The 115343-nt window shown below is 41.8% G+C and carries 92 protein-coding genes and 5 pseudogenes (2 of these 97 cut by a window edge); 64 read left to right on the forward strand and 33 right to left on the reverse strand.

Annotation, left to right across the window (positions count from 1 at the left end):
- The 4 genes from MY9_RS09420 to MY9_RS09435 all read left to right on the forward strand — a co-directional run.
- Window positions 1-1974, forward strand: the 3' end of a protein-coding gene (locus MY9_RS09420; RefSeq protein WP_014664046.1) for a type I polyketide synthase. 11649 nt of this gene lie to the left of the window's left edge; the window shows 1974 of its 13623 coding nt (coding positions 11650-13623); the start codon falls outside the window, past its left edge; it ends in the stop codon at window positions 1972-1974.
- Window positions 1975-1989: 15 nt separating this feature from the next.
- Window positions 1990-14751 carry a type I polyketide synthase gene (locus MY9_RS09425; RefSeq protein ID WP_014664047.1) on the forward strand — a complete coding sequence of 4254 codons (12762 nt, stop codon included), beginning with the start codon at window positions 1990-1992 and terminating at the stop codon, window positions 14749-14751.
- Between the two features lie 67 nt (window positions 14752-14818).
- Window positions 14819-31285: a non-ribosomal peptide synthetase gene (locus MY9_RS09430; RefSeq protein ID WP_081483674.1), complete on the forward strand. Its 16467-nt coding sequence runs from the start codon at window positions 14819-14821 to the stop codon at window positions 31283-31285.
- A gap of 14 nt (window positions 31286-31299) precedes the next feature.
- Window positions 31300-38904: a beta-ketoacyl synthase N-terminal-like domain-containing protein gene (locus tag MY9_RS09435; RefSeq protein ID WP_014664049.1), complete on the forward strand. Its 7605-nt coding sequence runs from the start codon at window positions 31300-31302 to the stop codon at window positions 38902-38904.
- A gap of 42 nt (window positions 38905-38946) precedes the next feature.
- On the opposite strand, the gene MY9_RS09440 is transcribed toward MY9_RS09435, so the two are convergent.
- The 4 genes from MY9_RS09440 to aprX all read right to left on the reverse strand — a co-directional run bounded on the left by MY9_RS09440 (window position 38947) and on the right by aprX (window position 43089).
- On the reverse strand, window positions 38947-40161 hold the full coding sequence (locus MY9_RS09440) for a cytochrome P450 family protein (RefSeq protein ID WP_014664050.1): 1215 nt from the start codon (window positions 40159-40161) through the stop codon (window positions 38947-38949).
- 229 nt (window positions 40162-40390) lie between these two features.
- Window positions 40391-40747, reverse strand: coding sequence for a hypothetical protein (locus MY9_RS09445; RefSeq protein ID WP_014664051.1), 357 nt, complete (start codon window positions 40745-40747; stop codon window positions 40391-40393).
- Window positions 40748-40825: 78 nt separating this feature from the next.
- Window positions 40826-41650, reverse strand: a complete 825-nt coding sequence (locus MY9_RS09450; RefSeq protein WP_081483675.1) for an MBL fold metallo-hydrolase — start codon at window positions 41648-41650, stop codon at window positions 40826-40828.
- A 110-nt stretch (window positions 41651-41760) separates the two neighbouring features.
- A complete protein-coding gene (gene aprX / locus MY9_RS09455) occupies window positions 41761-43089 on the reverse strand; it encodes a serine protease AprX (RefSeq protein WP_041521342.1) in 1329 nt (442 codons plus the stop codon).
- Window positions 43090-43312: 223 nt separating this feature from the next.
- Here aprX and MY9_RS09460 point away from each other — a divergent pair, with 223 nt between their 5' ends.
- From MY9_RS09460 to MY9_RS09470, 3 genes are all read left to right on the forward strand, one after another.
- Window positions 43313-43546, forward strand: a complete 234-nt coding sequence (locus MY9_RS09460; RefSeq protein ID WP_014664054.1) for a hypothetical protein — start codon at window positions 43313-43315, stop codon at window positions 43544-43546.
- A 279-nt stretch (window positions 43547-43825) separates the two neighbouring features.
- On the forward strand, window positions 43826-44533 hold the full coding sequence (locus MY9_RS09465; protein WP_014664055.1) for a poly-gamma-glutamate hydrolase family protein: 708 nt from the start codon (window positions 43826-43828) through the stop codon (window positions 44531-44533).
- Window positions 44534-44602: 69 nt separating this feature from the next.
- Complete coding sequence (locus MY9_RS09470) at window positions 44603-45055, forward strand: OsmC family protein (protein WP_014664056.1); 453 nt, start codon at window positions 44603-44605, stop codon at window positions 45053-45055.
- 13 nt (window positions 45056-45068) lie between these two features.
- On the opposite strand, the gene ebrB is transcribed toward MY9_RS09470, so the two are convergent.
- The 3 genes from ebrB to MY9_RS09485 all read right to left on the reverse strand — a co-directional run bounded on the left by ebrB (window position 45069) and on the right by MY9_RS09485 (window position 46170).
- Complete coding sequence (gene ebrB, locus MY9_RS09475; protein WP_041521343.1) at window positions 45069-45422, reverse strand: multidrug efflux SMR transporter subunit EbrB; 354 nt, start codon at window positions 45420-45422, stop codon at window positions 45069-45071.
- 13 nt (window positions 45423-45435) lie between these two features.
- On the reverse strand, window positions 45436-45753 hold the full coding sequence (gene ebrA, locus MY9_RS09480; protein WP_014664058.1) for a multidrug efflux SMR transporter subunit EbrA: 318 nt from the start codon (window positions 45751-45753) through the stop codon (window positions 45436-45438).
- A gap of 135 nt (window positions 45754-45888) precedes the next feature.
- Complete coding sequence (locus MY9_RS09485) at window positions 45889-46170, reverse strand: hypothetical protein (RefSeq protein WP_014664059.1); 282 nt, start codon at window positions 46168-46170, stop codon at window positions 45889-45891.
- Window positions 46171-46259: 89 nt separating this feature from the next.
- Here MY9_RS09485 and MY9_RS09490 point away from each other — a divergent pair, with 89 nt between their 5' ends.
- The 9 genes from MY9_RS09490 to MY9_RS09530 all read left to right on the forward strand — a co-directional run bounded on the left by MY9_RS09490 (window position 46260) and on the right by MY9_RS09530 (window position 53137).
- Window positions 46260-46673: a YmaF family protein gene (locus MY9_RS09490; RefSeq protein WP_080478223.1), complete on the forward strand. Its 414-nt coding sequence runs from the start codon at window positions 46260-46262 to the stop codon at window positions 46671-46673.
- 99 nt (window positions 46674-46772) lie between these two features.
- A complete protein-coding gene (gene miaA, locus MY9_RS09495; protein ID WP_014664061.1) occupies window positions 46773-47717 on the forward strand; it encodes a tRNA (adenosine(37)-N6)-dimethylallyltransferase MiaA in 945 nt (314 codons plus the stop codon).
- Window positions 47718-47756: 39 nt separating this feature from the next.
- Window positions 47757-47978, forward strand: coding sequence for an RNA chaperone Hfq (gene hfq / locus MY9_RS09500; RefSeq protein ID WP_003221097.1), 222 nt, complete (start codon window positions 47757-47759; stop codon window positions 47976-47978).
- Window positions 47979-48178: 200 nt separating this feature from the next.
- Window positions 48179-48451 carry a YmzC family protein gene (locus MY9_RS09505; RefSeq protein WP_014664062.1) on the forward strand — a complete coding sequence of 91 codons (273 nt, stop codon included), beginning with the start codon at window positions 48179-48181 and terminating at the stop codon, window positions 48449-48451.
- Between the two features lie 81 nt (window positions 48452-48532).
- The gene (locus MY9_RS09510; RefSeq protein ID WP_003245262.1) at window positions 48533-48763 is read left to right on the forward strand and encodes a hypothetical protein; all 231 of its coding nucleotides are present in this window, start codon (window positions 48533-48535) and stop codon (window positions 48761-48763) included.
- Between the two features lie 243 nt (window positions 48764-49006).
- A complete protein-coding gene (gene nrdI / locus MY9_RS09515) occupies window positions 49007-49399 on the forward strand; it encodes a class Ib ribonucleoside-diphosphate reductase assembly flavoprotein NrdI (RefSeq protein WP_014664064.1) in 393 nt (130 codons plus the stop codon).
- On the forward strand, window positions 49359-51461 hold the full coding sequence (gene nrdE, locus MY9_RS09520; protein ID WP_014664065.1) for a class 1b ribonucleoside-diphosphate reductase subunit alpha: 2103 nt from the start codon (window positions 49359-49361) through the stop codon (window positions 51459-51461). The genes nrdI and nrdE overlap by 41 nt, the downstream gene beginning before the upstream one ends.
- Before the next feature lie 17 nt (window positions 51462-51478).
- Window positions 51479-52468 carry a class 1b ribonucleoside-diphosphate reductase subunit beta gene (nrdF, locus tag MY9_RS09525; RefSeq protein WP_014664066.1) on the forward strand — a complete coding sequence of 330 codons (990 nt, stop codon included), beginning with the start codon at window positions 51479-51481 and terminating at the stop codon, window positions 52466-52468.
- A gap of 48 nt (window positions 52469-52516) precedes the next feature.
- The gene (locus tag MY9_RS09530) at window positions 52517-53137 is read left to right on the forward strand and encodes a hypothetical protein (RefSeq protein ID WP_014664067.1); all 621 of its coding nucleotides are present in this window, start codon (window positions 52517-52519) and stop codon (window positions 53135-53137) included.
- Between the two features lie 63 nt (window positions 53138-53200).
- Here MY9_RS09530 and cwlC read toward each other — a convergent pair whose 3' ends face one another.
- Window positions 53201-53968: a sporulation-specific N-acetylmuramoyl-L-alanine amidase gene (gene cwlC, locus MY9_RS09535; RefSeq protein ID WP_014664068.1), complete on the reverse strand. Its 768-nt coding sequence runs from the start codon at window positions 53966-53968 to the stop codon at window positions 53201-53203.
- A gap of 628 nt (window positions 53969-54596) precedes the next feature.
- On the opposite strand from cwlC, the gene spoVK reads away from it, so the two are divergent.
- The 6 genes and pseudogenes from spoVK to MY9_RS21555 all read left to right on the forward strand — a co-directional run.
- The gene (spoVK, locus tag MY9_RS09540) at window positions 54597-55565 is read left to right on the forward strand and encodes a stage V sporulation protein K (protein WP_041521344.1); all 969 of its coding nucleotides are present in this window, start codon (window positions 54597-54599) and stop codon (window positions 55563-55565) included.
- A 132-nt stretch (window positions 55566-55697) separates the two neighbouring features.
- The gene (hflX, locus tag MY9_RS09550; protein WP_040083090.1) at window positions 55698-56960 is read left to right on the forward strand and encodes a GTPase HflX; all 1263 of its coding nucleotides are present in this window, start codon (window positions 55698-55700) and stop codon (window positions 56958-56960) included.
- Between the two features lie 17 nt (window positions 56961-56977).
- Window positions 56978-58243: a methionine gamma-lyase family protein gene (locus MY9_RS09555; RefSeq protein WP_014664074.1), complete on the forward strand. Its 1266-nt coding sequence runs from the start codon at window positions 56978-56980 to the stop codon at window positions 58241-58243.
- A 109-nt stretch (window positions 58244-58352) separates the two neighbouring features.
- Window positions 58353-58760, forward strand: coding sequence for a transcriptional repressor GlnR (gene glnR / locus MY9_RS09560; RefSeq protein WP_014664075.1), 408 nt, complete (start codon window positions 58353-58355; stop codon window positions 58758-58760).
- A 58-nt stretch (window positions 58761-58818) separates the two neighbouring features.
- Window positions 58819-60153, forward strand: coding sequence for a type I glutamate--ammonia ligase (gene glnA, locus MY9_RS09565; protein WP_014664076.1), 1335 nt, complete (start codon window positions 58819-58821; stop codon window positions 60151-60153).
- A gap of 84 nt (window positions 60154-60237) precedes the next feature.
- A pseudogene (locus MY9_RS21555) lies at window positions 60238-60383 on the forward strand (peptidoglycan-binding domain-containing protein); the annotation flags it as partial.
- 38 nt (window positions 60384-60421) lie between these two features.
- Here MY9_RS21555 and MY9_RS09570 read toward each other — a convergent pair.
- From MY9_RS09570 to MY9_RS22010, 3 genes are read right to left on the reverse strand one after another with little or no spacing between them, the layout of a single operon-like run.
- Window positions 60422-60721, reverse strand: coding sequence for a contact-dependent growth inhibition system immunity protein (locus MY9_RS09570; protein WP_014664077.1), 300 nt, complete (start codon window positions 60719-60721; stop codon window positions 60422-60424).
- 53 nt (window positions 60722-60774) lie between these two features.
- Window positions 60775-61083, reverse strand: a complete 309-nt coding sequence (locus MY9_RS09575) for a hypothetical protein (protein WP_014664078.1) — start codon at window positions 61081-61083, stop codon at window positions 60775-60777.
- 20 nt (window positions 61084-61103) lie between these two features.
- Entirely contained in the window at window positions 61104-62969 is a 1866-nt protein-coding gene (locus MY9_RS22010) for a T7SS effector LXG polymorphic toxin (RefSeq protein WP_014664079.1), read from the reverse strand.
- Between the two features lie 899 nt (window positions 62970-63868).
- On the opposite strand from MY9_RS22010, the pseudogene MY9_RS21125 reads away from it, so the two are divergent.
- Window positions 63869-64071: pseudogene (locus MY9_RS21125) on the forward strand (phage holin family protein); the annotation flags it as partial.
- Window positions 64072-64113: 42 nt separating this feature from the next.
- Window positions 64114-64630: pseudogene (locus MY9_RS09595) on the forward strand (peptidoglycan recognition protein family protein); the annotation flags it as partial.
- A 712-nt stretch (window positions 64631-65342) separates the two neighbouring features.
- On the opposite strand, the gene MY9_RS09600 reads toward MY9_RS09595, so the two are convergent.
- Entirely contained in the window at window positions 65343-65801 is a 459-nt protein-coding gene (locus MY9_RS09600; protein WP_014664081.1) for an SMI1/KNR4 family protein, read from the reverse strand.
- Window positions 65802-65813: 12 nt separating this feature from the next.
- A pseudogene (locus MY9_RS09605) lies at window positions 65814-66038 on the reverse strand (HNH/ENDO VII family nuclease); the annotation flags it as partial.
- 43 nt (window positions 66039-66081) lie between these two features.
- On the opposite strand from MY9_RS09605, the pseudogene MY9_RS20940 reads away from it, so the two are divergent.
- Window positions 66082-66665: pseudogene (locus tag MY9_RS20940) on the forward strand (DinB/UmuC family translesion DNA polymerase); the annotation flags it as partial.
- 28 nt (window positions 66666-66693) lie between these two features.
- On the opposite strand, the gene MY9_RS21735 reads toward MY9_RS20940, so the two are convergent.
- Entirely contained in the window at window positions 66694-66837 is a 144-nt protein-coding gene (locus MY9_RS21735; RefSeq protein ID WP_153801665.1) for a hypothetical protein, read from the reverse strand.
- Entirely contained in the window at window positions 66827-67957 is a 1131-nt protein-coding gene (locus MY9_RS09620; RefSeq protein ID WP_014664083.1) for a response regulator aspartate phosphatase, read from the reverse strand. Before MY9_RS09620 ends, MY9_RS21735 begins: the two co-directional genes overlap by 11 nt.
- 287 nt (window positions 67958-68244) lie before the next feature.
- Between MY9_RS09620 and MY9_RS09630 the strand changes: the two genes are divergently transcribed.
- The 5 genes from MY9_RS09630 to xynB all read left to right on the forward strand — a co-directional run bounded on the left by MY9_RS09630 (window position 68245) and on the right by xynB (window position 73986).
- Entirely contained in the window at window positions 68245-68757 is a 513-nt protein-coding gene (locus MY9_RS09630; RefSeq protein WP_014664084.1) for a GNAT family N-acetyltransferase, read from the forward strand.
- A gap of 277 nt (window positions 68758-69034) precedes the next feature.
- A complete protein-coding gene (locus MY9_RS09635) occupies window positions 69035-69676 on the forward strand; it encodes a DUF3885 domain-containing protein (protein WP_014664085.1) in 642 nt (213 codons plus the stop codon).
- Between the two features lie 261 nt (window positions 69677-69937).
- On the forward strand, window positions 69938-70102 hold the full coding sequence (locus tag MY9_RS09640) for a hypothetical protein (protein WP_003231681.1): 165 nt from the start codon (window positions 69938-69940) through the stop codon (window positions 70100-70102).
- A gap of 868 nt (window positions 70103-70970) precedes the next feature.
- A complete protein-coding gene (locus tag MY9_RS09645) occupies window positions 70971-72362 on the forward strand; it encodes an MFS transporter (protein ID WP_014664087.1) in 1392 nt (463 codons plus the stop codon).
- 22 nt (window positions 72363-72384) lie between these two features.
- Window positions 72385-73986, forward strand: coding sequence for a xylan 1,4-beta-xylosidase (gene xynB, locus MY9_RS09650; protein ID WP_014664088.1), 1602 nt, complete (start codon window positions 72385-72387; stop codon window positions 73984-73986).
- A 108-nt stretch (window positions 73987-74094) separates the two neighbouring features.
- Here xynB and xylR read toward each other — a convergent pair whose 3' ends face one another.
- Window positions 74095-75249 (reverse strand): transcriptional repressor XylR, encoded by a 1155-nt coding sequence (xylR, locus tag MY9_RS09655; protein WP_040083073.1) that lies wholly within the window; start codon window positions 75247-75249, stop codon window positions 74095-74097.
- A gap of 250 nt (window positions 75250-75499) precedes the next feature.
- On the opposite strand from xylR, the gene xylA reads away from it, so the two are divergent.
- From xylA to MY9_RS09670, 3 genes are all read left to right on the forward strand, one after another.
- Entirely contained in the window at window positions 75500-76837 is a 1338-nt protein-coding gene (xylA, locus tag MY9_RS09660) for a xylose isomerase (protein ID WP_014664090.1), read from the forward strand.
- 146 nt (window positions 76838-76983) lie between these two features.
- Window positions 76984-78486, forward strand: coding sequence for a xylulokinase (xylB, locus tag MY9_RS09665; protein WP_014664091.1), 1503 nt, complete (start codon window positions 76984-76986; stop codon window positions 78484-78486).
- A gap of 243 nt (window positions 78487-78729) precedes the next feature.
- Window positions 78730-79428 carry a glycoside hydrolase family 11 protein gene (locus MY9_RS09670; RefSeq protein ID WP_014664092.1) on the forward strand — a complete coding sequence of 233 codons (699 nt, stop codon included), beginning with the start codon at window positions 78730-78732 and terminating at the stop codon, window positions 79426-79428.
- A gap of 213 nt (window positions 79429-79641) precedes the next feature.
- On the opposite strand, the gene MY9_RS09675 is transcribed toward MY9_RS09670, so the two are convergent.
- A complete protein-coding gene (locus MY9_RS09675) occupies window positions 79642-80253 on the reverse strand; it encodes a thermonuclease family protein (protein WP_014664093.1) in 612 nt (203 codons plus the stop codon).
- A gap of 409 nt (window positions 80254-80662) precedes the next feature.
- Here MY9_RS09675 and MY9_RS09680 point away from each other — a divergent pair, with 409 nt between their 5' ends.
- Window positions 80663-82078 carry a sugar porter family MFS transporter gene (locus tag MY9_RS09680; RefSeq protein ID WP_014664094.1) on the forward strand — a complete coding sequence of 472 codons (1416 nt, stop codon included), beginning with the start codon at window positions 80663-80665 and terminating at the stop codon, window positions 82076-82078.
- Between the two features lie 78 nt (window positions 82079-82156).
- On the opposite strand, the gene alr is transcribed toward MY9_RS09680, so the two are convergent.
- Window positions 82157-83341 carry an alanine racemase gene (gene alr, locus MY9_RS09685; protein ID WP_014664095.1) on the reverse strand — a complete coding sequence of 395 codons (1185 nt, stop codon included), beginning with the start codon at window positions 83339-83341 and terminating at the stop codon, window positions 82157-82159.
- 646 nt (window positions 83342-83987) lie between these two features.
- Between alr and MY9_RS09690 the strand changes: the two genes are divergently transcribed.
- Entirely contained in the window at window positions 83988-84449 is a 462-nt protein-coding gene (locus MY9_RS09690) for a DUF2691 family protein (RefSeq protein WP_014664097.1), read from the forward strand.
- Between the two features lie 34 nt (window positions 84450-84483).
- Entirely contained in the window at window positions 84484-84912 is a 429-nt protein-coding gene (dutA, locus tag MY9_RS09695) for a dUTP diphosphatase DutA (RefSeq protein ID WP_014664098.1), read from the forward strand.
- A 92-nt stretch (window positions 84913-85004) separates the two neighbouring features.
- Here the strand turns inward: dutA and MY9_RS09700 are convergent, their stop codons facing one another.
- On the reverse strand, window positions 85005-85652 hold the full coding sequence (locus MY9_RS09700) for a VanZ family protein (RefSeq protein WP_308469268.1): 648 nt from the start codon (window positions 85650-85652) through the stop codon (window positions 85005-85007).
- Between the two features lie 316 nt (window positions 85653-85968).
- On the opposite strand from MY9_RS09700, the gene MY9_RS09705 reads away from it, so the two are divergent.
- Window positions 85969-86808 (forward strand): thymidylate synthase, encoded by an 840-nt coding sequence (locus tag MY9_RS09705; protein ID WP_014664101.1) that lies wholly within the window; start codon window positions 85969-85971, stop codon window positions 86806-86808.
- A gap of 87 nt (window positions 86809-86895) precedes the next feature.
- Here MY9_RS09705 and MY9_RS09710 read toward each other — a convergent pair whose 3' ends face one another.
- The 5 genes from MY9_RS09710 to MY9_RS09730 form a co-directional block, all read right to left on the reverse strand.
- Entirely contained in the window at window positions 86896-87183 is a 288-nt protein-coding gene (locus MY9_RS09710) for a hypothetical protein (protein WP_014664102.1), read from the reverse strand.
- A 42-nt stretch (window positions 87184-87225) separates the two neighbouring features.
- On the reverse strand, window positions 87226-87942 hold the full coding sequence (locus tag MY9_RS09715; protein ID WP_014664103.1) for a YrpD family protein: 717 nt from the start codon (window positions 87940-87942) through the stop codon (window positions 87226-87228).
- A 163-nt stretch (window positions 87943-88105) separates the two neighbouring features.
- Window positions 88106-88462: a YoqO family protein gene (locus MY9_RS09720; protein WP_041521351.1), complete on the reverse strand. Its 357-nt coding sequence runs from the start codon at window positions 88460-88462 to the stop codon at window positions 88106-88108.
- A gap of 250 nt (window positions 88463-88712) precedes the next feature.
- The gene (locus tag MY9_RS09725; protein ID WP_014664107.1) at window positions 88713-88958 is read right to left on the reverse strand and encodes a hypothetical protein; all 246 of its coding nucleotides are present in this window, start codon (window positions 88956-88958) and stop codon (window positions 88713-88715) included.
- Window positions 88959-89133: 175 nt separating this feature from the next.
- Window positions 89134-89322 carry a twin-arginine translocase TatA/TatE family subunit gene (locus MY9_RS09730; RefSeq protein WP_014664108.1) on the reverse strand — a complete coding sequence of 63 codons (189 nt, stop codon included), beginning with the start codon at window positions 89320-89322 and terminating at the stop codon, window positions 89134-89136.
- A 185-nt stretch (window positions 89323-89507) separates the two neighbouring features.
- Here MY9_RS09730 and MY9_RS09735 point away from each other — a divergent pair, with 185 nt between their 5' ends.
- Window positions 89508-89906: a hypothetical protein gene (locus tag MY9_RS09735; protein ID WP_014664109.1), complete on the forward strand. Its 399-nt coding sequence runs from the start codon at window positions 89508-89510 to the stop codon at window positions 89904-89906.
- Between the two features lie 67 nt (window positions 89907-89973).
- Here MY9_RS09735 and MY9_RS09740 read toward each other — a convergent pair whose 3' ends face one another.
- Window positions 89974-90408, reverse strand: coding sequence for an SRPBCC family protein (locus tag MY9_RS09740; RefSeq protein WP_014664110.1), 435 nt, complete (start codon window positions 90406-90408; stop codon window positions 89974-89976).
- A 258-nt stretch (window positions 90409-90666) separates the two neighbouring features.
- Between MY9_RS09740 and MY9_RS09745 the strand changes: the two genes are divergently transcribed.
- The 9 genes from MY9_RS09745 (at window position 90667) to pghL (ending at window position 99595) form a co-directional block, all read left to right on the forward strand.
- On the forward strand, window positions 90667-90855 hold the full coding sequence (locus tag MY9_RS09745; protein ID WP_014664111.1) for a hypothetical protein: 189 nt from the start codon (window positions 90667-90669) through the stop codon (window positions 90853-90855).
- A gap of 266 nt (window positions 90856-91121) precedes the next feature.
- Complete coding sequence (locus MY9_RS09750) at window positions 91122-92681, forward strand: spore germination protein (protein ID WP_014664112.1); 1560 nt, start codon at window positions 91122-91124, stop codon at window positions 92679-92681.
- A 28-nt stretch (window positions 92682-92709) separates the two neighbouring features.
- Complete coding sequence (locus MY9_RS09755) at window positions 92710-93801, forward strand: spore germination protein (RefSeq protein WP_014664113.1); 1092 nt, start codon at window positions 92710-92712, stop codon at window positions 93799-93801.
- Window positions 93791-95008, forward strand: coding sequence for a Ger(x)C family spore germination protein (locus tag MY9_RS09760; protein ID WP_014664114.1), 1218 nt, complete (start codon window positions 93791-93793; stop codon window positions 95006-95008). Before MY9_RS09755 ends, MY9_RS09760 begins: the two co-directional genes overlap by 11 nt.
- A 145-nt stretch (window positions 95009-95153) precedes the next feature.
- The gene (locus MY9_RS09765) at window positions 95154-95960 is read left to right on the forward strand and encodes a hypothetical protein (RefSeq protein WP_014664115.1); all 807 of its coding nucleotides are present in this window, start codon (window positions 95154-95156) and stop codon (window positions 95958-95960) included.
- A gap of 4 nt (window positions 95961-95964) precedes the next feature.
- Window positions 95965-96582 carry a DUF4166 domain-containing protein gene (locus tag MY9_RS09770; RefSeq protein WP_041521353.1) on the forward strand — a complete coding sequence of 206 codons (618 nt, stop codon included), beginning with the start codon at window positions 95965-95967 and terminating at the stop codon, window positions 96580-96582.
- Window positions 96579-98219 (forward strand): YndJ family protein, encoded by a 1641-nt coding sequence (locus tag MY9_RS09775; RefSeq protein WP_014664117.1) that lies wholly within the window; start codon window positions 96579-96581, stop codon window positions 98217-98219. The genes MY9_RS09770 and MY9_RS09775 overlap by 4 nt, the downstream gene beginning before the upstream one ends.
- Window positions 98220-98296: 77 nt before the next feature.
- Window positions 98297-98611: a hypothetical protein gene (locus tag MY9_RS09780; RefSeq protein ID WP_014664118.1), complete on the forward strand. Its 315-nt coding sequence runs from the start codon at window positions 98297-98299 to the stop codon at window positions 98609-98611.
- A gap of 225 nt (window positions 98612-98836) precedes the next feature.
- Window positions 98837-99595, forward strand: coding sequence for a gamma-polyglutamate hydrolase PghL (pghL, locus tag MY9_RS09785; RefSeq protein ID WP_014664119.1), 759 nt, complete (start codon window positions 98837-98839; stop codon window positions 99593-99595).
- Window positions 99596-99621: 26 nt separating this feature from the next.
- Here the strand turns inward: pghL and MY9_RS09790 are convergent, their stop codons facing one another.
- Window positions 99622-100071 carry a YndM family protein gene (locus tag MY9_RS09790; protein WP_014664120.1) on the reverse strand — a complete coding sequence of 150 codons (450 nt, stop codon included), beginning with the start codon at window positions 100069-100071 and terminating at the stop codon, window positions 99622-99624.
- 215 nt (window positions 100072-100286) lie between these two features.
- Between MY9_RS09790 and fosM the strand changes: the two genes are divergently transcribed.
- Window positions 100287-100721, forward strand: coding sequence for a FosM family fosfomycin resistance protein (fosM, locus tag MY9_RS09795; RefSeq protein ID WP_014664121.1), 435 nt, complete (start codon window positions 100287-100289; stop codon window positions 100719-100721).
- Window positions 100722-101154: 433 nt separating this feature from the next.
- Here fosM and lexA read toward each other — a convergent pair whose 3' ends face one another.
- Complete coding sequence (gene lexA, locus MY9_RS09805; protein ID WP_003238209.1) at window positions 101155-101772, reverse strand: transcriptional repressor LexA; 618 nt, start codon at window positions 101770-101772, stop codon at window positions 101155-101157.
- A gap of 149 nt (window positions 101773-101921) precedes the next feature.
- On the opposite strand from lexA, the gene yneA reads away from it, so the two are divergent.
- From yneA to MY9_RS09835, 6 genes are all read left to right on the forward strand, one after another.
- On the forward strand, window positions 101922-102239 hold the full coding sequence (gene yneA / locus MY9_RS09810; protein ID WP_080478226.1) for a cell division suppressor protein YneA: 318 nt from the start codon (window positions 101922-101924) through the stop codon (window positions 102237-102239).
- Window positions 102240-102257: 18 nt separating this feature from the next.
- Window positions 102258-102911 carry a YneB family resolvase-like protein gene (locus MY9_RS09815; RefSeq protein ID WP_014664124.1) on the forward strand — a complete coding sequence of 218 codons (654 nt, stop codon included), beginning with the start codon at window positions 102258-102260 and terminating at the stop codon, window positions 102909-102911.
- Window positions 102912-102978: 67 nt separating this feature from the next.
- A complete protein-coding gene (locus MY9_RS09820; RefSeq protein ID WP_014664125.1) occupies window positions 102979-103212 on the forward strand; it encodes a DUF896 domain-containing protein in 234 nt (77 codons plus the stop codon).
- 168 nt (window positions 103213-103380) lie between these two features.
- Window positions 103381-105384, forward strand: a complete 2004-nt coding sequence (gene tkt, locus MY9_RS09825) for a transketolase (protein WP_014664126.1) — start codon at window positions 103381-103383, stop codon at window positions 105382-105384.
- A 152-nt stretch (window positions 105385-105536) separates the two neighbouring features.
- Window positions 105537-105983 (forward strand): sporulation inhibitor of replication protein SirA, encoded by a 447-nt coding sequence (gene sirA / locus MY9_RS09830; protein WP_003231591.1) that lies wholly within the window; start codon window positions 105537-105539, stop codon window positions 105981-105983.
- An 85-nt stretch (window positions 105984-106068) separates the two neighbouring features.
- Window positions 106069-106287: a YneF family protein gene (locus MY9_RS09835; RefSeq protein ID WP_003221221.1), complete on the forward strand. Its 219-nt coding sequence runs from the start codon at window positions 106069-106071 to the stop codon at window positions 106285-106287.
- Window positions 106288-106360: 73 nt separating this feature from the next.
- On the opposite strand, the gene ynzD is transcribed toward MY9_RS09835, so the two are convergent.
- A complete protein-coding gene (gene ynzD, locus MY9_RS09840; protein ID WP_024121579.1) occupies window positions 106361-106534 on the reverse strand; it encodes an aspartyl-phosphate phosphatase YnzD in 174 nt (57 codons plus the stop codon).
- A 219-nt stretch (window positions 106535-106753) separates the two neighbouring features.
- Here ynzD and ccdA point away from each other — a divergent pair, with 219 nt between their 5' ends.
- The 3 genes from ccdA to MY9_RS09855 all read left to right on the forward strand — a co-directional run bounded on the left by ccdA (window position 106754) and on the right by MY9_RS09855 (window position 108482).
- A complete protein-coding gene (gene ccdA / locus MY9_RS09845; RefSeq protein ID WP_014664127.1) occupies window positions 106754-107461 on the forward strand; it encodes a cytochrome c-type biogenesis protein CcdA in 708 nt (235 codons plus the stop codon).
- Window positions 107462-107549: 88 nt separating this feature from the next.
- The gene (locus tag MY9_RS09850; protein WP_014113939.1) at window positions 107550-107912 is read left to right on the forward strand and encodes a response regulator; all 363 of its coding nucleotides are present in this window, start codon (window positions 107550-107552) and stop codon (window positions 107910-107912) included.
- 78 nt (window positions 107913-107990) lie between these two features.
- The gene (locus tag MY9_RS09855) at window positions 107991-108482 is read left to right on the forward strand and encodes a CcdC family protein (RefSeq protein ID WP_080478227.1); all 492 of its coding nucleotides are present in this window, start codon (window positions 107991-107993) and stop codon (window positions 108480-108482) included.
- 30 nt (window positions 108483-108512) lie between these two features.
- Here MY9_RS09855 and yneK read toward each other — a convergent pair whose 3' ends face one another.
- From yneK to sspO, 4 genes are all read right to left on the reverse strand, one after another.
- Entirely contained in the window at window positions 108513-108941 is a 429-nt protein-coding gene (gene yneK / locus MY9_RS09860) for a DynA interaction protein YneK (RefSeq protein WP_014664129.1), read from the reverse strand.
- A 233-nt stretch (window positions 108942-109174) separates the two neighbouring features.
- Window positions 109175-109567, reverse strand: coding sequence for an outer spore coat protein CotM (cotM, locus tag MY9_RS09865; RefSeq protein WP_014664130.1), 393 nt, complete (start codon window positions 109565-109567; stop codon window positions 109175-109177).
- 80 nt (window positions 109568-109647) lie between these two features.
- Window positions 109648-109794, reverse strand: coding sequence for a small acid-soluble spore protein P (locus MY9_RS09870; RefSeq protein ID WP_003221237.1), 147 nt, complete (start codon window positions 109792-109794; stop codon window positions 109648-109650).
- Between the two features lie 31 nt (window positions 109795-109825).
- Window positions 109826-109972, reverse strand: coding sequence for an acid-soluble spore protein SspO (sspO, locus tag MY9_RS09875; protein ID WP_003244839.1), 147 nt, complete (start codon window positions 109970-109972; stop codon window positions 109826-109828).
- Between the two features lie 226 nt (window positions 109973-110198).
- Here sspO and acnA point away from each other — a divergent pair, with 226 nt between their 5' ends.
- The 7 genes from acnA (at window position 110199) to MY9_RS09910 (ending at window position 115031) form a co-directional block, all read left to right on the forward strand.
- Window positions 110199-112928, forward strand: a complete 2730-nt coding sequence (gene acnA / locus MY9_RS09880; protein ID WP_014664132.1) for an aconitate hydratase AcnA — start codon at window positions 110199-110201, stop codon at window positions 112926-112928.
- A 71-nt stretch (window positions 112929-112999) separates the two neighbouring features.
- Entirely contained in the window at window positions 113000-113512 is a 513-nt protein-coding gene (locus MY9_RS09885; protein WP_014664133.1) for a redoxin domain-containing protein, read from the forward strand.
- 79 nt (window positions 113513-113591) lie between these two features.
- Complete coding sequence (locus tag MY9_RS09890; RefSeq protein ID WP_003244964.1) at window positions 113592-113717, forward strand: FbpB family small basic protein; 126 nt, start codon at window positions 113592-113594, stop codon at window positions 113715-113717.
- Window positions 113718-113781: 64 nt separating this feature from the next.
- Entirely contained in the window at window positions 113782-113928 is a 147-nt protein-coding gene (gene sspN, locus MY9_RS09895; RefSeq protein WP_003221249.1) for an acid-soluble spore protein SspN, read from the forward strand.
- A 35-nt stretch (window positions 113929-113963) separates the two neighbouring features.
- Window positions 113964-114215 (forward strand): small acid-soluble spore protein Tlp, encoded by a 252-nt coding sequence (gene tlp, locus MY9_RS09900; RefSeq protein ID WP_014664135.1) that lies wholly within the window; start codon window positions 113964-113966, stop codon window positions 114213-114215.
- A gap of 84 nt (window positions 114216-114299) precedes the next feature.
- Complete coding sequence (locus MY9_RS09905) at window positions 114300-114716, forward strand: YbgC/FadM family acyl-CoA thioesterase (protein WP_014664136.1); 417 nt, start codon at window positions 114300-114302, stop codon at window positions 114714-114716.
- A gap of 15 nt (window positions 114717-114731) precedes the next feature.
- Window positions 114732-115031 (forward strand): hypothetical protein, encoded by a 300-nt coding sequence (locus MY9_RS09910; protein WP_014664137.1) that lies wholly within the window; start codon window positions 114732-114734, stop codon window positions 115029-115031.
- A gap of 31 nt (window positions 115032-115062) precedes the next feature.
- Here MY9_RS09910 and MY9_RS09915 read toward each other — a convergent pair whose 3' ends face one another.
- Window positions 115063-115343 carry the 3' portion of a HesB/YadR/YfhF family protein gene (locus MY9_RS09915; RefSeq protein ID WP_014664138.1) on the reverse strand. 7 nt of this gene lie beyond the right edge of the window, so 281 of the gene's 288 nt are visible here — the last part of the coding sequence; its start codon lies off the right edge, out of view — the gene reads right to left on this strand; its stop codon occupies window positions 115063-115065.

The raw sequence follows: 115343 nt of genomic DNA on the forward strand, positions 1-115343 counted from the left end.
GAGACCGGTTTAGGTGAGGTCCGAAGCAAAGCTTTAGAACAAACTGGATTGATCAGTTTAACAAACGATGAGGGATTACAGCTGCTTGACCAAATTCTATCTGACAGACAGTATGCTGTCGTGCTGCCGGCGGTTCCAGATAAAAATGTTTGGAAGCCGGACAAGCTGATGCAGCCGTCACTGCCTGCCGAAGCTCTTTCGCATCCTGAGATGAAAGAGCAGGCCGGCACTCGAACCGTGTTTCTTGAAACAGTTGACTGGCTCGTAACGCTTTTTTCAGAAGAACTGAAGATAGCTGCAGAAGACTTTGAAACGGATGAGCCTTTCCAAGAATACGGAATTGATTCAATTATATTGGCCCAGCTGGTACAGCAGATGAACGAACAATTAAATGGAGATATTGATCCGTCAATTTTGTTTGAATATCCGACAATAGAATCCTTTGCACACTGGCTCATTTCGAAATATGACATAGCAGCTGTTTTACAACCATCTGTTCCTGAGAAACAGACACCTGTCAAGCCGCAATCAGCAATGAAGCAAAAGCCGGTGCCAGAACAGCGGGCGCAGCAGATAGGCCATGAGAAAACGGCACTTCTTGCTGAGGACATCGCCATCATCGGTCTTAGTTGCAGGTTCCCAGGAGCGGAAACTCTTGAAGAATACTGGGATTTAATACGTGAAGGACGGTCCGCGATTACACCTGTTCCGCCTGACCGATTCGGGAACTCCAGCTCCAATTACGCGGGCCTCATTGAGGAAATGAACCGATTTGATCATGATTTCTTCATGATGTCCGAAAACGATGTCAGAGCGATGGATCCCCAAGCTTTGGCTGTATTGGAGGAAAGCTTGAAACTGTGGTATCACGCCGGTTATACAGAGAAAGAAGTGAAGGGCATGAGGGCTGGTGTTTATATAGGAGGCCGCAGCCAGCACAAACCTGATCCGGCCAGTCTTTCAAAAGCAAGAAACCCGATAGTCGCTGGCGGACAAAACTATTTAGCGGCTAACATCTCACAATTTTTTGACTTGAAGGGACCGAGTATTGTCATGGATACTGCTTGTTCCTCTGCGCTTGTGGGGCTGAATATGGCCATTCAGGCTCTGCGAAGCGGAGATATTGAGGCAGCGGTTGTAGGCGGCGTCAGTTTGCTTGATGCTGATGCGCATCGAATGTTTCATGAACGCGGACTTTTATGTGACAAACCGTCATTCCATATTTTTGATAAGCGGGCAGACGGTGTCATTTTAGGAGAAGGCGTTGGCATGGTTCTCGTCAAAACCGTCAGCCAAGCGCTTGAAGACGGAGATTCCATATATGCAGTCATTAAAGCCGCTGCGATTAATAATGACGGAAGAACGGCAGGCCCATCATCTCCGAATCTAGAGGCGCAAAAGGATGTCATGCTGACAGCGCTTGAAAAAAGCGGCAAAAGGACAGAAGAGATCAGCTATCTTGAAGCGAACGGATCGGGGTCGGCAGTAACAGATTTACTTGAATTAAAGGCGATTCAATCCATTTACCGTTCTGAATCAAAGGCTCCGTTAGGGCTGGGATCGGTGAAACCTAACATCGGGCATCCATTGTGTGCAGAGGGAATCGCGAGCCTGATTAAAGTAGCTTTAATGCTGAAACATAGACAATTGGTTCCATTCCTGTCAGGTAACGAACATATGCCGTACTTTGATATAGAAAAGACAGATTTGTATTTCTGCAGATCACAGGCCGAATGGAAGGAGACAACGCCTGCTGCGGCAATTAATTGTTTTGCCGATGGCGGAACGAATGCACATCTCATTGTAGAAGGTTGGAATGACTCGGCTGAGCGTCCAATTAGAAGAAAACCTCTGGCTTTGCCGGAATTAAATCGACAGCCGATTTTAACAGAATCAATGGCTCAAAACGTGCAGAAAAAAGTGCATTCAGACACGAAGGCTTCTAACGAAATGTTTTGGAAAACTTTCAAATAAGAGAGGAGTGGGAAAATGATAACTGAACAACTGCACATTTCATTAAAAAATCCAATCGTGTCCAACCACAAGGTATATGGACAAGCGTTATTACCCGGCCTTGCTTATATAGATTTGATCTATCAAGTATTCCAAGAACATGGTTATGCATACCAAGAGCTTGAATTAAAAAACCTGACCATTTTTAACCCTTTGATCGCAGATGAGTCATATGACATTGCCCTGACCATTCACGTGTCTGAAATAAAGGAAGGGTCATGGTCCATTATCATCGACGGACAAAAACAGCATGGAGAGTCGCTATCTGACAAGAGACAATATGTGACTGCTGACATGCAGCGTAAAGAGCAAACCGCTTTTGCAGAATCAATAGACCTTAATCAGTGGAAACGTACAGCTGACAGGATTCTGAATTTAGATGAAATATATGAACAATGCCGATCTCAAGAATTAGTGCATACCGGCATGATGAAGGCGGAAGGGCAGATTTATGAGACCAAAGAGGGTGCTGTAATTGATTTAGCAGTCGGACAGGAGGCGCTGCGCCATTCTGATGCTTTTCTGTTTCATCCCACGCTCATTGACGGGAGCGGTATAGGGTCAAGCTGCCTGCTCTCAGATCAAACGATGTATCTGCCATTGTGTTATGAATCGTTTTCAGCTTCAGAACGATTGCAAAAAGGATGTACAGCACGGATCCTCTCCTCATCTGTGCGCCAGAAGAAAGAGCTCACTTATATGACGATTGAATATTTTAATTCATCAGGACAAAAAGTGGCCGAGCTGAGACAGTTTGCAGGCAAGTCTGTTCGGAATGGGTCAGCCTTTCACTCTGCAAAAGAAATTCAAGAAGAAAGAGCCGCTGTCTCTCAGCACACCAGTCGAGACTATCACGCATTTGAAACGTATTTGCGTCAATTGCTTGCTGGGCAGCTTGAAAGGCCGGCAGAACAAATGGATATCCACGCTGGGTACTATGAGCTTGGTCTGGATTCACCGTCGTTGCTTACAGTGGTTCAGGAAATTGGAGATAAGGTTGGAGCGGATCTTGCTCCAACACTGCTGTTTGAATTCACAACAATTGCAGAACTGGCTGCACATCTTGCTGATCACTATTCAATTAGAGAGGCGGACGATGCTGTCCGCCAATCTCCTTCACAAAAGAAGGATTATTCAGAAGGTGCTGCCTCTTCAATGGAGCTCGGGGAGGACATTGCCATTATCGGGATGGCAGGCCGCTATCCTAAGGCAAAAAACATTCAGGAATTTTGGGAACATCTTAAAGCTGGTACCGACTGCATCACAGAGATCCCGAACTCACGCTGGGAATGGAAAGAAAACGATGGTCTGGATTCCCCTGCAGGCAAGCCGCTCTCGAAATGGGGCGGGTTTATCGAGGAAGCTGATTGCTTTGATCCTCAATTTTTCAGAATCTCTCCTCGTGAAGCGGAAATGATGGACCCTCAGGAGCGGTTATTTTTAGAGACGTGCTGGGCAGCTATTGAAGATGCGGGTTATACACCTGAGACAATTGCTTCGCCAAAGGGAGAAAATAAAAGGCAGCATGTCGGAGTGTTTGCCGGTGTTATGCATAAGGACTATTCGCTTATAGGGGCGGAAGCTCTATCAGAAAACAATCCATTTCCTTTATCGCTGAATTACGCGCAAATAGCCAACAGGGTTTCTTACTATTGTAATTTCCACGGCCCAAGCATGGCGGTGGATACGGTCTGCTCTTCCTCATTAACTGCGGTTCATTTGGCAATAGAGAGCATCCGGAATGGAGAATGCGAGGCCGCGCTTGCCGGAGGCGTCAATTTGTCACTGCATCCGGCTAAATATATCAGCTATGGCAGTGTAGGGATGCACTCAAGTGACGGTTATTGCCATACTTTTGGCAAAGGCGGGGATGGCTACGTATCTGGAGAAGGTGTCGGCACAGTATTGCTAAAGCCGCTGCGAAAAGCTGAACAAGACGGTGACCGAATCTATGCTGTCATCAAAGGCAGTGCGATAAATCATGTAGGAAAAGTAAGCGGAATTACAGTACCGAGCCCGGTAGCCCAAGCTGATGTGATTGAAGCATGTCTAGAAAAAACAGGAATTGATCCGCGCACCATCAGCTATGTTGAAGCCCATGGCACGGGCACCTCATTGGGAGATCCGATTGAAATACAAGGATTAGTAAAAGCTTTCAGCCGCAATACGCAGGACAAGCAATTCTGTTCAATCGGTTCTGTGAAATCAAATATTGGCCATGCTGAAGCGGCAGCCGGCATTAGCGGTTTAACGAAGACAGTCCTGCAGCTGCATCATAAAACATTGGTGCCGTCATTACACTCAGAAGAGCTGAATCCTTATTTGCAGCTCGATCAAACCCCATTTTTTGTTCAGCATGAAACAAAGGAATGGGAGCAGCCATCTTTTGAAGAAAACGGGATGGACGTCACATTTCCCCGCCGCGCAGGTTTAAGTTCGTTTGGTGCTTCAGGATCAAATGCGCATCTTATTTTGGAAGAATATATTCCGGCAGAGAGCCATTCAGAGACGATTTTAACGAAAAATGAAGGAATAGTGATACCTTTGTCCGCGAGAAACAAAGATCGTCTGCAGGCTTACGCACTTAAACTTCTGGATTTTCTTAGCGAGGACGTCAATCTTATAGCGTTAGCTTATACCATGCAGACAGGACGGGTTGAAATGGAGGAGCGCGCAGCTTTCTTCGCAAAAGACAAAAAAGATTTAGCTGCTAAACTTCAGGCGTTTGCCAATGGCGAAGAAAAGATCGAGGGCTGCTGGACCGGACAAGCCAAAGAAGATCAAATGGCGGCTGGATCAACGTCGGTGAATGCACTGAATAACAATTTGATCACAGACAGTGAAATGAAGGAAATGGCGACATCATGGGTTCAAGGAAAGCGGGTCACCTGGGACGATCTATACGGCGATCGCAAGCCGTTTAAAATCAGTGCTCCGACCTATCCGTTTGCAAGGGAACGCTACTGGATCCCAGCTCCTGAAACGAAAACCAGCTCTGTGAATCACATCTTACATCCGCTGGTGCACCGCAATACATCAGACTTTACTGAGCAGCGCTTTAGCTCTGTATTTACAGGCAAGGAATTTTTCCTGTCTGATCATGTTGTACAGGGACAGAAGATTTTGCCTGGCGTTGCCTATTTAGAAATGGCAAGGGAAGCAGCGGAAAAAGCTGCAGGCGACCTGGACGGCGAACAAAGAATTGTGTCGCTTAAAGACATTGTGTGGATACGCCCTATCACGATAGAAAATGACCCAAAAGAAATACATATTGGCCTTTATCCTGAGGATAACGGAGACATTTCCTTTGACATTTACAGCAGCTCTGAGCAAGAGGAAACCATGACGATATACTGCCAAGGCCGCGCAGTCATTTCAGATGAAGCGGATACTTCCATTTTAAACCTATCATCAATACAGACAGAATGCAGTCTGGACACAGTGACGTCAGAACAATGCTATGCAGCGTTTCGAAAGATTGGGCTTGACTATGGAAAGGGCTATCAAGGGATTGAAAAAATCTATGTCGGCAAAGATCAATTGCTTGCAAAAATCTCGCTACCCGCTTTTCTAAAAAACGATAAGCAGCATTTTGCGCTCCACCCGAGTTTAATGGATTCCGCGTTCCATGCCACAGTCGGTTTTATCGTTAGCTCAGTCAATGCCGCTGGACAAGCGCAGACGCTGTCTCTTCCATTTGCGTTGCAAGAGGTTGATATTTTCAGCCCGTGTCCAGAGGAGATATGGTCTTATATTCGATACAGTTCAGACAGTAAAGCGGAGGACAACGTCAGAAAGTATGATATTGATTTATGCGATGAGAACGGAAATGTTTGTGTGCGAATGAAAGGTGCCTCAATGCGGGCGCTTGATGGAGAGCGGCATTTAAGGCCTCAACTAGTAACTGCTTCTCAGCTGACCGGGCATACGATGATGATCCCCGTCTGGGAACCAGTCTCTCCAGAAGCGGAGGATAATGCTTCGTTTGCTGGTGCAAGAGCTGTTTTATGCGGAGCTGCTGAAGCTGATCGGACTTTCATAAAGCAGCATTATCCGCAAATTTCCTTTGTCGATATCCGCCCTGCAGATGACATTGAGGCAATAGCGGACAAACTGCAAACGTACGGAAGCATTGAACATGTCTTGTGGATTGCTCCGTCAGACCTGGAGAATAGTGATAGACAAGGAGAAGCTGTTCTTCACTTATTTAAGCTTGTGAAAGCTTGCCTGCAATTAGGCTATGGCGAGAAACAACTTGAATGGTCTCTTGTGACAATCCAAGCGCAGCCGGTTACGCAACATGAGACAGTACAACCAGCTCATGCAAGCATTCATGGACTTGCCGGCACAATGGCAAAGGAATATCCTCATTGGAAAATCCGCCTTCTTGATCTGGAAAAAGACTGCACATGGCCTGTATATCAAATGTTTACGCTCCCTGCTGACCGTCTTGGACACGCTTGGGCCTATCGGAATCAGCAATGGCATCAGCAGCAATTGATCCCGTATCGGCACTCACTGGCAAATGACACGCTTTATCGAAAAGGCGGGGTGTATGTGGTCATTGGAGGCGCCGGGTACATTGGAGAGGCATGGAGTGAGTACATGATCCGCCGCTACCAGGCGCAGATCGTTTGGATTGGACGCAGTCAAATCAATGCTGCCATCCAGTCGAAAATAGACCGTCTTTCGGCGCTTGGCCCTGAGCCTTTCTATATTGCAGCCGATGCTGCCGATAAGCATTCATTGCAGCAGGCATATGATCAAGTGAAAAAACGCCATCCTCATATTCACGGGATTGTTCACTCTGCGATGGTTTTATTTGAACAAAGCCTGGAAAATATGACGTTTGAAGAATTCACCGCCGGACTTGCGGCGAAGATCGATGTCAGTATTCGGATGGCCCAAGTGTTCCGCCGGGAGAATGTAGATTTTGTTTTATTCTTCTCTTCGCTTGTGGCACATATCAAAAATGTGAAGCAAAGCCATTATGCCTCTGGCTGTACATTTGCAGATGCTTTTGCTCACCAGCTTTCCCAGAGCTGGGCATGCCCTGTAAAAGTCATGAACTGGGGATATTGGGGGAATAGTGAAGCGGCTGAGGATGAACATTATGTACAGCTTATGAATCAAATCGGCTTAGGTTTAATTGAGCCTGCGGAAGCAATGAAGGCGCTGGACGTACTGCTTTCTGGGCCAGTCGGCCAAACGGCTTTCATTCATACGACAAAGCCTGTAGCAGTCGAAGGCGTGAATCAGAATGAATGCATCACTCTATATCCCGAGCAACCTTCAGCAGATGCAGAGAGCCTGATGGAGCGTCTGCCGAAAACGGGACGAATACAAAGAGCAACACATGAAGAACTAGACGATCTTCTTTACAGGCTGTTGTTAGGACAGCTGCAAACGGCTGAACTGTTTGATGGTCATACATTATCGGTTGAACGTCTTCGACAATACAAAACTCGTGAATTTTATGAAAAATGGCTTCGGCAAAGCAGCGAATTTCTTTTGCAGCATGGCTATCTTAAGAAAGATGGAGATTCATTGGTGGGGAAGGTTCAAGCAGAGGATATCGAGCTGCTTTGGCAAGAATGGAACGCCAAAAAAGAAAAGTGGCTCAAAGACAGCGAGACAAAGGCGATGGTTGTCTTAGCAGAGGCCATGCTAAAAGCACTGCCGGATATTTTGACAGGGAAAGTCCCGGCAACAGATGTCATGTTCCCGCAATCCTCGATGGAATTGGTGGAAGGCATTTATAAGCATAACCAAGTGGCAGACTATTTTAATAAAGTGCTTGCCGATACATTATTAGCTTATCTGGATGAACGTCTGAAGCAAGATCCTGAGGCATCAATTCGCATTATGGAAATAGGTGCAGGCACAGGCGGCACGAGTGCCGGAATCTTTGAAAAACTGAAACCATATCAAAAGCATATCAACGAATACTGCTATACAGATCTGTCGAAAGCATTTTTGCTGCATGCAGAAAAGGAATATGGGGCGGAAAATCCGTATCTGACGTATCAGCTATTTGACGTGGAAAAACCGGTTGACCAGCAGGAAATCGAGGCTGGCGGCTATGATGTCGTCATTGCGGCTAATGTCCTTCACGCGACAAAAAATATCCGTCAAACCCTGCGGCATACAAAAGCAGTGATGAAAAACAACGGAATGCTGCTGCTGAATGAAATGGCGGGAAACAGCCTGTTTCCTCACATCACCTTTGGTCTATTGGAAGGCTGGTGGCTGTATGAAGATCCTGCAGTGCGGATTCCCGGCTGTCCAGGCTTACATCCTGACAGCTGGAAAGCGGCACTCGAAAGCGAAGGCTTTGAATCTGTCTTTTTCCCAGCCGAGAAAGCCCATGATCTGAGTCACCAAATCGTCGCAGCCTCAAGCAACGGGCTGGTTCGCCGTATAATAAAAAATGAGCTTTTGCCGGAGAAGGATGTTTCACAAGCGCCTAATCAGGAGCCAGCCTGCATTCAATCCATAGATTCAGAGAGAGCAGGACAATCTAAACATGCTCTTCTAAGAGAAAAAAGCACAGATTATATGAAAAAACTAATCGGAGAAACGTTGAAAATTCCTGCAGGTAAGATTGAGTCATCTGAACCGCTTGAAAAGTATGGCATTGATTCTATCGTTGTTGTCCAGCTGACGAATACATTGCGTAAAGAATTTGACCATGTAAGCAGCACTCTATTTTTCGAGTACCAGACCATTGACGCATTAGTGGAGCATTTCATCAAAACAAAAACAGAAGCGCTGATGAAATTAACAGGTCTTGACCGTCAAGTTCAACAACAGACACCGGCCGAAAGCAGAACCCAATCTTCACAGAAACCTGATGGGGCCGCTAAAAGAACACGGCGCTATCGCAAGCTTGGCTTCACCAGGGAAAAAGAAACACCGACAAACACTCTTGCAAGCCGTGACGTTGCCATTATCGGCATTTCCGGACGCTATCCTCAGGCGGAAACAGCAGAAGACTTTTGGAACAACCTAAAAGAAGGAAGAAATTGTATTGAGGAAATTCCGAAAGAACGCTGGGATTGGAAAGCTTATTACGATAAAGAAAAAGGAAAAGAAGGATCGATTTATACGAAATGGGGCGGATTTATCAAGGATATGGACAAGTTTGACCCATTATTCTTTCAGATTTCGCCGCTTGAAGCAGAACGAATGGACCCTCAGGAGAGATTATTTCTGCAAACCGCTTATGCAAGTATTGAAGACGCGGGATACACGCCTGACTCGCTCAGTTCAAGCAGAAAAATCGGCGTCTTTGCCGGAGTTATGAACAAAAATTATCCGACAGGCTACGGCTATTGGTCTATCGCCAACAGAATATCCTATTTGCTGAATTTCCAAGGCCCGAGCCTTGCCGTCGATACAGCCTGCTCATCCTCTCTGACAGCGATTCATTTAGCGCTGGAAAGCATTTATAGCGGATCGAGTGATTGCGCCATTGCCGGCGGTGTCAATTTAGTCGTCGACCCGGTTCACTATCAGAACTTATCTGTCATGAATATGCTCTCTACTAGTGATACATGTAAATCATTCGGAGTTGATGCAGATGGATTTGTCGACGGTGAAGGCGTAGGCGCGATTGTGTTAAAGCCGCTGCAGCAAGCAATAGCGGACGGCGACCATATTTACGGTGTGATAAAGGCAAGTGCCGTTAACAGCGGAGGAAAAACAAATGGATACACGGTTCCAAATCCTCATGCACAGGCACAGGTGATTAAAGATGCAATGGAGCGCGCCAACATTCCTGCCCGAACCATCAGTTATGTGGAGGCGCATGGAACAGGCACCACATTAGGAGATCCGATTGAGATAGCGGGTTTAACAAAAGCATTTGAGGAAGATACGCAGGAGAAACAGTTTTGCGCGATCGGCTCCAGCAAATCAAACATCGGTCATTGTGAAAGTGCAGCCGGAATTGCAGGGCTGACAAAAATACTTTTTCAGTTTAAATATGGACAAATTGCGCCATCATTGCATGCTCAGCGGTTGAATCCGAACATTGAGTTCAGCCATACTCCATTTGTCGTTCAGCAGCAGCTTGGTGAATGGAAACGCCCGGTGATTGGCGGACAAGAGGTGCCTAGGCGCGCCGGATTGAGCAGTTTTGGCGCCGGAGGGTCCAATGCCCATATCATTCTGGAAGAATATATTCCGAGAATGGGAGTGCAAACGCCGGAAGACCATCCCCCAGCGCTGATTGTGCTGTCGGCCAAAAACATGGAACGTTTGCAAGAAAGAGCGGAACAGCTGTTCACAGCCGTCAAACAAAAAAGGTACCACGAATCAGATCTGATTAGAATCGCCTATACCTTGCAAACGGGACGTGAAGCAATGGAGGAACGGCTGGCCTTTATAGCGGAATCACTAGAGGATCTTGAGAGAAAGCTGAACGATTTTATCGAAAACAAAGCAGATAGCCTGTATCTGGATCGCATTGATGATAACAAAAAAGCATTAGCAGTCTTATCAGCGGATGAGGATACGGAAAAAATCATAGAAGCATGGATGAGCAAAGGGAAATTCACAAAACTGCTGGATCTTTGGGTGAAAGGCTTGTCTTTCGACTGGGATATGCTGTACGGCACCCAAACGCCTGTCCGGATCAGTCTCCCGGCATATCCATTTGCAAAAGAACGATATTGGGCACCAGGCTCGGCAAAGGCCCCGGCGCCTATAGAAAAAAATCTTGATCAGCAAAGAGAAGAACCTTTCGAGGTTATGACGTTTCAAGAAGTGTGGAAAGAAGAGCCGGCGACTCTCACATCGAAACGTATCAAAACGCTCATCTGTTTTCTGACTGAAAGAGAAAAGCAAAACGCATTTGCTTCAGCCCTGAAAAACGTTGATCAAGACACCAAGCTCATTTTTATTTCGCAGGGTGAGGTGTACAGCAAACAGTCTGAATATAGCTACCAGATTGTGCGGCAAGAACCCGTTACTTTTGAAAAGGCCTTCCAGAGCATTAAAGAAGAACATGGAGAGCCAGATGCAATTCTCTATATGTGGCCTGCGGAAGACAAGAGCTGTATAAAGGACCATTCCTGTCTTGTCTATTTATTACAAGGTATGTCCGCAGCAAAGCTGCATCCTTTACGGCTGATGCTGGCAGGCTGTTTTGAAAATGGCCTTGACCGAAGCTATCTGGAATCATGGATTGGTTTCGAACGATCGCTCGGGCTTGTCCTTCCGCACACAAAAGTGACTGGAATCTTTCAGCCGGCAGATCAAGGATCGATGGATGATTGGGCACGTAATATGTGGACAGAATTACAGGCTTCAATAGAACAAACCGTTTTGTATCAAAGTGGGAAACGGTATGTAAGTCACATAGAACGGACAACGTTACAACCGAACAAGAGCAAATTAAAATCTAGCGGGACTTATCTGATTACAGGCGGGTTAGGAGGGCTCGGCTATTTATTCGCCAAGCATTTGGCTAAAAACTATGCCGCAAACCTGATTTTGACAGGGCGGTCGCCTTTCAATGAAGAAAAACAAAAGAAAATAAAAGAATTAAAGAATCTAGGCGGCGAAGCGATGTATGCAGAAGCAGATGTATCTGACCCTATCGCGATGGGAGACTGCGTAAAAAGAGGGAAAGACCGATTCGGTGAAATCAACGGTGTTATTCATGCAGCCGGAATTGAGAGCGACTCTGCTATTTTTGACAAAAAGATCGAAAGCTTTCAGCACGTCATTGAACCGAAAATCAACGGAACGATAGCGCTTGATGAATGGCTTAAAAATGAAGCCCTTGATTTTATGTGTTATTTTTCTTCTTCTTCGGCGGTTTTGGGGGATTTTGGATGTTGTGATTATGCGATTGGCAACCGATTTCAGATGGCTTACGCACAATACAGAAACCAGCTGCATAGCGGCAATACGTTTGTCATCAACTGGCCTGTATGGAAAGATGGCGGAATGAAAATCGGTGATGAAGAAACAACTGATATGTACCTGAAATCAAGCGGCCAACGCTTCCTAGAAGCCGAGGAAGGCATCCGTATGTTTGAGCAAATTCTAGCTCAGCAGGATGCTCAGCACCTCGTGATAGCCGGTCAACCAAGCCGTGTCAGCCGATTTTTAGGAATGACTGAACCAGTAATTCCAGAACCGGCCACTCAAGTCCCTGTCGTACAAGAAAAAAACAATGAGGTAAAAACACTAAGCGTTGAAAAGCGGTTAGAACACGATTTGAAAGAGCATATCCACACATTGCTTAAGATTTCAAAGGACAAGCTGAATGTGAACAAAAATTGGGCTGACTTCGGATTTGATTCAATCTATTTGGCTAAATTTTCGAATGTGTTATCAAAGCATTTCAACATCGAAGTAACACCGGCTTTATTTTTCGGCTATTCGACTTTACAGGAATTGATCGGCTTTTTCTTAACGGATCATAAAGAGCTGATTGAAGCATTTTACCGGGATGATGCATCTGAGTCGCAAAAGTCCATAGAAGCTCCTGCTGCAAATCCTGTAGTTCCCGAAGCAGAAACCAGTAAAAAAAGCAACGGACAGGGTCACAATGAGCCGATCGCCATTATCGGCATGAGCGGCAGGTTCCCTCAAGCTGATTCGGTCTATGAGCTGTGGGATAATCTGCAAAACGGAAAAACGTGTATCTCTGACATCCCGGACGAACGCATGGACTGTGGGGGATCGAACGGAGATCCAGAAAAAGCAGTGCCAAGGTGGGGCGCATTTTTGAAGGACATAGACCGGTTTGATCCGCTGTTTTTTCAAATATCGCCTAAAGAAGCCAAAAGCATGGATCCGCGCCAGCGCATTTTTCTAGAGGAAGCATGGCGCACGTTTGAAGACGCCGGCTATATGGGAGACCGGATAAAAGGAAAATCCTGCGGTGTCTATGTAGGTGTGGAAGAAGGAGAATATGCGCATTTAACAGGAGATACGGATTACATTAATGGAACACAAAACGCCACATTATCTGCGAGAATTGCGTACGCATTGGATTTAAAAGGGCCTAATATGGCGTTGACAGCAGCATGTTCATCTGGACTTGTGGCGATTCACCAGGCATGTTCAGCTCTGCGTCAGGGGGATTGTGAAATGGCTTTAGCCGGCGGCGTCAGCTTGAATATTTCTCACATGTCTTTTGAGGCGCTGACAAGAGCCGAAATGCTGTCTCCGAATGGACAATGCAAAGTATTTGACGAGAATGCCAATGGTCTTGTGCCAGGTGAAGCGGTGGCTGCTGTTCTCTTGAAACCATTATCAAAGGCAATTGAAGATAAAGACCATATTTATGGCTGCATCAAGGCCAGCGGCGTGAATTACGATGGTAAAACCAACGGCATTACTGCGCCAAATCCTTTTAGCCAGGCAGAATTGATCGAAAACATTTATGAAAAAAATGAAATCAATCCGCTCGATATTCAATATGTGATGGCGCACAGTACCGGCTCGAATATTGGTGATCCGCTTGAGGTCCAAGCCTTAACGAACGTGTTCAGCAAATATACGAAGCAGAAGCAATTCTGTATGATCAGCTCAATTAAACCTTTAATCGGACACACATTTGCAGCGTCAGGAACGGTAGCTTTAATCAGTATGCTGATGGCTATGAAAAACCAGATCATCCCGGCTACTCATCACTGTGAATCGGAAAACCCGTATATTCCGTTTAAAGAAAGCCCGTTTGTGCTTTGCAAAGAAAACCGTCCATGGATCAGGAATAATCAGAAGCCGAGGATGGGAACGATCAGCACGACGGGAATCAGCGGCACCAATGCGCATGCAGTCATTGAAGAATACATCCAAGATGATCAGCCTTTCACGCAGCGGCGTAATGAGTCATCGCAGGTCATCGTGCTTTCAGCCCAAAACGACGATCGGCTTCAGGATGCTGCCTGCCGCATGATTGCGTATCTGGAGCAGAATCACAACCTTTCTTTACCTGATGTGGCATATACGCTTCAGGTTGGGAGGAAAGCCATGGAAGCAAGGCTCGCGATCGTTGTAAACAATCAGGAGCAATTGGTGCGAAAATTGAAGGAATATGCAGAAGCAATGAAGAATGGTGGGGTATCGGGCCAACAGAGATCCCTTTATACAGGATATACAGAAGGGATATTAGAAGAACAGGAAGCTCTGCAAGCTTTCGCAAAAGAAAGAAATTTGGAAAACATTGCGGAACGCTGGGTGAAAGGATATCAGATTCCTTGGGAACTCCTTCATGATGGCGATGACGTACGGATGGTTTCTTTACCTGGTTATCCATTTGCAAGGGAGCGGTATTGGGTTTCGTCAGGCACTCAGCAATCTGAGGCCGTTAAACAGCATTCACAATATATGAGTGGGGAAACCCATATTCAAAAGATCATTGTTCAATTTTTAGCACGAGAGTTGGACATATCTGAGGATCGAATCAATTTTAATAGAAATTTTCTGGATTATGGGATGGATTCAATTCTTGGCCGAAAATTGATGCGGCATATCGAAAAAACCACACAGCTGAAGATGACCGGCCGAGAAATCCTTGAATGTCAGACAGTGCAAGCTCTATCTAACCATTTGGCCTCAAAGGCTGAAAAACAAAATCATAGCGCAGCACATCAAACAACGGGCACGTATACAGACGAGCAAATCATCGGATTGATGCAAGAGGTGGCGCAAGGGAAATTGGATTTTAAGAGTGTGCAAAACATCATAGAAGGGAGTAAATCGTATGAATCATAAAGAAATTCTTGATGCCTTCAGATCAGGAGAATTAACCATTTCTGAGGTGGAAGAACGTCTTAAAGGCATGAAGCGGCAGTTGAAAAGTCCGCTTTCAGAAGGGCAAAAAGGGCTGTGGATGCTTCAAAAAATGTCTCCTGGGATGAGTGCATATAATATTCCTTTATGCTTTCGTTTCAGCAAGCCAATACATGCACAAACGTTTAAGAAGGCCCTTCTGTTTGTACAGAGACAATATCCTGTCTTAGCCAGTGTGATTCAAGAAGAGGATGGCATTCCATTTCAAACGGTTCAGTTATCAGAGAATCTTTATTTTGTGGAAGAGGATATATCAGCAATGAAATCAGCAGATATCTTGCCTTTTCTAAAAGAAAAATCAAAAGAACCTTTCCATTTGGAAGCTGATCCGTTAATGCGCACACATCTTTTTCATCGATCGAAAGAAGAATGCATTGTTCTTATAACGATTCACCATATCATATTCGATGGTGTGTCGATGCTGACATTGATGGCGGCGCTATTTGAAACGTATCAACAATTGCTGAATGGGATTGAGCCCGTGCAGCAGCCAATAACAGCTGATTATTACGATTTTGTCGCTTGGGAAAACCGGATGCTGACTGGCAGAGAAGGGGAAGAGCATCTCGCTTACTGGAAAGAACAGTTGTCTGGGAGTCTGCCAGTTCTTGATCTGCCAGCTGACCGTCCGCGGTCTTCAGCACGAAAATTCAAGGGGCAAGCTTATAAAAGCTTGCTCCCTCATCACCTGAGAAATCAAATTAAATCGTTTGCCCGCACTTATCATGTGAATGAATCTGTTGTGTTTCTCTCCATTTACAAAGTACTGCTGCATCATTATACAAAACAAAAGGATCTCATTGTCGGCGTTCCGACAATGGGTCGGCATGAAGATAGCTTTGAAACCCTAATCGGTTATTTTATCAATATGATGGCTGTTCGGAGCAAGAATATCGGAACTCAGCCATTAACAGCATTTATTCGGGAACTGCAGCTGACAATGGCTGACGGTCTGGATCATGCGGCGTATCCGTTCCCTGCATTGGTAAGAGAGCTGAATGTAGACCGATCGGCCGCGGATTCTCCGGTTTTTCAAACTGCCTTTCTGTACCAAAACTTTTTTCAGGCAACAGGCTTGCAAAAAGTGCTCGAACCGTATCAAACGCTTGGCATCGAATATATTGAAGACATTCGGCAAGAGGGTGAATTTGAGCTGGCACTCGAGATATATGAGCAAGAAAATGAAACAGTGCTTCATCTTTTGTTTAACCCTGATTTGTATGATGTGTCCTCCATTGAAAGCATGATGGAGAACTATATGAAGCTTGCGCAGCACATGATGGAGGACCCGTCTTTGCCGCTTGAGGCCTACTCTTTGCAATTAAATCAAGAACAAACTAGTTTGCTGGAACAATGGAATTCGACAGGGACAAACATCGCAAATGACAAGTGTATACATGAAGTGTTTGAGGAAAAAGCGAAACAAAACCCAGACGCGGTTGCTGTGATGTTTGAAGACAGATCACTTACATACAAAGAGGTAGATGAAAAAAGCACATCTGTGGCAGTCTACCTTCAACATCAGGGGGTTGGACCAGAACAGCCAGTTGGCATTTGTGCAGAGCGTTCATTTGATATGATCATCGGAATTTTAGGAATACTGAAAGCCGGCGGAGCATATGTGCCGTTAGATCCAAGCTTTCCGCAAGAGCGATTAGAGTACATGCTCAAAGACAGTCAGGCATCCGTTGTCCTCACCCAATCTAACGTTCATGATAGAATCAGCGGATTAACTGGCAGCCATGTAAAATCGATCAATATCGAGTTGGCTTGCCGAAACGGTTATCCTGATCAGCAAAGCAACGGCTTAAAACGGCAAGTAAAGCCAGAGCACCTCGCTTATATCATTTATACATCAGGAAGCACCGGACAGCCTAAAGGGGTTATGGTAGAGCATCGGGGCATTATGAATACCCTGAATTTTCTTGAATCTCATTATCCTGTTACGGCTGAGGATGCCTATTTACTGAAGACGAACTATGTGTTTGATGTATCGATCTCAGAATTATTCGGATGGTTTATTGGAGACGGCCGTCTTGTGATTCTTCCGCCTAATGGGGAGAAATCACCGCAGCTTTGTATGGATTACATTGAAACTTATAAAGTGACTCACGTTAATTTTGTGCCGGCCATGCTGCATGTTTTTTTAGAAATGGCGAAAGACAACAAGCGATTTACAAAGGATGGACCACTGAAGTATATGATGGTTGCAGGTGAAGCCTTCCCTAAAGAATTAGTGAAAAAGGCGGTATCGCTCTTTACAAACTGCCGTGTTGAAAATATATACGGACCGACGGAAGCCTCCATTTACGCTGCCTATTTCGGGTGCGGAAAAGGAGATATTGCAAGTCACCATACACCGATTGGAAAGCCTGTCTCCAACACGAAAATTTATATTGTGGATGAGCATTTGAAGCCTGTGCCAATCGGAAAGCCTGGAGAGCTTTGCATCGCTGGAGCCGGCTTGGCAAGAGGCTACTATAATAAGCAGGGGCTTACGGCTGAAAAATTTATTGACAATCCCTTTGAACCAGGGATGAAGCTATATAAATCGGGTGATTTAGCCAGATGGCTTCCTGATGGCAACATAGAATACTTGGGACGGATGGACAGCCAAGTGAAAATACGCGGTTTTCGCGTCGAGCTGGGCGCAATAGAAACAAAGCTGAGTGAATACCCGGGCATTTTAGATCAGGCTGTAGTGGTAAAGCAGCTGGAGGGCCATCAACAGCTCGCTGCTTATTATACAGAGGAAAGCGGACATTCTCCTGCCGATCCGAAAGATTTGCGCTGCCATTTAAAGTCCAGTCTGCCGGAATATATGATACCTTCACACTTTATCCGCTTGGATGAGCTTCCATTATCGCCCAGCGGAAAAGTGAACCGTAAAGAACTGGAAAAACGTGAGATTGTTTTCAATAGAAGGGAACCAAATCACTTGCAGGTAACGGAAATAGAGGATCAGGTGCTACACATTTGGGAGGAAACTCTCCAGGTCAGCGGATTTGGGCCGGAAGACGGATTTTTCGATGCGGGCGGCGATTCGCTTCTGGCTGTAGCTGTGGCTGAACGAATCAAAAAAGAATTCGATTGTGAGTTTAGTGTTACTGAGCTGTTTGAGTATTCCACGATCCGTGCAATCAGTGAATACATTTTGGAGATGAAAAACTCAGATCCAGCCGTGACGAAAAATGAAGATGATCATGATGACAAAAAAGATGGAAAATACCCGCAACAGACGATTCCCCCTTATTTTGACGACAGTGTTGCGATTGTGGGGATATCGTGCCAGTTCCCAGGCGCGAAAAATCATCATGACTTCTGGAACCACATCAAAGAAGGCAAAGAAAGCATACGATTCTTTTCTGAAGAAGAACTACGCGCAAATGGAGTTCCCGAAGAATTGATACAGCACCCTGACTATGTGCCAGTGCAATCTGTGATCGAAGGGAAAGACTTATTCGATCCCGGTTTCTTTCAAATCTCGCCAAAAGATGCTGAGTATATGGATCCTCAGCTCCGCCTCTTATTGCTGCACTCCTGGAAAGCGATTGAAGATGCAGGATATGTGGCTAAGGAGATTCCGGCAACAAGTGTATATATGTCTGCAAGCAGCAATTCATATAGAACGTTATTGCCGAAGGAAACAACAGATGGACATGAATCACCTGATGGCTATGTTTCATGGGTGTTAGCCCAAAGCGGAACCATTCCGACAATGATTTCGCATAAGCTCGGATTAAAAGGGCCAAGCTACTTTGTTCATTCTAACTGCTCCTCATCACTAGTTGGTTTATATCAAGCATACAAAAGCCTGACATCAGGCGAATCAGAATATGCGCTTGTCGGAGGCGCAACATTGCACGCACAATCAGCGATCGGCTATGTGCACCAAAACGGGTTGAATTTTTCAAGCGACGGGCATGTAAAGGCGTTCGATGCTTCGGCGGATGGAATGGCTGGGGGCGAAGGTGTAGCGGTCATCCTGCTGAAAAAAGCTGTGGATGCCGTAAAAGACGGAGACCATATTTATGCCATTATGCGCGGAATAGGCATCAATAATGATGGGGCAGAAAAAGCCGGCTTCTATGCGCCAAGTGTAAAAGGCCAAACAGAGGTGATACAGCATGTATTGGATACAACCAAGGTTCATCCTGAAACGGTCAGTTATATTGAAGCGCACGGGACGGGAACGAAATTAGGCGATCCTATTGAAATGTCTGCGCTAAATAAAGTGTACAAGCAATACACCGACAAAACACAATTTTGCGGAATTGGTTCAGTGAAAACGAATATCGGCCATTTGGATACAGCTGCGGGGTTAGCTGGATGCATTAAAGTTGCGATGAGCTTATACCATAATGAACTTGCACCGACCATCAACTGCACGGAGCCAAATCCGAATATAAAGTTTGAAAGCTCTCCTTTTTATGTGGTCCGTGAACGAAAATCGTTAGAGAAACACGCAGGTGTTCATCGGGCGGCTTTGAGCTCATTCGGGCTAGGCGGAACTAACGCTCATGCTATATTTGAGCAATATGAAAACAATACTGATGCAGGTACCGAAAACGAAGGCAATCAGCCTTACATCATTCCGATATCAGCAAAAAATAGAGAACGGCTCCATGCATACGCGAAGGAAATGCTGTCTTATATCAGTCAAGACGAGAAAAAGAATTTCTCTTTAAAAGATATTGCCTATACCTTTCAGGTCGGCCGTGAAGCAATGGATAACAGGATCGTTTTTATGGCGAGTGATCCGGAACAATGGAAACAGCAGCTGGAAGCTTTTGTGAATGGGGAGACGCTTCCAGAGGGTTGTATCCAAGGAGAAAGAACGAAAATGACATCCGCTGAACAGCTGCTTGGAAATGCTGAGGCAGAAAATATGGCTTCATCACGGATATCAAAAGAAGAAGTGAGAAAGCTTGCCGAGATGTGGGCAAAAGGCTTTCACGTTGAATGGCGCAGGCTCTATCCTGATGCAAAGCCGCGCCGCATCAGCTTGCCGACATACCCTTTTGCCGAAGAACGATACTGGCCTGAAAGCAATACCATCACAGCAATTGAACCGGCGCGTTTGCATCCTTTAGTGCACCATAATACATCGGTTCTGTCAGAGCAACGTTTCAGCTCCATTTTCACAGGACAAGAGTATTTTATTGCCGAACATATCATTAAAGGCATGGCCATTTTGCCGGCGGCAGTCACGCTTGAAATGGCAAGAGCCGCTATAGAACAAGGAATTGGCGGATTGGAGGATCATAATACTGGAATCAGGCTGAAAAATGTCGTATGGATTCGTCCGGTTGTAGCAGGAAGTGAGCCGGTTCAGGTAAATATCGGACTTTACGATGAAGATGGCGGACAAATCGCTTATCGGATGTATGGTGAGCCGGAATCCGCTGATGCAGAACCAGTTGTATATAACCAAGGTACAGCGGAATTGATTCAGTTAAAGCAAGAAAAAGCACTGGATCTTTCTGAGATCAAGAAACAATGTGATCTAAGCAGAATGGATGCTGTCTCGTTTTATGAAAGCATGATCGGCGCCGATTACGGTCCGGGTTACAAGAGTGTAGAGGCCGTATATAAAGGCGACGGACAGCTGCTTGCCAAATTATCACTGCCGGAATCTGTCACACATACGTTGGACGATTATGTTCTTCATCCGAGTGTATTGGATGGAGCGTTACAGGCAGCTGAATATTTGCAAAATGTCGTCAGAGCGGAACTTTCAGACACGGAAGACTTTAAGGCAGCACTGCCATTTGCCTTAGAGGAACTTGAGGTCTTTCGTCAGTGCGTTTCTGACATGTGGGTTTATGTTCAATTCAACTCGAAAAACAAACCAGGAGATGCGATACAGAAAGTCGATATTCATCTATGCGATGAGCATGGCATGATTTGCGTGCGGCTGAAAGGATTTTCGGCGAGAGTGATGGAAGCAGATGTACAAACCGAACCATCAAACACCAACAGCGAAACTTTATTGCTTGAGCCCGTTTGGCAGGAACAAAAGGCAGCCGACGGCTTAGCTGCAAAAAAATATGCAGAGCATCTCGTATTTCTATGTGAATATGATCATGAGACGAGAAAACAAATTGAAGCAGCCATCGGGGATGTCCGTGTATACAGCCTGGAAGCAAGGCCTTCTTCAGTGGAGGGGCGTTTCCATTCTTATACAGAACAAGTGTTTAAAAAGGTACAAGAGATCATTCGTACGAAACCGAAAGACGGCATTCTCATTCAGATCGTAACCTCTGCAGAGGGAGAACAGCAATTGTTTTCAGGATTGACAGGACTGCTGAAAACAGCTTGTCAGGAAAATGCCAAACTAACCGGCCAAATGATTGAAGTCAGCAGTGAAGAAAGCGGAGAAAGCATTGCCAGCAAACTATTAGAAAATCAATTGAGCAAAGATTCATATGTCAAATATCAAAACGGGACACGGTATATTGCTGACTGGCGCGAAGTCAAACAGGCAAAAGGAGACGTCAGCAAACCGTGGAAAGACAATGGCGTTTATCTCGTTACAGGAGGCGCCGGCGGACTAGGACATATTTTTGCAAAGGAAATCGCGGAACAAACGAAGAATGCGACAATCATTCTGACGGGCCGTTCCTCTCTTAGCGAAAGCAAAAGCAAAAAGCTGAAAGAGCTTCATAGCAAGGGGGCTGAGGTTACCTATCGGCAAACGGATGTTACCGATAAGATTGAAGTCTATCAGCTCATTGACGACATTCAAAAAAAATATGGCCGTCTGAACGGTGTTCTCCACAGCGCGGGAATCATCAAGGACAGCTACATGGTCAATAAACAGGCAGAAGATCTGCACGATGTACTGGCGCCTAAAGTAAAAGGGCTTGTTTATCTAGACGAGGCAAGCAAGGATTTGCCTTTGGATTTCTTTATTCTCTTTTCATCTCTTTCAGGAAGTTTAGGAAGCATCGGTCAGTCTGACTATGCGGCAGCCAATGTATTTATGGATATGTATGCGGGCCATCGAAATAGGCTTGCCGACCTCAGCCAGCGGCATGGGAAGACGCTTTCTATAAACTGGCCTTTATGGAGAGATGGGGGCATGCAGGTCGAACAAGAAACTGAGAAAAGGCTTGTACAAGTAGCCGGTATTGTTCCTATGAGGGCAGAAAAGGGAATTCAGGCATTATATCAAGCGCTTCATTCAGAGGCAAACCAAGTAATGGTGATCGAGAGCGCTGGGCAGAAAATAAAACAAAACATGCTGGCAAAAACCGCCTCAGCACCTATGGAAAAGAAGGAAGCAAAAGACATGACTGAACAAGTAAATAGCATTGATACAGACAGTTTGCTGGATAAAGTAAAGGCGATGTTAAAGCGAGAGGTTGCCAAGCTGTTAAAGGTTAAGCTTGAAACGATTGATGATCATGCCGAGATGACGGTGTATGGTTTTGATTCAATCTCAATGACTGAATTCACCAACCATATCAATCGCGCCTATAAGTTAGAACTAACGCCAACCGTATTTTTTGACCATCCGACGATACATGCGTTTGGCAAGCATTTGTCAGAAGAATATCAATCGGTATTTGCGAAGACATTTGCTGTACGTGCTGCATCGGCTCAGATTCAGCCAGCCGTGAAACAGGAACAAGCCGTTCGCGCCAAAGCTAAAAGACGCCGAAAGCAGCAAGTCATGCAGCCAAACGCCATACAGAGTGATACTGGGCCTGAGCCAATTGCCATCGTAGGCATAAGCGGGATTTTCCCTATGGCGAAAGATATTGAGGCATACTGGAACATCTTAAAAGAGGGCAAAGACTGCATGACGGAAATTCCGAAAGAACGCTGGGATTGGCGTGAATATGAAGGTGATCCGGCGAAGGAAGTCAATAAAACGAACGTAAAATGGGGCGGTTTTATTGACGGAATAGCAGATTTTGATCCATTATTCTTTGGCATTTCTCCGCGTGAAGCTGAACAAATGGAACCTCAGCAGCGCTTACTGCTGACTTATGCCTGGAAAGCGATCGAAGATGCAGGATATTCGGCGAAAAGGTTGTCAGGCACAAAGACCGGCGTTTTCATCGGAACAGGAAATACAGGATACAGCTCTCTTCTATCTAAAGCGAACTCGGCAATAGAAGGATCAGCGGCAGCCAATACAAGCCCTTCGGTCGGTCCAAACCGGGTCAGTTATTTCCTTAATCTGCACGGACCGAGCGAACCGATTGATACAGCGTGTTCAAGTTCATTGGTGGCGATCCACCATGCCATTTCTTCCATTGAGGAAGGCACTTGTGACATGGCGTTAGCCGGCGGTGTAAATACGATTATCCTTCCTGAGGTGTATATCAGCTTTGATAAGGCAGGTGCGCTGAGCAAAGAAGGAAAATGCAAGACGTTTTCAAATCAAGCCGATGGTTTTGCGCATGGGGAAGGTGCCGGCATACTGTTCTTGAAAAAATTAAAAGCGGCTGAAGAAGCGGGAGACCATATTTACGGAGTCATCAAAGGCAGTGCTATCAATCACGGCGGACGTGCAGCCTCTTTAACGACTCCTAATCCGAAGGCGCAGGCAGATGTTATTCAGTCGGCATATCAAAAAGCGGGAATCGATCCAAAAACCGTGACCTACATTGAAGCCCACGGAACCGGAACGGAGCTTGGCGACCCGGTTGAAATTAACGGTTTAAAATCAGCTTTTAAAGCATTGGGGGTAAATGAAGGAGACACATCAGCCAATCCTTACTGCGGATTAGGATCTGTAAAGACAAACATCGGCCACTTATCGCTGGCAGCCGGTGCAGCAGGAGTTATTAAAATATTATTGCAGCTTAAGCATAAAACCTTAGTGAAAAGTCTTCATTGCGAAACCGTGAATCCGTACATTCAGCTTAAAAACAGTCCGTTCTATATCGTACGGGAAACGGGAGAATGGAAAGCGCTGAAAAATGAACGGGGAGAAGCACTTCCTCGCCGGGCGGGTGTCAGTTCATTTGGAATCGGCGGCGTAAACGCCCACGTGGTTATTGAGGAATATATTCCAGAAGCAGCTGATGAGAATATACCATCTATCACGCCGGAACATCCGGGTATCTTCGTTTTATCTGCTAAAAATGAAGCGCGGTTAAAAGAATACGCACAGCAGCTGGCAGATGCGCTTGATAAGGAAGCATACAGAGACGCTAATCTCACCCGGATCGCTTATACACTGCAAGCCGGACGGGACGCGATGGAAGAACGTCTTGGGATCATTTCTGGTTCCGTTGAGGATTTGCGGCAAAAATTAAAAGACTTCGCAGCAGGCAAAAACGATGTGGAGGATGTATTTAGAGGCAGGATTGATAAAGGCACACTGCAAATGCTGACAGAGGACGAAGAAATTCAAGAAGCCGTCAAGAAATGGATGGAACGGGGAAAGTATGCAAAATTGCTTGAATTATGGGTAAAGGGGCTTGATGTAGACTGGACGAACATGTATGGCGAGACTGTGCCTAAGCGCATGAGCTTGCCGACGTATCCGTTCGCAAAAGACCGTTATTGGATCTCTGATCATATTGAAAATAGCGGCAGCACGAATGTAAATAAAGCAGCCTCCAGCGTTGGCGGAGCTGTGCTGCATCCATTGATGCAGCAAAACACATCGAACCTCTCAGAACAAAGATTTAGCTCTATCTATACAGGAGAAGAGTTTTTCCTTGCTGATCATGTTGTGAAAGGCCAACGGATCTTGCCGGGAGTGGCTCATCTTGAATTGGCGCGGGCAGCTGTTGAGCAGGCCGCAGAGGTACAAGGTGTTCCGCGCACCATAAAGCTAAAGAACGCGGTGTGGGTGCGGCCAATTGTCGTAGAAGACCAGCCGGTGCAAGTACACATCAGGCTTTCACCAGAGGAAAGTGGTGAAATTTCTTATGAAATCTATGGTCATTCAGACGTTACTGGCGAACAGTCAATCGTCTTCAGTCAAGGCAGCGCGGTATTGAACCCTGCTGAAAATCTGCCGGCGGTTGATTTGCCATCCCTGCTGGAGCAGTGTAAGGAAAGCCATTTCAGCGTAAACGAAGTATACGACACGTATCGAATGATTGGCTTTGAATATGGTCCTGCTTATCGCGGAGTGAAAAAAATCTATACAGCTGAACAATTTGTTTTGGCAAAATTGTCATTGCATCCGTCAGCTGCAGATACGCTCAGCCAATACAACATGCACCCGGGGCTGATGGATTCTGCTTTGCAGGCGTCAAGCATTTTGACAGGCGCCGGAGATAACCAGCTGACACTGCCTTTTGCGGTCCAGGAGCTTGAAGTCTTCGGAGCATGTTCGTCGGAAATGTGGGTATACGCAAGATACAGCCAAGGCAGCAAGGCAACTGATAAGGTGCAAAAACGTGATATTGATATTTTAGATGTGAACGGCAATGTTTGTGTTCGGATGAAAGGATTGTCATTCAGGGCAGCGGAAGGCGGCTTTGGATCGGCGGAACCTGATCAAACGCTGGAAACCCTGATGTTTGAAGAACAATGGGTGCCTAAGGCTTGTGTAAAAGAAAGTCCTGAGCCTCAATACGAACGGCACATTGTCATGCTTTGCGACATGAATGGCCTCTCAAAAGATAGCATTGAATCAAGAATGACAGGGGCGGAATGCATCGCTTTGGAGTCATTCCGCGAAGGACTTGCAGAGAGGTTCCAAGATTATGCCGAACAAGCGCTTGAGACAATACAGGGTCTTCTCAAAAGCAAGCCGCAGGGCAATGTCCTGATCCAGCTTCTTACCTCAGCACAAAAAAAGCAGTACTCATTCTCAGGGCTATCGGCGCTCCTTAAAACAGCCGGTCAGGAGAACAAAAAACTAATCGGCCAGACGATTGAAATCGATTCACATGAAAATATTGAAAGTGTGATAGAAAAACTGAAAGAGAATAAAAGACACACAGAAGATCAGCGTATCAAATATGAAAAAGGCAAACGGTACATCAATGATTTGCGTGAATTGCCAATGGCTGATCGGGAAATAAGCCTGCCGTGGAGAGATAAAGGCGTATACCTCATCACGGGCGGCGCGGGAGGACTTGGGTTTATTTTTGCAAAAGAGATTGCTCGTCAATCTGAACAGCCTGTGCTCATTCTGACAGGCAGATCTGCGTTGAATGCGGATCAGCAGGCGGAGCTTAACGAACTTCAGCAATTAGGGGCTCGCGCAGAATACAGGCAGGTAGACGTGACACAAACGGAAGCAGCCTCAGAGCTTATCACAAGCATTACCTCTGATTACGGAGACTTGAATGGCGTCATTCACAGCGCAGGGCTGATTAAAGATAACTATCTGATGAGCAAAACCAATGAAGAGCTGACACAAGTTTTTGCACCTAAGGTAAAAGGGCTTGTGAATGTGGATGAGGCAACTGAGCACCTTGCGTTAGATTTCTTTATCCTCTTCTCTTCAATATCAAGTGTTGCCGGCAGCGCGGGACAGGCGGATTACGCAATGGCTAACGCATTTATGGACAGGTATGCTGCTTATCGAAATGCGCTTGTAACCGCCATGTACAGGCACGGGCAAACGTTGTCGATCAATTGGCCGCTCTGGAAAGAAGGCGGCATGCGCGCGAATAAAGAAATTGAAAACATGACGTTGAAAAACACAGGTGTGACGCCAATGCGGACTAAGACTGGCATTCAAGCACTGTATACAGCTTTGGCATTTGGCAAGGATCAAGTCATCGTCATGGAAGGAATCAAAGACATGATGAGGGAAAAGCTGGCTCAAAAGCCGTCTTCTGATGAAGTGCCACTGAAAACAGTACAAGTACCGGTGACAGCTGGAAAAAGAATGGATCAAGGGAATATGTTTGACCACATTCAAGAAGCTTTAAAGCAAGCAATCTCTCAATTGCTCAAAATCAAACCTGAAGAGATTGACCCGGACATGGAGTTTAATCAATATGGATTTGATTCGATTACCTTAACTGAATTCGCGAATACACTGAATGAGAAGTACAAGCTGGATCTCACGCCGACGATCTTCTTTGAGCACGCAACGGTTAATGCATTTGCAGGGTATCTGTCAGAAGAATATCCAAATGCTTTTGCAGCTCAAACACCTGCCAAAGCTGAGGTGCGGATGCAGCCTGTCGAACAGAATATAAAAAATATGACGTTTTTGACTGAAAACCGCTTTGCAAAACGCTCGGTAACACCAAAGCAAAAGGAAGCTGATCATAAGCCTGAGCCTATTGCGATTGTGGGGATGAGCGGCGTTTTCCCAAAGGCAAAGGACGTCGAGGAATATTGGGAGAACCTGTCATCGGGCACGGATTGTATTACAGAGGTTCCAAAAGACCGCTGGGATTGGCAGGAGTATTACGGAGACCCTCTGAAAGAAGCGAATAAAACAAACGTCAAATGGGGCGGTTTTATTGATGAAGTAGCTGACTTTGATCCATTGTTCTTCGGCATATCTCCATTGGAGGCTGAGCAGATGGAGCCTCAGCAGCGTTTGTTAATGACTTATGCGTGGAAGGCGGTAGAAGAAGCGGGACATTCAGCGAGAAGCCTGGCAGGAACCAAAACGGGCATCTTCATTGGGACAGGAAACACAGGGTACAGTTCGCTTCTGTCTAATGTAGACATCGAAGGCTCAGCAGCTGCGAATATGAGTCCTTCTGCCGGACCGAATAGAGTCAGTTATTTCCTGAACATTCATGGACCGAGTGAACCGATCGACACTGCGTGCTCAAGCTCTTTAGTCGCCATTCATCATGCGGTCTGCGCCATTGAAAATGGAAACTGTGACATGGCGATTGCGGGAGGAGTCAACACGGTCGTAACTCCGCAAGGCCATATCGCTTATGATAAGGCCGGAGCGCTGAGCAAAGAAGGAAGATGCAAAACATTTTCTGACAAAGCCGATGGCTTCGCAGTCAGTGAAGGTGCCGGCATTCTCTTCCTGAAAAAGCTGACAGCGGCTGAACGGGACGGTGATCATATTTACGGTGTCATTAAAGGAAGTGCGGTAAACCACGGAGGCCGCGCAAATTCTCTAACGACTCCTAATCCGAAAGCCCAGGCGGATGTCGTAAAAACAGCATATGAAAAAGCGGGAATTGATCCAAGAACCGTAACTTATATTGAAGCGCATGGGACTGGAACAGAACTGGGTGATCCAGTAGAAATCAACGGCTTAAAAGCGGCATTTAAAGAGCTGTATAAAAAAACGGGGGACCCGGCTGTTCATGGCAGCCATTGCGGACTTGGCTCAGCGAAAACAAACATCGGTCACTTATCGCTGGCGGCCGGTGTGGCGGGTGTCATTAAAGTGTTATTACAGCTTAAGCATAAAACGCTTGTCAAAAGTCTGTATAGTGAAACCATTAATCCGTATATCAGACTGGATGACAGCCCGTTTTACATTGTGCAGGAATCGAGAGAATGGCAGGCGCTTCGTGATGAAGCCGGCCGAGAGCTGCCGCGCCGCGCAGGTATCAGTTCATTTGGGATAGGCGGCGTCAATGCCCACGTGGTCATTGAGGAATATATGCCGAAAGAAACAACCCACCCTGCACAAGCACCAGCTGTGACAGCACAGCACCCGGGCATCTTTATTTTGTCGGCAAAGGATGAAGACCGCCTGAAAGACCAAGCCAGGCAATTAGCAGACTTTATCAGCAAGCAATCTATCACGGCTCATGACCTCACTGATATTGCTTATACACTCCAAGAGGGTCGTGATGCAATGGAGGAGAGATTAGGGATCATCGCTGTCTCGACTGGGGACTTGCTGGAAAAATTGAACCTCTTTATAGAAGGGGACACCTACGCGAAGTACATGTATAGAGGCAGGGCAGAAAAAGGCATTGTACAAACATTGAGATCAGATGATGAAGTACAGAAAACGCTCGAAAATAGCTGGGAGCCTCACATATATGAAAAACTGGTTGATTTATGGGTGAAAGGCATGGAAATAGGCTGGAGTAAACTGTATGACGGCAAACAGCCGAAACGCATAAGCCTCCCTACCTATCCATTTGCGAAAGAACGCTACTGGATAACGGATACGAAAGAGGAAGCAACTGCTCATCAAACAGTTCTAAAAACTGTCGAACCAGCAGCTTTGCACCCATTGGTACAGGTCAACACTTCAGATTTATCAGAGCAGCGTTTCAGCTCCACCTTTACAGGCGCTGAGTTCTTTTTCGCCGATCATAGGGTGAAGGGAAAACCGGTTATGCCGGGGGTGGCATACCTTGAGATGGTACATGCTGCCGTTACAAGAGCAGTGAGAGGAACCGAAGATCAACAATCTGTTATTCACATCAAAAATGTTGTGTGGGTGCAGCCGATTGTGGCGGACGGCCAGCCTGTTCAAGTGGATATCAGTCTACATCCCCAGCAGGACGGTGAGATTGCTTTTGCCATCTATACAGAGGCAGAGGATGCACACAATAATCGAAAGATACATTGTCAAGGCAGTGCTTCAATCCGCGGGGCAGAAGACCTGCCAGTCCAAGATATCAGCGTGCTTCGAGACCAGTGCAGTTTAAGCACACTCTCACACGACCAATGTTATGAATTGTTTAAGGCGATCGGCATTGACTACGGCCCTGGTTTTCAAGGGATAGATCGGCTTTACATCGGCCGCAATCAAGCTTTGGCAGAGATTTCCCTGCCTGCTGGTGTAACTCACACAATGAATGAATTCGTTCTGCATCCAAGTATGGCGGACTCTGCTTTACAAGCGTCGATCGGGCTGAAGCTGAATTCCGGTGACGAGCAGCTTTCTCTGCCTTTTGCGCTGCAAGAGCTAGAAATATTCAGCCCGTGTACAAATAAAATGTGGGTATCTGTGACATCTCGCCCAAATGAGGACAAAATACAGAGACTGGATATTGATTTGTGTGATGAACAAGGCCGAGTGTGTGTAAGAATCAAGGGGATTTCCTCAAGGGTGCTGGAAGAAGGTATACAACCGCCAGACGAGCCGACATCACTAAACTCCAAAGCAACTCTTGACGGAGCGCTTCTTATGGCGCCGATATGGGATCAAGTGCAGCTGGAGAAGAAGATCATTTCACCTGCTGATGAGCGTGTTGTCATCCTCGGAGGGGATAACAACAGCAGAAAAGCTGTTCAAAGGCAGTTCCCGTTGTCCAAGGAGCTGAACATTGAGCCGAACGCATCAATTCAGAGAATTGCAGATGAGCTTGAAGCACTTGGATCGTTTGAGCATATTGTGTGGATGTCTCCATCTCGTGTGCCAGATTGCGAAGTCGGCGATGAAATGATTGGAGCCCAAGATCAAGGCGTCATTCAATTGTATAGGCTCATTAAGGCAATGCTTTCTATAGGCTATGCACGGAAGGAGATCAGCTGGACGGTCGTGACGGTGAACACACAATATGTTGATCAGCAAGATATTGTCAACCCGGTCGATGCCGGGGTGCACGGCCTGATTGGTTCAATGGCAAAAGAATATCCAAATTGGCAGACAAAGCTGATCGATGTTAAAGAATACGAAGACTTGCCGCTATCTCAACTCCTTTCCTTGCCTTTTGATCAAGAAGGGAATACGTGGGCCTATCGAGACAGGATTTGGCATAAGCTTCGTCTGATTCCAGTACACAACAATCAACCGGTGCACACGAAGTATAAGCACGGAGGCGTTTATGTTGTCATAGGCGGAGCTGGCGGTATTGGTGAGGCCTGGAGTGAATATATGATCAGAACATATCAGGCGCAGATCGTTTGGATTGGTAGAAGGAAAAAGGATGCAGCCATTCAAAGCAAGCTGGACAGACTTGCGCGTCTAGGGCCAGCCCCATATTACATTCAAGCTGATGCGGCTAACCGAGAGGAATTAGAACGCGCTTATGAAATAATGAAACAAACGCATCGTGAAATCAACGGCATCATTCATTCTGCGATTGTCTTACAAGACCGAAGCCTGATGAATATGAGTGAAGAATGTTTCAGAAACGTTTTTGCGGCAAAGGTTGATGTAAGCGTGCGAATGGCACAAGTTTTCCGGTATGAACCACTGGATTTTGTTTTGTTTTTCTCTTCCGTCCAATCGTTTGCGAGAGCTTCGGGACAAAGCAATTACGCTGCGGGCTGCAGTTTTAAGGATGCTTTTGCACAGCGGCTATCTCACATATGGCCTTGTACAGTGGCCGTGATGAATTGGAGTTATTGGGGGAGCATTGGTGTTGTTTCATCACCGGATTACCAGAAGAGAATGGCTCAGGCAGGCATTGGCTCTATTGAAGCCCCTGAAGCAATGGAAGCTTTGGAATTGCTGCTCGGGGGACCGCTGAAGCAGCTAGTGATGATGAAAATGGCAAACAAAACGAATGATGAATCGGAACATTCAGAAGAAACAATTGAAGTGTACCCGGAAACTCACGGCTCCGCCATTCAAAAGCTGCGAAGCTATCACCCGGGTGACAGCACAAAGATTCAACAACTGTTATAGGAGGGGAAGCGCCAATGCTGAATACAGAAGACATTCTCTGTAAAATGCTTTTTGCACAATTGCAGTCCATAGGTTTTTTCACTGAAAGTAAATCTCAGCCGGTATTGGAGAATTTCTATGGCAGATGGTTCGAAGAAAGCCAATCCATTTTAGAACGGCAGCAATACCTGAAGCGAACGGAGAACGGATATATTCCCACATGCTCAATGGAGAATATAGATGAACTATGGAAGGAATGGAATCAACAAAAATCAAACCTGCTTCAAGATGATAATATGAAAGCCATGGTGACATTGGTGGAGACAGCACTTAAAGCCTTGCCGGACATTTTGACCGGCAAGGCGTCTGCCACCGATATCCTGTTTCCGGATTCATCTATGGATTTAGTAGAAGGGGTCTATAAAAACAATCAAGTCGCAGACTATTTTAATGAGGTGCTGGCGGATACGTTAACAGCCTATCTGCAGGAACGCCTGAAGCAAGAGCCTGGGGCGAAGATTCGAATATTAGAAATCGGTGCCGGAACCGGCGGGACAAGCGCGGCAGTTTTTCAAAAATTGAAAGCCTGGCAGACACATATAAAAGAATATTGTTATACAGATCTGTCTAAAGCTTTTTTAATGCATGCAGAAAATAAGTACGGTCTGGACAATCCTTATTTGACATATAAACGATTTAATGTCGAGGAGCCGGCGGCTGAACAGCATATTGACGCGGGAGGCTACGACGCAGTTATCGCGGCAAATGTGCTTCATGCCACAAAAAATATCCGGCAGACATTGCGAAATGCAAAAGCAGTTTTGAAAAAGAACGGGCTGCTCCTTTTAAATGAAATAAGTAATCATAATATATATTCGCATTTGACGTTTGGCCTTTTAGAGGGCTGGTGGCTGTATGAGGACCCTGATCTCCGCATACCGGGCTGCCCGGGTTTGTATCCAGACACTTGGAAAATGGTGCTTGAGAGTGAGGGATTTCGCTATGTTTCCTTTATGGCTGAACAATCTCATCAGCTCGGCCAGCAGATCATTGCCGCTGAAAGTAACGGAGTCGTCCGGCAAAAGAAGAGAACGGAGACGGGGGCAGATCAAAGCCATATACAAATAAATGCTGAAAAAGCTCATTCACAGAAAAGCAATTCTCTCATCGAACAAACGACTCAATTTGTAAAGCATACCTTGGCAAAATCGATCAAACTATCACCAGAACGTATTCATGAAGATACGACATTCGAGAAGTATGGAATTGATTCGATTTTGCAGGTGAATTTCATCCGTGAATTAGAAAAGGTGACGGGGGAGCTTCCAAAAACCATTTTATTTGAACATAACAATACAAAAGAACTCGTCGATTATTTGGTAAAAGGGCATGAAAATAAGCTCCGCACAGCATTGTTAAAGGAAAAAACGCAGCCTGCAAAAAATGAAGCTCCTCTTCAAACAGAGCGTACAGATCCTAGTAAGCCATTTGCTCTTAATACACGCCGCTTTGTTTTAGAGCAGCAAGTCACTGAAACTCAGCTGGCAAATACCGAACCGTCAAAAAAAGAAAAGACAAGTAATTTGCAAGGAACACATGTAAATGATCCTCGTACAGAAGATATCGCAATAATTGGGGTAAGCGGGCGCTATCCGATGTCTAACAGTTTAGAAGAGCTTTGGGGGCATTTAATCGCTGGAGACAATTGTATAACAGAGGCACCGGAATCCAGATGGCGCACATCTTTATTGAAAACATTATCAAAGGATCCAAAAAAGCCGTCGAATAAGAAGCGCTATGGCGGATTTTTACAAGATATAGAGGCATTTGACCATCAGCTTTTTGAGGTGGAGCAAAACCGGGTCATGGAAATGACACCGGAACTCCGTTTATGTTTAGAAACCGTCTGGGAAACGTTTGAGGACGGCGGCTATACGCGAACCCGTCTGGATAAATTGCGGGATGATGACGGAGTAGGTGTTTTTATAGGGAATATGTATAACCAGTATTTTTGGAATATCCCATCTTTAGAGCAGGCAGTCCTCAGCTCAAATGGGGGAGACTGGCACATTGCAAATCGGGTTTCCCACTTTTTTAACCTGACCGGACCGAGTATCGCTGTCAGCTCAGCATGCTCCAGCTCATTAAACGCCATACATCTTGCATGTGAAAGCCTAAAATTGAAAAGCTGCTCAATGGCGATTGCTGGAGGTGTCAATTTAACACTCGATCTCTCTAAATATGATTCTTTGGAGCGTGCCAATCTGCTGGGAAGCGGCAATCAAAGCAAAAGTTTTGGCACAGGAAACGGGCTTATTCCCGGGGAAGGCGTCGGTGCTGTCCTGTTAAAACCGCTATCGAAGGCAATTGAGGATCACGATCATATTTACGCTGTGATCAAAAGCAGTTTTGCCAACCATAGCGGCGGAAGACAGATGTATACAGCTCCGGACCCGAAGCAGCAAGCGAAATTAATTGCCAAATCAATTCAGCAGTCCGGCATTGATCCAGAGACTATCGGCTATATTGAATCGGCGGCAAATGGCTCGGCACTTGGCGATCCTATTGAAGTAATTGCCTTAACAAACGCGTTTCAGCAATATACAAACAAGAAACAGTTTTGTGCGATAGGCTCTGTCAAATCCAATCTGGGGCATTTAGAGGCGGCTTCAGGCATTTCTCAGCTGACAAAAGTGCTGCTGCAGATGAAGAATGGGACACTGGTGCCGACAATTAACGCGACACCTGTCAATCCAAATATTAAGCTGGAAAACACGGCTTTCTATCTTCAGGAACAAACAGAGCCATGGCATCGTTTGAATGATCCTGACACTGGAAAGCAGTTGCCGCGCAGAAGCATGATCAATTCCTTCGGGGCGGGGGGAGCCTATGCTAATCTCATTATAGAAGAATATATAGAAACAGCTGAGAAAAACCATATCGCTTCCCGCCAGCAGGAATTCACTGCCGTTTTTTCAGCCAAAACCAAATGGAGCCTGCTTAGCTACCTGGAAAACATGGAATTGTTTTTAGGGAAGGAAGCGTCTATGGATATTGAACCCGTTGTCCAGGCTTTACACCGGATCAACCACAATTTAGAGCATAGGGCTGCATTTACAGTGACATCGACTCAGGAGCTGATCGAAAAACTAAGGATGTTCCGAACATCAGAAAAAAGCTCACTCCAGCAAGGCATTTATACATCATTCGATTTACAGCCATGTGCGGAATCAGTAACTAATGATAGAGAAATAAGCGCAGCAGAGCAGTGGGTACAAGGGGGATCGATTGCATTTCAAGAAGCTACAGGAACAGGCTGGGTTCATCTGCCTCACTATGTATTTGACCATAATACATCATTTCATTTCGATGTAACGCCGATCAATGAGAATTCGCCAGCTGTTGAAGGCGATATCCATCAGCCGGTCATACAGGATCAATTCAGTTATGATGAGCCCTATGTTCAAGGACATATCTTCAACAATGAACGGGTGCTTGTCGGTGCCACTTATGGCAGTCTGGCCATTGAAGCGTTTTTTAACCTGTTCCCTGAGGAATACAGCGGCCGTATCAGCAAATTGAGCTATATCAATCCAATTGTCATCAAACAAGGCGAGACCATTGAACTGCAGGCAAAGCCGCTGCAAAAAGATCATGTCATAGAACTGCAAATCATGTATCGTGAGCCGGCTTCTCGTTCGTGGAAGCCTGCCGCAATCGGACAATGCGAAATCGGTTCTTTTAAGCCGAAAAAAGTAAATATCGAGAACGTAAAGCATTCATTAACCAAGCTTCATCACATTGATCAGATGTATAAAACCGGAAACGGCCCTGAATGGGGGGCGCTATTTAAGACAATTACTCATCTCTACAGAGATCACAAGTCTATACTGGCAAAAATTCGCCTGCCTCAAAACGGGATGGCAAACGATCATCACTACACTGTAAGCCCATTGGTGACAAACAGCGCCTACTTGGCCATCCTCAGCTTCTTAGAGCAGTTTGACATGACAGGAGGGTACCTGCCATTTGGAATCAATGATATCCAGTTTACAAAGCAAACGATAAAAGAGGATTGCTGGCTTTTAATTACAATGGTTAAAAATACAGGTGACATGCTTCTGTTTGATGTAGATGTGATCAATGAGTCGTCAGAAACAGTCCTCCGCTATTCAGGCTACTCGTTGAAGCAGCTTCGTATTTCGAATCAAGGAGGAATTGAAAATACGGCCATCGAGGACAGCAATCTGAAAGAACGTATCAGAAGCTATGTAACAGATAAACTGGCAGTCAACATGGCCGATCCATCAAAATTGTCTCTTGCAAAAGCGCATATCATGGATTTTGGAATCGATTCTTCTCAGTTGGTTGCACTGACAAGGGAGATGGAGTCAGAGACAAAGATCGAATTAAATCCGACACTGTTTTTTGAATATCCGACTGTTGATGAGCTGACCGAATTTTTTGAAGCCAAACATGAAACATCATTTGTGCGGCTGTTTGGCCAAACTGATCAGCAGCAGAAACGCCCAGCTCAATCCGAAATCAAAATGAAACAGATTCCGGCTTTTGAGATGAAGACAGATAAAACAACCCACAACACAGCTGACGGCATAGCCATTATCGGCATGTCGGGAGTGTTTCCGAAAGCAAACAGCGTAACGGAATTTTGGAATAACATGATTCAAGGAAAGAACTGTGTCTCTGAAGTGCCGAAAGAACGCTGGGACTGGAGAAAATATGCCTCAGCCGATAAGGAAGGGCAATCAAGCCTTCAATGGGGTGGTTTTATAGAAGGAATAGGTGAGTTTGATCCCCTGTTTTTTGGCATATCGCCTAAAGAAGCGGCGAATATGGATCCACAGGAGTTTCTGCTCTTGATACATGCATGGAAGGCGATGGAAGACGCAGGCTTAACCGGACAGGCCTTATCAAGCCGCCCGACAGGAGTATTTGTCGCAGCCGGCAATACGGATACAGCTGTGATTCCATCCTTAATTCCAAACCGTATATCCTATGCGCTTGATGTAAAAGGGCCAAGTGAATATTATGAAGCTGCCTGTTCCTCAGCTCTAGTGGCTTTGCACAGAGCTATACAATCCATTCGAAACGGCGAATGTGAGCAAGCCATTGTCGGGGCTGTGAATTTGCTGCTTTCACCAAAAGGCTTTATTGGCTTCGACTCAATGGGCTATTTGAGTAAGAAAGGACAGGCCAAATCCTTTCAAGCAGATGCAAATGGCTTTGTCAGAAGTGAAGGAGCAGGAGTTCTCATTATTAAACCTTTGCAAAAAGCCATTGATGATTCTGATCATATTTATTCGGTTATTAAAGGTTCAGGTGTATCGCATGGCGGCAGGGGAATGTCACTTCATGCGCCAAATCCGGCCGGTATGAAGGATGCAATGAAGAAGGCTTATCAAGGAGCACAAATTGATCCCAAAACGGTGACCTATATAGAAGCGCATGGGATCGCCTCTCCATTGGCAGACGCGATAGAATTGGAGGCGTTAAAGTCAGGATGCAGTCAGATGGAACTTCAGGAAGTACAGGAGGAAGCGCCATGTTATATCAGCAGCTTAAAGCCGAGCATCGGACACGGTGAACTCGTCTCCGGCATGGCTGCTATTATGAAGGTCAGCATGGCGATGAAGCATCAAACAATACCAGGCATATCCGGATTTTCATCTTTGAATGACCAGGTGTCAATAAAGGGCACCCGCTTCCGAGTGACTGCCGAGAACCAGCCATGGGGAGATTTACATGACGATGCAGGCAACAAAATTCCTCGCAGAGCGAGTATCAACAGCTATAGCTTTGGAGGCGTAAATGCGCACGTCATTTTAGAAGAATATATTCCTTTACCAAAACCACCGGTTAGTATGAATGAGCATGATGCCCACATTGTGGTTCTTTCCGCAAAGAATCAGGACAGGCTAAAAGCAGTTGTTCAACAGCAGCTTGACTATGTGAATAAACAACAAGAACTGTCATTACAAGATTATGCTTATACACTCCAAACCGGCCGAGAGGAGATGGGGGACCGCCTGGCACTGGTTGTCCGCAATAAAGAAGAACTGGTAAACGGCCTGCAAGCCTGCTTGGCTGAGAAAAAAGGCGATAAGCCGAAAAACGCTGTACCTGTCTTTAGCGGAAATGAAGAAAATGGCACGTCAGATATCGAAACATTGCTTGATGGACCATTAAGAGAAATGGTGATCGAGTCTTTGTTGTCCGGAAACAACCTTGAAAAGATCGCGTTTTGCTGGACAAAAGGGGTGCAAATCCCGTGGGAGAAGCTTTATAAAGGAAAAGGTGCCCGCAGAATACCGTTGCCAACCTATCCATTTGATAAGAGAAGCTACTGGAACGGCTTTCAAGCAGTAGAGAATACGCCTTCTGTTTCACAGGATGAGCATATCAACAACAGCGGCGATCCTCACATATTAGCAAATGTATTAGGGATGGCTCCAGATGAACTGCAGCCTCAAAAGCCATTGCAGCAGTACGGGTTTGATTCGATTTCTTGCATACAGTTATTACAGCAATTGCAATCAAAGGTAAACCCTCACATTGTCTTGACTGAGCTTCAAGCATGTCATACGGTTCAGGACATGACGGACTTGATCGCAAAGAAACAGGAGGATACATCCTTGCAAAATGATCACGCTCGCACGTTTCCGGAATTGATACCGTTAAATGACGGCAAGCGGGGGCGTCCTGTTTTTTGGTTCCATGGCGGAGTAGGAGGGGTTGAAATCTATCAGCAATTTGCACAAAAGAGCCAGCGCCCTTTTTACGGCATTCAAGCCAGAGGATACATGACTGAGTATGCTCCTTTGCACGGAATTGAACAAATCGCTTCCTATTATATAGAGATCATTCGATCCATACAGCCTGAAGGCCCTTATGATGTAGGCGGATATTCATTAGGCGGGATGATTGCATATGAAGTCACACGCCAGCTGCAAAGCCAAGGCCTTTCTGTCAAAAGCATGGTGATGATTGACTCCCCATATCGTTCTGAGACAAAAGAGTATGAGGTATCTATGAAAACGTCAATGCTGCAAACAATTAATACGATGCTGGCATCGATTGCGAAACGGGATAAGCTTACTGATGTCCTCATCAGCCGTGAAGAGGTGGACATAAGCTTAGAGGATGAAGAATTCCTGTCTGTGTTGATTGAACTGGCAAAAGAACGAGGGCTAAACAAACCAGAGAAGCAAATACGTTCACAGGCTCAGCAAATGATGAAAACACAGCGCGCCTATGATTTGGAGTCGTATACTGTTAAGCCTCTCCCTGACCCTGAGGCGGTAAAATGTTATTATTTCAGAAACAAAAGCAGGTCTTTCTTTGGTGATTTAGACATTTATTTCACTTTATCAAATGAAAAAGAACCGTTTGATCAAGCTGCCTATTGGGAGGAATGGGAGCGGCAAATTCCCCATTTCCACCTGGTAGATGTCGATTCAAGCAACCACTTCATGATATTAACCGAACCGAAAGCGTCAGCAGCCATGTTAGAATTTTGCGAAAAGCTCTATTCAAATAAGGGAGTAGTAAATGCGAATTTCCTTAAGGCTTTCAGGAAAAAACATGAAGCGAAAAAAGAAGATGAATTGGTGAAGCGCTGATAAACACAAACGCCCCCTCTTTTGAAGGGGGCGTTTTGAATGTTATTTTGAAAGTGAAACAGGGAGACTTTCTAATCCTCTTAAAAAGACATTTTTTCTCCATTGAATGTCATCAGGCATCGCGAGTTCAATATCAGGAAACCTCTTCAGAAGTGCGTTAAATGCAATGTGGCCTTCCAGCCTGGCAAGAGGCGCTCCTAAGCAGAAATGAATGCCAAAACCGAAAGAAATATGTCTGTTAGGCGACCGATTTATATTTAAAATTTCGGGGTTTTCAAAAAAGTTCGGATCGCGATTGGCAGATCCGATGCCTATAAAAATCATGTCTCCTCTTTTGATCGAATGCCCTTTGTATGTAAAGTCTTCGATGGCCCACCGATTTGCCATCATAACGACAGGTGAGGTGTATCGCAGCAATTCTTCAACTGCTGTAGCAATCATTTCGGGATGCTGCTTGAGCTTCTCACGTTCCTTCTTGTGCTGCAGCAATGCGAGGGTGCCGGAGCCGAGTAAGTTTACAGTCGTTTCAAGGCCCGCTACAACGAGCAAGAACAGCATGGAATAAAGCTCTTTTTCGCTTAATTTGCTGCCGTTTTCCTCAGCATGCACAAGTTTGCTGATTAAATCGTCTTTTGGCTTTATCCTTCTGTCATGGATCAGCTTGGCGATATACTCCTTAAATTCACGAAGAGCCTGATTTGTCAGCTCTCTGTTACCTTCAGACGTATCAACCATCGCATTGGTCCAGATTTGAAACTGTGTTCGATCTTCTTTAGGAATTCCCATCAATTCAGATATAACAATAAAAGGCAAAGGGGAAGCGAAGGATGTCATGATATCTGCTTTATCTTCTTTTTCCATTTCATCTAAAAGCTGTTCAGAAATTTGTTCGATGCTGCCGCGCAGATTTTCAATGGTTCGGGGAGTAAATGCTTGATGAACAAGTGATCTCAAGCGGGTATGGTCAGGTGTGTCTTTTGCCAGCATATGATCGGAAACAAAATCGATATCTTCACTAACGTTGAGCATTTTGATTTGTTCTTGGCTCATCACATTTTTCACGTCTCTTGTAATTCGAGTGTCTTTTAAAAAGGCCATACAATCATCGTATCGGGTTATTAGCCAAGCCGGATACGTGCCTCCGAACCGTTTTAATTCAAATCGGTGAATGGGATCTTCCTCTCTAAATCGTCCTAAAACTGAAAAAGGGTTATCATGAAACTCTTTACCATGCGGATGAAACATCAATTTTTCCATTTGCATTCTCCTCGCCTAATAGGGTAAATAGATGAATCAAATTGCTGAACTCGTTTACAAAAAACAGAATAATTTGAAATGTAATCCTGTCTCTAAAACTATATATCTATTATAGGCGTCATTCAATAGGATGAAGAACGAAAAAGCGAAAAAAGGGCTTGATGTAAATTAGCGCCTTTGAACGAATGCTCAAAGGCGCTAAGCTGCATTATTTTGATGAAAGTGAGTGTCAGCTGTGCTGGATATCAATTGTATATACTGCACGATCTGTTACGACCTTCAATCCTTCGTTTTCTTGGTGAATATGAATATCACCTAATAAAGGAATCTCATAGGCATTTTGCGGAAGCGGCACGTTTCCGTCCTCAGTGAAGGTTGTTCCTTCACCTTCTAAAACGAGCTCTTCTTTCGCTACATAGTCATCAGGGTGACTCGTGCTTCGTATAGCCACTTTTTGAAGGTGGAGAACAATCTGATCCAAGTCTGATATCTCTTCATCATGGGTCAATTCACCTTTTCTAATATCAAGTGTCTGGCCGACTTTTGATTCCAGCCATTGGGAAAGCTGTGTATTCGTGTGTGCCATCAATATTCCTCCTTTTGATCTACACGATACTATTCCCAATTGCTGCATCTTTTACACGGAAAAGAGCCGCCTCACCCCTTATGTATGAAACAATTCGCTGTTCAAAGCCTTGATATAACGTATGGCAGAACGCTGGACAGCTTCGCCGGCATTTTCTTTGACCACTTTAGAAAAAGCATTGTAAAGCCGGTTGAATTGAAGCGGTTTCACTTTGGCTGCTATTTCTTCAACTTTGGATGCGGGAAGGGGAATGAGATTTGGATAGCTGTACATAAAGCTGACCCAGTTTCGATCCGCCGTAACCGTAATGATATCTCCAGTCAATAGACATCCTTTCCCTTCATTGCCGTTGCTCCAATGAAGAACAGCACCGCCTTTAAAATGTCCGCCCAGTCGGTAAAGATCCAGCCCCGGCTTCATGCTGAGCGTTTCCCCTGACCAGAAGTGAATGTGATTGCTTGGTCTTGTCACCCATTTTTTGTCATCTTCATGGATATAGATCGGGGCCTGAAATGCTTCAGCCCACTCAACCTGAGTAGAGTAATAATGTGGATGAGACAAAGCGATGGCTTGAATACCGCCTAATTCGTTGATTTGGTCAATTGTCCTTTGGTCAAGATATGAAATGCAATCCCACAGCACATTAAAGCCCTTATGCTGGATCAGATGGGCTGTTTGTCCAATCGCAAACGCTGGTTCAGTTTTGATGCTGTAAAGATGGTCTTCTTCCTTTTTGAGGATGTTTTGAAGGTTTCCTTTCTCACGCATGTCTTCAAGGGTTGTCCAAGTTTGTCCGTCAGGATGAATATACTGTCTCTCATCCTCGCAAATCAGACACGAGTTGGACGGATCTACAGTCTGTGCATGCTGCACACCGCATGTGTTGCAGATATAATATGGCACTTTCTTCACTTCTTTCATCCATTTTCCATTATTTTACCTTATGATTATGAATATTCAAACAAAAAACCGGCAGTTCTGCTGAGAGAGAATTACCGGCTTTTTGATGCTGTTTATTGGCCGGGAACGGAATTTTCCGCGTTGACAGCGCCCGCTCCGTACACATTCGGATCTTCATCTTTCCATTTGTCCGTGCCGTTTTTCAAAAGCTCTTTCACTTCATCGGGAGAAAGATCCGGGTTTTGCTGGAGAATTAAAGCTACGATTCCTGCGCAAATTGGTGTTGCCATCGAGGTTCCTGACATTGTGAAGTACTGAGATCCTACACGGCTTGACTTTTGAAGCTTATCAATATAGGAATTCGGAGAGCGAAGGGAAATAATATTAACACCCGGCGCTAAAATATCGGGCTTTTCTTTCCCGTATACTGTCGGACCGCGGCTTGAGAAGGAAGCGACCGTATCATCATCGCTGCTTGCAGTATCGTTATCGTCAAGCGCACCTACTGTAATCACCTTTTCGCTCACGCCCGGGCTTGCAATGGTCTGCGAATCAGGGCCTGAGTTTCCGGCAGCGACACAGACGACAATCCCTGCGTTCCACGCTTCTTCAACCGCTCTGACTAACGGATCTTCCTGTTCATTATCATATCTAAGGGCATCGCCCCCGAGCGACATACTCATAATATCAATCGGTTCATCAGGGTTGTCCTCATTGTATTGAATACACCACTCAACACCCTCTATAATATCTGCTAACGTTCCTGAACCCTGCTTGTTTAATACCTTTACGCCGATGAGATTGGCTTCCGGTGCGGGTCCGCGGTATTTTCCGGAAGAGGATGCGCCGCTGCTTGCGACATCACCTGCACAATGTGTGCCATGACCATTATCATCGTATGGCTCTGTTTTTTGATTGAGCATGTCCGCGAACCCGATAATTCTGCCTTCTAAATCAGGATGCGGGTAGATTCCTGTATCGACAACAGCGACAGTAACGCCTTTTCCTGTCAGGGGTTGCCCGTTTCGGACGACTTCCCTCGCATGGCTTGCTTCAGTTGCCGTGTCTAAAAGCGCTTTGACTTCGCGGTTTAAATACACTTTACGGATATTGCTGCATTCAGAAAGAAGAGAATGTAATGCTGAGGGGGTAACCTCCGCACTGCAGCAGTTGATTTTGTTGAAGCGGGTTTTTAGCTTACTGCGTTTTTCTTTTTGCAGTACCTCCCCAGCCATTTGAATGCCGGTCTCGTGACAGCCTTCCTCAAATTCAATAATGACTGACATTCTTTTTCTGTTTTTCAATTTGGTTTCGAAAAAATTATGCAAGAAGCAAGGAGTCCATTTGAAGGGCTTGTAAAGCTGCAATACGGTTTCCCGTAACGGCCAATCTAGCTTATGAGCATTTGCTCTCACCATTTGTACCATAGAGTACCCAAACATGTATTTTCCTCCTATTATAAGGTTCTCTGTATACTCTATGAACAGATGATAGGTTTGGTAAGTTTGTTTGTCCTTTATAAGAGGCGGATAAGAGTTTGTTTTTATGAATCTTTCGTATTAGATACGATGGATGAGAGGTTGAGGAAATCATTGGGGATTGAAAAGGAACATTTGTTCGTATTATAATGTGGTCATATCAAACTGGGAAGGGGAGAGCGGCTGTATGAATTTCTACTTACATCGATCTTTGGAAAGCCAAATGCCAATCAGCATTATATATATGAAGAAAGACGGAACAATTAGTAAAAGAACGATTATTGTAAGGCAGAAAAGCAAAACGAAAATCAAAGCATTTTGTTTTTCGAAACAACAGATCAGAACATTTTTATTGGACTCTATCCTCTCCTGTGACTTTGTGAGAACAAATAAGAAAAATCTTTATTTTGCAGGCCAGTAACAGGCGTCCGTCTAAGCAAACGGACAGCCTGTTACGAAAACCCTCCTTAAACCTATATACATTTATTTGCCAAGTGAGGTTGTTCCTACCTTTTTTTGCTTTCCTCTCAACCTTTTTTCACTCTTATTTGAAATGAACCGCTAATAACCGTGACAATCAATTGATTTTTTGAAACCGGGAACTTTTTCACTGATGATATCGTGTATACAATGGTAAGATAAAACCTATTGGCTAAACCTCATATAATGAACCGTGCCATTCTTATGAAAGGAGTTAAACATGAGAAGATTTTTACTAAATGTCATATTAGTCTTAGCCATTGTCTTGTTCTTGAGATATGTTCATTACTCATTAGAACCTGAACCATCAAATCAGCCAGATACATATTCAAATTTCAGCAGCTTGGCAGAGAATGAGAGTCCAGCCGATTACGATATTTCATATAATGAGAAAAAAGGAAGCAAAGTCTTAATTATGTCTCCGCATGGCGGAAGAATTGAAGGCGGAGTAAGTGAGCTTGTTCGGTATTTCAATCATGAATACTCTACATACCTGTTTGAAGGGCTGAAGTCCCATGATAACCAAACGCTGCATATTACAAGCACCAATTTTGATGAGCCATTAGCTAAAAAGAAAATCAAGGAGCATCAATATGTGGTGGCTTTTCACGGATATAAAGGGGAGAACAAGAATACCCTTGTAGGGGGAACGGACCGAAAGCGGGCAAAAATGATTGTGAGAGCTCTTGAGCGGAGAGGTTTTTCTGCTGAATTAGCGTCGTCTAAAAGCGGTCTCGCTGGATTGAATGCCGAAAACATTAACAACCAAGGAGAAACGGGGCTAAGTATACAGCTGGAAATCAGCCGCGAACAGAGAGAAGCATTTTTTGATGATTTTTATTATAAAAATAGAAAATACACAAAGAACAGTGAATTTTATGCTTATGTCAGTGCGATCAAGGGTGTCCTGGAAAAAGAGTATTCGTAACAAGCAGATCAGGAGAAAAAATACGAGAAGATCAGTAGACTGAAATAGGATGAACAAGGAGGCAAAACAATGGCAGATCATCATTTTTATTTAAAAGCGAACTGGCCGGGTAAACGCAATGATGTGGGTACGATCGAAAGCGGTAACCTGATCACAGCGATTTCCATCCCTAAAGAAATGGATGGACCGGGAGAAGGGACCAACCCTGATGAAATGCTTCTCGGTGCGGCAGCGACCTGTTATATTATTACACTTGCAGCGATGATGGAAAGAAGCGGGCTGGAAAAAGAAGACTTGCAGATGGAGTCAGAAGGTATTGTCGACGTCACGAAAGGAGTCTTTACATACAAAAAGATTATTCACCGTCCCTCTGTTGTGCTTAAACATGATGCTTCACAAGACGACATCGCGTTGGCACACAAGCTTTGTGAAAAAGCGGAGTCGTCATGCATGATTTCGCGCGCGATTCAAGGGAATGTTGAGCTGCAGCTTGAAGCCTCTGTAAAAGCGGGGGGAGAATAGTGAAAACAGACGGTTACTCACAGACCGTCTGTTTTTTATCTTCAGCGTGGGCTTTCGACTGATTTAGCACGACCACGCCCGCAATGACAAGCGTGAGACCGAATATTCCCTTTAAACTGAGGGTTTCGCCAAAAAGCAAAAAACCGACAATGGCTGTAAGCGCGGTACCAACGCCCGACCATGTTGCATACGCGCTTGATAAGTCAATTGTTTTTAAAGAAAAGCTTAAAAACGTAAAAGCAGAAAGAAATCCGACTACGACTCCGGCAATGGGCCAGGCCTGTGTAAATCCTTCTGAAAGCTTCAGCATCGTGCTTCCAAGCACTTCAGATAAAATGGCGAGAGCCAAATAAAGCAATCCTTTCATCATCCTCACTCCTTTACTGCCAGTTGAGTAATACAACCCCTGATATTAATAATAGAATCCCGAAAAGCCCTTTCGCATTCAGTTCTTCCTTGAACCATTTCACTCCGATTACTGTCGTCAGCACCGTTCCCGCCCCGCTCCAAGTGGCATAGGAGAGGCTTAGGGGAATATGGTTTAACGTCAGTGACAGCATATAAAAGGCGAGGGAATAGCCAATGACGACCAAGGCACTCGGCTTCCACTTTTTGAAGCCATCAGATACTTTCAGCATGGCTGCCCCTATCGATTCCGAACATATGGCAATCGTGAGGAATATATATCCTATTAACATCTTAAATTCTCCTCACTATATTTTTAGATTAGAAAAGAGCTTCAGCTAGAAAAATATTAGTGTATGCATATGTATGAGTCAAGAGATTCATTTTTACACACTTAAAAAGACCCCTTTTTGAGGGGTCTTTTGCGATTAATAATAATAAGGGAACGGGGCATACGGATAATAGGGGTATCCGCCATACAAATAAGGATTAAATAAAGCGCTTCCTATAAGCCCGCCTGCAAGGCCGCCGATAAACGGGCCTCCAAAAAATCCGAATGGCCGGCCAAACCCAAATCCATAGCCAAATCCGGGTCTTCCAAACCCGTAACCGAATCCGAAAGGTCTTCCAAATCCAAATGGTCTCCCGAATCCAAAAGGTCTTCCAAATATTCTTGTATCTTCAGGACTGAAATTCTCTAACTCGTTCATGTTTTCTTTCCTCCTGTAATAAAGTGTAGATGATGCAGTGTATTCAGCCTGCCCGGATTTGATTGGGCGAATTAAGGAAAAAAGAGGATGTGAACACATTGGGCCTGTATCAGTCTGACTGGTCGAAAGCGCCGCCCCACGCACATGCTTATCATGTCAAAACATCGAGGGAACAGGGCCATTATCATCTGATTGAAGGGTTTACTCAGCCCGCAAACGGATCAAATACCGATCAGCATACACATTACTATACAGGGATCACTTCATTTGAAAACGGCCATTTTCATCGGTATTACGGAATCTCAGGGCCGGCGATTCCTTTAGCAGATGGCACACATTATCATGAAATCGAAGAAACGACGTATCTGGCCTATAACAAGCCGGTTGAGATCCAGTACGGAGGGGTTGTTTATGCTCCCGGAGATGACGAAAGAAAAACGCACCGTCATACCCTGAAAGGACAGACGAGGGAAATTGTCGGCAATGAGCCGATCGGCTGGTAGAAGGATGTTTACCGATGCAAAAAAAGGGCAAAATGGATAGGTGGTTGTCCATGTTGAATGCTATAATGGGGGGAGATTTATAAAAGAGAGTGATACATATTGAATAATACGAAGCAGCCCGTTGTCATTTTAGTCGGACCGACGGCAGTGGGAAAAACCAATTTAAGTATTCAGCTAGCCAAATCTTTAAACGCGGAAATTATCAGCGGAGATTCAATGCAGATTTATAAAGGGATGGATATTGGAACAGCTAAAATTACCGAACAGGAGATGGAGGGAGTTCCTCATCATCTGATTGACATTTTAGAACCCCAAGACTCCTTCTCTACCGCCGATTATCAAAGCTTAGTAAGAAACAAAATCAGCGAGATTGCAAATAGAGGAAAGCTTCCGATGATTGTCGGTGGTACAGGGCTATATATACAATCTGTGCTTTACGATTATACATTTACGGAAGAGGCAAATGATCCTGCATTTCGAGAGAGCATGCAAATGGCAGCTGAACGGGAAGGCGCTGATTTTCTTCATGCCAAACTTGCTGCAGCAGATCCCGAGGCGGCAGCTGTGATTCATCCCAATAATACAAGAAGAGTCATTCGCGCGCTGGAAATTTTACATACATCCGGAAAAACGATGTCGCAGCATTTGAAAGAACAAAAACGAGAACTTCTGTACAATGCAGTGTTAATCGGGCTGACAATGGATAGAGACACGCTTTACGAAAGAATTAACCGGCGGGTCGATATGATGATGGAGGCAGGTCTGCTTCCGGAAGTGAAACACTTGTACGACAAGAACGTGAGAGACTGTCAATCGATACAGGCGATAGGCTATAAAGAGCTTTATGCATATTTTGACGGTTTTGTGACACTTTCCGATGCTGTTGAACAACTAAAGCAGAATTCAAGACGGTATGCGAAACGCCAGCTGACGTGGTTTCGCAATAAAATGCAAGTTACATGGTTCGATATGACACCGCCAGTTGATATGGAGCTGAAAAAAAAGGAAATTTTCACACATATAGCAGGAAAACTCGAACTTTAATCGAAACTGTATGATATAGAGAATCAAGGAGGACGAAACATGAAACCGATTAATATTCAGGATCAGTTTTTGAATCAAATCCGGAAAGAAAATACGTATGTCACTGTTTTTTTGCTGAACGGCTTTCAGTTGCGGGGCCAGGTGAAAGGCTTTGATAACTTTACCGTTTTGCTGGAATCGGAAGGTAAGCAGCAGCTTATATATAAACATGCGATCTCTACGTTTGCGCCGCAAAAAAACGTCCAGCTTGAACTCGAATAGATCAAAAAATGCCATGTCAAGACATAAGGAGGCTGCCGGGGGATTCTCGGCAGCCATTTTTAACATGTAAATCCACTTTTGATCCAAACTTTTTTGTGTAAGCTGACCATGCCAAGGCACGGTCTTTTTTTATGAGAACAACATACTAAAGAAAAAATGGTATATTATGTATAAACATGAACTTAGGGAGTGACGCGACCTTGTTTGAAAGTGAAGCAGAACTGAGGCGAATCAGGATCGCCCTTGTGTGGATAGCTGTTTTTTTACTGTTCGGGGTGTGCGGGAGTCAAGATACCATCATTGAAACAGACAGCGGCAATTCAGACTATGAAACGCCTCAGCCAACCTCGTTTCCGCTTGAACATAATCATTTTGGCGTGATGGAGGACGGCTATATCAAAATTTATGAGTATAATGAGTCCCGCAATGAGGTAAAGCTGAAGAAAGAATACGCGGATGATGAGCTTGAATAAAATTCACAAGCATTCGAATTTACAAAGCGGATGCCAGCCGCTAAACTAAATACAGACACAGATCAAACAGAGGGTGAAAAAATGAAGCATAAAGTGATCGTGAATCATTGGGAAGAAATTTGCGAAGATGATTCTTGCTATGAATACGGAACAAGTATCATTGTGAACGGAAAAGAATTAATCAGAGAAGCGTCAATTATCACTGCTTTGAAGGCGGTTTTAGAAGAAATCGGCGCGGATGTTGAAATAGAAGAAACAGTAGAGAGCGAAAAATGCTGTGATAGCTTAAGAAAAAAAAATCTAGACTACTAAGCAGTTTTTTTTCATGTTATGATAAACATCGGCTAAAAAACGACACCCCGAGTAGGACGAGAGATGATTCTCGTTCTGCTCTCTTTTTTGGGCCCTAATGAGTCTGTCTATTTGCCTGATTTGATCAAAATATGAATTTTTCATAAAAACGAATCTATATATTGTGTTTTTGCTAGAGGGTAGTATACTATATATAGTGTTAGTGATGAGAGATTCATATTTTTTGATAGGTCGTGATAAAACGTGGTACAAATCATATTTGATTCGAAAACAGGGAATGTTCAGCGGTTTGTGAATAAATTAGGCTTTCAGCAGATACGCAAGGTGGACGAAATAGACCACGTGGACACTCCGTTTGTTTTGGTCACCTACACGACAAACTTCGGTCAGGTACCGGCATCAACACAATCATTTCTCGAAAAATACGCCCATCTCTTATTAGGAGTCGCTGCGAGCGGCAATAAAGTATGGGGCGATAACTTTGCAAAAAGCGCCGATACCATTTCTAGACAATATCAGGTGCCGATCTTGCACAAATTTGAACTCAGCGGCACATCTAAAGACGTTGAATTGTTTACTCAGGAGGTAGAAAGAGTTGTCACAAAATCAAGTGCCAAAATGGATCCAGTTAAATAACGAAATCATGATCCAAAAAGATGGAAAATTCCAGTTTGATAAGGATAAAGAGGCTGTACATAGCTATTTTGTAGACTATATCAATCAAAACACAGTTTTCTTTCACGATTTAAAAGAGAAGCTGGATTATTTGATTGAAAACCAATATTACGAAGAGGAATTCTTAAGCCTTTATTCTTTTGAAGACATTAAAGAAGTGTTTAAGACAGCTTACGCTAAGAAGTTTCGTTTTCCTTCCTTCATGAGTGCGTTTAAATTCTATAATGACTATGCTTTGAAAACGAATGACAAGAAAAAAATCCTCGAGCGTTATGAGGACCGGATCTCAATTGTTGCGCTGTTCTTCGCAAACGGCGACACTGAGAAAGCAAAAGAATATGTGAACCTGATGATCAATCAGGAATATCAACCGAGCACACCGACATTTTTGAATGCCGGCAGAAAACGCCGCGGAGAACTTGTCAGCTGCTTCTTGCTGGAAGTCAATGATTCCTTAAACGACATTTCAAGAGCGATCGATATCTCCATGCAGCTTTCTAAACTGGGCGGCGGGGTTTCTCTTAACCTGTCCAAGCTCCGCGCGAAAGGTGAAGCCATTAAAGATGTTGAAAATGCGACAAAAGGCGTTGTAGGCGTCATGAAGCTTCTTGATAACGCGTTCCGTTACGCTGACCAAATGGGGCAAAGACAAGGATCCGGCGCGGCGTACTTAAACATTTTCCACCGCGATATCAATGATTTTCTTGATACGAAAAAGATTTCTGCGGATGAAGATGTGCGTGTCAAAACGCTTTCTATCGGTGTTGTCATTCCGGATAAGTTCGTTGAGCTTGCACGTGAGGACAAAGCGGCTTATGTATTCTATCCGCACACGATTTATAAAGAGTACGGCCAGCACATGGATGAGATGGACATGAACGAAATGTACGACAAATTTGTCGACAACCCTCGGGTCAAAAAGGAAAAAATCAACCCGCGGAAACTGCTTGAAAAACTGGCGATGCTTCGTTCTGAATCAGGCTATCCATACATCATGTTCCAAGATAACGTGAACAAAGTGCATGCGAATAACCATATTTCCAAGGTGAAATTTTCTAACCTTTGCTCTGAAGTGCTGCAGGCATCTCAAGTGTCTTCATACACAGACTATGATGTAGAAGATGAAATCGGTTTGGATATTTCCTGCAACCTGGGCTCACTTAACATTCTCAATGTTATGGAGCATAAATCAATCGAAAAAACAGTCAAGCTTGCGACAGACTCTTTAACACATGTGTCTGAAACGACTGACATCCGTAATGCACCTGCTGTAAGACGTGCAAACAAAGCGATGAAATCAATTGGTCTCGGCGCTATGAACCTTCACGGTTACCTTGCGCAAAACGGCATTGCGTATGAAAGCCCGGAAGCGCGTGACTTTGCAAACACGTTCTTTATGATGGTGAACTTCTACTCCATCCAGCGTTCTGCGGAAATTGCAAAAGAGAAAGGCGAAACGTTTGATCAATATGAAGGCTCAACCTATGCGACGGGTGAATACTTCGACAAATACGTTTCCGCTGATTTCTCGCCGAAATACGAAAAAATCGCCAATCTGTTTGAAGGTATGCATATCCCGACGACAGAGGACTGGAAACAGCTAAAAGCATTTGTCGCTGAACACGGTATGTATCACAGCTACAGATTATGCATTGCGCCAACAGGCTCTATCTCATACGTGCAATCAAGTACGGCGTCTGTTATGCCGATTATGGAACGAATTGAAGAAAGAACATACGGCAACTCAAAAACGTACTACCCAATGCCTGGGCTTGCATCTAATAACTGGTTCTTCTATAAAGAAGCCTACGATATGGACATGTTCAAGGTTGTGGATATGATCGCGACTATCCAACAGCACATTGATCAGGGCATCAGCTTCACATTGTTCTTAAAAGACACAATGACGACCCGTGATTTAAACCGAATCGATCTGTATGCACATCATAGAGGAATTAAAACCATTTACTATGCAAGAACGAAAGATACTGGGCAAGACAGCTGCCTTTCTTGTGTTGTTTGATTAAAGGAGAGTTTAAAGTGACAAAAATTTATGACGCAGCAAACTGGTCAAAGCATGAAGACGATTTTACCCAAATGTTCTATAACCAAAACGTAAAACAGTTCTGGCTTCCGGAAGAGATTGCTTTAAACGGCGATCTCCTCACATGGAAGTACCTCGGAAAAAATGAGCAGGACACTTATATGAAGGTACTTGCCGGACTTACGCTTCTTGATACAGAGCAGGGGAATACGGGGATGCCGATCGTGGCTGAACACGTAGACGGCCACCAGCGGAAAGCGGTGCTGAACTTTATGGCGATGATGGAGAACGCTGTCCATGCGAAATCGTACTCAAATATCTTCATGACCCTTGCACCGACTGAAACGATCAACGAAGTATTCGAATGGGTTAAACAAAATAAATATTTGCAGAAAAAAGCGCAAATGATTGTCGGACTTTACAAAGCCATTCAAAAAGATGATGAAATTTCACTGTTCAAAGCGATGGTTGCTTCCGTCTATCTGGAAAGCTTCCTTTTCTACAGCGGCTTCTATTATCCGTTATATTTCTACGGACAAGGAAAACTGATGCAAAGCGGTGAGATCATTAATCTGATTCTTCGTGATGAAGCGATTCACGGCGTGTATGTCGGTCTCCTTGCTCAGGAAATTTATAATAAACAGACAGAAGAGAAAAAAGCAGAGCTTCGTGAATTTGCGATCGACCTTCTGAATGAGTTATATGAAAATGAGCTTGAGTATACAGAGGACTTGTACGATCAAGTCGGACTCTCACACGATGTAAAGAAATTCATCCGCTATAATGCAAATAAAGCGCTCATGAACCTTGGATTTGATCCATACTTCGAAGAGGAAGATATTAATCCGATCGTTTTAAACGGATTAAATACAAAAACTAAATCGCATGACTTCTTCTCCATGAAGGGGAACGGTTATAAAAAAGCGACAGTTGAGCCGCTCAAAGATGATGACTTTTATTTTGAAGATGAAAAAGAGCAGATATAATATCTGCTCTTTTCGGCTTGAAGGTTAAATGAGGAGGACGCAGTACCCATGGGAAAAATGGACGAAATGATTTTAGTCGCCCCGCGTGATGATGTGTTTAAAAAAGAAAGCTTAACCTTCCAGGGCGTGAACAGTGAAGATAGCAGAGTAGTAGAAATCATGGCCGAGCTCGAAGCAGCCTATCGTGAAATGAGAAGGGGGGACGCGGAAGAAGATCCGCGTTTCAAGCAGCCGATACCTTATGTTGTCATTAAGCGCGAAGATGAAGTCTTCCTTTACGAGCGGCTGGCCGGCGGCGGTGAATCACGTCTGCACAACAAACTTTCTCTCGGCTTTGGCGGCCATATGAACGCCATCGAAGGGGCAGCTTCATTTGCTGAAGTCTTAAAGCTGAACACAGACCGTGAGCTTGAGGAAGAACTGCAAATAAATGAAGAAGATAAACAGGCGATTGTCACACTGGGATTGATCAATGATGATGAAAACAGTGTTGGTAAAGTGCATATCGGTATTCTTTCTGCGCTTCAATTGAAGCCCGGCGCACAAGTGGAAGTGAAAGAGAAAGACCAAATTGCAGGTAAATGGATGAAAGTTTCTGAATTAAAACAGGATGACATCTATAACCGTCTGGAAACATGGTCACAGTTTGTTGTTGATATTCTTGAATAAAAAAACCCGGTTTCTCGTGATGAGGAGCCGGGTTTTTTTATGAGACGCTCGTCTCCGTCTCGACTATGATTCCAGAATCACAATAGCGTCAAAGCCGGCATTTCTTGCTCTGGCAGCGAGAGTGTCCGCATTGTCTTTGGATGAAAATGCGCCAATCTGCACTTTGTATAATCCATCCTTTAAAAGGACAATCGAGTCAAACCCTTTAGCTTCGGCACTCCTTGCCAGCGAGTCCGCATTCGCTTTGACTTTAAATGCACCGATTTGAACCTTATATAACCCTGTGCTGGAAGTCTTTTTAAGGTTAAAGGCTTGCTCCAGCCCGTTTGCATGCCCTCTCGCTAAGCTTTGAATAAAGCTGCTTGTTTTCAGTTTGTTTGCATCGGCAACGGTATCAAGGAAGCCGTTTTCGGTCAATAGGGCAGGCATGGCCGACTCCCTTAGGACGTGGAAGTTGGCTGTTTTTTTGCCGCGATCGGCAAAGTCGACAGCTTGTATCACTTCAGAGTGAATTGACGATTGATAAGACGTCGTTGGGGCACCTACACCTGGATAAATATAGCTTTCAAAACCTGTGCCTCCACCGGAATTAACGTGAATGGACAAAAAGAAATCTGCTCCCCAGTTATTTGCGGCAGATGTTCTGTCGTTTAAGCTGACATATTGGTCGCTTGTCCGGCTCAGCAACAAAGAAATACCTTCATATTCATTAGTCAATATCGTACGTAAGGCAAAAGCGATTTGCAGGGTTAACGTTTTTTCTTGAAGGCCATTTCCTGTTGCGCCAGGATCAGACCCGCCATGGCCAGGATCAATAAAAATTTTAACCATTCTTCATCACCTCATTACAGGATATGAAAAAACACGGCTTCTGCTTGTACGATTATCATTTGTCTGAAAAATGAGGAAATACCCCTTCAACATCCGGAAATTATTTCTCGGGAAAGCGCACAATTCAACATGAAGCGACAACAGATACGGTCTGAAATGAAATATGTGCATATGTCAGATGTTAGTGAGTATTATGGGTTCGATTCTATCTGCACTGATTCCTGCTGGTTTTAAACTGTGCTTTCATTTTAAAAGTATGCATTTAGATATGAGAGCGCCGTTCATTTTGAAAAAAGGAAGGGATGGGTCATGAAAGATATCACTAGAAGAAAAAGAAAACACCTTCGCAGGGATCTTCGGGCGGATGATACGCTTTGCACAAAAAAACAGCCCGTGTTTCTCAACGTTAAGGGAGAAAAGTATATATTACTCTAATAAAATGATTAAAAACAAAATCTCATGGTTTGTCCACCCAATGTCCGTGAATACAATAAGAAATAAAGTATTTCTCGGGAAAGCGCAGGATTCCTTATCGTTCCCGAAAAAAGCAACTGATTCGACACATGATAGGCGTTTGTCACAATCGGCATCCGCTTGAATATCATATAGAGAGAACAGAGAGGTGAAGATGTTGGAGCGCGCTGTGACTTATAAAAACAACGGACAGATCAACATTATTCTGAACGGGCAAAAGCAGGTGCTGACGAATGCTGAGGCAGAGGCGGAATATCAGGCTGCATTGCAAAAAAACGAAGCAAAGCACGGCATTTTGAAGGAAATTGAAAAAGAGATGAGCGCATTAGTTGGGATGGAGGAAATGAAACGCAACATCAAGGAAATATACGCCTGGATTTTTGTGAACCAAAAACGCGCGGAGCAAGGCTTGAAGGTGGGAAAACAAGCGCTGCACATGATGTTTAAAGGAAATCCGGGAACGGGAAAAACGACGGTTGCACGGCTGATCGGCAAGCTTTTCTTTGAAATGAATGTCCTCTCAAAAGGCCACTTAATCGAAGCGGAGCGGGCTGATCTGGTCGGGGAATATATTGGACACACCGCCCAAAAGACGAGAGATTTAATCAAAAAGTCATTAGGCGGCATTTTGTTTATAGACGAAGCCTACTCGCTGGCAAGAGGCGGCGAAAAGGACTTTGGGAAAGAAGCGATCGACACACTTGTAAAACATATGGAAGACAAACAGCATGAGTTTATTTTGATACTCGCCGGATATTCTCGGGAAATGGATCATTTTCTCTCGCTAAACCCGGGTCTCCAATCAAGATTTCCCATCTCCATTGATTTTCCGGATTATTCTGTGACCCAGCTCATGGAGATTGCGAAACGAATGATTGATGAAAGGGAATACCAGCTCAGTCAAGAAGCGGAATGGAAATTGAAAGATTACTTAATGGCAGTGAAAAGCACGACAAGTCCCATTAAATTCAGCAATGGACGTTTTGTCAGAAATGTGATCGAAAAATCGATCAGAGCACAAGCCATGAGGCTTTTAATGGGAGACCAATACTTAAAAAGCGACTTGATGACAATCAAAAGCCAAGATCTTTCCATTAAAGAAGAAGCATCTGGATCTGCATAGACCTCTCAGTTTTTGAGAGGTCTGTTTTTTGCTTGTATTTCTGCTTTTCAAAGCAATCGATTTGTGGTATACACATGCAGGGTTTGGTATGATAATACTACTGCCCAATATGCAAAAGAAAGGAACATCCATTTGAACGAACAAGAAACGATTCAGGAGAAAGCCATTTTAGTCGGATGTCAGCTGCCGCATATCACGGATGAGCATTTTGAAAATTCTATGGAAGAGCTAGCCTCTCTGACAAAAACAGCAGACGGAAAAGTATTGACCAGCGTCACGCAAAAACGGAACAGGGCTGACGCCGCTACATATATAGGAAAAGGGAAGGTAGAAGAGCTGAAGGCGCTGGTGGAAGAGCTTGATGCTGATCTCCTCATTTTTAATGATGAACTGTCGCCAAGCCAGCTGAAGTCATTGGCAACAGCAATCGAAGTGAAGATGATTGACCGCACGCAATTGATATTAGATATTTTCGCAAAGCGGGCGAGAACAAGAGAAGGCAAACTTCAAATTGAGCTGGCTCAGCTGCAATATGCACTGCCGCGTCTGACGGGACAAGGGATCAACCTCTCCCGGCAAGGCGGAGGAATTGGTGCCAGAGGTCCCGGGGAAACGAAATTGGAGACCGACCGCCGCCATATCAGAAATCGCATTCATGAAATCAACACACAGCTTTCAACTGTCATTCGTCATAGAAGCCGATACCGAGAAAGAAGAAAGAAAAACGGTGTGCTTCAAATTGCGCTTGTCGGCTATACAAACGCGGGGAAATCAACATGGTTCAACCGCCTGACGAGTGCTGACAGCTATGAAGAAGATCTCCTGTTTGCCACGCTGGACCCGATGACCAGAAAAATGGTCCTGCCAAGCGGCTACAGTGTTCTTCTTTCAGATACAGTAGGATTTATTCAGGATCTTCCAACGACATTGATTGCTGCATTCCGGTCAACGCTTGAGGAAGTAAAAGAAGCGGATTTGATCCTGCATTTAATTGATTCTTCAAATGAGGATTATGTGGGACATGAAAAAACAGTCCTTCGTCTGCTTGAGGAACTTGAAGCAGATGATATCCCGATGCTCACGGCTTACAATAAACGTGATCAAAGACTGCCTGATTTTATACCGTCCGCCGGAAGGGATCATATTATGGTCAGTGCGAAATTTGAGGACGACGATGAAACCTTTAAAGAAGCGATTCAGCGCTATTTGCGCAAAGAGCTGTTAACGTCTTTTGAAGCACATGTGCCGGCAAGTGAAGGGAAGCTCCTTTCCAGAATCAAATCGGAAACGATGGTAGACCGCTTCTATTTTAATGAAGAAAATGAACGGTATGACATATCGGGCTATGTCCAAGAAGAGCAAAGTATCATCGGTGAATTAAAGAAGTATATGTAGGAAGGAAATATAAAGACATGTTTGACACATTAACACACGGAGAATTACTCAAAAAAACGGCAATGGAAGTGGAAGCGGACATTGCCGGGGTTCATAAACAAATAGAAGAAATCAGCGAGCGCAATGAATGGAGAGTGCTTCAAAGCTATAGAAAACACAAAGTAAGCGACACGCATTTCACGCCGTCTACTGGATACGGCTACGATGATATCGGAAGAGACACGCTTGAAAGCATATATGCGGATGTGTTTGGCGGAGAAGCGGGGCTTGTAAGGCCGCAAATCATTTCAGGCACACATGCCATCTCGATTGCTTTGTTCGGTGTCCTCAGACCGGGGGACGAGCTCCTTTATATAACGGGCAAGCCGTATGATACGTTAGAGGAAATTGTGGGCGTCAGAGGCGGAGAAAACGCTGGATCATTAAAGGATTTTCAAATCGGCTACAATGCGGTTGATCTGACGGAAGACGGAAGGATAGACTACGATGCAGTCGCCGCTGCGATTAATCCGAAGACCAAAGTAATCGGCATTCAGCGCTCAAAAGGGTATGCCAATCGCCCTTCTTTCTTAATTAGTGAAATAAAAGAAATGATCCGTTTTGTAAAAGAAATCAATGAAAACTTGATCGTCTTTGTGGACAACTGTTACGGAGAATTTGTGGAAGAACTTGAGCCTTGCCATGTCGGAGCCGACCTGATGGCTGGATCTCTTATTAAAAATCCCGGCGGAGGTCTTGCGAAAACAGGCGGTTACCTTGTTGGAAAAGCGAAATGGATTGAAGCTTGCTCATACCGTATGACGTCACCTGGCATCGGCAGAGAAGCAGGGGCGTCTCTTTACTCGCTCCAAGAAATGTACCAAGGCTTCTTTTTGGCGCCTCACGTTGTGTCTCAAAGTCTAAAGGGAGCGGTGTTTACAGCGAGATTTCTTGAAAAACTCGGCTTCACTTCAAACCCGAAATGGGATGCGAAAAGAACGGATTTAATACAATCCGTTGAGTTTTCTGACAGAGAAAAGATGATTGCTTTTTGCCAGGCTATTCAATTTGCATCGCCAATCAATGCTCATGTGACGCCTTATCCGGCCTATATGCCGGGATACGAGGATGATGTCATTATGGCAGCAGGCACATTTATTCAAGGAGCAAGCATTGAATTATCAGCTGATGGCCCTATTCGCCCGCCGTATGTAGCGTATGTTCAGGGAGGATTAACCTATTCGCATGTGAAGAATGCCATATGCAGTGCGGTAGACTCACTGATGGAAAAGCAATTAATTTAAATTTTTTAAAAATTTCTCTTAATTTGATGTTAAGAATCCTTACATCGTATTGACACAAAATATAACATCACCTATAATGAAACTAAGTTAAGAAAAGGAGGAAATTGAGATGAGTGATAATATTCGCCGCTCAATGCCTTTATTTCCAATAGGAATTGTCATGCAGTTAACGGAGTTATCAGCAAGACAAATTCGATATTATGAGGAAAATGGACTGATATTTCCAGCCAGAAGTGAAGGGAATAGACGATTATTTTCATTTCATGATGTAGATAAACTGTTAGAAATCAAGCACCTGATAGAACAAGGTGTAAACATGGCAGGAATTAAACAGATTCTGGCGAAGGCGGAAGCCGAGCCGGAGAAGAAACAAAATGAGAAGACGAAAAAACCAATGAAACATGATCTGTCTGATGACGAACTGAGACAGCTCCTGAAAAACGAGCTTATGCAAGCCGGCCGTTTTCAAAGAGGGAATACATTCCGTCAAGGCGACATGTCCCGCTTCTTTCATTAATCCGTTAGCAACTGTTTTGCTATATACATTTACCTTTTAAGAGGAGGAATTTTACCAAATGGCAAAGTACACTAGAGAAGATATCGAAACATTAGTAAAAGAAGAAAACGTGAAGTATATCCGTCTTCAATTTACTGACATTCTTGGAACAATCAAGAATGTTGAGATTCCTGTAAGCCAGCTTGGAAAAGCGCTTGATAATAAAGTCATGTTTGACGGTTCTTCTATTGAGGGATTCGTTCGTATCGAAGAGTCAGACATGTACCTGTATCCAGATCTAAATACATTTGTTATCTTCCCATGGACAGCTGAAAAAGGTAAAGTAGCACGTTTCATCTGTGATATTTATAATCCGGATGGCACACCTTTCGAAGGTGACCCGCGAAACAACTTAAAACGGATTCTGAAAGAAATGGAAGACCTCGGCTTCAGCGATTTCAACCTTGGACCTGAGCCTGAATTCTTCTTATTCAAATTAGACGAAAAAGGCGAGCCAACGCTTGAACTAAACGACAAAGGCGGATATTTCGACTTAGCTCCAACTGACTTAGGAGAAAACTGCCGCCGCGATATCGTGCTTGAGCTTGAAGAGATGGGCTTTGAAATCGAAGCGTCTCACCACGAAGTAGCACCTGGTCAGCACGAAATCGACTTTAAATATGCTGGAGCAGTCCGCTCTTGTGATGACATCCAAACATTTAAACTAGTTGTCAAAACAATTGCCCGCAAACACGGCCTGCATGCGACATTTATGCCAAAACCATTGTTCGGTGTGAACGGTTCAGGTATGCACTGCAATCTATCACTCTTCAAAAATGGTGTTAATGCATTCTTTGACGAAAACGCAGATCTTCAGCTAAGTGAAACAGCGAAACACTTCATTGCAGGTATCGTGAAGCACGCAACAAGCTTTACAGCAGTAACAAACCCGACAGTAAACTCTTACAAACGTCTTGTTCCTGGCTATGAAGCACCTTGTTATGTAGCATGGAGCGCGCAAAACAGAAGCCCGCTTATCCGTATCCCGGCTTCCCGCGGCATCAGCACACGTGTTGAAGTACGCAGCGTAGACCCAGCTGCTAACCCGTACCTTGCACTTAGCGTATTGCTTGCTGCAGGATTAGACGGAATCAAAAACAAACTGGAAGCGCCAGCTCCAATCGACCGCAACATCTATGTGATGAGCAAAGAAGAGCGCATGGAAAACGGAATCGTTGACCTTCCAGCAACACTTGCGGAAGCGCTAGAAGAATTCAAATCAAACGAAGTCATGGTCAAAGCGCTGGGCGAGCACCTATTCGAACACTTCATCGAAGCAAAAGAAATCGAATGGGATATGTTCCGCACGCAAGTACACCCTTGGGAGCGCGAACAGTATATGTCTCAGTATTAATCTATCAATCCCTTGGCACTATTGGTGTCAGGGGATTTATTGATTAGTTAAACAATTTAATAATTTAATATAGATCCTGTAACACCAGACAAAAGGACGAGGAATAACGGCATTGACGGCGTGTATGGTCTGAAAACAGCAAATGCAGTCAAACGGTTCCAGTCAGTATGTGGCCTGACTGCATTTATGGACCTAAGACTAAAGCGAAAATTGAAGCGAAATTGAATTAATAAAAGAAGCCCTTCTTAAAAGAGGGCTCTTTTTCTAACTATGTTGTTTTAAGGTGTTTTCTAATTTGTTCAGTGACTTGCTTAAGCCATTTTAAGGGTGTTATATCATCTTCAGGAAAGTATATACCATCCGCTGCTCCCTCTATAAATTCATTCTTGTCTTCTTCTGAATAATCACTATTTAAAAACTCAGTTAGTACTATTAAATCTCTTTCTTTTAGCTTTTGTGATGCTTCATTTAGATATTCATTAAGAGCATCTTCAGGAGATTCTATATCTTGGTGGAAATGTCCGCCGAGAAATCTAAATACAGGATCAGAAACTTCGATTTCAATCATTACTTATCACCACCAAGAAATGTTAACTTCAAATCTGAGAAATAGAGCATATCTTATTCTATATAACTTTCTGCTATATCAATATCGTTTGTCATTTCTAAGTCAGGGTACTTTTCATCTAATTTTCTTAAACAATTAATAAGTTCTTTACTTTGCAAACTTTCAGCTAAATCTTCAAATACCTCACTGATCCAATATAAATCTTCTTTATTACAATTTTCTAGATAGCTAATTGTATTTTCTTCATTTTCTGAGAGCACTTCAACTATTTCATCCCAACTTTTTTGAATTCCATAGTCATCATTAAGATTAAGTTTTTTTCTTTTAATTAATATAGCTTCCATTTTTTTCTCTAAATTCATATTGATCCTCCATACTTTGTCTATGGTTGTTTAGTTGCATCGGGGAAAATGGTTCCTATTTCTCCATTTGTTTTAATAACTCCAACCCTAACACCTTTATACTCTCCGAATATAGTCATACCATTTTCTGCATTAGTGAATTCGGGTAATTCAGCAATCTTTGCACCGGCTGCTGCAATATCAGACTCTGTCCAACTTTCGGGAAACCAAGATTGATTGGAGCCTGATCTTTTTGCTTTCACCTTGTGTCCGGGAACATTACCTACTCTAACACCATTTTCATATACTTTATTTATATTATAATCTATATTATTTTTTTCAAGAAATTCAATGTTACTTTGTCCATGTCCTCCACCTTTCATTTTTGAAATATTACCTGTTTTCGGGTTTTTAGTAAAATCACCTATGTCTGAGTGCTTAATGCTACTATCAGGAATATTAACCTTAAGACTGCCAGTATCTCTATGATTCCCACCGTTTGGTTTTTCTGACTTGAAGAGTACACTGCTTTTTTCATTTTCCGCAATACTTTTTAATAACGGAGTATTTTTAACGTTAATAGGATTCCCGGCGTCTTGTAGAATCCCTTCTAATGCAGGAGTATATCGATTAATATAAGGTTTGACAGATGGATTGCCATTTTTAATCTTTTCACTAGCTACTTTCCCAACTGTAGCAAGATCTTTCGAGCCTGTTGAGACAGAGGACTTTCCACCTTTCAATAACAGAAGGCTTCCGCCCAAATAAGTAACATAGTGCAGCCGTGTGTATGCATCCCCGTGAATCATTTTTGTATCCCAATTATCCTTCAATGTGTCAACCATGCTTTGAAAGGCAGCTTGATAGTCGTATTCCAAAACGGTATCCAACACTTTTTGAGGATCCTTGTTTAAGTTATCAATCGTCCAACCGATATTCCATCCAAATTGAATGGCTCCTTCACCGGTATCCTTGGCAAGATCGTATATACCAACAATCGCACCCTTGGCGCCATCACCTATGATTTGCAACACTTCTTTTCCGTTATCCATGAAAGCTTTACGCTGTTCAAGAAATGAAACAAATTCAAGCTGCTCAGGGGTAAGATTCTCATAGCCGACCTTCTTGGCAATTTCTAAGTATTCATCCGGATCCGTCACTCCGTCAGCTAGCTTCTTCTTTAAATCTTTGATTTCTCGTTCTTTCGCTTCATCTTTCTTGATCTTCAAATAAGCTTCAGTCTGTTTCTCAATATCGCCTTTTTTCTTATGTATGTCACTTTCACGGTACGCCTTGGCGTTGTAGTGAATGGGTGTGGCGTTCTTCCCTTTGCCTGTGGATTCCTCAAGCTTTTGGAAGTCCTTCTTGATGAATTGCTCGTTTGGCTCTGACTGGGCATATTCAGTAACAAGTGCTTCGTCCACGCTACCTAGTTTGTCGACTGTTTTTTTGCGCTTGTCCTCCGCATTGGCGAGTTCGTCTTTGAAGTTTTCTGTCGAGAACAAATCAAGCGGAAGTATATCGTCAATATCATTTAAGATATCCTTCATGGCTTTCTTTTGTTCTGACATAATAGATTTTGTGTAGGCGTTAGCCAGTTCGTGTTCTAAGAAGGATTCTTCTATATATGCATCAGATAAGCTGGCGTCCTCTAAAGTGCCTGAAATGCTCGTCAAGAAAGCAATTTTCATATCAAGTAAGTCAATCCAATTGTCAGCTACACCTGCATGATCTTGATAAAATGCTTTGATGTTGTCGGCGCCTTTTCCGGAAAACTCACTGTCATCTAAATCAGCTACGGCTTTAAAGGCCTTCTTGAGATTGACCATCTGACTTCTTAATTCTTTGTATTCCTTTGCGCGTTTATCTGCTTCGGAAAGCAGTGATTTGGCTTCAAATACTTTCATGATCATATCCTTTCGTTTGAATAGCTCCAACAAGATTTTACCATGGGAAAATGAAGAAACAGACACGGATGTGATTCAAAAGTGAGAAATGATTAATTTGATCTGTGTCATTTTACCTATCTGAATTAATTGAAGACCGTTTACGCAGTCAGGCGGTTCCAGTCTGTGCATGGATATCGCATAACAAAAATAGCCCTTTAGCACCTTACTTTTTTTGTTAAAATGATGAAAACAGCAAGGGGAGATAATATGGCATTACTACGCTTTATAAGTTTATATGGAATAGCCATCATTATACTGATGGTCATAGCGAATTTTGCTCCTTTTTTGGCGATGCCATTATACTATGTTGCCATGGCTACATTAGTCTTTCTGATTGTTTATCTGATATATCATTATTCCCAAAAGTTTAGAGGGAGGAAAAAGTAAACAAGCAAAAAGAATTCCAAATATATTTTTGCGCAAACTTTGCACAAAAATATTGTTATAAATCCTATTAAATCAATGATTTAATAGGGGTGATTAACTCCCTCCTAGGTAGTCAGCATATTATTCATAAAACATGCTTTTGACCAAAATTAAGACCAAAATTTGACCAAAAAAATTAACTAATCATACTTAATGTATTACAAATCTAAACGAATGAATTTGCTGAAACGCTTGATAAGTAAGGGTTTTGATTGTTATAGATTAGCTATTTTATCTAAAGAATCATGTTCCGCACACAAGTACATCCTTGGGAACGCGAACAGTATATGTCTAAGTATTAATCTCTCAATCCCTTGGCACTATTGGTGTCAAGGGATTTTTAAATTTTGGTCAAAAGATTAAGAGAACAATATTTTTGGTCCTTGACCAAAATATGACCAAAAAAATTTGAAGTTATGAATCTAACTCCAATTGTGGCAAATATCGTAGATACAATCCTCAATCTGAACGGTGTCCTGACATTTGGAACCGTTCTTTTAATGAGGGACTTTCCATTACGGAGAACCTTACACAGATTGGCGTTAAGATTCCGGCTGCTATCACGGACCGGCTTCACGTAATCGAAAATGACAACGAACAAACAAATGAAAAGGATGAACAGGCTGCTGGATAACCCGGCGGCTTTTTCTATATCAAAATAAAGGAGAGTACACTTATGACAATCAAAGTGAAAATGAATCTTATATCAGAAGCTAAATACGGTTTGGAATGCCCGAATCACATGGACGCTGAATACATCAGCATTCACAACACGGCAAACGACGCGTCAGCTGCTAACGAGGTCAGTTACATGACCGGAAACACCAGTTCAACGAGTGTTCACTTTGCAGTGATGATAAAGAGGTTATTCAAGGCCTGCCGTTAAATCGCAATGCATGGCACACAGGCGACGGTACAAACGCCGTAAGTCTATTGGCGTTGAAATCTGCTACAGCAAGTCAGGAGGGGCTAAATACTACGCGGCAGAAAAGCTGGCTATTAAATTTGTGGCGCAGCTGCTTAAAGAACGAGGATGGGGTATTGATCGTGTGCGGAAGCATCAAGATTGGAGCGGAAAGTATTGCCCGCATCGTATCTTGTCAGAAGGGCGCTGGGATGAAGTCAAAGCTGCAACTGATGCTGAATTAAAAGCGCTTGGCGGCAAAACATCTAGCAAGAAAACAACTTCATCTAAGACAGTTAAAAAATCAAGCTCAAGCAAAAAAGAAATCGTTCTTTAATCTACCTTCCGGCATTTTTAAAGTGAAATAAGAATAAAAAGGATGATTTAAGCATAAAAATCAACCCTCGATGAATAAACCGGGAGTTTTTTTATGCAAAAAAAGAAAGCCTATTAGATCAGACTTTTGCAGTTTTCTAGTTAACATACTATAAGAAATTCTTAAAAAAATGTTATCTGAAAAAGTTTTTTATAGCCTCTAAACGTATGTTATGACTACATTCTTCACAAGTATATTTTCCTTTCATGTTTTCTTTAACTTGCTTATATTTCAATGTGCCTTCATATACTCTAAATCTTTTCCTGCAACTTATACAAATTACTTCATAATAAAAAATCACAAATCCCTCCTTTTCTCAAAACTAATATATACACAAAGGACTTAATTCGAGAATTTTCATTTGAACTTTGATCGAACTATTCAAGATGAACGTAATGCTTCTCCAAAGTAAAATTGACATTAAGTTGCACATACAGCCAGCAATAACTACTATATGTGTTCCATACTTCATTTTAAAACAAAATGAGTGCAGTTTTCTATTCTATACAGGGGCTTAGGCAGGACAATATTTATGGACCTAAGACTAAAGCGAAAATTGAAGAGAAATTGAAGTAATAAAAGAGCCTCTCATATAATGAGGGGCTCTAAATTGCAATCCTTTGACTTAATCGTCCCAGTCTCCATCATCAATCCAGTCGTCTTTCGTTTCTTCAAGCTCTTCTATTAAAAACTCTAGGAATGTGCTACCAACTTGTTTACCATATCCCTCTTGGTTATCCCAAAGGATGACAGGGCATTCTCCTTCTTTTATCTTGTTAGTGTCAAGACAATAAGAAAATTCATCAACATATTCGATCACTACAAGACCATCGAAAAGGTTATAATATTTTTTATATTCATTGGTCTGTTCGACAACTTCAGCACCGTGAAAGTCATATCCGAGTATCATTGTCCCGTATGCTCCCCCTGAACCATACTCAGTTAAAAACCATTTATAGCTGTCTGGAAGGGGTACATTAAGATCCTCTTCTATTTCTCTAACCTGATCTTCAGTGACTCCCCCGGTGAGAATTGAATTTTCTTTATTTTCATCAAAGAAAGTTTTCACTTTTGAATAATCCATTAAACTTTACCTCTATTCTTGGTTCTCAAATTGCTGAGCTCTCCATCTCCAATACCTTCTCCTAAAGCTTTTATATTGTTTATCAAGTACTGGATCGTTTCTAAAACTTTGTCCATTCTCTTTTAATCCATGCAAAACATCACTGTACTTATTGTGCCAGCTTTCAGGTATCTCGAGCATATTGCCAGGCTCTTCTTGAATCAAATGATGCACATTAATTTGGGTTCCATCTTTTGCATTAGTCATATCTTTAACTTCATTTGAACCTTTACGAACTCCTCTACCTAAAAAGTTCGGCATAATGGGAAACCAGTTGTATTATCATGCTCATGGAATTGATTTATCAGAAATCGGCGCTCCGTTGATGCAGGGGCAGATTAGTTTTGGTAAGAGTCAGATTTTACTGAGGGATTACACAAGAAAAGAAGAGATTAAAGCTGTTCTTCTAGAGATTTGTGAGGTCGCAAGAAGCGCACGTGCACATAATAAAGTTGGCTGAACAATAAGTCTAGGAATTGGCTACAGTAAAGATGAGCTTGGTTGTGGATTTCATCGAGCCAAAACAATTGATCTTCCTACAAATATCACAATGGATATTTATAGATGCTGCTTAATGCTCTTTAATAAATTTTACTCGGATAAAACAGTGAGAAGTATCTCAGTTACGTTATCAAATATTGAGGAAGATGTTAACCAGCAGTTGAGTTTATTTGAAGCGGATAATGAAAAGAGAAGGAAACTCGGGTTTGTCATGGATGGGATTAGAAGCAAATACGGATCGAAAGCAATTCTGAGAGCAGTTTCTTATACACCTGCAGGAACTGCGCTTTATCGAGCTGGATAACAGGTGGACATAAGAGTTAAAACCCTTCTCAATGAGAAGGGCTAAACATTAAACAAAAAACTTGGTCGGTTGAATAGAAGTAATATTCCTTTTAGCTTCATGGAACTCTTTGTCATTCGAGGATGAAAAGCCACTAAAAATTGCTAATCCAACGACAACTGACAAGGTGGCTAATGCAAGTTTAAATTTCATATAAACACTCTCCTCTTTGTATTTGGATTCGGGCGTCCACCATTACGTCAAAAAAGGTGGTTGAGTTTTCAAATTGCCCTATCTCCTTACAATAATTAGCCGTGTCGAGTGCTAATTCCTCTAAATCTGGATACATAACATTATCTTTTAGTACAGAAAAAGTTTGAAAAACTGTGCGTTTATCTATAGAGTCGATATATAAAGCCTTTAAGTAATTAAACTCAGCAACTAAGACATCATCGTTTATGGCTTGTGCTTTCTCGATTCCTTTTTTATAAAGAATAAAGCCTTTTTCAATATCCTTCATTTTGAAGTAAATTTGTGTCAGTGTAAATAACGTGTGAGGGAGAAGATCACTTTTATCGTTTTCGTACAATGAGACTGCTTGTCCAATATATTCAGCAGCTTTGTCATACTCTTTCATCTTATAATAACAGTTTCCCAAATTATATAATGATGCACCAATTAGCTTGTGTTTGTTTATGGCTTTTGAGTCTTTTAAGGCTCCCTGAAGATGCGGAACTGCTTTTTCATGACCTTCCAGATCATCAAAGTTGCCTGCTACAACAAAAGCACATTGTATTCGGCGAACAGTATAAGTTTTTTGGTCTTTATAAATGTTAAGGGCTGCTTCAGCATAGTGCATTGATACATGGGTTTGTTTCATGTGATAATACACTTCTGCCATTTTAAAATAGAACTCTGCTCGTTCAATTTCATCTGTTACTAAAGCGAGCTTTTTCTCAGCAATTTTATATGACCTTATTGCTTTTATATATTCCTTCTTATCAAATTCGTGCATTCCTCTAAAGAAATTGCAGTAGTATTCCAGGACACCTTTAAGTTTTGTTTGTTTGCTTTCAATCTTTTCTAATAAGTCTGAAATTTTAGGGCGTTCTTCATTCAAGGACTTAGGTTCAAGGTAATCGAGCATTAGCTGATGACGAAAACACATTAGTGAATAATACAACAATAAGTCTTGGTCTTCCTTCATATGTTTTATTTCTTCTTCAACCTCTGCTTTTAATATCTCTGCATCTGGAACGGCGAACATCCGTATGTATTTATACCACTCATTGATTTTAACTCCAACTGCGGATGACGGAATTAATTGCTCCATTGAAATCCCTCCCTATATGTATCCAATAGACTAATATGTCATATTTTATCATATTTAAATGAATAAGGAAGATTAATGTTATCTTAAAAAACGAAAAAAAAACCTTCTCAATTAAGAGAAGGCTAGAAGGTTTATCTCGGTGAATCATAATCCATTGCTTGTTCACTGTCAGAATCAGTTGATTCAAGTAAGTGGCAATATTATTGAATAAGGATAGTCATTTAAAGAGGTTATTGTTGTCTTAATATCGAAATAAAGGTCAAGTAAGAACGAGGGGAGTTACTTTAATGCATATAACAACAAAAAGGTTATTGATACGTGAATTCGAATTCAAAGATTGGCAAGCTGTATATGCGTATACATCAGATATTAATGTGATGAAGTATATACCAGAAGGGGTTTTTACTGAAGAAGAAGCAAAAGCATTTGTAAATAAAAACAAAGGTGATGACGCTGAAAAATTTCCTGTCATACTAATAGATGAAGATTTACTTATCGGCCATATTGTTTTTCATAAGTATTTTGGTGAACATACATATGAGATTGGGTGGGTGTTTAATCCGAATTATCAAAATAAAGGGTATGCTTCTGAAGCTGCGCAGGCTATCTTGGAATACGGATTTAAAGAAATGAAATTACATAGGATTATAGCTACTTGTCAACCTGAGAATATTCCATCATACCGAGTTATGGAGAAGATTGGAATGAGAAGAGAAGGCTTTTTTAAAAAGTGTATTCCAAAAGGCAATGAGTGGTGGGATGAATATTATTACGCTATTTTAGAGGAAGAGTGGAATTGAACTATACTGATTTAGCGTTAATCATTTTATAACCGATCTTCTCACTTTTGCCTTTAAGAATTGATCTATGGTGAATTGCTTAATAAGTCATTGAACTCAGAGAATAAGTGAACCTGCCACAGGTGTTCATTATCTTTTAAGGGGTTCCAAAAAGACCATATTCCTATCGATCGCTCAGAGTGAAAATGGTATACTAAAGTTACAATCATAGGAAGGAATTACAATTTTTCTAGGTCTACATAAAATCATCCGATTAACCGAAAGTGAGAATGTGTGAATGAATGTAATAGGGTATATGGAGGAAAGGTTTCAAAATCTCGAATTAATTCCTAGCATCTATAATCAATGGGGCACAGGAATCCATTTTTGTCTTGGAGAAAATATCTATCAACTCAAAGCAAATGAAGAATTGAATCTAAAGATGTTTCAGATTGTATATGAACAAATCTCAATCATTTTTAATGAATTATTCGAACAAAATGATGACATATTCCTTGTGGCGAATATGTATAAGCACAAAAAGAAAGAGAAATGTATAAGAAAATTAAAGGTATATCAACCATTTCTAAAGTGTAAAAATCTTTTGAATCAAATGATGGTGAAGACATATCCCTACCCTTTCGAAATCAATAAAGCTGAAGAATATGAGATGCAGCAATTTTCCTTGTTGTGCAAACCTCGAGACTTACGTGTAACTGAATTACTTAAAGCCGCCAGTAACGAAGATTTTCCATTAAAACCGAAATTCGGAGGTTACTCTATTGATTACCCTGATGTTTTCTTTGTGAACATTACAAAAGACATTATTTTCTTTATCTATGATGACCGCGGATGTGAAGTCATAGCTCTTGATTTCAAACGAATACGCCACCTTTATGAAAAATATCACGACTGGGTAGAAGAGTATAAGTACGTGTAATACTTTTTTTAATAGAAACTGAAAAAATCTAAGTTTTATATGGCTAGTTCAGTCCGACAAGCCATGGGACAACAGCTAAAATAGTTTTACGTAAGGGAAGGATTCTAAAGGTCGGGCTGAGAAATGAATGATTCAATTGGTTGTCCATTTCAAAAAACCATATGCTGATGATGAGGATTGGATTAAATTAAGTGTCAACAAAAGGGATGGAAAATTTCAGAATTGCTTGACTTTACTTTATGATGAAAGGGGTCGAGTAAGATGGATAAAAAAAAGGATGAAATACAAAGAAAGTATAGGGAGCAAATGAGGGAGAAGAAAGAACGAGAAAAAGAAGATGGCAGTTCACATACTTTTGAAATTGTTGTTGTGCTAGCCATTATCATATTGATGTTTTTCTTTAATTCAGTATTTAAGGCTTTTTAGATATTGTACAGATGACTTTCAGGATTATTGAAAAAATTAATACAGAATTAATTTCTGTATTCTCTTTTGTTTTTACCCTCAATTAAATTTTTAAGATTAAAATAAGTTTGGATAAATCATAGTGTTTAACACAGTCTTGCCAGTTCTACTCCTGTTGAAAGCTTCTCTGTTTTTGTTTCTTATTTATTCCTGTATTGATATATGTATGTAGGGTTGGACTTATAACATAAACTACTCTGGCCATTCCTTTTCTTTCTACTCATGACCAGGCTAGCCATCAGCATAAATCTACGATAACAGTCTCTATACATTCTGTTATCACCTTTATCAAACTCTTAAATGCAGCTTACCACTAACCAATTCCTTATTTCGCATAGATTATCTTTGTCATGTGGTTACACAAGAATCTGTTTTCGGACTGATCGTTGTTAATTGATACATGACATTCGCAAATGTTTGAGACACTGAATATAACGAAAGAGTCAAAAATCAATATTAATTTCATTCCTGTTTAAACTTTCTGAAAAAGATGTTGAAAAAGTCAAAGGGATTTTATAATATTAAATCAAGTTAGTTTGTTCGGTCAACAAACTAATGAGGTGAACTTTAATTGTCTAGCGATAAAGCTCTTGTTAAATATGGATGGAAGGGGGAATTATAACAAACAAAAGAAAGAAGCTTTTATCCTTTTTCAGCATATAAAGTATGACGAAAAAAGATGAGTTTACTGCTTGTTGATCACCATTTAGATGATGAAAATACTCTGTTTTGAAAGCGCTTTTATAAACACGTCCAGTCCATAAGTTTGAGGGGATTTTTAAACCGTTTCACACTGTTCCATATTAAAGGATCGAAAAGGGGAGAAATCATGCTCAGTGAAAATGTAAAGAAGATTAGCATGGTTGAAAAAGTTGGATATGCGTCTGGAGATTTTGCGTGTAATTTAATTTATGCAACAGTGTCTACTTATCTTTTGTTCTTTTATACAGATGTATTTGGTTTATCGGCAGCCGCCGCCGGTACTATGTTCTTAGTGGTTAGAATAATCGACGCACTCGCTGATCCTTTTATTGGAACAATAGTTGACAGAACGAATAGCAAATTTGGACGCTTTAGACCGTATCTTTTATTCGGAGCTTTTCCATTTGTCATACTGGCCATACTCTGTTTTACAACCCCGGATTTTTCGGATATGGGGAAATTAATATATGCCTATATCACCTATGTCGGCTTGTCGCTTACATACACAATGATAAACGTGCCATATGGCGCGTTAACATCTGCAATGACCAGAAATAATCAAGAAGTGGTTAGTATAACGTCTGTCCGTATGTTATTTGCGAATCTTGGGGGACTTGTCGTTGCATTTTTTGTTCCCTTACTGGCTGCTTATTTAAGCGATACTTCCGGCAACGAATCTCTTGGCTGGCAACTAACCATGGGTATTTTGGGAATGATAGGCGGGTGCCTTTTAATCTTTTGTTTTAAAAGCACAAAAGAGCGTGTCACTCTTCAAAAATCCGAAGAAAAAATTAAATTTACGGATATATTTGAGCAGTTTCGTGTTAATCGTCCACTTGTTGTATTAAGTATTTTCTTTATCATTATTTTTGGAGTGAATTCCATCAGTAATTCGGTTGGCATTTATTACGTAACGTACAACTTAGAAAGAGAGGATTTGGTGAAGTGGTACGGTTTGATAGGAAGTTTGCCCGCTTTGGTTATTTTACCGTTTATTCCAAGGCTTCATCAATTTTTGGGAAAGAAGAAATTACTAAACTATGCATTATTACTGAATATAATCGGCCTCTTAGCTTTACTGTTTGTTCCGCCAAGTAATGTATACCTCATACTTTTCTGTCGCTTAATCGCTGCTGCTGGAAGTCTCACTGCCGGGGGATATATGTGGGCGCTTATTCCTGAAACAATAGAATATGGAGAGTACAGGACTGGGAAAAGAATGGGCGGTCTCATATACGCTATTATCGGATTTTTCTTTAAATTCGGCATGGCCTTAGGAGGAGTTGTTCCGGGTCTGGTTCTTGATAAGTTTGGATATGTGGCAAATCAGGCACAAACTCCGGCGGCATTAACGGGGATTTTAATTACAACCACCATTATTCCCGTGTTCTTGCTGGCTCTGGCTTTAATTGATATTAATTTCTATAACTTAGATGAGAAAAAATATAAAAACATGGTTCGAGAATTAGAGAATAGAGACAAAGTTTATTTGGACCATATTGATGATTTCAAAGCTTAGATAAACTGAGGAGGAGTCCCAAATGAAGATTACAAATCCAGTCCTTAAAGGATTCAATCCAGATCCAAGTATTTGCAGGGTAGGAGAGGATTATTATATCGCTGTATCTACATTTGAGTGGTTTCCGGGAGTCCAGATACATCATTCAAAAGATTTAGTCAATTGGCGCTTAGTTGCACACCCATTACAGAGAGTTTCACAATTAGACATGAAAGGGAATCCTAATTCAGGTGGGGTTTGGGCACCATGTTTAAGCTATAGTGATGGAAGGTTCTGGCTGATCTATACGGACGTTAAGGTAGTAGATGGCGCTTGGAAAGATTGTCACAATTATTTAGTGACTTGTGAAACGATTAATGGTGATTGGGGAGAGCCGATACCATTAAACAGCTCGGGGTTTGATGCTTCTTTATTCCATGATACGGATGGAAAAAAATATTTATTAAATATGTTATGGGATCACCGTATTGACCGGCACTCATTTGGAGGAATTGTCATCCAGGAATATTCTGATAAGGAGCAAAAATTAATCGGTAAACCGAAAGTGATATTTAAAGGAACTGACAGAAAGCTAACAGAAGCTCCGCACCTTTATCATATCGGGAACTATTATTATTTACTAACTGCAGAAGGCGGAACACGGTTCGAACATGCTGCTACAATTGCCCGATCTGCAAATATTGAGGGACCATATGAAGTTCATCCCGATAATCCAATCTTAACGTCATGGCATGATCCAGGAAATCAATTGCAAAAATGCGGACATGCATCTATTGTTCAAACACATACAGGTGAGTGGTATTTAGCTCATTTAACGGGACGTCCCATACATCCAGACGATGAGTCAATTTTTCAGCAGAGAGGATATTGTCCTTTGGGCAGAGAAACAGCTATTCAAAAACTCTACTGGAAAGATGAATGGCCCTATGTAGCAGGCGGAAAAGAAGGAAGCTTGGAGGTGGAAGCGCCTTCTATACCCGAAACCGTGTTTGAAGCCACGTACCCCGAAGTTGATGAATTTGAGGATTCAACATTAAATATCAATTTTCAAACGTTAAGAATCCCGTTTACAGAAAAATTAGGTTCATTAATCCAGGTGCCAAATCATTTACGATTATACGGTCATGAATCATTAACCTCGACATTTACTCAGGCATTTGTAGCCAGGCGTTGGCAAAGCCTCCATTTTGAAGCGGAAACAGCTGTAGCGTTTTTCCCGGAAAATTTTCAACAAGCTGCTGGATTGGTGAACTACTACAATACAGAGAACTGGACGGCTCTTCAAATCACGCATGATGAAGAACTTGGCCGTATTCTTGAATTAACAATATGTGATAACTTTTCTTTTTCACAGCCATTACACAATAAAATTGTTATTCCTCGTGAAGTAAAGTATGTATATTTAAAAGTAAATATCGACAAGGAAAAATATTATTATTTCTATTCTTTTAACAAAGAAGATTGGCACAAAATTGATATTGCATTGGAATCGAAAAAATTATCAGATGATTACATCCGTGGGGGAGGATTCTTTACAGGAGCCTTTGTAGGGATGCAATGTCAAGATACCAGCGGTCATCATATTCCGGCCGACTTTAGATATTTTCGTTATACAGAAAAATAAAGTGTATGTGAAAAAGGAGGCTCTATTTTAGGACTCCTTTTTCATCTTAGAATGTGCCTATATATAACAAACAAAAAGCTCATCTTTAAAGATGAGCGGAGAGCGACATTACATTGTAACCATATCCAGAAAATGATCAATCACAATGGAGGACATTCCTAATGCCGGTGCATTTTTTCCTAAGGAAGATGGTAATAATTCATAGCTATTGCCTAATTGGGAATAAACCCTGGACGATACTTCGCTTCTAATTGAATTTAAAACCATAGGATGGGATTCAATTATGCTGTTTCTTAAAATGATGGCTTGTGGATTGAATGTATTTAGAATATTGGTAAGGCCTATTCCTAAATAGAATCCAAAATTCTGTAATGCATGTAAGGTGCTGATATCATTTGCATGGGCGAGCTCTATGATATCTTGATAGGACACTTTTTTCTCTTTCGTCTGAAGCGATGTTAATAAAGCCTTTTCTGAAGCATACAATTCCCAGCAACCTCGGTTTCCGCAACTGCATTTAGGACCATTAAAGTCAATTGTCATATGTCCCATTTCTCCAGAGAATCCGCTTACCCCTCTATATAAATGGTTGTTGATAATAATACCGATCCCTATCCCTGTACTGATACTTGCATAAATAATGTTATCGTGATTTTTTGCAGCACCAAATACTTTTTCTCCATATGCGCCAGCATTTGCCTCATTTTCAATAAAAACAGGCACATTGAACTTCTCATGTATAGAAGATTTTAAGTCGATATCTTTCCAGTTCGAGTTCGGAGTGAAAACAATTTTTTGATTTTTATCAATGAGTCCTGGCACACATATGCCTATACCAATAAGACCGTAAGGAGATTGGGGCATATGCGTAATAAAGTGATGAATCATATCAATTAAAATGTCTTTCGTTATTTCTGGAGAATTTGATTCTAAATGGTGGTGTTGATCAAGAACGATCGTCCCTTCAAGGTCTGTTAAAATGCCATTGATATAATCCACACCAACATCTATTCCTACGGAGTATCCTGCCTTTTTATTAAAAACAAGCATGACAGGCCTTCTTCCGCCACTTGATTGTCCTTGACCTATTTCAAATACAAGATTTTCTTTCATTAATGTGTTTACCTGTGATGAAACAGTTGATTTATTTAATCCAGTCATTTCAGATAATTTTGCTCTTGAAATAGGTGAATTTTTGAGTATTTCTTTTAATAATAACTTTTGATTTACTTTTTTAACAAAGGCTTGATCTGCGATATCCACTTCATCCACTCCATTTGTATAACCTTTAAATTAAGTATGAACATAGTACATAGCGAATCTTCCCTTTATTATATCTAATGTGTTCATAAAAAACTAAAAAAAATATTGAAAATACTGATGAGGTTATATAAGATGAAAATAAGTTAGTTTGTTCAGGCAACAAACTAATGTGCAACTTACTTACAATATGAATAAAATGCATCTGTATTTGCGTGATCTGTTCTGAATTTATTTTTAAGGGGGAAATCACATGGCTCAATCTTATTCTAGTTCAGTCAACTATTTTGGAAGCGTAAACAAAGTGGTTTACGAAGGGAAAGATTCGACTAATCCTTTAGCATTTAAATATTATAATCCTCAAGAAGTAATCGGCGGAAAAACGATGAAAGAGCATTTGCGATTTTCTATTGCTTATTGGCATACATTTACTGCTGATGGCACAGACGTTTTTGGAGCGGCTACGATGCAAAGACCATGGGATCACTATAAAGGCATGGATCTAGCGAAGGTGAGAGTAGAAGCAGCATTTGAGATGTTTGAAAAACTAGATGCACCATATTTTGCTTTTCATGACCGGGATATTGCACCAGAAGGAAGTACGCTAAAAGAGACTAACCAAAATTTGGATATGATCGTGAGCATGATTAAAGATTACATGAGAAATAGCAACGTTAAGCTATTATGGAATACTGCAAACATGTTTACAAATCCCCGTTTCGTCCATGGCGCTGCGACTTCTTGCAATGCAGATGTGTTTGCGTACGCTGCAGCACAAGTGAAAAAAGGGTTAGAAACAGCAAAAGAGCTTGGCGCCGAGAACTATGTATTTTGGGGCGGCCGTGAAGGATATGAAACATTGTTAAATACCGATTTAAAATTTGAGCTTGATAATTTGGCAAGATTTTTGCATATGGCAGTGGATTACGCGAAGGAAATCGGGTACACAGGGCAGTTTTTGATTGAGCCAAAACCAAAAGAGCCGACCGCCCATCAATACGATACAGATGCAGCAACAACCATTGCCTTTTTAAAGCAATATGGCTTAGACAATCATTTTAAATTAAATCTCGAAGCCAATCATGCCACATTAGCCGGGCATACATTCGAACACGAATTACGCATGGCAAGAGTGCATGGTCTGCTTGGCTCTGTTGACGCGAACCAGGGACACCCCCTGTTAGGCTGGGACACAGATGAATTTCCGACAGATTTATATTCTGCGACATTAGCAATGTACGAAATTCTGCAAAATGGCGGCCTTGGAAGCGGCGGATTAAACTTTGACGCGAAGGTCAGAAGATCTTCTTTTGAGCCTGATGATCTAATATATGCCCATATTGCAGGGATGGATGCATTTGCAAGAGGATTGAAAGTCGCCCATAAATTAATCGAAGATCGTGTGTTTGAAGATGTGATTCAACACCGCTACCGCAGCTTTACTGAAGGGATTGGTCTTGACATTATAGAAGGAAGAGCTAATTTCAATACACTTGAGCAATATGCGCTAAATAATCAATCAATTAAAAACGAATCTGGAAGACAGGAGCGATTAAAAGCGATATTGAACCAATACATTTTAGAAGTATAACGGGATAAGCTCCAGATCCTGCGATACAAAGTCACCGAACTACCCGTCATAATTCCTTTACTCTTTCTGATTGTTATGACGGGTAATTTTTATAATTGGGATTTATTTAGAGTGAATGATTTTTTAAAAGGGTAAGGAGTGAAAAAATGAAGTACGTCATTGGAATTGATCTTGGGACGAGTGCTGTTAAAACTATTTTAGTCAATCAAAACGGCAAGGTTTGTGCAGAAACGTCCAAACGTTATCCGCTCATCCAAGAGAAGGCGGGATATAGTGAGCAAAATCCTGAAGACTGGGTGCAGCAAACAATTGAAGCATTGGCTGAATTGGTTTCTATATCTGAAATTCAAGCCAAGGATATTGATGGGATAAGCTATTCGGGACAAATGCATGGGTTGGTGCTGCTTGATCAAAATCGTCAGGTGTTGCGTCATACAATTCTTTGGAATGATACCAGAACGACGCCTCAATGTATCAGGATTACCGAGACATTTGGCGATCATCTGCTTGACATCACAAAAAACCGCGTTCTTGAAGGGTTTACATTACCTAAAATGTTATGGGTGAAGGAAAATGAACCTGAACTTTTCAAAAAAACGGCTGTTTTTTTGCTTCCAAAAGACTATGTGAGATTTCGTATGACTGGTGCCATTCACACTGAATACTCCGATGCAGCAGGGACTTTACTTTTACATATTGCCCGCAAGAAGTGGAGTGATGATATTTGCAAACAATTTGGTATACCTGTAGATATTTGTCCTCCGCTTGTTGAATCTCATGATTGTGTAGGATCGCTGCTTCCGAACGTCGCCGCGGAGACAGGACTATTGGAAAAAACAAAAGTGTACGCCGGGGGAGCGGATAATGCTTGCGGTGCTATTGGAGCGGATATTCTTTCTTCTGGCAAAACATTATGCAGTATTGGGACCTCAGGGGTCATACTTTCCTATGAAGAAGACAATGAAAGAGACTTTAAAGGGAAAGTGCACTTTTTTAATCATGGAAAAAAGGATTCTTTTTATACGATGGGAGTCACGCTCGCTGCAGGATACAGCTTGGATTGGTTTAAAAATACGTTTGCGCCAAACGAATCGTTTGAGCAATTATTGCAGGGGGTGGAATCTATTCCGATAGGAGCCAATGGGCTGCTATACACTCCTTATTTGGTGGGTGAAAGAACGCCGCATGCTGATTCTTCTATCCGGGGAAGCTTGATCGGAATGGATGGAGCCCACAAAAGAGAGCACTTTTTGAGGGCGATAATGGAAGGTATCACATTCTCTTTGCATGAATCAATTGAGCTATTCCGCGAAGCGGGAAAATCAGCTAATACTGTCGTTTCTATTGGTGGGGGTGCTAAAAATGAAACGTGGCTGCAAATGCAAGCTGACATTTTCAATGCGAGGGTGATTAAGTTAGAAAATGAACAAGGCCCAGCCATGGGAGCGGCTATGCTGGCTGCTTTTGGAAGTGGGTGGTTTGAATCCCTTGAAGATTGTGCAAAGCAGTTCATTCGTAAGGCTGCTACATTTTATCCAATGGAACAAAATGTCCAAAAATATAAAACACTATTTGATTTGTATAAGAACATCTACACTCACACAAAGGATCTCAATACAGCTTTGCAGAGCTTTCGAAAAAACGAATGACAATGGAACAATTAGCGACGAATTACCATCAAAAGCATTATCTGTTAACAAAATTGAAAACGTTATCAAAAAATCATTTCATGCAATTCTATTTTCAAAAAACAAAAGTCTATTACATTATAAACTAAGTTTTTTAAGGGGAAAGAGAGAATAATAGTCTAACTACCATGGCAGCCTCTTTTGAAAGTTGGTGAGCACAACGGTAAGACCAAATACACCCTCATCAAACAGGAGGAATACCAAATGAAGCAAAAAAGAATGAAGTTTTTGTTAGTAGTTTTATTTAGTCTAGCACTGACATTACCTGCATGGTCCGCACAGGCGGCAACAACAATCACCTCAAATCAAACTTGCTTCCAAGATGGCTATGATTATGAATTGTGGAAGGATTATGGGAACACTAGTATGACGCTAAATAGCGGTGGCGCGTTTAGCGCCCAGTGGAGTAACATTGGGAATGCTTTATTCCGAAAAGGCAAGAAATTCGATACAACCAAGACTCACTCACAACTTGGAAATATATCAATTCGTTACAACGCAACCTTCAATCCGGGAGGAAATTCATATCTGTGTGTTTATGGATGGACAAAAGATCCGCTCGTAGAATATTACATCGTCGATAATTGGGGCACCTATAGACCGACTGGAACGCCTAAAGGTACATTTACTGTTGATGGAGGGACATATGACATTTACGAGACCACTAGAATCAACCAACCTTCCATTATAGGTATCGCAACCTTTAAACAGTATTGGAGTGTCCGGCAGACAAAACGAACAAGCGGAACCGTATCTGTCAGCGAACACTTCAAAAAGTGGGAAAGCTTAGGAATGCAAATGGGTAAGATGTATGAAACCGCACTTACTGTAGAGGGCTATCAAAGTAATGGCAGTGCTAATGTAACTACCAATGTATTGACTGTTGGTGGGAAAAGTCAATAATCCTTTCTCTTGATTTACGATGAATATTGGTAGTATGTTCATGCACAAAAAACCCCCTCACATTAACGTGAAAGGGGTTTTTTATTATCTACACTTTTTATATTATTCAAAAAGATTCATGTTACAAAAGCTAGATCAACTCTAGCTATTAGGAGTTGCGAAATCAGCTATCTCGTGTGCTATACAGCAGAAAATTTCATAGGCAGTGTTTTTCTATTTCACACAGCCATGAAAACCTCTATTGGTCACGTATCCATTCTTGCTCCAGATGAAAAGTTTTTCTGATTTTGCTTCTTGCTCATCTAGTCTGAATTGGTCTATGTATTTGGTGTTTGGCTCATATACATATGCTACTCTGGCCAATCCTTCTTTCAACAATGTTTCCTGAACAGATTTGCCGTCAGCATAAACGTAAGCTAACAGTCTTCCATACTTATCTCTGCGATCGCCTTTATCAAATTCCAGCTGCAGCTTACCGCTGTTGACCAATTCTTTATTTCGTTTTGACGCATCCTCACCGTATGGCTGAACACAAGAATGCGGTTTCTTCGTCTCAGGTGTATCAACGAGCAAGTAGCGAACTGTGTCTTTTTTTCCGTTGTAAATCACCTTAATCGTATCTCCATCAACTGTTCTATCTAATGTAACATCTACCAATTTCTTATGAGGCGTGCCAGCCTCTTGTTCTGGCTGTTTATATTCATTAGAGTGAGTATGCTCAGCCTCACTAGAACCTGAATGGTTTGTTGATGTGCGATTTGATCCGCAAGCTCCCAAAGTCATACTTAAAACGATGGCGATCATACTGACCAAAATCTTCTTCATATTCATTCCCTCTTTATCATTTTCTCTTTTCGCGCTTAAACATCAACATTATAACGATATGGACATTTTTTGTGAATGGAAAATACCTATAACTTCAGGGGAACTTCTTACACTGAAATTGCCAATGGTTAACTTTGTAATAAGGTGACCAAAATATTACCATTACAGAAGGAAGATAAACAATTCTGAAAATGATATTGACTGAAAATGCTTTTAGAATTATGATAATATCAGAAGTGACAATAATATGACAAAAATATCACTACAACATAACAATTAATGGCTTATGTTATTGATTAAAAATGCAAACGATTATAAACGCAGAAATCTAAGATCGAGATGACATTAGTTTTGTATCAATATCCACACTGAAAGAGCTTATTAAGTATTCTTAATAAAGGCAGGGGAGATGGATATGAATGAACATCGAAATCGAAGGTTAAAATTAATAATGATCTCAGCAACTTTTGGAGGACTTCTCTTTGGGTATGACACCGGAGTTATAAATGGAGCTTTGCCTTTTATGGCAAGACCAGATCAGCTTCATTTAACAGCGGTTACAGAAGGGCTTGTTACGAGTATTCTTTTATTAGGTGCGGCGTTTGGAGCGTTGTTATGCGGAAGATTAGCTGATCGATATGGCCGCCGTAAAATGATCCTTAATCTCTCTTTTTTATTTTTCTTGGCATCACTTGGGACAGCGTTTGCACCTAGTGTTTTCATCATGGCGGTCTTTCGTTTTTTATTGGGACTGGCTGTTGGGGGAGCCTCAGCGATGGTACCGGCCTTTTTAGCAGAAATGGCACCGCATGAGAAGAGAGGACGTATGGTAACCCAAAATGAGCTAATGATTGTTGGCGGGCAATTTTTAGCATATGTTTTTAATGCCATCCTTGGTGTAACAATGGCAAATACGGGACATGTTTGGAGATACATGCTAGTCATTTGTGCCGTTCCGGCTATCATGTTATTTGCCAGTATGCTTAAGGTGCCAGAAAGCCCGAGATGGCTAATCTCCAAAGGCAAAAAAAATGAGGCGCTGCGTGTTCTTAAACAAATTCGTGAAGATAAACGTGCAGAAGCTGAATATCGGGAAATTGAAAAAGCGGTAGAAAAAGATACACAGCTTGAGAAGGCATCGCTCAAGGACTTTTCTACCCCATGGCTGCGCCGTCTTTTGCTGATTGGAATCGGTGTAGCCATCGTAAATCAAATTACAGGTGTGAACTCGATTATGTATTATGGCACACAAATCCTTAAAGAATCCGGTTTTGGCACAAAAGCGGCTTTAATCGCTAATATTGGGAATGGGCTGATATCCGTTATTGCAGTTATATTTGGGATTTGGCTGGTCGGAAAAGTAAGGCGGCGTCCAATATTGTTGATTGGTTTGGCGGGGACGACTACAGCGCTCCTATTGATTGCAATTTTCTCAATTGTGCTTGATGGATCTATGGCACTTCCTTATGTGGTGCTTTCTTTGACCGTTTTATTTCTTGCCTTTATGCAAGGGTGTGTAGGACCTGTGACTTGGCTGGTCATAGCGGAAATATTTCCTCAAAGATTGAGAGGACTTGGTTCTGGGATAAGTGTTTTTTTTCTCTGGATATTAAACTTTGTGATTGGTTTTGCTTTCCCGATCTTGCTTAGTTCTGTAGGGTTGTCTTTTACATTCTTTATATTCGTGGCTTTAGGTGTATTGGCAATTGGTTTTGTGTACAAATTCATGCCGGAAACAAAGGGGCGTACACTTGAAGAACTAGAAGAGCATTTCCGTTTTCGACATGATCATAATGCTCCTGAACAATCAGTTATTGAGGTATAGATATGTTGAAATCTCTCTTCTTCAGAAAAAACAAAATCCCTCTGCCAGAGGGATTTTGATTCAGCATGTTAAGATGTTCTACACGTATAATACAGGAGTTGATACTTTGAAAATCTCGCCATCTCTTATATAAAAACGAGGGATGCGGCGGCTTAATGTAGACACCACTTCATAGTTAATCGTATTGAGCATTTCAGCCACTTCATCAACGGAAATCTCAGCTCCTTTTTGCTTACCGTAAATTACGACTTCTTCTCCTTGTTCACCTTCACCGTTTTCTCCTAAACTGACCATGATCATATCCATTGTTACTCTTCCCGCTACAGGCACTCGTTTTCCGCGGTGAAGAACAAACCCGCGATTGGAAAGGGCACGAGAATAGCCGTCAGCATAGCCGATCGGGATTGTAGCAATTACTTCATTAGGTTCTGCAACGTATGTAGCACCATAGCTAACGGTTCGGGGCTCTGTCCGCATGGTTTTGACATAAGCGATGCGCGCTTTTAAACTTAGCGCAGGTTCAAGCTTAACGAGATGTAGTTGTTTAATATAGGAAGAAGGATATAAACCATATAAGCCGATACCTAAACGGATCATATCAGCGCTAAATTCCGGAAATGCGATAGCTGCAGCTGTGTTGCACATATGCACGGTGGGCAGCTCAATTCCTTGTTCTTTTAAAAAGCTGAGAAAATTGATGAATTTTTCGTGCTGCAGCTTTGTGAGTGTTGTGTCTGGTTCATCAGCTGTTGAAAAATGTGTAAAAATCCCTGTCCACCTGAGAAATTCGCTTGCCTTTAGGGCTTTCACTACTGCTAAAAGCTCTTCCTTTGTGCGTACACCTAATCGTCCCATGCCGGTATCCACGTTAATATGAATAGCCAGCCGATCAGTACTTGCTTCTTTCTCCAATATCTCGTTTGCTTCTTTTATCCAATCAACCTGAAATGCTGATAATGTTATATTCCAAGCCGCTGACTTCTTCACACAACTAAGGGACGTAAAACCAAGCACAAGGATAGGTGCTGTAATCCCCGCTTTTCGTAAAACGATTCCTTCCTCCACGCTGGCAACAGCGAGCTCACTCGCCCCGTGTTCAAGTGCATGACGCGCCACTTCTATAGACCCGTGACCATAACCGTTCGCTTTTACGACAGCCATAATTTTGCTCTTATGTGGAATATGACGGCGGATCGCTCGCAAATTCTTTTTGACGGCATCAAGATTGACTTCGATCCAAACTTCTCGGCAAAGCTTTATCATCAACGCTTCCTTCCTTCTTATGGATTGTAACTGCCACCTATTGCCGCAAGAATAAATGTTAATTGTTGGATGATTCGATCTTATTTTATTCAGCTTCATTTGAAATCATTCAACAGCAAATCCATGTGATACGAAAAGGTGCTAATCAATGTTCGAATAGCAAATACGGATAAACGAGGCTTGTAAGGGGATGAGAATGGATATGGAGGCTGAGGATATGAGAAGTACAACTAATCAAAAATAATCTTCAGTGATTATTTGTTTTGGTACACTCTCATAGGAGGAATGATAACCAGAAATCAAACAGGGAGGTTTCACCGTTCTCAATAACAAGGGATACCGATTAGAGTGTTGAACACTATGACGGAGCAAACTGCCCAAAACATGAAGATGATTAAAGCGAAAAAGTACGGTCTGCAGAGAATAGAACAAGAAAGACACTTTATATAAAGATACTGACTGAGCCTAGAGGAAAGGGGGGCGCCTAAGGTATGAACATTAGAAGAACCTTTTAAATGAGAAGGACTGAGAAAATTCTGTAAAAGATAATCCGTTCAAAAAGCAGTCGATTCCTTGTTCCATAAACCTGACATCAGAGTATATAATTAAATTCGTATTCAAAAAATTGTTTAAGTAAGGGGTATACATGAAAAGGGGAGTTAGTTTTCAAATACCGAATGAATATGGAAATTTTCTATGGAGAATACTGCAGCCAGTAGACATAGCTCATTATAAGTGGCAAACGAGTGGTGAATCTTATTTTGTAGTAGATGGAGAGCTCGATAATGAGGAGCTTTTTCATGACTTTGCTATTGTTGAAGGGGCGGATTTTGCGCAACTATTAAAAACGAATCAGTACTATACCATTTTCGTTGAATTGAAAGCATTTCCACATGGAAAAACAGTTAATCAAGTCAATACATATGAAGAGTTTGCTGACAGTGATTGCGAATTTGTCCTTTTGATAGCAGATAATAGCTACGTTTCGATTTACTGTAAAAACAAAAATACCATTGAAAAACTTTATTTTAATGCTTTACACAATGATTTTGAAGACGTTCAGTTTATAACTGATGAAAATGACACAAGAACAGGCCTTACTGTATGATAGCCAATAAAATAAAAGGAGCTAATACATAACAATGCAAATTAAAATCAAATATCTAGATGAAACACAAACAAGAATCAGCAAAATTGAGCAGGGAGACTGGATCGATCTTCGAGCGGCTGAAGATGTAACAATCAAAAAAGATGAATTTAGGCTTGTCCCATTAGGTGTAGCAATGGAGCTGCCAGAAGGTTACGAAGCACATGTCGTTCCTCGGTCAAGCACATATAAGAACTTTGGCGTTATTCAAACAAATTCAATGGGTGTTATCGATGAGTCATACAAGGGAGACAACGATTTTTGGTTCTTTCCTGCTTATGCATTGCGCGATACTGAAATTAAGAAGGGTGATCGTATCTGTCAGTTTAGAATCATGAAGAAAATGCCGGCGGTTGAATTGGTTGAAGTTGAGCATTTGGGAAACGAGGATAGAGGAGGACTCGGTTCAACAGGTACTAAGTAAACAAAATAAATCCTTGGCTGTCTTCATGATGTGTGATTGATCAATGCAGATTACAGCCAAGGTACATATTATCTAATTTGATCAGCAAATGATTAAATGTTTATTGAGGTCCTATTTTTATTTTTATAGCGATTAGCTAGTCTTTTATAATACATGCTTAATATGTAAAAGAACCAATAGCCTAACAAAGTCCCTAAGGTGTTAAGCATTAAATCATCCACGTCAAAACTTCTGTAAACAGATTTTATATACACTGAATACGAAAGCTGTGTTAGTTCAATAAACAAAGAAATGAAAAATCCAATTAGTAATATTTTTTTAAGGTTATTAAGCTTTTCAAATAACAGTGGAAATAAAAAGCCAACTGGGAGCAGTAATATCAGGTTTCCTCCGATTGATCTGATTACATAAAATTGTAGGCCTTCGTGATAAACATCTACAAAGAAATAAAATGGGATGAAGTTATTCCCTGATACAAATGGGAGATAAGAGTCGTACCTCATATCTTTTATCAAACCAGCATCTACGGGCAGAGGAAATAATGTAACACTTATCAAATTGAAAAAGTAAACCAATAAACAAAAGATAACGATATGCTTATGTATGGGTAATCGATCTTTTTTTAACAGGGCTCGTTTAATGAGTCGATAAACTAGAAAGCAAAAATAGAGGACCATTAAAAATGGCAAGAGAAAAGACGAGTCGAGCATAAGTACACCACAATTTCCTTTTTGATTCATTTTAACACAAATAGGAAAATGAAGGAATTTCTAAAATAAAAGAATGTTTGATCAGAGGGCAAATAAAAACTAGGATATCATCAACTTAACCAAGTTAAATGGTGTGTCCGGGTCAAAACTTGCGGTAACTAAAAGCAATGTGACAGACTATGTTATGGAGAAATACCGATGTAAAAGAGGGGGTAACTCCTCTTTACACAGACAGGGATGGAATAAGAATCTCATATTATCGGTGCGTGCTTACTATTTGCGATAATATTGTATTCGTAATATATTATGCCAAGCAACTGAAAATGAAGGAAGGAAATGAATTGCCATGACTCAATTCGATAAACAATACAGTTCAATCATAAATGACATTATAAATAATGGAATCTCAGACAAAGAATTTCAAGTAAGAACAAAGTGGGACTCAGATGGAACACCGGCTCATACACTAAGCGTGATTAGTAAGCAAATGAGATTCGACAACTCAGAGGTTCCGATTTTAACGACAAAAAAAGTTGCCTGGAAAACAGCCATTAAAGAATTGCTCTGGATTTGGCAGCTGAAATCGAACGATGTTAATGATTTAAACAAGATGGGCGTACATATTTGGGATCAGTGGAAACAAGAAGACGGCACTATTGGTCATGCATATGGATTTCAGCTGGGGAAGAAAAACAGAAATTTAAATGGAGAAAAGGTGGATCAGGTTGATTATCTTCTTCATCAATTGAAGAACAATCCATCTTCACGCAGACACATTACAATGCTGTGGAATCCGGATGAATTAGACGCAATGGCCTTAACGCCATGTGTATACGAGACACAGTGGTATGTAAAACAAGGGAAACTCCACCTTGAGGTAAGAGCGCGGAGCAATGACATGGCCTTGGGGAATCCGTTCAATGTATTTCAGTATAATGTGTTGCAGCGCATGATTGCTCAAGTGACTGGCTATGAGCTTGGTGAATATATTTTTAACATTGGGGATTGCCATGTGTACACCCGTCATATAGACAATTTGAAAATCCAGATGGAAAGAGAACAGTTTGAAGCACCGGAACTATGGATCAATCCTGCAGTGAAAGATTTTTATGATTTTACAATCGATGATTTTAAGTTAATCAACTATAAGCATGGGGACAAGCTTTCATTTGAGGTAGCAGTTTAATGTTGTTAATTTCAGTAAGAAATCTGGAAGATGAATAAAAATCGAAGGACAAATACGTATAATATATAAAAAAGATTAACTCTACAGTTAATCTTTTTTATTCAGAAGAAAATATCCTAATTTTGAAACTAAATATAAAGTAAAAGCAATCATTAAAGTTCTTGATATCACAATTCCGTGAATAGCGAGATCATATCCAGCAGGTACCAACGCATTTGTATTACACATAAAATATATCGATATTAGAAGTGCTACTATAACTAAAATCATTCCAAAAAGACTTGTTTTTTCATATTTCATACCAATATTCACCCTTTTTAAAGTTTGGTTTGAACAAAAGAGCTGAAGATACGAGCTATGAGCAGTATGCTCCATAAAAAAACCGCCAGCAATGCTGGCGGCCTTTTGCTGCTTCGTTTATTTATTAACAGAGATTGTAACGTTATTTCCTGAAACAGAAACCTTTGCGAAATCCTGTGTATCTACCACAGGAGTGATAGCTTTATTGTCGATTGTGATGCTGTTAAAAGATGTCGAAAAGGCTGTTTTGATGGCATCACGCTGGCTTTCATAAGAAACTGCTGCAGTAGCAAGTGTTTTCCATTTTGAAATCGTGCCGATGTTGGTCCCTTGAATTTCTGTGATAATTCGTCCGGTATAGCCGTCATTGTTCGTTCCCCAAAGGGTCATGCGCGTATTGCTGTTTAAATTTTTATAGATTGTCATTTGGACTGTGCTTCCAGGGCGGAAGCCTTTATTGTATGTGAACTTGTCTTTTCCTTCGATGTACGTTTCTTCATTTTTGGATCCTACCTTCATGAGGGGCTTCCAGACGTTGTATTGCTTGCTGTACTGAAGCCCGATATCTGCCTCAGTTCCGCTTGTTGCCCTAAATCCTGAATAAATATAAGGAGTAGAGACCGTATCATATTTTACAGTGTCAGGAAGATTGATTTTAGCTGTGAAAACGGCGCCTGTACTATTCAGATAGGCGCGGCCGCCGATTCCCTTAGGCAGCTGGGAGGCTGCTTTTGCGACTTGAGCATCTGCCGCGGGCAAGCCTGGTATACCTGATGGAAGTGTTCCGAAAAGAATGGCTGTTCCTACTGCACCTGCAATCAATACTTTTTTCACTCAAATTCCCCCTTTTGATAGTGATTTCGTCATTTATTATACCTTATTTTGGAACTGGATTTATGTATATAAATCGACAAAATATTTCATTTTGAGTGATGTAAGGGACGAAACGTTTCTGAAATCTGAAAGCTATATACCTTTAACAAAGGAAATAATAAGATCATAATCGTTTTAACCGATTTGAAATTTTCCTCATAATAAAAGCACAAATGCTTAAGGAAACGATAATCAAAAGAATGCGCGCTATCGTTTCCCAGCCTGTAAAAAAGGGGTGCTGTTTCATCAATGTCTGTCCTTGTAACATGATAAAAGCACAGATACCGACTAAGAAAAGAAAACAAATGCTTAGGATTGCTAACGCTTTACGTGAGTATGTTTTCATTTCATCTTTAAAATACAGCAATACGAAAACAAAGCAGCTAACATTGGCGATTGTTCTTATCACCTCAAAGCTTGTCATGGCAACTGATATAAATAGACAAAGTAAAATGAGATAAAATACGGTGTTTCTAGACAAACAACCTCTCCTTTTATGTGTGATACTCTAAGAGTTTATAAACATTTCTTTGTAACTGCAATACTTGGAAATCGAATTGAATCTGCCTATATAAGAACTAAATAAACTATGTGCTAAATATTCATTATTCTTTTTTTAACTCAGTCACCAAGGTTTTTATAGAAAGTGAAGGGAAGCTTCAAGATGATAGTGCTCAAAAAAGCCCGGCATTAGCCGGGGAAAGGTGAAAACGAGGAGATGTGAATGGAGTTTAGTAATGTTTCTTATGCTTTTTATACTCTACAACATAATCATAGTCTTTTTTGTCGTGATCATAATATTTTTTATCGTAATCACAGTCATCATCTTTCTTATGATAGTCATCATATTTTTTGTCATAATCACAGTCGTCATCTTTTTTATCATGGTGGTATTTTTTATCATATTCGTAATACTTCTTGTAATACGTTTTTTTGACCGTATAATACTCTTCTTTATATTTTTTGTAATAACCCATATATACTCCTCCTTTATTTATAATACGTTTTATTATACGGCGAGTTGATCTTGCGGCTTGGACAGTTAAAATCATAGAAGGAAAAAAGGGCTGTCCAAATGGAAGAAAAAAGACAGGTGACATAGAAACAAATCAAAATAAAGAGCCGATTTTTCATCGGCCCAAACGATTTATCTTATATTTGTTTGTCTTCTTTGTTGTCTGCATCACTTTTTCTTAAATCCTGAGTCAGTCCGCTGGTTGCTTGTTTAAATTCTGATAAGGCTTTTCCTGCTGCACGGCCAAGCGCCGGCAGTTTATCAGGTCCAAACACTAAAAAACCTACAAACAAAATAACGAGTATTTTTGTGAAGCTTAATTCCATATCCCTTTCCTCCTGATTGAAGTACAACCTTTTACACAAATTATAAGAGATGGCAGTTCAAATGGGAATGCATTTATTTTGACAAATTAAAACAAGCTCAAAAGCGGATTCTTAAAACGGCTGCTGCTGAATATAATGTCCAATGCCCTGCTTAAGGTGATTGAAATAAAGGAGAGGTGTGGCTGATGAGATTTACTAAGGTATTTGGATTTTTGTCTGTTTTAGGGCTGGCGGCGGTTTTTCCATTAACGGCACAAGCAGAAAAAGCGGGAACTGCGGGAGCTGGAGAGTGGGATAAGTTGGGGTCTTACACATATACCTACTCAAGTCCCGCGGTATACTCGAGCGGAGGAGATTTTAGAGTGTGCCTTTCAGGAAGCACTCCTTTTTCTGTCTCACTGCACTTATATGAGGATGATGCCGGTGACAATCCTGATGATTATGTAGGGTCAAACTATTTTTCACCCGGAGAATGCTACACCTTTGGCAGTATTGGAAAATTTGTAGACGGGAGCAATAACAAGGCTGAGTTTTTTGTCACCGATTACTCTGGAAAATCTAAAGCGGTTACGTTTTATGATTGATGTGCTCAAATTGTGAAGTACAACCCTTTGTTAAAAACAAAAAAGAGAGAGGTATCTCTCTCTTTTTTTATTCTTCGACAGCCTTACGAAGCCGTTCATTTACGATGCCAGTCCAGCCGCCATCCATCTTATCGCGAATGACGGAGCTTTTCTCGTTGGCTTTGCCGATCAATTCATTCGGCTCTTTCCAGCCGCCGTGAATAAGGGTAAACCTCGTTTTTTCCCCCAAGTCTTCTAATTGAAAGGTAACGGTCCATCCTTCTGTATCCCATTCAAAAGAAAGTTCAGTTGGAGCTTGAACAGCCAAAACCTTACAAGGGGACGGTCCAAACGGTGATTGCAAGTGGAATTCTTGTCCTTCTTTGAGCTGAAAGTCATTGGGCATAAACCACTTGGCAATGCCTTCTGAAGTGGAGACTGTCTCCCAGACTTTCTGAATGGGAGCCTCCAGGGTAATACTTTTCGTAATATCTGGTAATGTATTTTCATGATTTTGAGCCATTTCGTTTACCTCTTGACATATGATGTTTATTCAATTTAATCATATAATAACTTATAAGATCATGTCCATAGCTTGCATTGTTTATGCTGCAGCTGCTGATGAATAGTGTATCAGCCGTAAATGTATAGTTGTGATTGCATTCTAGCTTATGTTTGAATCAGGTTCCTGTTCAGCCCATTTATTTTGCGCGATTTTGCTGTGCTTATCAGTTTTGTTTTAATAGTAAATCTGCCATTTTTCTAAAACAGGAGGTTTTTTATGCTTGGAAAAATCAAAGCAGCCATTGATAACAGTCCAGGGAAGCCAGCCAGAATCGTAGTTAGTGAAAAAGCGTTTCAGCAATTAAAGGAAGAAATGCGCTTTGTTTACGTATCCAAACCGAAAACGATAATGGGGATTCCTGTGGAAGTTTCAGATCAGGCAGAAAGCTTTAAACTGGAATTTTAGTTCATTCGAGGCTATCTAAAAAAGATTTTATTTCTTGAAGGCATGATGAAATGTTCATCATGCTTTTCTTATTGAGAAAAAAGACAAACATAAAATATAGATATACGGGAAAAATAATCCTATTAGAGAGAGAAGGGAATTGACAGATGGATAACATGATATCAACTCTTACTGACTGGAATGTATGGTTTCAAGCGTTAGTTGTATTTCTCGTTCCATATGTCATCTATAAAGTGTTTACTTGGATACATGTATAAGAAGGTGCAATGATGAGGTGGCGGAATCAGTTTAAAACACAGAAGCAGCAAGAATCAGATCATTCAACAACTGAAAAGAAGGATCAGGGTGTGTTAACCGGTAACATCGGATACGATACAGAACAGGTAAAAAGAATAATTGGACATAACGGGGACGTTCATTTCCGAGAGCTTGAAATCACTCATTTACATGTAAAAGCGTCATTAATCTTTGTTGAAGGGCTGTCTGACCAAGATTTGATTCATAAAGTCCTATCAGTATTAATCATGAATCATACTCATCAGGTCAGCGACCAATTTTCTCAAGCCGGAAAAGACATTTTTACTTCGAAACAGATAAAAAATCAAATCGTGTCAATCGGTGATGTTATAGAATCAGAGAAAATCAGTGATATCGTATTGAATGTTTTCATGGGTTCGGCAGCGCTTCTCATCGATGGAATGCCGCAGGCCTTTCTTCTGGGAACCGTAAAAAAACAAAATCGAAGTATCGAGGAGCCGCTTTCAGAAGCGCTTGTCAGAGGGCCGCGCACAGGCTTTACAGAAGAGCTGAGTACGAATACAGCTCTTTTAAGACAGCAAGGAAAAAATGATCAATTAACATTGCAGAGATTTGAAGTAGGGACACGATTAAAGAAGGATTTAATCATTGCATATATGAGTGATATTGCAGATCCAAAAGTGGTCGAGGAAGTAAAAAAAAGAGTGAGAGGGATTGAGATCGATCATTTGCCGGAGTCAGGCTATGTTGAACAGTTAATTGAGGATAGCTATTTGAGCCCATTCCCGCAAGTTCAGAGTACAGAACGTCCTGATCGCGTCATAAGCGGATTAATGGAAGGAAGAGTAGCCATTCTGCTTGACGGCACTCCGTTTGCTTTGATTGTTCCAGTCACTTTCAGCATGATGCTTCAATCGCCTGAAGATTATTATGAACGGTGGTTCCCGAGCTCGCTCATCAGATTGCTGAGGTTCATAGCAGCATTGATTACGTTATTCGCACCGGCTTTATATATCTCATTTATTTCTTTTCATCCTGGTTTAATTCCGACCAAGCTGGCGATTTCAATTTCCGGGACGCGCCAAGGCGTTCCATTCCCATCCCTCATTGAAGCCTTATTTATGGAAGTTGCAATCGAAATTTTAAGAGAAGCTGGGCTTCGTCTGCCAAAACCCATTGGACCCGCAATCGGCATAGTCGGCGGATTAATCATCGGAGAAGCAGCTGTGCAGGCGGGAATTGTCAGTCCAATCATGGTCATTGTCGTTGCGCTCACAGCAATTTCTTCATTTGCCATTCCGCATTACAGCACAGGCATAGCACTTCGGATGCTTCGGTTTGGCGCGATGTTTTGTGCGGCGGTGTTTGGATTGTTTGGAGTTATTATGTATTATCTGCTGCTAAGCAGCCATGTTGTGAAGCTAAAGAGCTTTGGTGTGCCATACGCAAGTCCGGCAGTGCCTTATCGCTTAAAAGATTGGAAAGACTTTGTAATCAGAATGCCACTTTTAGTCATGAAGCGCCGGCCTAAAATGATGAATACAGATAATACAAAACGGGTGAAATGATGAACTCGACAGGATGGTGAAAAGCCACATGTTCAGCCCAACCAGTAAAATCACAACCGGTCAGGCAACGATTATCATCATTAATTATATGCTTGCTTCCGGAGTTCTTACGCTCCCTCGGACAGTAACAGAACAAACACAATCTCCTGATGGATGGATTTCAGTTTTATTAGGCGGGGGCATAGCGGTAATAGCAGGGATGATTATAGTTAAATTAAGCCAGCAATACCCTAAGGAAACCTTTTATGAATACTCCGGACATATTGTAGGAAAATGGCTCGGACATCTGATCAGTATTGTTTTTATTACTTATTTTCTGGCACTCGGTGCATTTGAAGTCAGAGTCATGTCTGAAATCGTGGATTTCTTCCTCCTCGAAGGGACACCGTCTTGGGCCATCATTATGACAGTTCTTTGGATTGGGCTTTATTCAATTACACAAGGTCTTGATCCAATTGCACGGCTTTTTGAAATGATTTTTCCGATTACGGTCATTATCTTTTTAACGATAGCCCTCATGAGTTTAGGCATATTTGAAATCAACAATTTGCGCCCTGTATTAGGTGATGGAATCATGCCGGTTCTCAGAGGGATAAAGACAACGAACCTTTCATTTACATGTTCAGAAATTATGCTCATTTTAGTAGCATTTATGAAAAAGCCGAAGAATGCGGGGAAAGCGGTTGTGATCGGGACAGGCGTTGTGACCTGTTTTTATATGATTACGCTGATTATGGTCATCGGTGCACTATCAGTTGAAGGAGTTGTGACGAGAACATGGCCGGGGCTTGACCTGATGAGAAGTTTTGAAATACCTGGTTTAATATTTGAACGGTTTGAGTCATTTCTGCTTGTGATTTGGATTATGCAGCTTTTTGCCACGTTTATTATTACGTTTTATGCAGCTTCCCTGGGAGTCTCACAGGTTTTTAAAAAGAAACCTCTTTCATGCATGTTTGGGCTGCTTCCTGTTATTTATATCCTCTCTTGCATGCCGAAAAATGAAAATGATGTCTTCATTTTGGGCGATACGGTCAGTCATATCGCTTTGTATATATTTGGCGCTTTGCCGATTTTGCTGTTAGTCATTTCGAAATGGAGGAAAAGAGGTGAAAAGTAAATTAAAACGTCCAGTGCCTGCTATTGTCATAGTATGTTCGCTGATGGTTTGCATAACAGGATGCTGGAGCAGCCGGGAAATAGAGGATCTGGGTCTTACATTCGCTATCGCAATTGATAAAGGAAAAGAAACTAACACTGAAAAAGAGTTAAAAGAAGAGGGAGGGAGCTACCCGAAAAAAGACAACATTACGCTGACCTATCAATTTGTTAATGAAAAAGCGGCAGGTGCTGGCACAAGCGGGGGCGGCGGTAGCGGAAAAGGGGATCAAAAAGCATATATAAATATAAGTGAAACAGGGGATTCATTACAGCAGATCGGAAGTGAGGTTGCGTTAAGACGAGACCGGGAAGTGTTTAGCCCGCATTTAAAAGTTGTTGTTCTGAGTGAAGATGTGCTGCGCACATATTCTATCGGCAAAATGCTGGATCAATTTTTTCGTGATAATGAAATCAGGCTGAGCTGTCTTGTTTTATCTGCAAAAGGGGAAGCAAGAGAAGCTCTCCAATTGAAAGAGAACGGAGAAATTCCGGCATTTCGGCTGATTGGATTAGGCGAAAATAAACATAAAGCTTCCAGAATTCTTCCCCCAATGACACTCGCAAAACTGATCGGAAAACTGCATTCTGGCAGCAGTTTTTTACTGCAAAATGTGGTTGCGGCGAATGGAGCGGTCAAGTATTCCGGAGCAACTGTAATCAACGGAAAATCGAGAAAAATGATCGGCACGTTAAATGAATATGAAACTGAGGGGATTACATGGATTAGAGGAGAAGGAAAAGGCGGAGTTGTCAAAAGCCATGATAAAAAGAGCCAACAAACGATAGCGTACGATATCAATAAAATAAAAAGCAAAATTAAGCCAATCGTCAAAGGATCAGATATTTCTTTTCATGTCGATATTGAATCAGAAGGCGATTTGGTTGAAAACTGGAACACTAAAGAGGTGTTAGACACTCAGTTTATAGATCGCCTCGAAACGAATATTGAAAATGAGGTAAAGAAAATAGTTGGTCATGTACTAAAAAAAATACAGCATGAGTATAAAGCGGATGTTGCGGGTTTTGATGAATCTTTAAGAATTGCATATCCCCACTTATGGAAAAGGGTGAAAAATAATTGGAATGATGACACCTTCAGTAAAGCCGACATCACATACAGCGTGAACATCACAATTACTCATTACGGGACGGTGAAGACTCAGTAATGAATCACATTGGAAGAGAAGAAAACCTCCCTTCTCTTTTTTGCATTTTTTAGGATTAAGATCCTTTTTTTGAAGAGATATACACTTTTCAAAACGACCAATATGCTAATATAGGAATTGCTTGAAATAGAAGGGAGGAGGGGCTATGAGACAGAAACCGATTTATGTAGAAATCGAAATGAATTCTGATTTGGATACACTCTGGGAATATACACAAAATCCATCACTGCATAAGGAGTGGGATCTCCGGTTTTCAAATATCACGTATTTGGATAGACAGCCATGCGAAAAACAGAAGTTTCTTTACGAAACAAGAATAGGTTTTGGGTTAAAGGTGTCAGGTACAGGAGAAACAGTCGGCGTTTTCGACAAATGTTCAGCTGAAAGATCTTCCTCACTGGCGTTCGGCTCAGATCATCCGTTATCTCTGATTCGGCATGGAAGCGGGTACTGGAGGTATATACAGAGAGAAAATGGGAAAATGACGTTTTTAACACAGTACCAATACAAAACAGCCTACGGACTGCCAGGAATGTGGATCGACCGTTTATTATTTCGGCCGCTGCTTGGATGGGCGACTGCCTGGAGCTTTGATGCATTAAGGCTTTGGATTGAGCAAAATAAACATCCGAAACATTTCATTCGATCTGCTGTCGTCTATGTGTTTATGTGCCTGTTTTTCAGCCTGTTTTGGTTTAATCAAGGCTTTACAGATGTTGAAACAAGCATTTTGGCAGGGACAGCGGAGATAGGTTTAGCTATTTTGTGGCTGATTCCTTTAAAAAGAAAATGGATCATTCATGGTGTCCAGGCTTGTATCTTTGCTTTGTTCGCTTGTCTAGGTTCCGATATGCTCATATGGGTTCTGTTGAGTGTGTTTTCTGCGGCAAGCGGTGCTCTTAGCCTGCAGCTCCCTAGTGCCATGCGCACAAATCGAAAGAGAAAGAAGTGACATTGTGAGTTCGATTTATGAAAAATCAATTATTAACTACCATTTGCTCCATCCCAAGCTGCGGAGACGATACCAATTAGACGGGTCTCATACCTTTAGCGGGACGGGAACGATGTCAGAAATCAGCGGAGGCACTGTTCTGGTTAGAATACTGTTAAAGCTGGGCGTTTTGTTCAGATGTTTCTTTTCAGAAAGAGGCAAAGACATCCCATTTACGATACAAAATAGATCTTGCCTTATGAACTCGGAACATATCGGGATAGAATGGAACCGTACATTTTTCTTTAAAGGCAAAAAACGTTTCTTTGACGCGATTATGATATACGACGAGAAAGAAAATAGAATCCTTGATTTCTTTGGTAAACCTCATCTGCTGCTGTCTGTTTTGTCGTTCGAGGCATCTCATGACGGCTCTCTTACGATCACATCGGGAAAGCAATGGCTACTGATATGCGGAAAACGAATCCCGCTGCCAAAATGGCTGACCGGTACATCCGTAGTTTGCGAAACATTTGATGAAAGAAAGAATTGTTTCACCATTGAAGTGCATGTGCGAAATACAATTCTCGGCACTCTTTTCTTTTATAAAGGAACGTTTCAGGAGGAAGAGAGGGAATCATGAAACGAAATGGCATTGTCAGTGCGCTTTGTTTTATAGGATTTATTGCAGCAGAAGCACCGGATATTTCAGTGGCAGAGGCACTCGTTTTGTTATCCATTCTTTTTTTCGTGCCGGGAATTTTCCCTTTTGTTTTTCGTCAATCGCAGCTTCGTGCTGCTCAATTCATTGAATACGGGCTAATCCAGTGCTATCCGGCAGCCGCATTCTTTGCAGTGCTGGCTCTTGTGACAGAGATTGGTGGTTTCGCGCTAATCTGGTGGATGTACACAGTTTTTATTGCATTGTATGCAATCCTCCGCCTTTGGGAAACGAAGATACATAGAATTGAAGAGACATCGGTTTTGTTCGGTCTTATTTATTTGGCGGGAGGAGGATTTTGGTTTTTTGCTTATGCTACCCATTTGCAGATCATGCAATTTGCTCCTCTCATCATTTTGCTGACCGCTGTCCACTTTCACTATTCTGCTTTTCTGATCCCGATCTTCAACGGTTTACTCGGCAGAACCATTAGAAAGCATCGAAAGTTGTACAATTGGATAACATGGGTGATTTTGCTTTCGCCCCTTCTGATCGCACTGGGCATAACCTATTCAAAAACACTTGATGTCATTGCGGTTAGCATTTATATGGCGGCGATTTATCTTCATGCATTTTTGGTGTTCACGGCAGCTTTTCGCACCAAGACGGGGGCATATCTTATTCGGCTTTCTTCCGCTGTTTTAATGATTACGATTGCTTTCTCTATGATTTATTCATTTGGTGTATTTCGGCAAGAAGTTACATTGACCATTAATCAGATGATTTGGATTCACGGTTTTGTCAACGCGTTTGGTGTTATCTTGCCCGCTCTCATAGGATGGAGAATAGAGGATCCGAAGCCTTTTGATGCAGGCCGTATAAAGACCTTCAGCCATATCTTCGGAAAAAGAAAGATTGGAAAAGACTTTTTAGCTAACATTCAAGCTGAGAGTAACGTCCAGTACAGCGGACTTGTGGACGATATGGGCAGCCTTCGTTCAAAGGATTTTTCACCTGAAAAACTGGCACCGCTCATTCTTTCGTTTTATGAACAAACCATCGAATACAATATCAAAGCAAAAGTAACATGGAACACGTGGTTTCGTCCGCTTGCAATTGTTTACGAATGGTTCAGCAGAAGAACCGGCCAAATACATCTTTCGACGAACCCTGACTGGTATAGAATGTACAGCGAAATAAAAGGTGTTCATTCAAAAAAAGACGGAAGAGAAAAAGTACGTGCCTGGATTAGAACAAATGAAAAAAACGAAACCATTTTTACCGCGCTATATTCAGTGTACCGTTCAAATGGTGAGGGGTATATGAATATTTCTTTGCCGCTTCCATTCAGCAGCATGACAGGTATTTTAAAACCATATCATCATCAGGAGAAGCTGATTTTAACAAGCAGGCGGAGAAAAAGCAGAGCGGGGGATGAGGGAATTTATCTGCAAACAAGAGCGGGAACTTGTCCGCTACCTTTATCTGAAACCTTTCTGATAGAAGCTGCACATGACAACAAATTAACCGCTGTTCATCACATGTGGCTCTTTGGAATAAAATTTCTAACTGTTCATTACAGCATGACACATATTAACCGGCCTATTGAAAGAACCTAACATAAAGAAGAAGCTTCGTCTGCCAGTTGCTGCATTTCAAAATTCTGCGCCGCATCTAGACAGGAAAGGAAGAATTTATGATGTTTTATATCAGTTTATTTCTGATTCTTTGGCTGGCTGCGGGATTTGCTGTGGGAATGAAACAAGTGTATGTCGATCAACTGTTTGATAAAGCTGTGATCGAAAGGCTGGAAAAAGAAGCGAATGATCAAGGATACGCTGACCGGATGATCAAACAGCGTGTCCTTTATATCGCAGCAGTGACATTAAGCGGATTTATTTCTGTTTATCATGAACTTAAAACAATTCCGCAAAGGCGAAACATAAGAAAAATTGAAAAAAACATCATGAAATTAAATCAAGCAAAAAAACGAAGAATGAAGAGAAAATAAAAAATGCACAGGCCAAATGGCAGGTGCGTTTTTATTTTGTATGGAAATGTGGGGAAGTGGTGCCAGATTCCTTTTCATAAATTCAAAAATGAGAAGAACAGCGCCCGGGCTAATGGTATATAATATTGTGAATTTAACAAAAACTTAACAAGGAGGACGAGAGAAATCGTGCTAAAGCCTCAAAGAAACCGACATCCTGTTGATTTGGACTTAGAGGCGGAGTAGATGAAACCGGCCAAAGTATCCCTGCTCCGCCGTTTGCTCCATTCCTTGAAGCATGTTGATTGTAACATAGCCAAACGTTTTCCATCAACTATTAAAATTGTAAAATTATTGTTAATTTTTATGGTGTTTACTCCGATTTCTTCAATTTATGCTGAAGATGTATATCAGAATTTTGAGGAATTAAAAAACAATGAAGACCCTTCTGATTACGACATTGTTACGAAAGAAACCGAAAGCCCTGTACTTGTTTTAGCCATTCACGGAGGAGGTATTGAAGGCGGAACAAGTGAGGTAGCGAGAGAGCTCAGCAAAGAGTACTCGCTGTATTTATTTGAAGGCTTAAAATCGTCGGGAAACTCAGTCCTGCACATTACGAGCACACATTTTGATGAACCTCAGGCCCTGAGAATGACGGAAAATCATGAATATGTCATTTCATTGCACGGATACGCAGAAGAAGATCAGCAGATCGAAGTTGGCGGTACAGATCGCGTAAGAGCGGCAGATTTAGTTGAGAAGCTGCAGCATGCCGGTTTTCCTGCTGTATTGCTCAATACAGACCATCCGCATGCGGGCGTTAGTCCAAATAATATTGCAAATAAGTCAAAAACAGGTTTAAGTATCCAGATAGAAATGAGCACAGGCTTTAGAAAGTCTTTGTTCGGCATCTTTTCTTTAAAAAGCAGAGCTGTTACTCAAAATGAGAGGTTTTATGATTTTACAGAAGAGATGTCCCGTTTTCTCAAAAATAGCTACTGAAAAATAGGAGGCAATTAGACAGCCTCCTATTCCTTATGCTTCTCATTCGTTTCGGGAAACAGCTCGTCCGCGGTTTCCGTTTGATACTGCAACGTGTTATCTCTGGCTGACAGTTCATTTCGGAAATTTTCATCAAGCACATTTTTCAGTAAATACCGATGAAAAAAGTATTCAAATACAGTAAGACAGGCAGCGGACAGAAGAGCAGCTCCAAATGGTGAAAAATCGTTTCTTGTTTGGGTTAAAACAAAGACCCAAAGAATCACGAAAGAAAGGCCAAAGTCAGCAAGTGAAGCTGTAATATTGTTTGTTCTCGGTAAGACGAGCATGTCGCCAGATAGATAAGAAACAAAACCCAAGAAAAGTGCAATAAACATCACGCTTAAAAAGGATGCGTGATAGACTCTGTCCAAAATCACATATAAAAGGGCGAGAGTGAAAGCAATCTTTGAAGCAAGCGCAATGATATGTTTCATTTGACCACCTAAATTGTTATTTTTTGAAGAAAATTCTTGGGAGAAACAAGTGATAAACACGGCAATTCGATCTCAGACATAATGGTCATGACAATTATAGTGATTATTTTAAACAAACCGTTTTTGTTTACACTGGTATTTTTTTCAGCTGTATGAAACTTTCTTATGAAAAAGGTCGTATATGTAGATGATCAGCTTTTAAGGGGGAATGGTTTATGGAGATAAAAGGAATCAATCACTTGCTATTTTCAGTTTCGCATTTGGATACATCGATTGATTTTTATCAAAAAGTGTTTGGCGCAAAGCTTCTGGTAAAGGGAAAGACAACTGCATATTTTGATATGAACGGCATCTGGCTTGCACTTAATGAAGAATCAGATGTCCCCAGAAATGAAATTAAGCTTTCTTATACTCATATTGCTTTTACGATTGAGGATCATGAATTTGAGGAAGTATCAGCGAAATTAAAAAGACTTCATGTCAATATTCTGCCTGGCAGAGAACGAGATGAACGCGATCGAAAATCAATTTATTTTACCGATCCTGACGGCCACAAATTTGAATTTCATACCGGAACCCTTCAAGACAGGCTTCGATATTACAAACAAGAAAAAACACATATGTCCTTTTACGACGATACGGCCTTTTGATATCACACACCATATATTGTTCAAATCATATTTACTTGTTTTATATAGCTCACGACGATTTAGAGAAGTGAGCGGTTTTTAACAGAAAATTGAACTAAATAAACTATGTGCTAAATTTTCAATATATTCAATCGCCTCGCCCCTTAATAAATATGAAACCATATCCCTTCACGCTTCAAAGCATGAAACATTTTTAAGAAGGTAGCGTCTAATATTATAAACATGCCTATGTTGATTAAAAGTTTCCTGAAGGAAAGAAAATTTCTTGACTTCAACAATCTTTTAGTGGATAATTATGGTGTAAACATGATGTTCTTTTTCCTCCTATTCAGGCTCGCACCCAAAGTCAGGGCGAGCCTGCTTTTTTTGAACAACAAACCCCCTCTCCGTAAAGGAAGAGGGGGTTATTTCATGCGTCTGATAGATCAATAGATTAATGGACCGTTCTGAACACGCCAATTACTTTCCCTAGAATGCTGACATTCTGCAAAATGATGGGTTCCATCGTTGGGTTCTCAGGCTGCAAGCGAATGTGAGTATCCTCTTTATAGAAACGTTTTACCGTAGCTTCATCATCTTCTGTCATCGCAACTACAATTTCCCCATTGTTCGCTGTGTTTTGCTGTTTAACGATGACATAGTCCTTATCGAGAATACCAGCGTCTATCATGCTGTCTCCCATAATCTCCAGCATAAATACGTGTTCGTCTGGAGGAACCATGCGGTCAGGAAGCGGAAAATATTCTTCAATATTTTCAACTGCTGTAATGGGAGATCCCGCTGTGACTTTCCCAATGACAGGTACATTAACAACCTGGCTTTGCGGAATGTCTACTTCTTCATCAAGAATTTCTATTGCTCTTGGTTTTGTCGGATCCCGTCTGATCAGCCCTTTTGTTTCCAATCGGGCCAAATGGCCGTGGACAGTAGAGCTGGACGCAAGCCCGACAGCCTCGCCGATCTCTCTCACGGAAGGCGGATATCCTTTTGATTTAACCTCTGCTTTAATAAAACGGAGGATATCAAGTTGCCTTTTTGATAGCTTCGTCATTTTTCGCACCTCAAAACGTCGATTTTAAGAAGATTATAGCATGATTTTCCTTACAGTACAAACATAGGTTCGAAAAAACAATTGACAGAAACATTTGTTCGTATATACTAAAATTATAAAAAATGCGAACAAACATTCCCGTTGGAGGTATGATCATGAGTAAAGAATCTATTATTTTTGTCGGTCTGTTCACAGTGATTTTGAGCGCGGTTATCCTGATGCTGTCATATACAAGCAGCGGCCAAGAGCTTAATCAGTATGTTAAAATAGAAGTCCAGCAAGGGGACACACTCTGGTCAATTGCTGATCAGGTAGCTGATACAAAAAAGATAAATAAAAATGATTTTATCGAATGGGTGGCTGATAAAAATCATCTTCAGACGTCTGATATCCAGCCGGGTGATGAATTAGTGATCCCATTGAAAAAGAAGCATCAAGATGCATATGAATTGGCAACTGTAAGATAGAGAGGACAGATAGAAAAAATGAAAGCACTCATTTATGCCCGCGTAAGCACAAATAAAGAACAACAGGAAACGTCGTTAAAGCGGCAGGAGGAGGAGCTTGCGGCCATTGCAGCTGAGAACGGCATGGAAGTTGTCAAAGTGATTTCTGAAAAAGCCAGCGGATATGAAATGGATCGGGAAGGTGTATTTGAGCTGCTTGATGAGATTAAGAACGCTGGAATTGATGTCATTTTGGTTCAGGATGAGACAAGGCTTGGAAGGGGAAACGCAAAAATTGCACTGCTTCATTGTATTTACAGAGAAGGTGTGAAAGTCTATACAACTGCACACAGAGGTGAATTGGAGTTATCGGAGGCTGACTCAATGGTGCTGGAAATCGTCAGCATTGTGGAAGAATATCAACGTAAAATTCACAACATGAAAATCAAACGGGGAATGAAGCGTGCAGTAAAAAACGGTTTTAAACCGCAAAAAAACTTAAAAAACCAACACGAGAACAGCGGAAAAGATAGAATAGAGGTGCCAATCTCTGAGATCGTCCGCCTGAGAGCGAATAAACTGACGTTTGCTGAAATCGCGGCTACCTTAAGAGGGTTTGGTTATGATGTCTCTAAAGCAACCGTTCACCGGCGTTTTCAGGAATACATAGAGAATGAAGAGACAGCGGAGTGAATCAGTTGTAAAACTTTTTTTGATCTAGTACTATATAGACAAAATGCAATAAATAAAGGAGTTTAACATGATTTCAAACGCGAAAATTGCCAGAATTAATGAGCTTGCTGCTAAAGCAAAAGCTGGCGTTATTACAGAAGATGAAAAAGCCGAACAGCAAAAGCTCCGTCAAGAGTACTTGAAAGGTTTTCGTTCTTCTATGAAGAACACTTTGAAAAGTGTCAAAATCATTGATCCAGAAGGCAATGATGTAACACCAGAAAAGCTAAAAAGAGAACAAAGAAATAACAAACTTCACTAATATAAGAGGAATACGGCAATATCGTATTCCTCTTTTGCATATACTATAATCAAAACTCTTATGTGACAAAATTCAACAAGTTTCTCTCAAATTTAAGCTGAAACAGTTGAGAAAAAGTCGTCAGACATTTATGATGTAAGGGTACAACACATAAGGAAGGGGATTTTTATGGATACAATTGAAAAGAAATCAGTTGCTACCATTCGCACACTGTCAATAGACGCTATTGAAAAAGCAAATTCTGGTCACCCAGGGATGCCGATGGGGGCTGCTCCGATGGCATACACGCTGTGGACAAAATTTATGAACGTAAGTCCGGCAAACCCTGGCTGGTTTAACCGTGACCGTTTTGTTTTATCTGCTGGACATGGGTCAGCACTTTTATACAGCATGCTTCATTTAAGCGGGTTTGATCTTAGTATTGAAGATCTTAAGGGATTCCGCCAGTGGGGCAGCAAAACACCTGGACATCCGGAATTCGGACATACTGCCGGTGTGGATGCGACAACAGGTCCGCTTGGCCAAGGAATTGCCATGGCAGTCGGTATGGCAATCGCTGAACGCCATTTAGCGGAAACTTACAACCGTGATTCATTTAACGTAGTCGATCATTATACATACAGTATTTGCGGTGATGGTGATTTAATGGAGGGGATTTCTTCTGAAGCCGCTTCACTCGCAGGACATCTTCAGCTTGGCCGTCTGATCGTACTATACGATTCTAATGACATCTCTCTCGATGGAGATCTGAACCGTTCATTCTCTGAAAACGTAAAACAGCGTTTTGAAGCAATGAATTGGGAAGTTCTTTATGTTGAGGATGGAAACAATATTGAAGAATTAACAGCGGCTATCGAAAAAGCACGCCAAAATGATAAGAAACCTACATTAATTGAAGTGAAAACGACAATCGGATTCGGATCGCCTAACCGCGCAGGCACATCCGGTGTTCACGGCGCGCCGCTTGGTAAAGAGGAAAGCAAATTAACAAAAGAAGCTTACGCGTGGACATATGAAGAAGATTTTTACGTTCCGTCAGAAGTATATGAGCACTTCGCTACAGCTGTAAAAGAATCAGGCGAGAAAAAAGAACAGGAATGGAATGCTCAATTCGCTAAATATAAAGAAATTTATCCTGAACTTGCTGAACAGCTTGAACTGGCAATCAAAGGAGAGCTTCCGAAGGACTGGGATCAAGAGGTTCCTGTTTATGAAAAAGGAAGCAGCCTGGCATCCCGTGCATCTTCCGGTGAAGTTCTCAACGGACTTGCGAAAAAAATTCCTTTCTTTGTCGGAGGTTCTGCCGACCTAGCGGGATCGAACAAAACGACAATTAAAAATGCCGGTGATTTTACAGCGGTTGATTACTCAGGCAAAAACTTCTGGTTTGGTGTACGTGAATTTGCGATGGGTGCAGCATTAAACGGTATGGCGCTTCATGGCGGACTGCGTGTATTCGGCGGAACTTTCTTTGTCTTCTCTGATTACCTGCGTCCTTCTATTCGCCTTGCAGCGTTAATGGGCCTTCCTGTCACATATGTCTTCACACATGACAGTATTGCTGTAGGTGAAGACGGCCCGACGCACGAGCCTGTTGAACAGCTTGCTTCACTCCGTGCGATGCCTAATCTTTCTTTGATCCGTCCTGCAGACGGCAATGAGACAGCAGCAGCGTGGAAGCTTGCAGTACAAAGCACTGATCAGCCAACAGCGCTAGTGCTAACACGCCAAAACCTTCCTACCATCGATCAAACGCCTGAAGAAGCATTGGCAGGAGTAGAAAAAGGTGCATATGTTGTTTCTAAATCTAAAAACGAAACACCTGACGCTCTTCTCATCGCTTCAGGATCTGAGGTAGGTCTTGCGATTGAAGCGCAAGCAGAATTGGCAAAAGAAAATATCGATGTTTCTGTTGTCAGCATGCCTTCAATGGACCGTTTTGAGAAACAATCTGATGAATACAAAAACGAAGTCCTTCCTGCAGCTGTGAAAAAACGCCTAGCAATTGAAATGGGCTCATCATTTGGATGGGGCAAATACACGGGGCTTGAAGGAGACGTACTTGGCATAGACCGATTCGGTGCATCTGCCCCTGGTGAAACCATCATTAACGAATACGGCTTCTCAGTACCGAACGTAGTGAATCGAGTAAAGGCATTAATTAATAAGTAAGTCTTTGAAAGAGGATGAGTCAAATCATCCTCTTTTTCTTGTTTATCCGACAAAAATAGTATTGGCTGTTTAACAGTAATAGACAATTCTTTCTTTTCTTCTTTTGTATAATAGAGAGCAAATGAAATGCTGCTGGAAAAGGGGATGAAAAGATGGAACGTCACTACTATACGTACCTGATAAAAGAGGAGTTTGCCAATCACTATTTCGGGCGGGAATCGGTTATGTTTGAGCTGTTTCAAGACTATCATTGGACAAGCCTTGAAAAGCAGCAATATGAAATGACAGAGAAACAGATTCAATATATTACACAACCAATCCCGATTTTACATATGCATCAGCGATTAAAAATGAATTTAAACAAAACGGATTACAGGCAGCTGGATTATATTTATAGAATAGCTTTGCCAAAAGCAAAAGGCCATGCGACATTTATGATGAAGGAGCACATGATAGAAATAGTGGCTTCGGGAGATTATGAGGCAGAAACGATATTCTTTGAAGTGTTAAGAAAAGTAAGCCCTTGCTTTTTAGCGATGGATTTCAATTCGAAGCGTTACGGATGGCTAAATCCGGTGAAAGAAAGAAATTTTGTCTAAAACCGAAGAAAAAGAGATGTAAATGTTGTATAATAGCTTTTGGTTTAGTACACTTTAAACTAGACAACATGAAGGAGGAAATAAAATGACTTTATGGGTTGGCATCCTAGTGGGCGTTGTTGCATTGCTCATAGGTGTTGCACTCGGGTTTTTTATTGCTCGTAAATATATGATGAGCTACCTGAAAAAGAATCCGCCTATTAATGAACAAATGTTACGCATGATGATGATGCAAATGGGAATGAAACCTTCTCAAAAGAAAATCAATCAAATGATGAAAGCCATGAATAATCAAACGAAATAATACGTAAAGATTATGATATAGAGAAACATGGTTATAAAATAAAAAACCCTTATACGGGTTTTTTATTTTGCGATCATTCATCACCCGCTACTGCTCGAAGGCGCTGCTTTTGATATTGTATGAGAAGATGGTCAAGCTCCTGACTGAGCTCTATCGTAATATGAGATGTCATTCCGTTCGCCATGACAATTTGCAGCAGCTCTGCTCTTTTTTTTTCAATTTCATTTAATAGATGCTCTCTAATCACAGGGATGTATCCTTTCATACATTAAATCTTCAAGTTGAATGTTTATATTATATCCATATTTATACTAATTTTCAAATGAGAAGGAGTACAATATCTCAATGTCAAATTAAATTATATAAGTTTTTTCTGAAAATAGAAATCCTTCAGGTGAAAGTGTTAAAAAAATGAAATGATTTTGTCATAACTTGAAGGAATGTCAAATCATGAAGGGATGATGACATGGGAGACGTAAATTATTTTTTGACATTCGGAGCGGGGTTTTTATCTTTTATTTCGCCTTGCTGCCTGCCGCTTTACCCAGCTTTCTTGTCATATATTACAGGGGTCAGCATGGATGATGTAAAAACAGAAAAGCTGCTGCTGCAGAAAAGAAGCCTATTTCATACTTTGTTTTTTTTGCTCGGCTTTTCAGTCATTTTTATTGCTTTAGGCTATGGAACATCTTTAATTGGCAGCCTGTTTAGGGATTACCATGATGCGATTCGGCAAATTGGCGCGTTGCTTATTATTTTGTTCGGTTTCTTTACACTCGGCGTGTTCCGGCCAGAGGCTATGATGAAAGAGCGGAGAATCCATTTTAAGCATAAACCGAGCGGGTTTTTAGGTTCAGTCTTAATAGGAATGGCATTTGCGGCGGGATGGACACCGTGTACCGGTCCAATATTAGGTGCTGTTATCTCACTTGCAGGCACCAATCCAGGCTCAGCCGTGCCATACATGATGTTATATGTACTCGGTTTTGCTGTACCGTTTCTTTTATTGTCTTTCTTTATCACAAAGCTGAAATGGATAAGAAGGAACCAGCTTTTGATCATGAAAGCAGGCGGCGTTTTAATGATTGTGATTGGTGTGCTGTTATTCTTTGATTGGATGAGCCTGATCATTATTTTGCTGTCAGATCTATTTGGAGGATTTACTGGTTTTTGATGGAGAATTACTTTCGCACTACTACTAAACCTGTTGTTTTTGGTACAATAAGACTATTATTTGTGGAAATCGTTTTTTGGAGGGGCATATGACAAGAGTTTTAGTTGTAGACGACGCCAAGTTCATGAGAGTGAAAATCAGAGAGATCTTGGAAGAGGCAAATTACATAATCGCAGGCGAAGCGGCGGACGGCGAGCAAGCAGCGGATCTGTATAAAAAACTGCGCCCGGACATTGTGACAATGGATATTACAATGCCAGTGAAAAACGGCATAAAGGCGCTTCGTGATATCCTAACCTTTGATCCTAAGGCGAAGGTCATCATGTGCACTGCCATGCGCCAGCAAAGAATTGTAACGGAAGCAATTGAGCTGGGGGCAAAGGATTTTATTGTGAAGCCGTTCGAGGAAACAAAGGTGCTGGAAGCTGTCAGCCGCGTTATGGGATATTAAAGTCATTTCTTTTCAAAATGGTTTTTTTTATTGTTTTGGAGTATAGTATATAGTATCAACACTCCGAGAAACAAAGGAATGATAAGTATGATGATTATAATTTCATCGATTATTGCTGTGTTCATGGCTGTAGCTGTCATGGTTGTCAGAATAAAGTCCTCTGACAAGCCTGTTTCACCAAAGAAAATCATTCTCCCGCCGATTTTTATGAGTACGGGAGCGTTAATGTTTTTATTTCCGGTATTTTGGGTAACTGGTGCAGAGTTTTTGGAAGCATTCACTTTAGGTGTGATTTTCTCTATTTTTCTAATCAAAACCTCTAAGTTCGAAGTTAAAAATAATGAGATTTACATGAAACGCTCTAAAGCATTTGTTTTTATATTAGTCGGTCTTTTGGTGATCAGAATCGTGATGAAATCGATTTTGAGCACATCAATTGATTATGGTGCATTGAGCGGAATGTTTTGGATTCTGGCTTTCGGTATGATTGTGCCTTGGAGAATCGCCATGTATTTATCATATCGAAAACTTCATAACGAGCTGCAGTCAGCTAATATTCAAATGAATTAAAAAACCTTTCCTCTTGCCAGGAAAGGTTTTTTATTTGAGAAGGGTTTGATAAGGCTCCAGATCGATTTTTTTGTCCCGCAGATGCCTTTTTAAGAAGGTATGGTCTCTTTTAGGAGTTGCGAGAATATAACCTTTGATCATAAGTTGCTGATCAATCTTTGCTACCTTTTCTTTTAATGCAAGCTCACCAATTTTGCCTGCGATTTTGGCTTTTGCTGCATCTCTGAACAGCTCTGGCACCGGCGCTGTCAATTCATCTAGAAACTGTTTATTTTCATCGTTCCATAAATGTTTGCTGTTTTCAATATAGTAATCCTGCCAATCAAGCTCTGACCTGCCGTCCTCTTTTGGTAAACGCTTTAAAAACTTTCGAAACATAAAAAACCCGCCGATTGATAATAAGATAACCATCATGATCACCCAAAATAGAATAAACCACAAAAACCATCCTTCCAGCATCAATCATCCCCCCTTATTCTAACCATATTGTATACGAAGAGAGATTAGAAGAACACAGTAAAAAAAGAATAGAAAAAAGTGATAGATGTCTAGTCAAAAGAGATAGTAGATCATATTCTATTGTATAGTGAATCTGCTATTTGGCCATGGGAGAGTCACTAGAGGGTATTTGACGATAAATGGACGGAAAAAAAGTCACTTTCATTATAGGGGATGAAAGTGACTTTTTATGTTTAGCTGAGAGGGAATTGAAGAGAAAAAGAAGAGCCATCTTCTGTTTCTTTATTGACGGCGACTGTGAGTATTTGATTTTCGCATTCGGCTTGAATGGTTTTGTCATTAAAATAAAAAGGAAGCATCATTTGTTTTTCAAAAGTCTGTCCTGATGATTTGACTGTTAAAATGAACTCGCAGCCAGACAGGGTAACCATTACTTGTGTCGGCTGTAAAAAAGTCAGGTCCGCTTCTATAATATACTGCTGACTTGTTTCATATAAATCAATAGGCAATGTTTCGTCGTACCAGGCGAAGGGGTCTTCAAAAAATTGCCGAAGCCATTCATCCATACTATCGAAATCATTTGCATCATTACGTTTTGAATGGGTCATGGAAGCATTCCTCCACATATCAACCTTGCCTTACAGCATATGCGGTGGATAATAAATGGGTGAACGCATAAAAAAACAGACACTAAGGTCTGCTTTTCTTACATATCATGGCTTGAGTTGTGCTTTTGTCTTGTGTGGTTTCGGTTCTTCACTTTTTTGCTTCCGCTTAAAGGCTCAGGCTGTCCCGGATTGTGTCCTTTTGGCGCATTTTTATGCATATCTTTACTTGTATTTTTATTGGTCATAAAATGAGGACCTCCTTAAAAGAGTTCGATGTTATTGATTGGTTTTTCTCTTTTTATTATTTTGGCGTTCAGCTTCAGTCAGTACAAGCTGATCGTTTTCGATATAGCCGGCGCCTTTGCCTTGGCTTTTGGCGTCATTCATTCCGTTAATAACGTGATTCGCTTTTCTTTTAACCATCATTATCACCTCAATCATAATATGGCTCCTTTTAGTGTGTTCTATGAGAGAGCATAAACAGTAAAAATTACCGGTGTATATTCTCATAAGTCGAACTTATTGTATTTAATAAAAACATTGATATTTACTTATGTATGATTTTGTTTTAATATGAAATTGTGAGAAAATTGTGATGGAATGTAATGTTCATCTGAGAATGATCTGATCTGAAGGGGGATTTTGGAGAATGGCAAACGAGCAAAAAACTGCAGCAAAAGACGTTTTCCAAGCGAGAAAAACGTTTACTACAAATGGGAAAACATATCATTACTACTCTTTAAAAGCATTAGAAGATTCAGGTATCGGGAAGGTTTCGAAGCTTCCTTATTCCATCAAAGTTCTTTTAGAATCGGTTTTGCGTCAAGTTGACGGATTCGTCATCAAAAAAGAACATGTGGAAAATTTGGCAAAATGGGGAACTGCCGAATTAAAGGAAATCGATGTTCCGTTCAAACCGTCTCGTGTTATTTTACAAGACTTCACAGGGGTTCCGGCAGTAGTAGACCTTGCTTCACTGCGTAAAGCGATGGCAGCTGTCGGCGGAGATCCTGATAAAATCAACCCTGAAATTCCTGTTGATCTCGTTATCGACCACTCTGTACAGGTTGATAAAGCGGGTACGGAAGACGCGTTAGCAGTAAATATGGATTTAGAATTCGAAAGAAATGCAGAACGCTACAAATTTTTAAGCTGGGCAAAGAAAGCGTTTAACAATTATCAAGCAGTGCCGCCTGCAACAGGTATTGTGCATCAGGTCAACCTTGAGTTCCTGGCAAGTGTTGTCCATGCCATTGAAGAAGACGGTGAGCTAATAACGTATCCAGATACGCTTGTGGGGACAGACTCACATACAACAATGATTAACGGTATCGGTGTTCTTGGCTGGGGTGTCGGCGGAATTGAAGCTGAAGCGGGAATGCTTGGACAGCCTTCTTACTTCCCAGTTCCAGAGGTAATCGGCGCGAAACTTGTCGGCAAGCTTCCAAACGGAACAACAGCTACTGACTTGGCGTTAAAAGTAACACAAGTGCTCCGTGAAAAAGGCGTTGTCGGCAAATTTGTTGAATTCTTCGGACCGGGAATTGCTGAACTGCCGCTTGCAGATCGCGCAACAATTGCGAACATGGCTCCGGAATATGGTGCTACATGCGGATTCTTCCCAGTAGATGAAGAAGCGCTCAACTACATGCGCCTGACAGGCCGTGATCCTGAACATATTGATGTTGTCGAAGCGTACTGCAGAAGCAATGGCTTGTTCTACACTCCTGATGCGGAAGACCCTCAATTTACTGATGTGGTTGAAATCGACCTCTCACAAATTGAAGCAAACCTATCAGGTCCAAAGCGTCCACAGGATTTAATTCCGCTTTCTGCTATGCAGGAAACGTTTAAAAAGCACTTAGTCAGCCCTGCGGGTAACCAAGGGTTCGGTTTAAACGCTGAAGAAGAGAATAAAGAAATTAAATTTAAACTTCTCAATGGCGAAGAAACAGTTATGAAAACGGGTGCGATCGCTATTGCCGCGATTACAAGCTGTACGAATACATCTAACCCCTACGTGCTGATCGGTGCAGGACTAGTAGCGAAAAAAGCGGTTGAGTTAGGGCTTAAGGTGCCTAATTACGTGAAAACGTCACTTGCACCAGGTTCTAAAGTCGTTACAGGATATCTTGTGAATTCAGGCCTTCTTCCATACATGAAAGAGCTTGGCTTTAACCTCGTTGGGTACGGCTGTACAACATGTATCGGAAACTCAGGTCCGCTTTCACCAGAAATCGAAGAAGCGGTTGCGAAAAATGATCTTCTGATTACGTCTGTCCTTTCCGGAAACCGTAACTTTGAAGGACGTATTCACCCGCTTGTTAAAGGAAACTACCTTGCTTCTCCGCCGCTTGTTGTGGCATATGCGCTGGCTGGAACGGTAAACATTAACCTGAAAACCGACCCGATCGGTGTGGGTAAAGATGGTCAAAACGTATACTTTAACGATATTTGGCCGTCAACAGACGAAATCAATTCACTTGTTAAGCAAACAGTTACGCCTGAGCTCTTCCGTAAAGAGTATGAAACGGTATTTGATGACAACGAGCGCTGGAACGAGATTGAAACAACAGATGAAGCGTTATATAAATGGGATAACGAATCAACTTACATTCAAAATCCGCCATTCTTCGAAGAAATGTCTGTTGAACCAGGCGAGGTTGAACCATTAAAAGGTTTGCGTGTTGTCGGTAAATTCGGCGATTCAGTCACAACTGACCATATTTCTCCTGCTGGTGCAATCGGTAAAGATACGCCTGCCGGAAAGTATTTGCAAGAAAAAGGGGTTTCTCCTCGTGACTTTAACTCCTATGGTTCCCGCCGCGGAAACCATGAAGTCATGATGAGAGGGACATTTGCAAACATTCGCATCAAAAATCAAATCGCACCGGGTACAGAAGGCGGATTTACGACGTACTGGCCAACTGGTGAAGTAACATCCATCTATGATGCGTGCATGAAATACAAAGAAGATAAAACCGGTCTTGTTGTATTAGCAGGAAAAGACTACGGTATGGGATCTTCACGTGACTGGGCCGCAAAAGGAACAAACCTACTCGGCATCAGAACGGTAATTGCAGAGAGCTTTGAAAGAATTCACAGAAGCAACCTTGTATTCATGGGTGTGCTGCCGCTTCAGTTTAAACAAGGTGAAAATGCAGATACACTTGGCTTAACGGGTAAAGAAGTCATCGAGGTAGATGTTGATGAAACAGTTCGCCCTCGTGACCTTGTGACGGTAAGAGCAATCAATGAAGACGGCAATGTAACAACTTTTGAAGCAGTCGTCCGCTTTGACAGTGAAGTTGAAATTGATTACTACCGCCATGGCGGCATCCTTCAAATGGTGCTTCGTGAAAAAATGAAGCAGTCCTGATGAATCAATAGGAAGAGAAGGCATTTCGCTTTCTCTTCTTTTTATGACAAAATGTGCTGCGGAGGTGGCATATGCTGAAAAAATGGCTTGCAGGGATCCTGATTATTATGCTTGCCGGTTATATGGGTTGGAACCTGTATCAAACATACAGCAAAAAAGAAGTCGGAATTGAAGAGGGGCAACAAGCACCTGATTTTTCTTTGAAAACGCTGTCGGGAGAGAAAAGCTCCTTAAAGGATTCACAAGGCAAAAAAGTATTGCTCAATTTTTGGGCAACTTGGTGTAAGCCGTGCCGTCAGGAAATGCCGGCGATGGAAGAGCTGCAAAAAGAGTATGCCGACAAACTTGCGGTTGTTGCGGTAAATTTCACTTCAGCTGAGAAAAGTGAAAAACAAGTCCGAGCGTTTGCTGATACGTATGATTTAACGTTCCCTATTCTGATTGATAAAAAAGGGATCAATGCTGACTATAACGTGATGTCATATCCAACGACATATATCTTGGATGAAAAAGGTGTTATTCAAGACATACACATTGGCACCATGACAAAAAAAGAAATGGAACAAAAACTGGATCTTGATTAGATTCAGTTTTTTTATGTTCAAATATGCTTACAAGTTTTCAGAATTGGAAAAAATAAAAGAATATGCGGAGGTGAGAAGCGTGAAGAAGATGAGAAAACGTTCTTTTCATGAGCTCGTCATGGAAAACAAAAAAGAGCTGATGACTAATACAGAGTATTTAAATCAGCTTGAGGAAAAGCTTGAACAGCGATTTAAGCAAAAATAACCTTTAATTTGTATTCATGTTTATCCCTCCTTTTGAGAAACCTATCTGTTGAGGAGGGATAAGCATGGGAAACAACAAGAAAAACGGTCAGCCTCAATATGCTCCAAGCCACTTGGGTACAAAGCCTGTGAAATATAAAGCCAATAAAGGGGAAAAAATGCATGATACTTCAGGACAGCAGCCGATCATCATGCAGACAAAGGGCGAGTAGCTAAAAATCGAGTTTATTTCTAGGAGGTACATCCGATGACAAAGAACCAAAATCAATATCAGCAGCCTAATCCTGATGATCGTTCTGATAATGTAGAAAAATTGCAGGATATGGTTCAAAATACAATTGAAAATATAGAAGAAGCAGAAGCAACAATGGAGTTTGCTTCAGGAGAAGATAAACAGCGTATCAAAGAAAAAAATGCAAGACGCGAACAGAGCATTGAAGCATTTCGCAATGAAATACAGGACGAATCCGCAGCGAGACAAAATGGATACCGCTCTTAAAAAACCAGGGAAACCTGGTTTTTTTCTTTCTGATTTGGTTATGGTAAAATGGGGCTAAATTGACGTTAAGGGAGCAGAGTAATCTTGCATGTATCAAAAAAAGAAATAGAAGTGCGTTATGCAGAAACAGATCAAATGGGGATTGTCTATCACGCAAATTATCTTGTGTGGATGGAGGTCGGCAGAACAGCTTTAATCAAGGACTTAGGCTTTTTATATAGTGATATGGAGAAAAAAGGTGTTCTGTCTCCAGTCGTTGATATCAACATTTCCTATAAAAAGCCGCTTCATTACGGAGAAACTGCGGTTGTCCATACATGGATAGAGGAATATAACGGCTTTAAAACCGTTTATGGTTATCACATTTATAATCCGGCCGGTGAGCTTTCCATCAAAGCCACCTCATCTCATATATGTGTGGATAAAGAAAGCTTTAAGCCTATTCAATTCCGCAAAGCTTTTCCTGATTGGCACGCAGCATATGAAAAGGCCAAAAAATAGGGAAGTGAACGGGATATGGCGTTTGGTGTGAAACGGGAGGAACTGAACCGGTGGAAACAAGCAGTGAAAAAAGGAGAAATCGCATTTTTAACACATTACTGGCTTGATGACCGGTTTCCGGAAGCAAAAACTGTGACAAAAGCCGGCTGTGCAGATATTGATAAGCTGATCCGGTGGGGAGCAGCCTACGGGTTAAAGAAAGAATGGATACATAAGAAAAGTGAATTTCCTCACTTTGATCTGCTGGGGGAGACCCAAAAATATATTTTGGAACAAGAAAACCTAACCGATCATCTTATACGATTTCATTTGTAAAAAAAAGAACGCACATCATGTGCGTTCTTTTTTATTGGTATTCAAAAACCGGTTCATTAGCGTCTTCTGAATAGCTGACGAGAAGGTCGTGATTATCAAAGTACCATAAATCACTTTCTTCAATAAAGAAGGTAATGCCGTCTGCTTCTGCAGTGACTCCAGCCTCTTGTGGGGCATCTTTCGCTACACCGAGAGAAAAACCCTTTTGAACGTTGCTGCAGCCTCCGTAGCGGACGAAAAAGCGAACCTGGTCTCCGCTTTCCAAATCGAGCTCTTCTTTATACCAGTTCAATGCGTCTTCGTTAATTGTCA

This window comes from Bacillus sp. JS, from assembly GCF_000259365.1.
Taxonomy (GTDB): Bacteria; Bacillota; Bacilli; order Bacillales; family Bacillaceae; genus Bacillus; species Bacillus stercoris.

What these genes read in the sequence shown, in the direction of transcription:
- xylB (WP_014664091.1), top strand. Translation starts at nt 76,984, where the DNA reads ATGAAGTACGTCATTGGAATTGATCTTGGGACGAGTGCTGTTAAAACT.
- MY9_RS09835 (WP_003221221.1), top strand. Translation starts at nt 106,069, where the DNA reads ATGACTTTATGGGTTGGCATCCTAGTGGGCGTTGTTGCATTGCTCATA.
- MY9_RS09765 (WP_014664115.1), top strand. Translation starts at nt 95,154, where the DNA reads ATGAGACAGAAACCGATTTATGTAGAAATCGAAATGAATTCTGATTTG.
- MY9_RS09600 (WP_014664081.1), bottom strand. Translation starts at nt 65,801, where the DNA reads ATGGATTATTCAAAAGTGAAAACTTTCTTTGATGAAAATAAAGAAAAT.
- yneK (WP_014664129.1), bottom strand. Translation starts at nt 108,941, where the DNA reads ATGCTGGAAGGATGGTTTTTGTGGTTTATTCTATTTTGGGTGATCATG.
- MY9_RS09465 (WP_014664055.1), top strand. Translation starts at nt 43,826, where the DNA reads ATGAGAAGATTTTTACTAAATGTCATATTAGTCTTAGCCATTGTCTTG.
- MY9_RS09780 (WP_014664118.1), top strand. Translation starts at nt 98,297, where the DNA reads ATGATGTTTTATATCAGTTTATTTCTGATTCTTTGGCTGGCTGCGGGA.
- MY9_RS09870 (WP_003221237.1), bottom strand. Translation starts at nt 109,794, where the DNA reads ATGACCAATAAAAATACAAGTAAAGATATGCATAAAAATGCGCCAAAA.
- MY9_RS09570 (WP_014664077.1), bottom strand. Translation starts at nt 60,721, where the DNA reads ATGATTGAAATCGAAGTTTCTGATCCTGTATTTAGATTTCTCGGCGGA.
- hfq (WP_003221097.1), top strand. Translation starts at nt 47,757, where the DNA reads ATGAAACCGATTAATATTCAGGATCAGTTTTTGAATCAAATCCGGAAA.
- MY9_RS09425 (WP_014664047.1), top strand. Translation starts at nt 1,990, where the DNA reads ATGATAACTGAACAACTGCACATTTCATTAAAAAATCCAATCGTGTCC.
- cwlC (WP_014664068.1), bottom strand. Translation starts at nt 53,968, where the DNA reads ATGGTTAAAATTTTTATTGATCCTGGCCATGGCGGGTCTGATCCTGGC.
- sspN (WP_003221249.1), top strand. Translation starts at nt 113,782, where the DNA reads ATGGGAAACAACAAGAAAAACGGTCAGCCTCAATATGCTCCAAGCCAC.
- xylA (WP_014664090.1), top strand. Translation starts at nt 75,500, where the DNA reads ATGGCTCAATCTTATTCTAGTTCAGTCAACTATTTTGGAAGCGTAAAC.
- sspO (WP_003244839.1), bottom strand. Translation starts at nt 109,972, where the DNA reads ATGGTTAAAAGAAAAGCGAATCACGTTATTAACGGAATGAATGACGCC.
- MY9_RS09705 (WP_014664101.1), top strand. Translation starts at nt 85,969, where the DNA reads ATGACTCAATTCGATAAACAATACAGTTCAATCATAAATGACATTATA.
- spoVK (WP_041521344.1), top strand. Translation starts at nt 54,597, where the DNA reads ATGTTGGAGCGCGCTGTGACTTATAAAAACAACGGACAGATCAACATT.
- MY9_RS09755 (WP_014664113.1), top strand. Translation starts at nt 92,710, where the DNA reads ATGTTCAGCCCAACCAGTAAAATCACAACCGGTCAGGCAACGATTATC.
- MY9_RS09745 (WP_014664111.1), top strand. Translation starts at nt 90,667, where the DNA reads ATGCTTGGAAAAATCAAAGCAGCCATTGATAACAGTCCAGGGAAGCCA.
- MY9_RS09680 (WP_014664094.1), top strand. Translation starts at nt 80,663, where the DNA reads ATGGATATGAATGAACATCGAAATCGAAGGTTAAAATTAATAATGATC.
- MY9_RS09430 (WP_081483674.1), top strand. Translation starts at nt 14,819, where the DNA reads ATGAAGCGGCAGTTGAAAAGTCCGCTTTCAGAAGGGCAAAAAGGGCTG.
- MY9_RS09510 (WP_003245262.1), top strand. Translation starts at nt 48,533, where the DNA reads ATGAAGCATAAAGTGATCGTGAATCATTGGGAAGAAATTTGCGAAGAT.
- MY9_RS21735 (WP_153801665.1), bottom strand. Translation starts at nt 66,837, where the DNA reads ATGAAATTTAAACTTGCATTAGCCACCTTGTCAGTTGTCGTTGGATTA.
- cotM (WP_014664130.1), bottom strand. Translation starts at nt 109,567, where the DNA reads ATGTGGAGGAATGCTTCCATGACCCATTCAAAACGTAATGATGCAAAT.
- MY9_RS09675 (WP_014664093.1), bottom strand. Translation starts at nt 80,253, where the DNA reads ATGAAGAAGATTTTGGTCAGTATGATCGCCATCGTTTTAAGTATGACT.
- MY9_RS09690 (WP_014664097.1), top strand. Translation starts at nt 83,988, where the DNA reads ATGAAAAGGGGAGTTAGTTTTCAAATACCGAATGAATATGGAAATTTT.
- MY9_RS09440 (WP_014664050.1), bottom strand. Translation starts at nt 40,161, where the DNA reads ATGGAAAAATTGATGTTTCATCCGCATGGTAAAGAGTTTCATGATAAC.
- MY9_RS09445 (WP_014664051.1), bottom strand. Translation starts at nt 40,747, where the DNA reads ATGGCACACACGAATACACAGCTTTCCCAATGGCTGGAATCAAAAGTC.
- alr (WP_014664095.1), bottom strand. Translation starts at nt 83,341, where the DNA reads ATGATAAAGCTTTGCCGAGAAGTTTGGATCGAAGTCAATCTTGATGCC.
- sirA (WP_003231591.1), top strand. Translation starts at nt 105,537, where the DNA reads ATGGAACGTCACTACTATACGTACCTGATAAAAGAGGAGTTTGCCAAT.
- MY9_RS09730 (WP_014664108.1), bottom strand. Translation starts at nt 89,322, where the DNA reads ATGGAATTAAGCTTCACAAAAATACTCGTTATTTTGTTTGTAGGTTTT.
- MY9_RS09485 (WP_014664059.1), bottom strand. Translation starts at nt 46,170, where the DNA reads ATGAACGAGTTAGAGAATTTCAGTCCTGAAGATACAAGAATATTTGGA.
- pghL (WP_014664119.1), top strand. Translation starts at nt 98,837, where the DNA reads ATGAAACCGGCCAAAGTATCCCTGCTCCGCCGTTTGCTCCATTCCTTG.
- fosM (WP_014664121.1), top strand. Translation starts at nt 100,287, where the DNA reads ATGGAGATAAAAGGAATCAATCACTTGCTATTTTCAGTTTCGCATTTG.
- MY9_RS09775 (WP_014664117.1), top strand. Translation starts at nt 96,579, where the DNA reads ATGAAACGAAATGGCATTGTCAGTGCGCTTTGTTTTATAGGATTTATT.
- tkt (WP_014664126.1), top strand. Translation starts at nt 103,381, where the DNA reads ATGGATACAATTGAAAAGAAATCAGTTGCTACCATTCGCACACTGTCA.
- MY9_RS09820 (WP_014664125.1), top strand. Translation starts at nt 102,979, where the DNA reads ATGATTTCAAACGCGAAAATTGCCAGAATTAATGAGCTTGCTGCTAAA.
- MY9_RS09435 (WP_014664049.1), top strand. Translation starts at nt 31,300, where the DNA reads ATGCTGAATACAGAAGACATTCTCTGTAAAATGCTTTTTGCACAATTG.
- tlp (WP_014664135.1), top strand. Translation starts at nt 113,964, where the DNA reads ATGACAAAGAACCAAAATCAATATCAGCAGCCTAATCCTGATGATCGT.
- MY9_RS09620 (WP_014664083.1), bottom strand. Translation starts at nt 67,957, where the DNA reads ATGGAGCAATTAATTCCGTCATCCGCAGTTGGAGTTAAAATCAATGAG.
- MY9_RS09855 (WP_080478227.1), top strand. Translation starts at nt 107,991, where the DNA reads ATGATAAGTATGATGATTATAATTTCATCGATTATTGCTGTGTTCATG.
- MY9_RS09850 (WP_014113939.1), top strand. Translation starts at nt 107,550, where the DNA reads ATGACAAGAGTTTTAGTTGTAGACGACGCCAAGTTCATGAGAGTGAAA.
- ebrB (WP_041521343.1), bottom strand. Translation starts at nt 45,422, where the DNA reads ATGAAAGGATTGCTTTATTTGGCTCTCGCCATTTTATCTGAAGTGCTT.
- lexA (WP_003238209.1), bottom strand. Translation starts at nt 101,772, where the DNA reads ATGACGAAGCTATCAAAAAGGCAACTTGATATCCTCCGTTTTATTAAA.
- MY9_RS09635 (WP_014664085.1), top strand. Translation starts at nt 69,035, where the DNA reads ATGAATGTAATAGGGTATATGGAGGAAAGGTTTCAAAATCTCGAATTA.
- MY9_RS22010 (WP_014664079.1), bottom strand. Translation starts at nt 62,969, where the DNA reads ATGAAAGTATTTGAAGCCAAATCACTGCTTTCCGAAGCAGATAAACGC.
- MY9_RS09630 (WP_014664084.1), top strand. Translation starts at nt 68,245, where the DNA reads ATGCATATAACAACAAAAAGGTTATTGATACGTGAATTCGAATTCAAA.
- MY9_RS09790 (WP_014664120.1), bottom strand. Translation starts at nt 100,071, where the DNA reads ATGAAACATATCATTGCGCTTGCTTCAAAGATTGCTTTCACTCTCGCC.
- MY9_RS09735 (WP_014664109.1), top strand. Translation starts at nt 89,508, where the DNA reads ATGAGATTTACTAAGGTATTTGGATTTTTGTCTGTTTTAGGGCTGGCG.
- MY9_RS09700 (WP_308469268.1), bottom strand. Translation starts at nt 85,652, where the DNA reads ATGAATCAAAAAGGAAATTGTGGTGTACTTATGCTCGACTCGTCTTTT.
- glnA (WP_014664076.1), top strand. Translation starts at nt 58,819, where the DNA reads ATGGCAAAGTACACTAGAGAAGATATCGAAACATTAGTAAAAGAAGAA.
- MY9_RS09575 (WP_014664078.1), bottom strand. Translation starts at nt 61,083, where the DNA reads ATGAATTTAGAGAAAAAAATGGAAGCTATATTAATTAAAAGAAAAAAA.
- acnA (WP_014664132.1), top strand. Translation starts at nt 110,199, where the DNA reads ATGGCAAACGAGCAAAAAACTGCAGCAAAAGACGTTTTCCAAGCGAGA.
- glnR (WP_014664075.1), top strand. Translation starts at nt 58,353, where the DNA reads ATGAGTGATAATATTCGCCGCTCAATGCCTTTATTTCCAATAGGAATT.
- MY9_RS09460 (WP_014664054.1), top strand. Translation starts at nt 43,313, where the DNA reads ATGAATTTCTACTTACATCGATCTTTGGAAAGCCAAATGCCAATCAGC.
- MY9_RS09530 (WP_014664067.1), top strand. Translation starts at nt 52,517, where the DNA reads ATGGGAAAAATGGACGAAATGATTTTAGTCGCCCCGCGTGATGATGTG.
- MY9_RS09645 (WP_014664087.1), top strand. Translation starts at nt 70,971, where the DNA reads ATGCTCAGTGAAAATGTAAAGAAGATTAGCATGGTTGAAAAAGTTGGA.
- aprX (WP_041521342.1), bottom strand. Translation starts at nt 43,089, where the DNA reads ATGTTTGGGTACTCTATGGTACAAATGGTGAGAGCAAATGCTCATAAG.
- MY9_RS09640 (WP_003231681.1), top strand. Translation starts at nt 69,938, where the DNA reads ATGGATAAAAAAAAGGATGAAATACAAAGAAAGTATAGGGAGCAAATG.
- MY9_RS09555 (WP_014664074.1), top strand. Translation starts at nt 56,978, where the DNA reads ATGTTTGACACATTAACACACGGAGAATTACTCAAAAAAACGGCAATG.
- MY9_RS09910 (WP_014664137.1), top strand. Translation starts at nt 114,732, where the DNA reads ATGGCGTTTGGTGTGAAACGGGAGGAACTGAACCGGTGGAAACAAGCA.
- MY9_RS09750 (WP_014664112.1), top strand. Translation starts at nt 91,122, where the DNA reads ATGATGAGGTGGCGGAATCAGTTTAAAACACAGAAGCAGCAAGAATCA.
- yneA (WP_080478226.1), top strand. Translation starts at nt 101,922, where the DNA reads ATGATCATGAGTAAAGAATCTATTATTTTTGTCGGTCTGTTCACAGTG.
- MY9_RS09470 (WP_014664056.1), top strand. Translation starts at nt 44,603, where the DNA reads ATGGCAGATCATCATTTTTATTTAAAAGCGAACTGGCCGGGTAAACGC.
- ccdA (WP_014664127.1), top strand. Translation starts at nt 106,754, where the DNA reads ATGGGAGACGTAAATTATTTTTTGACATTCGGAGCGGGGTTTTTATCT.
- xynB (WP_014664088.1), top strand. Translation starts at nt 72,385, where the DNA reads ATGAAGATTACAAATCCAGTCCTTAAAGGATTCAATCCAGATCCAAGT.
- dutA (WP_014664098.1), top strand. Translation starts at nt 84,484, where the DNA reads ATGCAAATTAAAATCAAATATCTAGATGAAACACAAACAAGAATCAGC.
- MY9_RS09885 (WP_014664133.1), top strand. Translation starts at nt 113,000, where the DNA reads ATGCTGAAAAAATGGCTTGCAGGGATCCTGATTATTATGCTTGCCGGT.
- MY9_RS09710 (WP_014664102.1), bottom strand. Translation starts at nt 87,183, where the DNA reads ATGGAGCATACTGCTCATAGCTCGTATCTTCAGCTCTTTTGTTCAAAC.
- MY9_RS09815 (WP_014664124.1), top strand. Translation starts at nt 102,258, where the DNA reads ATGAAAGCACTCATTTATGCCCGCGTAAGCACAAATAAAGAACAACAG.
- MY9_RS09740 (WP_014664110.1), bottom strand. Translation starts at nt 90,408, where the DNA reads ATGGCTCAAAATCATGAAAATACATTACCAGATATTACGAAAAGTATT.
- ebrA (WP_014664058.1), bottom strand. Translation starts at nt 45,753, where the DNA reads ATGTTAATAGGATATATATTCCTCACGATTGCCATATGTTCGGAATCG.
- MY9_RS09670 (WP_014664092.1), top strand. Translation starts at nt 78,730, where the DNA reads ATGAAGCAAAAAAGAATGAAGTTTTTGTTAGTAGTTTTATTTAGTCTA.
- MY9_RS09725 (WP_014664107.1), bottom strand. Translation starts at nt 88,958, where the DNA reads ATGGGTTATTACAAAAAATATAAAGAAGAGTATTATACGGTCAAAAAA.